Origin of the sequence: Paradesertivirga mongoliensis, assembly GCF_024436395.1 — a bacterium.
In the GTDB taxonomy this organism is placed as follows: domain Bacteria; phylum Bacteroidota; class Bacteroidia; order Sphingobacteriales; family Sphingobacteriaceae; genus Paradesertivirga; species Paradesertivirga mongoliensis.
On record NZ_JAFMZO010000001.1, the window covers coordinates 602,209 to 717,551 of the forward strand.

General features: G+C 42.1%; 97 protein-coding genes and 1 tRNA gene (2 of these 98 only partly in view). 53 read left to right on the plus strand and 45 right to left on the minus strand.

The annotated features are described in order from the left end of the window. Window positions 1–3,597, plus strand: the 3' portion of a protein-coding gene (locus tag J3P43_RS02320; RefSeq protein WP_255898580.1) for a response regulator. Its footprint begins 570 nt before the window's first position; the window shows 3,597 of its 4,167 coding nt (coding positions 571–4,167); the start codon falls outside the window, past its left edge; its stop codon occupies window positions 3,595–3,597. A gap of 94 nt (window positions 3,598–3,691) precedes the next feature. Further along, complete coding sequence (locus J3P43_RS02325) at window positions 3,692–4,078, plus strand: response regulator (RefSeq protein WP_255898582.1); 387 nt, start codon at window positions 3,692–3,694, stop codon at window positions 4,076–4,078. A 57-nt stretch (window positions 4,079–4,135) separates the two neighbouring features. On the opposite strand, the gene J3P43_RS02330 is transcribed toward J3P43_RS02325, so the two are convergent. Together J3P43_RS02330 and J3P43_RS02335 are read right to left on the minus strand one after the other, a co-directional pair. Beyond that, window positions 4,136–4,612: a carboxymuconolactone decarboxylase family protein gene (locus J3P43_RS02330; RefSeq protein ID WP_255898584.1), complete on the minus strand. Its 477-nt coding sequence runs from the start codon at window positions 4,610–4,612 to the stop codon at window positions 4,136–4,138. 58 nt (window positions 4,613–4,670) lie between these two features. Next, on the minus strand, window positions 4,671–5,498 hold the full coding sequence (locus tag J3P43_RS02335; protein ID WP_255898586.1) for a sigma-70 family RNA polymerase sigma factor: 828 nt from the start codon (window positions 5,496–5,498) through the stop codon (window positions 4,671–4,673). A gap of 365 nt (window positions 5,499–5,863) precedes the next feature. Here J3P43_RS02335 and J3P43_RS02340 point away from each other — a divergent pair, with 365 nt between their 5' ends. Continuing rightward, window positions 5,864–11,200: a LamG-like jellyroll fold domain-containing protein gene (locus J3P43_RS02340; RefSeq protein ID WP_255898588.1), complete on the plus strand. Its 5,337-nt coding sequence runs from the start codon at window positions 5,864–5,866 to the stop codon at window positions 11,198–11,200. Window positions 11,201–11,266: 66 nt separating this feature from the next. Here J3P43_RS02340 and J3P43_RS02345 read toward each other — a convergent pair whose 3' ends face one another. From J3P43_RS02345 to J3P43_RS02355, 3 genes are all read right to left on the minus strand, one after another. After that, window positions 11,267–11,650 (minus strand): DUF3037 domain-containing protein, encoded by a 384-nt coding sequence (locus J3P43_RS02345; RefSeq protein WP_255898590.1) that lies wholly within the window; start codon window positions 11,648–11,650, stop codon window positions 11,267–11,269. Then, complete coding sequence (locus J3P43_RS02350; RefSeq protein ID WP_255898592.1) at window positions 11,628–12,410, minus strand: HipA family kinase; 783 nt, start codon at window positions 12,408–12,410, stop codon at window positions 11,628–11,630. The genes J3P43_RS02345 and J3P43_RS02350 overlap by 23 nt, the downstream gene beginning before the upstream one ends. Window positions 12,411–12,542: 132 nt before the next feature. After that, window positions 12,543–13,559 carry a dipeptide epimerase gene (locus J3P43_RS02355; RefSeq protein ID WP_255898594.1) on the minus strand — a complete coding sequence of 339 codons (1,017 nt, stop codon included), beginning with the start codon at window positions 13,557–13,559 and terminating at the stop codon, window positions 12,543–12,545. 66 nt (window positions 13,560–13,625) lie between these two features. On the opposite strand from J3P43_RS02355, the gene J3P43_RS02360 reads away from it, so the two are divergent. After that, window positions 13,626–14,291 (plus strand): hypothetical protein, encoded by a 666-nt coding sequence (locus J3P43_RS02360; protein ID WP_255898596.1) that lies wholly within the window; start codon window positions 13,626–13,628, stop codon window positions 14,289–14,291. A 53-nt stretch (window positions 14,292–14,344) separates the two neighbouring features. Beyond that, a complete protein-coding gene (locus J3P43_RS02365; RefSeq protein ID WP_255898598.1) occupies window positions 14,345–15,319 on the plus strand; it encodes a hypothetical protein in 975 nt (324 codons plus the stop codon). On the opposite strand, the gene J3P43_RS02370 is transcribed toward J3P43_RS02365, so the two are convergent. Further along, window positions 15,316–15,936, minus strand: coding sequence for a rhomboid family intramembrane serine protease (locus J3P43_RS02370; protein ID WP_255898600.1), 621 nt, complete (start codon window positions 15,934–15,936; stop codon window positions 15,316–15,318). The two genes, J3P43_RS02365 and J3P43_RS02370, sit on opposite strands and share 4 nt — an antisense overlap. Window positions 15,937–16,000: 64 nt before the next feature. Further along, entirely contained in the window at window positions 16,001–16,687 is a 687-nt protein-coding gene (locus J3P43_RS02375; protein ID WP_255898602.1) for a hypothetical protein, read from the minus strand. A 95-nt stretch (window positions 16,688–16,782) separates the two neighbouring features. Between J3P43_RS02375 and pepT the strand changes: the two genes are divergently transcribed. From pepT to J3P43_RS02395, 4 genes are all read left to right on the plus strand, one after another. Continuing rightward, a complete protein-coding gene (pepT, locus tag J3P43_RS02380; protein ID WP_255898604.1) occupies window positions 16,783–18,036 on the plus strand; it encodes a peptidase T in 1,254 nt (417 codons plus the stop codon). Between the two features lie 120 nt (window positions 18,037–18,156). After that, window positions 18,157–19,227 (plus strand): sensor histidine kinase, encoded by a 1,071-nt coding sequence (locus J3P43_RS02385; RefSeq protein ID WP_255898606.1) that lies wholly within the window; start codon window positions 18,157–18,159, stop codon window positions 19,225–19,227. Continuing rightward, window positions 19,224–19,940 (plus strand): LytR/AlgR family response regulator transcription factor, encoded by a 717-nt coding sequence (locus tag J3P43_RS02390; protein WP_255898608.1) that lies wholly within the window; start codon window positions 19,224–19,226, stop codon window positions 19,938–19,940. The genes J3P43_RS02385 and J3P43_RS02390 overlap by 4 nt, the downstream gene beginning before the upstream one ends. Before the next feature lie 111 nt (window positions 19,941–20,051). Continuing rightward, entirely contained in the window at window positions 20,052–22,904 is a 2,853-nt protein-coding gene (locus J3P43_RS02395) for a TonB-dependent receptor (protein WP_255898610.1), read from the plus strand. 377 nt (window positions 22,905–23,281) lie between these two features. On the opposite strand, the gene J3P43_RS02400 is transcribed toward J3P43_RS02395, so the two are convergent. Further along, window positions 23,282–25,027 (minus strand): glycoside hydrolase family 3 protein, encoded by a 1,746-nt coding sequence (locus J3P43_RS02400; protein ID WP_255898612.1) that lies wholly within the window; start codon window positions 25,025–25,027, stop codon window positions 23,282–23,284. A 158-nt stretch (window positions 25,028–25,185) separates the two neighbouring features. Between J3P43_RS02400 and J3P43_RS02405 the strand changes: the two genes are divergently transcribed. Beyond that, window positions 25,186–25,797, plus strand: coding sequence for a porin family protein (locus J3P43_RS02405; RefSeq protein WP_255898614.1), 612 nt, complete (start codon window positions 25,186–25,188; stop codon window positions 25,795–25,797). A gap of 71 nt (window positions 25,798–25,868) precedes the next feature. Here the strand turns inward: J3P43_RS02405 and J3P43_RS02410 are convergent, their stop codons facing one another. From J3P43_RS02410 to J3P43_RS02440, 7 genes are all read right to left on the minus strand, one after another. After that, window positions 25,869–26,234, minus strand: a complete 366-nt coding sequence (locus tag J3P43_RS02410) for a hypothetical protein (protein ID WP_255898616.1) — start codon at window positions 26,232–26,234, stop codon at window positions 25,869–25,871. Between the two features lie 59 nt (window positions 26,235–26,293). Then, window positions 26,294–27,583 (minus strand): MFS transporter, encoded by a 1,290-nt coding sequence (locus J3P43_RS02415; RefSeq protein WP_255898618.1) that lies wholly within the window; start codon window positions 27,581–27,583, stop codon window positions 26,294–26,296. A 46-nt stretch (window positions 27,584–27,629) separates the two neighbouring features. Next, complete coding sequence (gene recG / locus J3P43_RS02420) at window positions 27,630–29,735, minus strand: ATP-dependent DNA helicase RecG (protein WP_255898620.1); 2,106 nt, start codon at window positions 29,733–29,735, stop codon at window positions 27,630–27,632. A 52-nt stretch (window positions 29,736–29,787) separates the two neighbouring features. Next, on the minus strand, window positions 29,788–30,702 hold the full coding sequence (locus tag J3P43_RS02425; protein ID WP_255898623.1) for an alpha/beta hydrolase: 915 nt from the start codon (window positions 30,700–30,702) through the stop codon (window positions 29,788–29,790). 5 nt (window positions 30,703–30,707) lie between these two features. Further along, complete coding sequence (locus J3P43_RS02430; RefSeq protein ID WP_369414772.1) at window positions 30,708–32,363, minus strand: glycoside hydrolase family 43 protein; 1,656 nt, start codon at window positions 32,361–32,363, stop codon at window positions 30,708–30,710. 5 nt (window positions 32,364–32,368) lie between these two features. Then, entirely contained in the window at window positions 32,369–33,370 is a 1,002-nt protein-coding gene (locus J3P43_RS02435) for a pectinesterase family protein (protein ID WP_255898625.1), read from the minus strand. Between the two features lie 71 nt (window positions 33,371–33,441). Further along, window positions 33,442–34,461 (minus strand): LacI family DNA-binding transcriptional regulator, encoded by a 1,020-nt coding sequence (locus J3P43_RS02440; protein ID WP_255898627.1) that lies wholly within the window; start codon window positions 34,459–34,461, stop codon window positions 33,442–33,444. 87 nt (window positions 34,462–34,548) lie between these two features. Between J3P43_RS02440 and J3P43_RS02445 the strand changes: the two genes are divergently transcribed. Both J3P43_RS02445 and xylA read left to right on the plus strand, forming a co-directional pair. Further along, window positions 34,549–36,033, plus strand: a complete 1,485-nt coding sequence (locus J3P43_RS02445) for a xylulokinase (protein ID WP_255898629.1) — start codon at window positions 34,549–34,551, stop codon at window positions 36,031–36,033. Window positions 36,034–36,037: 4 nt separating this feature from the next. Then, on the plus strand, window positions 36,038–37,369 hold the full coding sequence (gene xylA, locus J3P43_RS02450; protein WP_255898631.1) for a xylose isomerase: 1,332 nt from the start codon (window positions 36,038–36,040) through the stop codon (window positions 37,367–37,369). Between the two features lie 83 nt (window positions 37,370–37,452). Here the strand turns inward: xylA and J3P43_RS02455 are convergent, their stop codons facing one another. Together J3P43_RS02455 and J3P43_RS02460 are read right to left on the minus strand one after the other, a co-directional pair. Continuing rightward, window positions 37,453–38,328, minus strand: coding sequence for a ferritin-like domain-containing protein (locus tag J3P43_RS02455; RefSeq protein WP_255898633.1), 876 nt, complete (start codon window positions 38,326–38,328; stop codon window positions 37,453–37,455). Between the two features lie 11 nt (window positions 38,329–38,339). Next, entirely contained in the window at window positions 38,340–39,071 is a 732-nt protein-coding gene (locus tag J3P43_RS02460; protein ID WP_255898635.1) for a ferritin-like domain-containing protein, read from the minus strand. A gap of 144 nt (window positions 39,072–39,215) precedes the next feature. Here J3P43_RS02460 and J3P43_RS02465 point away from each other — a divergent pair, with 144 nt between their 5' ends. Further along, on the plus strand, window positions 39,216–39,767 hold the full coding sequence (locus J3P43_RS02465) for an RNA polymerase sigma factor (protein WP_255898637.1): 552 nt from the start codon (window positions 39,216–39,218) through the stop codon (window positions 39,765–39,767). Beyond that, window positions 39,767–40,582 (plus strand): anti-sigma factor, encoded by an 816-nt coding sequence (locus J3P43_RS02470; RefSeq protein ID WP_255898639.1) that lies wholly within the window; start codon window positions 39,767–39,769, stop codon window positions 40,580–40,582. The genes J3P43_RS02465 and J3P43_RS02470 overlap by 1 nt, the downstream gene beginning before the upstream one ends. Window positions 40,583–40,586: 4 nt before the next feature. Here the strand turns inward: J3P43_RS02470 and J3P43_RS02475 are convergent, their stop codons facing one another. Further along, window positions 40,587–40,772, minus strand: a complete 186-nt coding sequence (locus tag J3P43_RS02475) for a DUF6358 family protein (protein ID WP_255898641.1) — start codon at window positions 40,770–40,772, stop codon at window positions 40,587–40,589. Further along, a complete protein-coding gene (locus tag J3P43_RS02480; protein WP_255898643.1) occupies window positions 40,773–41,087 on the minus strand; it encodes a rhodanese-like domain-containing protein in 315 nt (104 codons plus the stop codon). Window positions 41,088–41,227: 140 nt separating this feature from the next. Between J3P43_RS02480 and J3P43_RS02485 the strand changes: the two genes are divergently transcribed. Next, on the plus strand, window positions 41,228–42,346 hold the full coding sequence (locus J3P43_RS02485) for a DUF4407 domain-containing protein (protein ID WP_255898645.1): 1,119 nt from the start codon (window positions 41,228–41,230) through the stop codon (window positions 42,344–42,346). On the opposite strand, the gene J3P43_RS02490 is transcribed toward J3P43_RS02485, so the two are convergent. Together J3P43_RS02490 and J3P43_RS02495 are read right to left on the minus strand one after the other, a co-directional pair. After that, window positions 42,347–43,417: a PA0069 family radical SAM protein gene (locus J3P43_RS02490; RefSeq protein WP_255898647.1), complete on the minus strand. Its 1,071-nt coding sequence runs from the start codon at window positions 43,415–43,417 to the stop codon at window positions 42,347–42,349. It lies immediately after the preceding gene. 116 nt (window positions 43,418–43,533) lie between these two features. Further along, entirely contained in the window at window positions 43,534–44,280 is a 747-nt protein-coding gene (locus J3P43_RS02495; RefSeq protein ID WP_255898649.1) for an MBL fold metallo-hydrolase, read from the minus strand. Between the two features lie 244 nt (window positions 44,281–44,524). Between J3P43_RS02495 and J3P43_RS02500 the strand changes: the two genes are divergently transcribed. Beyond that, a complete protein-coding gene (locus J3P43_RS02500; RefSeq protein ID WP_255898651.1) occupies window positions 44,525–46,120 on the plus strand; it encodes a hypothetical protein in 1,596 nt (531 codons plus the stop codon). Here the strand turns inward: J3P43_RS02500 and glf are convergent. From glf to J3P43_RS02515, 3 genes are all read right to left on the minus strand, one after another. After that, window positions 46,092–47,225 (minus strand): UDP-galactopyranose mutase, encoded by a 1,134-nt coding sequence (gene glf, locus J3P43_RS02505; RefSeq protein ID WP_255898653.1) that lies wholly within the window; start codon window positions 47,223–47,225, stop codon window positions 46,092–46,094. The genes J3P43_RS02500 and glf overlap by 29 nt on opposite strands. 69 nt (window positions 47,226–47,294) lie before the next feature. Next, entirely contained in the window at window positions 47,295–48,302 is a 1,008-nt protein-coding gene (locus J3P43_RS02510; RefSeq protein ID WP_255898655.1) for a glycosyltransferase, read from the minus strand. After that, window positions 48,299–49,156 (minus strand): alpha-1,2-fucosyltransferase, encoded by an 858-nt coding sequence (locus J3P43_RS02515; protein WP_255898657.1) that lies wholly within the window; start codon window positions 49,154–49,156, stop codon window positions 48,299–48,301. Before J3P43_RS02515 ends, J3P43_RS02510 begins: the two co-directional genes overlap by 4 nt. Before the next feature lie 215 nt (window positions 49,157–49,371). On the opposite strand from J3P43_RS02515, the gene J3P43_RS02520 reads away from it, so the two are divergent. After that, complete coding sequence (locus J3P43_RS02520; RefSeq protein ID WP_255898659.1) at window positions 49,372–50,475, plus strand: glycosyltransferase family 2 protein; 1,104 nt, start codon at window positions 49,372–49,374, stop codon at window positions 50,473–50,475. A 45-nt stretch (window positions 50,476–50,520) separates the two neighbouring features. Here the strand turns inward: J3P43_RS02520 and J3P43_RS02525 are convergent, their stop codons facing one another. Genes J3P43_RS02525 through J3P43_RS02550 form a run of 6 tightly spaced genes read right to left on the minus strand, consistent with a single transcriptional unit; the run spans window position 50,521 to window position 56,267 of the window. Beyond that, the gene (locus J3P43_RS02525) at window positions 50,521–51,324 is read right to left on the minus strand and encodes a glycosyltransferase family 2 protein (RefSeq protein ID WP_255898661.1); all 804 of its coding nucleotides are present in this window, start codon (window positions 51,322–51,324) and stop codon (window positions 50,521–50,523) included. Beyond that, the gene (locus tag J3P43_RS02530) at window positions 51,321–52,109 is read right to left on the minus strand and encodes a glycosyltransferase family 2 protein (RefSeq protein ID WP_255898663.1); all 789 of its coding nucleotides are present in this window, start codon (window positions 52,107–52,109) and stop codon (window positions 51,321–51,323) included. Before J3P43_RS02530 ends, J3P43_RS02525 begins: the two co-directional genes overlap by 4 nt. A gap of 2 nt (window positions 52,110–52,111) precedes the next feature. After that, window positions 52,112–53,935 (minus strand): ABC transporter ATP-binding protein, encoded by a 1,824-nt coding sequence (locus tag J3P43_RS02535; RefSeq protein WP_255898665.1) that lies wholly within the window; start codon window positions 53,933–53,935, stop codon window positions 52,112–52,114. Window positions 53,936–53,986: 51 nt separating this feature from the next. Then, complete coding sequence (locus J3P43_RS02540; protein WP_255898668.1) at window positions 53,987–54,868, minus strand: glycosyltransferase family protein; 882 nt, start codon at window positions 54,866–54,868, stop codon at window positions 53,987–53,989. 12 nt (window positions 54,869–54,880) lie between these two features. Next, window positions 54,881–55,627, minus strand: a complete 747-nt coding sequence (locus tag J3P43_RS02545; protein ID WP_255898670.1) for a glycosyltransferase family 25 protein — start codon at window positions 55,625–55,627, stop codon at window positions 54,881–54,883. A gap of 22 nt (window positions 55,628–55,649) precedes the next feature. Continuing rightward, complete coding sequence (locus J3P43_RS02550) at window positions 55,650–56,267, minus strand: glycosyltransferase family 32 protein (RefSeq protein WP_255898672.1); 618 nt, start codon at window positions 56,265–56,267, stop codon at window positions 55,650–55,652. A 119-nt stretch (window positions 56,268–56,386) separates the two neighbouring features. Between J3P43_RS02550 and meaB the strand changes: the two genes are divergently transcribed. Then, on the plus strand, window positions 56,387–57,262 hold the full coding sequence (meaB, locus tag J3P43_RS02555) for a methylmalonyl Co-A mutase-associated GTPase MeaB (protein ID WP_255898675.1): 876 nt from the start codon (window positions 56,387–56,389) through the stop codon (window positions 57,260–57,262). Here the strand turns inward: meaB and J3P43_RS02560 are convergent. After that, window positions 57,249–58,538, minus strand: coding sequence for an aminopeptidase P family protein (locus J3P43_RS02560; RefSeq protein ID WP_255898677.1), 1,290 nt, complete (start codon window positions 58,536–58,538; stop codon window positions 57,249–57,251). The genes meaB and J3P43_RS02560 overlap by 14 nt on opposite strands. A gap of 163 nt (window positions 58,539–58,701) precedes the next feature. Between J3P43_RS02560 and J3P43_RS02565 the strand changes: the two genes are divergently transcribed. From J3P43_RS02565 to J3P43_RS02585, 6 genes are all read left to right on the plus strand, one after another. Further along, window positions 58,702–60,012: an OmpA family protein gene (locus tag J3P43_RS02565; protein ID WP_255898679.1), complete on the plus strand. Its 1,311-nt coding sequence runs from the start codon at window positions 58,702–58,704 to the stop codon at window positions 60,010–60,012. A gap of 123 nt (window positions 60,013–60,135) precedes the next feature. Beyond that, window positions 60,136–60,270, plus strand: a complete 135-nt coding sequence (locus J3P43_RS19645; protein ID WP_369414773.1) for a DUF6728 family protein — start codon at window positions 60,136–60,138, stop codon at window positions 60,268–60,270. After that, window positions 60,270–60,650, plus strand: a complete 381-nt coding sequence (locus J3P43_RS02570) for a RidA family protein (protein WP_255898681.1) — start codon at window positions 60,270–60,272, stop codon at window positions 60,648–60,650. Before J3P43_RS19645 ends, J3P43_RS02570 begins: the two co-directional genes overlap by 1 nt. A gap of 351 nt (window positions 60,651–61,001) precedes the next feature. After that, the gene (locus tag J3P43_RS02575) at window positions 61,002–61,847 is read left to right on the plus strand and encodes a phytoene/squalene synthase family protein (protein ID WP_255898683.1); all 846 of its coding nucleotides are present in this window, start codon (window positions 61,002–61,004) and stop codon (window positions 61,845–61,847) included. Between the two features lie 6 nt (window positions 61,848–61,853). After that, a complete protein-coding gene (gene idi / locus J3P43_RS02580; protein WP_255898685.1) occupies window positions 61,854–62,375 on the plus strand; it encodes an isopentenyl-diphosphate Delta-isomerase in 522 nt (173 codons plus the stop codon). A gap of 50 nt (window positions 62,376–62,425) precedes the next feature. Continuing rightward, complete coding sequence (locus J3P43_RS02585; protein WP_255898687.1) at window positions 62,426–64,195, plus strand: aromatic amino acid hydroxylase; 1,770 nt, start codon at window positions 62,426–62,428, stop codon at window positions 64,193–64,195. Here the strand turns inward: J3P43_RS02585 and hppD are convergent, their stop codons facing one another. Both hppD and J3P43_RS02595 read right to left on the minus strand, forming a co-directional pair. After that, the gene (gene hppD, locus J3P43_RS02590) at window positions 64,196–65,314 is read right to left on the minus strand and encodes a 4-hydroxyphenylpyruvate dioxygenase (RefSeq protein WP_255898689.1); all 1,119 of its coding nucleotides are present in this window, start codon (window positions 65,312–65,314) and stop codon (window positions 64,196–64,198) included. A 2-nt stretch (window positions 65,315–65,316) separates the two neighbouring features. Then, window positions 65,317–66,477: a homogentisate 1,2-dioxygenase gene (locus tag J3P43_RS02595; RefSeq protein WP_255898691.1), complete on the minus strand. Its 1,161-nt coding sequence runs from the start codon at window positions 66,475–66,477 to the stop codon at window positions 65,317–65,319. 257 nt (window positions 66,478–66,734) lie between these two features. Here J3P43_RS02595 and J3P43_RS02600 point away from each other — a divergent pair, with 257 nt between their 5' ends. Beyond that, the gene (locus J3P43_RS02600) at window positions 66,735–67,745 is read left to right on the plus strand and encodes a fumarylacetoacetate hydrolase family protein (protein ID WP_255898693.1); all 1,011 of its coding nucleotides are present in this window, start codon (window positions 66,735–66,737) and stop codon (window positions 67,743–67,745) included. After that, the gene (locus J3P43_RS02605) at window positions 67,745–68,659 is read left to right on the plus strand and encodes a flavin reductase family protein (RefSeq protein ID WP_255898695.1); all 915 of its coding nucleotides are present in this window, start codon (window positions 67,745–67,747) and stop codon (window positions 68,657–68,659) included. The genes J3P43_RS02600 and J3P43_RS02605 overlap by 1 nt, the downstream gene beginning before the upstream one ends. Here the strand turns inward: J3P43_RS02605 and gltX are convergent. Then, the gene (gltX, locus tag J3P43_RS02610) at window positions 68,656–70,179 is read right to left on the minus strand and encodes a glutamate--tRNA ligase (RefSeq protein WP_255898697.1); all 1,524 of its coding nucleotides are present in this window, start codon (window positions 70,177–70,179) and stop codon (window positions 68,656–68,658) included. The two genes, J3P43_RS02605 and gltX, sit on opposite strands and share 4 nt — an antisense overlap. A 272-nt stretch (window positions 70,180–70,451) precedes the next feature. Here gltX and J3P43_RS02615 point away from each other — a divergent pair, with 272 nt between their 5' ends. The 10 genes from J3P43_RS02615 to J3P43_RS02660 all read left to right on the plus strand — a co-directional run bounded on the left by J3P43_RS02615 (window position 70,452) and on the right by J3P43_RS02660 (window position 84,333). Beyond that, on the plus strand, window positions 70,452–71,168 hold the full coding sequence (locus J3P43_RS02615; protein ID WP_255898699.1) for a phosphoadenylyl-sulfate reductase: 717 nt from the start codon (window positions 70,452–70,454) through the stop codon (window positions 71,166–71,168). 18 nt (window positions 71,169–71,186) lie between these two features. Next, a complete protein-coding gene (gene cysD / locus J3P43_RS02620) occupies window positions 71,187–72,095 on the plus strand; it encodes a sulfate adenylyltransferase subunit CysD (protein WP_255898701.1) in 909 nt (302 codons plus the stop codon). 153 nt (window positions 72,096–72,248) lie between these two features. Then, window positions 72,249–73,490 (plus strand): sulfate adenylyltransferase subunit 1, encoded by a 1,242-nt coding sequence (locus J3P43_RS02625; protein ID WP_255898704.1) that lies wholly within the window; start codon window positions 72,249–72,251, stop codon window positions 73,488–73,490. A 76-nt stretch (window positions 73,491–73,566) separates the two neighbouring features. Further along, window positions 73,567–76,950, plus strand: a complete 3,384-nt coding sequence (locus tag J3P43_RS02630; RefSeq protein WP_255898706.1) for a DUF4175 family protein — start codon at window positions 73,567–73,569, stop codon at window positions 76,948–76,950. Between the two features lie 3 nt (window positions 76,951–76,953). Then, the gene (locus J3P43_RS02635; RefSeq protein WP_255898708.1) at window positions 76,954–77,388 is read left to right on the plus strand and encodes an ATP-binding protein; all 435 of its coding nucleotides are present in this window, start codon (window positions 76,954–76,956) and stop codon (window positions 77,386–77,388) included. Then, window positions 77,388–77,819: an rRNA maturation RNase YbeY gene (ybeY, locus tag J3P43_RS02640; RefSeq protein WP_255898710.1), complete on the plus strand. Its 432-nt coding sequence runs from the start codon at window positions 77,388–77,390 to the stop codon at window positions 77,817–77,819. The genes J3P43_RS02635 and ybeY overlap by 1 nt, the downstream gene beginning before the upstream one ends. 344 nt (window positions 77,820–78,163) lie before the next feature. After that, the gene (locus J3P43_RS02645; protein WP_255898712.1) at window positions 78,164–78,817 is read left to right on the plus strand and encodes an NAD-dependent epimerase/dehydratase family protein; all 654 of its coding nucleotides are present in this window, start codon (window positions 78,164–78,166) and stop codon (window positions 78,815–78,817) included. Beyond that, entirely contained in the window at window positions 78,814–80,688 is a 1,875-nt protein-coding gene (locus J3P43_RS02650) for an ABC-F family ATP-binding cassette domain-containing protein (protein WP_255898714.1), read from the plus strand. The genes J3P43_RS02645 and J3P43_RS02650 overlap by 4 nt, the downstream gene beginning before the upstream one ends. A 30-nt stretch (window positions 80,689–80,718) precedes the next feature. Beyond that, a complete protein-coding gene (gene mnmG / locus J3P43_RS02655; RefSeq protein WP_255898716.1) occupies window positions 80,719–82,581 on the plus strand; it encodes a tRNA uridine-5-carboxymethylaminomethyl(34) synthesis enzyme MnmG in 1,863 nt (620 codons plus the stop codon). 120 nt (window positions 82,582–82,701) lie between these two features. Continuing rightward, on the plus strand, window positions 82,702–84,333 hold the full coding sequence (locus J3P43_RS02660; RefSeq protein WP_255898718.1) for an Ig-like domain-containing domain: 1,632 nt from the start codon (window positions 82,702–82,704) through the stop codon (window positions 84,331–84,333). Here the strand turns inward: J3P43_RS02660 and J3P43_RS02665 are convergent. Further along, entirely contained in the window at window positions 84,314–84,835 is a 522-nt protein-coding gene (locus tag J3P43_RS02665; protein WP_255898720.1) for a gamma carbonic anhydrase family protein, read from the minus strand. The genes J3P43_RS02660 and J3P43_RS02665 overlap by 20 nt on opposite strands. 3 nt (window positions 84,836–84,838) lie before the next feature. After that, window positions 84,839–86,425 (minus strand): L-aspartate oxidase, encoded by a 1,587-nt coding sequence (nadB, locus tag J3P43_RS02670; RefSeq protein ID WP_255898723.1) that lies wholly within the window; start codon window positions 86,423–86,425, stop codon window positions 84,839–84,841. A gap of 412 nt (window positions 86,426–86,837) precedes the next feature. On the opposite strand from nadB, the gene nadA reads away from it, so the two are divergent. Both nadA and thiL read left to right on the plus strand, forming a co-directional pair. Then, window positions 86,838–87,830, plus strand: coding sequence for a quinolinate synthase NadA (nadA, locus tag J3P43_RS02675; RefSeq protein WP_255898725.1), 993 nt, complete (start codon window positions 86,838–86,840; stop codon window positions 87,828–87,830). A 48-nt stretch (window positions 87,831–87,878) separates the two neighbouring features. After that, on the plus strand, window positions 87,879–88,916 hold the full coding sequence (thiL, locus tag J3P43_RS02680) for a thiamine-phosphate kinase (protein WP_255898727.1): 1,038 nt from the start codon (window positions 87,879–87,881) through the stop codon (window positions 88,914–88,916). Window positions 88,917–88,924: 8 nt separating this feature from the next. Here the strand turns inward: thiL and J3P43_RS02685 are convergent, their stop codons facing one another. Further along, window positions 88,925–90,277, minus strand: a complete 1,353-nt coding sequence (locus tag J3P43_RS02685) for a DNA recombination protein RmuC (RefSeq protein ID WP_255898729.1) — start codon at window positions 90,275–90,277, stop codon at window positions 88,925–88,927. A 198-nt stretch (window positions 90,278–90,475) separates the two neighbouring features. Between J3P43_RS02685 and J3P43_RS02690 the strand changes: the two genes are divergently transcribed. After that, window positions 90,476–91,168 carry a zinc metallopeptidase gene (locus tag J3P43_RS02690; RefSeq protein ID WP_255898731.1) on the plus strand — a complete coding sequence of 231 codons (693 nt, stop codon included), beginning with the start codon at window positions 90,476–90,478 and terminating at the stop codon, window positions 91,166–91,168. 100 nt (window positions 91,169–91,268) lie between these two features. On the opposite strand, the gene apaG is transcribed toward J3P43_RS02690, so the two are convergent. Next, a complete protein-coding gene (gene apaG, locus J3P43_RS02695; protein ID WP_255898733.1) occupies window positions 91,269–91,655 on the minus strand; it encodes a Co2+/Mg2+ efflux facilitator ApaG/CorD in 387 nt (128 codons plus the stop codon). A gap of 46 nt (window positions 91,656–91,701) precedes the next feature. Then, window positions 91,702–92,694, minus strand: coding sequence for a tRNA dihydrouridine synthase DusB (gene dusB, locus J3P43_RS02700; RefSeq protein ID WP_255898735.1), 993 nt, complete (start codon window positions 92,692–92,694; stop codon window positions 91,702–91,704). Window positions 92,695–92,765: 71 nt separating this feature from the next. Here dusB and J3P43_RS02705 point away from each other — a divergent pair, with 71 nt between their 5' ends. Genes J3P43_RS02705 through J3P43_RS02720 form a run of 4 tightly spaced genes read left to right on the plus strand, consistent with a single transcriptional unit; the run spans window position 92,766 to window position 95,706 of the window. After that, window positions 92,766–93,686: a CPBP family intramembrane glutamic endopeptidase gene (locus tag J3P43_RS02705; RefSeq protein WP_255898737.1), complete on the plus strand. Its 921-nt coding sequence runs from the start codon at window positions 92,766–92,768 to the stop codon at window positions 93,684–93,686. Then, entirely contained in the window at window positions 93,676–93,879 is a 204-nt protein-coding gene (locus J3P43_RS02710) for a putative signal transducing protein (RefSeq protein ID WP_255898739.1), read from the plus strand. Before J3P43_RS02705 ends, J3P43_RS02710 begins: the two co-directional genes overlap by 11 nt. After that, complete coding sequence (locus tag J3P43_RS02715) at window positions 93,876–94,685, plus strand: phosphatidate cytidylyltransferase (RefSeq protein ID WP_255898743.1); 810 nt, start codon at window positions 93,876–93,878, stop codon at window positions 94,683–94,685. The genes J3P43_RS02710 and J3P43_RS02715 overlap by 4 nt, the downstream gene beginning before the upstream one ends. 7 nt (window positions 94,686–94,692) lie before the next feature. Further along, the gene (locus tag J3P43_RS02720; protein WP_255898745.1) at window positions 94,693–95,706 is read left to right on the plus strand and encodes an energy transducer TonB; all 1,014 of its coding nucleotides are present in this window, start codon (window positions 94,693–94,695) and stop codon (window positions 95,704–95,706) included. Between the two features lie 46 nt (window positions 95,707–95,752). Here J3P43_RS02720 and J3P43_RS02725 read toward each other — a convergent pair whose 3' ends face one another. Continuing rightward, window positions 95,753–97,330 (minus strand): PspC domain-containing protein, encoded by a 1,578-nt coding sequence (locus tag J3P43_RS02725; RefSeq protein WP_255898747.1) that lies wholly within the window; start codon window positions 97,328–97,330, stop codon window positions 95,753–95,755. A 12-nt stretch (window positions 97,331–97,342) separates the two neighbouring features. After that, on the minus strand, window positions 97,343–97,684 hold the full coding sequence (locus J3P43_RS02730; RefSeq protein ID WP_255898749.1) for a PadR family transcriptional regulator: 342 nt from the start codon (window positions 97,682–97,684) through the stop codon (window positions 97,343–97,345). A gap of 417 nt (window positions 97,685–98,101) precedes the next feature. On the opposite strand from J3P43_RS02730, the gene J3P43_RS02735 reads away from it, so the two are divergent. Genes J3P43_RS02735 through J3P43_RS02745 form a run of 3 tightly spaced genes read left to right on the plus strand, consistent with a single transcriptional unit; the run spans window position 98,102 to window position 103,779 of the window. Beyond that, a complete protein-coding gene (locus J3P43_RS02735) occupies window positions 98,102–101,236 on the plus strand; it encodes a SusC/RagA family TonB-linked outer membrane protein (protein WP_255898751.1) in 3,135 nt (1,044 codons plus the stop codon). A gap of 24 nt (window positions 101,237–101,260) precedes the next feature. Continuing rightward, window positions 101,261–102,802 carry a SusD/RagB family nutrient-binding outer membrane lipoprotein gene (locus tag J3P43_RS02740; protein ID WP_255898753.1) on the plus strand — a complete coding sequence of 514 codons (1,542 nt, stop codon included), beginning with the start codon at window positions 101,261–101,263 and terminating at the stop codon, window positions 102,800–102,802. A gap of 14 nt (window positions 102,803–102,816) precedes the next feature. Beyond that, window positions 102,817–103,779 (plus strand): DUF1735 domain-containing protein, encoded by a 963-nt coding sequence (locus tag J3P43_RS02745; RefSeq protein WP_255898755.1) that lies wholly within the window; start codon window positions 102,817–102,819, stop codon window positions 103,777–103,779. 71 nt (window positions 103,780–103,850) lie between these two features. On the opposite strand, the gene J3P43_RS19650 is transcribed toward J3P43_RS02745, so the two are convergent. Both J3P43_RS19650 and J3P43_RS02755 read right to left on the minus strand, forming a co-directional pair. Next, window positions 103,851–104,924 (minus strand): OmpA family protein, encoded by a 1,074-nt coding sequence (locus tag J3P43_RS19650; RefSeq protein WP_255898757.1) that lies wholly within the window; start codon window positions 104,922–104,924, stop codon window positions 103,851–103,853. A gap of 147 nt (window positions 104,925–105,071) precedes the next feature. After that, entirely contained in the window at window positions 105,072–105,980 is a 909-nt protein-coding gene (locus J3P43_RS02755) for a S66 peptidase family protein (protein WP_255898759.1), read from the minus strand. Between the two features lie 82 nt (window positions 105,981–106,062). On the opposite strand from J3P43_RS02755, the gene metG reads away from it, so the two are divergent. From metG to J3P43_RS02770, 3 genes are all read left to right on the plus strand, one after another. Further along, window positions 106,063–108,123 carry a methionine--tRNA ligase gene (metG, locus tag J3P43_RS02760; RefSeq protein ID WP_255898761.1) on the plus strand — a complete coding sequence of 687 codons (2,061 nt, stop codon included), beginning with the start codon at window positions 106,063–106,065 and terminating at the stop codon, window positions 108,121–108,123. A 50-nt stretch (window positions 108,124–108,173) separates the two neighbouring features. After that, window positions 108,174–108,245, plus strand: a tRNA-Arg gene (locus J3P43_RS02765). Window positions 108,246–108,675: 430 nt separating this feature from the next. Then, window positions 108,676–110,580: a sensor histidine kinase gene (locus J3P43_RS02770; protein ID WP_255898763.1), complete on the plus strand. Its 1,905-nt coding sequence runs from the start codon at window positions 108,676–108,678 to the stop codon at window positions 110,578–110,580. A gap of 28 nt (window positions 110,581–110,608) precedes the next feature. Here J3P43_RS02770 and J3P43_RS02775 read toward each other — a convergent pair whose 3' ends face one another. After that, entirely contained in the window at window positions 110,609–111,289 is a 681-nt protein-coding gene (locus J3P43_RS02775) for a helix-turn-helix domain-containing protein (RefSeq protein WP_255898765.1), read from the minus strand. A 385-nt stretch (window positions 111,290–111,674) separates the two neighbouring features. On the opposite strand from J3P43_RS02775, the gene J3P43_RS02780 reads away from it, so the two are divergent. After that, a complete protein-coding gene (locus tag J3P43_RS02780) occupies window positions 111,675–112,418 on the plus strand; it encodes a rhamnogalacturonan acetylesterase (RefSeq protein WP_255898767.1) in 744 nt (247 codons plus the stop codon). 3 nt (window positions 112,419–112,421) lie between these two features. Here J3P43_RS02780 and J3P43_RS02785 read toward each other — a convergent pair whose 3' ends face one another. Then, window positions 112,422–113,348 carry an aldose 1-epimerase family protein gene (locus tag J3P43_RS02785; protein ID WP_255898769.1) on the minus strand — a complete coding sequence of 309 codons (927 nt, stop codon included), beginning with the start codon at window positions 113,346–113,348 and terminating at the stop codon, window positions 112,422–112,424. Between the two features lie 17 nt (window positions 113,349–113,365). On the opposite strand from J3P43_RS02785, the gene J3P43_RS02790 reads away from it, so the two are divergent. The 3 genes from J3P43_RS02790 to J3P43_RS02800 form a co-directional block, all read left to right on the plus strand. Further along, window positions 113,366–114,172 (plus strand): N-acetylmuramoyl-L-alanine amidase, encoded by an 807-nt coding sequence (locus J3P43_RS02790; protein WP_255898771.1) that lies wholly within the window; start codon window positions 113,366–113,368, stop codon window positions 114,170–114,172. Between the two features lie 113 nt (window positions 114,173–114,285). Continuing rightward, the gene (locus J3P43_RS02795) at window positions 114,286–114,831 is read left to right on the plus strand and encodes a peroxiredoxin (protein ID WP_255898773.1); all 546 of its coding nucleotides are present in this window, start codon (window positions 114,286–114,288) and stop codon (window positions 114,829–114,831) included. A 60-nt stretch (window positions 114,832–114,891) separates the two neighbouring features. Then, on the plus strand, window positions 114,892–115,343 hold the 5' portion of the coding sequence (locus J3P43_RS02800; RefSeq protein WP_255898775.1) for a carboxymuconolactone decarboxylase family protein. It continues 133 nt past the right edge of the window; 452 of the gene's 585 nt are visible here — the first part of the coding sequence; its start codon is at window positions 114,892–114,894; its stop codon lies beyond the right edge, outside the window.

The following is a 115,343-nucleotide window of genomic DNA, read 5'->3' on the forward strand; positions in this document are numbered from 1 at the left end:
AAAACCAAACGATTTATCGAACAGAAACAGATCAAGCCATTGAACTATAGCCATGCCTTTGTAGACTTTGAGAACAACCTCTGGCTTGGCGGCGAAAATGGACTACATGTATACGACCACAAGAATAGAGATTTCAAGCCGTATTCAAAAAATCACCTTTTTAAAAATATTATTGTTTCTATAACCGAGGACGAAAAACACCGGCTTTGGGTAGGGACGGTAAACGACGGGCTGTACGTATTGGAGAAGAACAGAAATAATATTCACCATTATATAAACAACACCGCTGAGCCGGAAAGCCTGAGTTCAAATTCGGTGAACCATATTTATTCTGATAATAACAACAATATTTGGATCAGCACTTATAGCGGAGGGGTTGACTTAGTGACTGAGAAAAACTTTGAAACATATCGCGGTAATGCCACTTACGCCAATACGCTAAGCAGTAACCTTATTGCTTCATTGTGTGAAGACAGCCAAGGGAATATTTGGATTGGTACCGATGGTGGAGGTTTGAATAAGTTTAACCCGCAAACCAAGTCATTTCAGCACTTCCGTGCCAAAAAAGGCGATCCTAACACTTTGAGTACGGATGTAGTGACTTCAATTGTAAAAGACAGAAACGGCAGTTTGTGGATGGGGTACTGGGAAGGTGGGTTAGATAACTACAATCCATCTACCGGTCAATTTGTACGCTATAAAAATAAAAACGCCGCAGATACTCGCCCATTATTGAGCCAAAATGTTATGTACTTGTTTTACGACAGACGGGATAACCTTTGGGTACAAACGCTCAAAGGCTTGATGCGGTTTAACTCCTCAACAAAGGACTTTGAAAATTATGCATCTCCGCGAACAGATCTTACAAATTATATTACCAGCATGTATGATGAGGGTAATGGAAAAATGTGGCTCGGCACCTGGGCTGGTTTAAATCTGCTAGATGTTAAAACCAAAAAGTACACCGCCTTTCATCATAATGATAAAGACGTAAACTCTCTTAGTAACGATAAGATATATGTGATCTTCGTTGACAGTAAAAACCGGTTCTGGATTGGTACAGGAAACGGACTAAACCTCTTCGACAGGCAAACCAAAAAGTTTAGCGGAATTTATGAAGAAGACGGGCTGCCGAGCGATATTATTTATGGAATACTGGAAGACAAAAGAGGCAACTTATGGCTCAGTACCGGGTATGGATTATGCCGTTATAATCCCGAGACCAAGGCAATAAAAACCTTTACAGCTGCCGACGGATTACAGGGCAATGAATATAAGCAAAATGCCTTTCTAAAGCTTCGGAACGGGAATCTTGTATTCGGGGGAACGCAGGGCTTCAGCATTTTCGATCCTGAGGAAATAGACGAAAACAAAGTTCCGCCACCCCTGGTGTTTACGAATTTCAAAATCTTTAACAGTCCGGTTACCTCGTTCGGCGAAGACTCACCACTTCAAAAATCAATAACAGAAGCAAGGGAAATCCATCTCTCCCATAAGCAATCGGTATTCACGATTGAATTCTCGGCATTAAACTTTATAACATCTCAGAACAATCAGTATGCCTATATTTTAGAAGGCTTTGATACCAAATGGCGCTATGCGGGTTCACAACGAGAAGCCACCTATACCAACCTGGATCCCGGAAGATACATTTTTAAGGTAAAAGCATCGAATAACGACGGCGTATGGAATGAAAAATGGGAATCAATCGAAATTGTGATTCATCCACCTTTCTGGAAAACATGGTGGTTCCGAACTTCAATATTACTTATTGTGATCGGGGCGGCTTATTCATTCTACCGTTATCGCCTTAAAGCGATACAAAGACAAAAAAAGGAGCTGGAACAACAGGTTGAAGAGCGCACGATCGAGCTAAGAAAACAATCAGAAGTTCTCCAGGATGTAAACATGGAGCTGAAATTGCAGTCGGATGAGTTGCAGCAACAGGCTGAAAAACTGCAGGCTCAGGCCGAAGAACTCCAGGCACAATCAGAAGAACTGCAACTTCAGTCTGAGATGGAGCAGCAGGCAAGACAAGACGCGGAAAAGGCCAATCAGGCGAAAAGCACCTTTTTAGCAACTATGAGTCACGAGATCCGCACTCCGATGAACGGCGTTTTAGGTATGGCTTCGCTGTTGTGTGAAACGGATCTGGACAAAGAGCAACGAGACTATGCTGAAACCATAAAAAACAGCGGTGAAGCACTCTTAAATGTAATTAACGATATTCTTGACTTCTCTAAAATCGAATCAGGGAATTTGGAATTAGATCCGCACCATTTCAGCCTTCGAAAATGCATTGAAGAAGTAATGGATTTGTTTGCAATAAAAACCATCCAAACCGGACTCGATCTGGTTTACTTGATTGATCATAAGATTCCTGTGCAAATCTTCGCCGATAGTCTCCGTTTACGCCAAATACTCATTAATCTGGTGGGCAATTCAATCAAATTTACCCATAAAGGAGAGGTTTATATTGGTGTGTCATTAACAAAACAGGATGGCGAAGATCTGGAACTTACCTTTGAAGTGAGAGATACCGGCATTGGTATTCCGCAAGACAAATTAAGCAGGCTGTTTAAAGCATTCTCTCAGGTAGACTCTTCTACTACCCGTAAATATGGCGGAACAGGTCTGGGTTTGGTAATATGCGAACGGCTCGCCAAAATAATGGGCGGCGAAATCGATGTAAGCAGTAGTGAGGGTAAAGGCACCAGTTTTAAGTTTAACATCTTATGTAAGGTAAGCAATCAGGCTGACAAGAACGTTGTATACGCCGGCTTGACTGGCTGCGAGGGGAAGAGAGTACTTATTGTGGATGATAACCGGACCAATTTAAAAATCTTAAAAACCCAATTAGACCACTGGAAGCTTACAACGACCTTAAGTTCATCTGGTGAAGAAGCCCTGCAGGTCCTCGGGGAACACACCTTTGACCTGATCATTTCAGACATGCAAATGCCCGAAATGGATGGCATTACCTTTACCGAACGTGTAAAAACAATAAACGCTGCACTGCCAGTCATACTTCTCAGCTCAATCGGCGACGAAACCCAAAAGAGATATTCACATCTGTTTTCAGCTATTTTGACTAAGCCTGTAAAGCAGCAGCAATTGTTCAGAGCTGTACAGGCTCAGTTGACTTATCAGGTACCACCTCTTGAAAACCAGAAAGAAAAAGCTGCGGTTCTTCTGTCGGAAGACTTTGCCGAGAAGCATCCGCTTAAAATTTTGATAGCAGAAGATAATCTTATCAACCAAAAATTAATCCTGAAAGTGCTGAGCAAACTTGGCTATCAGGCAAAGCTGGCAAACAACGGACAAGAAGTACTGGATATGATTAAAGCTGAGGCTTTTGATGTAGTACTCATGGACGTACAGATGCCTGTTATGGATGGTCTTGAAGCAACCAGGTTCATCCGCGAGAACTTTGAAAAACAACCTCTTATCGTGGCGATGACAGCAAACGCTCTTGTAGAAGATCGCGAAATATGTATATCAGCAGGGATGGACGAATATGTATCGAAGCCGATAAAACTTGAGGAGTTGACCCGGGTGCTTGCAGAAATTTCTAAAATGTCGAAAAATACGGCATAGAGGCGCAGAAACAGCTGAAAAAAAATCGATTTTCGTTCTCAAAACCCTAAACTTATGCCATGCTAATCTGTTGCTACATCAAACAATATTTTTTATGGCCAAACGAGTACTTGTGATCGATGATGACACTGCCATATTAGAGGTTATTGGCGGTATCCTGAGTTATGAGGATTACGATGTAAAAACGTCTGTAACTCCGCAAGACTTAGATTCAGATATAAGCGAATTTAACCCCGATTTAATATTATTGGATATCAATTTGGGCAGCTTTAACGGACTGCAAATATGCCGTACCCTGAAAGCAAATCCTGATACAAAGCACATTCCGGTTATTATTTTATCTGCCGACGACAGCATTTTCGATGCCATCCAGATTTTTGGCGCTAACGACATTATTTTGAAGCCTCTTGACATGAACGTTTTGTTAGAAACAGTAGGCAAATATCTTTTGGCGCCAGTCATCCAGCTTCACCGGTATTGAGGCGGCGCTCGTTCTCATCCGAACAAGCGCTTAACCTCTTTCAAGCCATATCTTCTATTATAAATCAACCAGCTGCTTCTTATTTTGTCCGGCCTTGTATAATCCCGGTACCGGTCCAAAAGATTTCGTCAGGCGGTTCCACGAATTAATCTGGACAACCGCCAGAGTAAGATAGGCTATTTCATGCTTACTGAAATACTTCAGCAACTCGTCGTGAATGTCATCACTATGCTCTTCTTCTGGCATCCTGGTAAGCCTTTCGGCAAATTGAAGTGCAGCTTGCTCTTTTGCAGAGTAATATGGAGCCTCGCGCCAGGCCGAAATTGAAATAAGGCGAATGGGATCTTCTCCTGCGGCTATCGCTTCTTTAAAATGCATATCGAGGCAGTAAGCACATCCGTTGATTTGCGACACCCGCGTGCGTACTAATTCTAGTAAAAAGAAGTCGAGGCCGCTGTTGTCGACGTAATCCTGAACCTGCTTCATTGCCTGGTATAAACCTGCAGGCTGTTCTTGATGAGATATTCTTTCCATAATTTTATATTTATTTGTCTAATGACAAACACACCCCATTAGGCGTGACATCCTAAAGCTATTTAAGCATTTTCAGCTTATCAGGATTTCGGACAATAAATACACCCTTAAGCAGATCATTTTCAAACCAATAGATCTGACAGGTAGTAAGCACATCATTTTCATAATAAAACAAGGCGGGCAAATGGTTTACTTCTCCAGCCTTACATTCCCGATCGCGATAAAACTTTCTATAAATCCCATTCAACATAGCCAGCGCTGCTTTCTTACCCCTAACAGGATGGATGCCAGCTGACACTTTACCACCGCCATCCGAAATTACAGCTATATCGTCATTTAACAACTGTTCTAACTTACCGGTGTCGCCGCTTTGTATTGTTTCCAGGTATCGCTTAAAGTGTTCTGAAGGATAACTTTTACTGCCAAGCAAAGCCTGTCCCTGCAGTTGCTTCTTAGCGCGACTTAGCAGTTTTCGCGAGTTTTCTTCGCTGGTGCCAATAATATCGCTGATCTCGGAATGTTCGTAATCAAACGCTTCTTTCAATATAAAGACCGCCCGCTGCCGGGGACTTACCTTTTCGAGCAACACCATCAAAGAGTACGATAAGATATCCTGCTTCAACAGTGAACTGTCGGCGCTTTCTGACGATACCGGCTCTGGTAGCCATTCGCCAGGGTAAAATGGCAGGAGTTTTTGCTGCCGCTTTTTCTGGTTGATGGAAAGGTTGATCACCATCCTGGTGAGATAAGCCTTTTTATTATCTATTTTGCTCTGGTCAACAGAGATGAACCTGAGAAAAGCATCCTGCACAATATCTTTCGCATCATCCGTTGAACCCAGAATATTGTATGCATATGATGTGAGTAAGGGTCTTAAGCTTTCCATATATCGTGAATCGAATTTGAATAATATTCTTCGCAATTGGAACAGACAAACGAGAAACCGGATAAGTGACACTTCAGAGCTCTTTTTCGCAACAGCCTATCCGAATGTGAGCATTTCAACCCCCGAACGATCCCTAAGCTCTGGTTAATTTGGTTTTTAAAATAATAATTTGCCCCCTTTTTTCAACTGAATCCACCCTGCTTTACATTTTCTAACATTCCTATGTTTGTTTCGCTAACCAGGCACATCCGCGAAACCACAGCCGTTTGTACAACGGGGTCAGACGTATCCACACAATGGCCGAACTCTGTCGGGGATAAAGGCGAGCTTGCTTTTTATTGAATACCCTATATAAACCACGAATTATGAAAACACTTCTACATGTTGTATTAACTTTTCTGTGTTTACTTGGCTTAAATGCGTTTGGGCAAGCTCCCAATTTGCCCACCAAGCAAACACTTAGCGAAAGCATTCTTTCATCACGAACATTTTCTAATCCCAGCCAGACAGATACTGTTGTAAGGCAGCGTCCGATCGCCGATAATTATACGTTGGAGGTCGTAGCCAGGGTGAATTCCGCCAGTGGTCGCGGCCTGGATATTGAAGCCCGGAACTCTAAAGCTAAAGGATTCAGGCTTTCGCTGGATGCATCTGCTTTAAAGTGGACATCAGCCCTAAACTCTAGCCGGGCGATGACTTCTTCCAATGCGGGCGAAAGTCAAACCATCAGGATAGCGGTCAGCAACCAGTTAGTACACATTTATCAGAACGGTGTTTTCGTTCAAACCGAACCTCTTTCCAGTATTAAAGATATTGATGGGGGTGTAGAGTCTGACAATCTTTTAAATACTGTTCAAGGACCTACTTTAATTCCAAATTGGGCGGGTACAGCACCTAACAATAGCGGAAGGCCAAGCGACTACGGCTGGGCTTACACAAATACTACGGTTAACCTTTTTAACACAGCGAACTCAGGCAGCGGCATCAGATACATGGATGTCAACGCTTCTTCCGGAGGAAATGTACATACCTATAACGGCAGCCCCTATGTAGGCCGCCTGATGTTTATCAGATGGGATGGTTCCGCTTACAAAGATGCCTGTTTCAGCTATCCTGTAACACTGGAGGCTAACACCACCTACGATTTCTCGATGCTTCATGCTTATGTAACCAACGCTACAGGAGGCCGGGCCATAACTGTTGGAATTGGAAAAACCAATACCACCACTGGCCGGATAGCATCTCATGTTTTCAACACCAGCGGTACGAGAACTTTTAAAAAGGAAAACTTTATTTTCACTTCACAGGATGCGGGACAATACTATCTAACATTTACCGGGAACTGGGCTTTATACTCAATAGCCGGCTTATCAGTAAATAAAATCAATGTAAATCCGAGATTTATTTTTGGCAAGAACTATCCCGCAGGGGCAGTCGATATGGAAATCTCGTCGGTAAGCTATGAGGATGGCGCCTATGCTCCTGCGGGCGCTATTGGCGGTGCCAAACAAAATGTGATGGTAAGCGGAAACGTTGTATATATGCTGCCATCGTTCAACAAAAACTTTATAGTATCCGGAAGAACCGATTTGCACCTTACGGGCGAAACAACACCCCTCATTAATTCGTCGGTCGAATTAAATTCTGATGATGCCTGGCTGTTTTTCGATAATATTAAGCCATCAGCGGTTATTGCAAACTGGCTTGATAAGGTAACGATAAACGGAGTACCAGCCGCTAATAATCAAAATCTTCGCATCAGCATTTATAAAAACGGCACTGCTGTCATCCCGAATGGGATTCAAACATCTGCAAGAGCATTAACTGTGTTTACCCAACCTAATCTGGCAGGAGATACCCAGGCTTTTGAGATCGAAAAATACCATAATAACCTTGGCGGTTTTAACAACAAAATACGCTCATTTAAATTGAGCAGAGGCTATATGGCTACCCTTGCTAATAATGCAGACGGATCTGGCTACAGCCGCGTTTTCATAGCAAATGATGCCGACCTTATCGTGAATACTATGCCAGCAGGACTTGATACAACCGTTTCGTTTATCCGCGTTTTTAAGTGGGATTGGATAAGTAAAAAAGGAAAAGCAGGCTGGTCACCGGCAAAAATTAACTCCACATGGTATTATGATTGGAACATCGGCGGAAGTTCTTCAACAGATTATGAGTATTCTATTATCCGGCAAAACGCCGGCTGGCCTTCCTGGAATGAGCTAAACAACAAGAAAAATGTCACTCATCTTCTCGGATTTAATGAGCCCGACAGGCCCGACCAGGCGAACATGACCGTTGATGAAGCATTCAATCAATGGCCTGAAATGATGAAGTCTGGATTGCGGATCGGATCGCCAGCCCCCGCAAGTCCCCATTCAAGTTGGATCACAAACTTTCTGGCCAAATGCGACCAGTTAAACTACCGTGTTGATTATGTAGCCATTCATTGTTACTGGGGAGGTTTAACGCCTGCTCAATGGTACTCACAATTAAAAAGTATTTACGACAGGGTAAAGCGTCCGCTCTGGATTACAGAATGGAATAATGGCGCAAACTGGACCACAGAAAGCTGGCCGTCTGACCAGGCCGCCCAGTTTGAGAAACAATACAACGACATGAAGGGGATTTTACAGGTACTTGACACAGCATCTTTTGTGGAACGATATGCCATTTACGATTGGGTAGAGAATAAAAGAGCGATGGTGTTGGCCGATACGCTGACTCCTGCCGGAAAGTACTATGCAGCCAACAAATCGGACTTTGCTTACAACCCTCAAAAAGCGTATGTACATAACTGGAAATTAGTTGCCGCTCCGCTGTCAAGCAGGATAAACAATGATGACTATCTTAAAACAACACTTACATGGAGAGATTTGAATGGAGAACTGGGCTCGAAATACATTCTTGAAAGAAAAGTAGATGGCCGGGATAATAGTTTCCTCCCTGTTTATGAAATCGCCGACTACATGCAGGGAAGCAATTTGAGCTATGTTGACAGCGTGTTTGATAAAGCCAGCTACCGGGTGAAGGCCTTTAATGTGGCTGGCGACCAATTCGTGTATTCAGCGACGCTCGACGTGCTTAGAGATGCCGTCTCAACGCCTCCAACAAGCCTTACCGGCGAAGTCCTTTCGTCGTCAATCAGCAAATTGAACTGGAACGCCGGCGCCAATGCACGCTCTTATAACCTGAAGCGATCCGTAAATGCCAGCGGTCCCTTCGAAACTATTTTTGCGAGAACAACTCAGCTGGCTTATCAGGATACCAGCTTAACTCCATCCACAGATTACTATTATGTAGTAACCAGCCTCAACTCTGCAGGCGAAAGTATCAATTCGTCGGTATTAAACCTGCGAACCAAAGATCTGGTTGTACCAGATAGTGTAAAGAACGCGCGAGTGGCTTCGGGCGACGCCAAAATCATATTAACCTGGGATTTTATTTACGACGCGAAGTATGATATTTTACGCGCTGAAACTGAGAACGGAATTTTTGATACTGTAGCCACCAATGTAAACACCACCCGCTATACAGACAGCGGAAGGATTAACGGTAAAACTTATTTCTATAAGATTGTTGCGCACAATGCCGCTGGCAGAAGTCCGGAAACAAGGATTTTACAAGGCACCCCGGCAGAGGGACGATACGTTTACGTAAGTTTCAATGAAGACGCTGGCAAGTTTGCTGAAGACATCTGGGGAGGCTATCATGGTGCACTGGCTGCAACAGCGGGTCATGCCGAAGGGCGTTCTGCTGCAGCTCTGAAACTCGACGGAACGGCAAGCTCATACACAGCGTTAAATCATGGGATACTTAATGACCTAAGCGATTTTACCATCTCTACCTGGGTAAAAATGGATGCGCTTTCAAACTGGATGCGGATCTTTGATTTTGGCGCAGGAACCTCCAAATACATGTTCCTTACCCCGCAGGCAAATGTTAGCGGCGGGAAATCTACGGTCCGTTATGGTATTAAGAATGGCACAGAGGAACAAAGCGTAAGTTATCCGTTTAGCTTTCCTTTAAATACCTGGACGCACTTCGCTGTCAGCCATTCTGCGGATACTGCAAAACTGTACATCAACGGAGCGTTGGTTGCTTCTAATAACGTGTTCATCAAGCCATCAACACTGGGTCTTACTCACCAAAACTATTTGGGAAAATCTCAATACAACGATCCCATGTTAAAAGGATCAATCGATGAATTTAAAATCTTTAACCGTGCTTTAAGCGATGCTGAAATTTTAGAGGTGACGAAAGACGAGCAAACTATTGCATTCCAACCCATCCCCGAAAAGATGCTTGGTGAGCCTGACTTTGCCCCTTCGGCTACCGCTTCTTCATCTTTACCAGTATCATACACAAGCTCCGACACAAGCGTTGCCAGAATAACCAACGAAGGCAAAATCCAGCTTGTGGGACGAGGCACAGCAACAATAATTGCATCGCAAAGCGGAGATTCCCTTTATCGTTCGGCCCCTCCGGTAATCCAGCAACTCGTTGTACTGGCTCCTCCAATGGTAATGGCTAAAAATGTAGAACTGTTCCTTGATGAAACGGGGAAAGTCTCTTTAACTCCAGAAATGATCGACAATGGTTCGATAAGCTATAATGGATCGTTAAGCTTGGCCATAGATAAAACTGCTTTCAATTGCTCGCAGGTTGATTCTGCAGTATCGGTAACGCTTACGGCTACAGATGAAAGGGGTTATCAAAGTTCTGCGACTGCCACCGTAACTGTCATCGATAAGATAAAACCAGTTATCACCGGAGCCAGAGATCAATTCTTCTGCTTTACAGGCGACAGCTATACCATACCTGCTTTAGGCGCTTTCGACAATTGTGGTATTTCCACGATTAGTTACCGCATCAGTGGCGCTACCACCCGCAGCGGTTCTGGCTCAGACGCTAGTGGTGTCTTTAACTCCGGGGAATCAAAAATTTCATGGGCAGTTACCGATATTCATGGAAATGTGAGCGATACAAGCTCTACTATTACGGTAAATCAACCGCTTCAGGTAACTATTCCCGATGTATATGCCATAAGCCCTGCTTCAACAGAAAAGAACATTATCTATGCCGGTTACGGACCCGCATCGTTAACCATCGAAGCAAGACCTCAGGGTGGCTCGGCGCCTTACACTTATTCCTGGAGCACAGGTGCTAGCACGGGGCCAGTAGAGGTAGTTTCCGGCACCTACAGTGTAACTGTTACAGATTCAAAAGGGTGTCAGGTAACTACGTCTATAACCATAAACAGCCAGAATGTGGAATGTGGAACTAAAGATGACAAGGTGTTAATTTGTCATAATGGTAATACTATTTGCATCTCGGCCAGCGCGGTTCAATCGCATTTGGATCATGGCGATAAACTGGGTTCTTGCGCGGGCGCCACAACATTGGCTAGTGCCTCACAGAATTCTGGCGAGCAGGTTGAGCCCATTGCCTTATCCGCCACAGCGAAGATTGTTATATATCCTAATCCGGCCGCAGACTATATTCAGATCTCAGGTCTCGAAGCCGGGACGTACCAGTACAATATTTTTGGCCTGGGAGGAAATAGAATTTCTGGCGGCCCTCTAGTGGATGGAAAAATTACCCTGCCAGCCGGCCTGGTAAATGGGAATTACTTACTGCAGATACTCGACGGTGGAAATACCCGGATTAGTAAACAAGTGATTATCCAGAGATAAAAATTAAAGCCCCGCATGAGTCGGGGCTTTAATTTTTTTGAGTCACCTCATCAAATAGTTTTGCCACTAAAGCACCAGGTCCCTCTTCAGCTTTGTAATCGTTTCAACCGGATCAACACAAAATCCAGGATGAACCTTCGAGGTTTGCAACACGGTGCTTCTGGTTGCGGTAAGCCACCTGAACCTTGAAGCAGCATCGAGCTTCCCTATCGGGCCACTGCTTGCACTCCCTTCACAGATTTGAACAAAGGCCTCCAGATTTTTTCCGAGATCAGGAAGATTCAAATCGCAGTTAAGCGAGGCTATGCGATCAGCATTTAAAGAGTACACAGATTTCAGAAATTTCAGCTTAGCACAATACAGAATGATTCCGGTATTTATAAACTCTTCGCGTTCTACCCTCGGTACAACACGGATAACTGCGTACTCAAATAAGTGTCTCTCTTGCATGGAGGGCCTCTTTTATAAATATTTCTGACGACTTAATCCGCGACAAAAGAAAGCCAGCATATGCCTGGCGCTGTTCTTCAGCGCTGCTAAACAGTTCCTCGCTAAGCCAGTCGGATGGTATTAAGGAGACGATCTGCTGAATAAGTCCGGCGTTCAAAACCTCCTTCATTTCTTTATCGACCTGTTCCAATTCAGTCGCCCATGGCAGTAGTACATGATCTTTTATCAAACTGAACGGACGTTTAGCCTGTTCCTGCCAATTGTTCCATGAATGGTGAAAATATAAAGCAGCGCCGTGATCTATTAACCACAGTTGTTTGTTCCACATCAGCATATTTGTGTTTCGCGCGGTACGGTCAACATTCATCAGCAAGCAGTCCATCCAAACAATAGCGGATGCTGTTCTGGCATCGACTTCAAAAACCACCGGATCGAAGGTAATGGCTCCCGAAAGATAATGAAAAGCAATATTCAAACCTTCGCTAAACTTAAGCAGATCCTGGATCTCTTCATCCGGCTCTGTACGGCCAAAGGCTTCATCCAGATGTGCAAATACCAGTTCCGGAACTCTGAAACTAAGAGCCCGGGCAATCTCGCTTCCTATTATTTCGGCTATAAGCGCCTTTACTCCCTGGCCTGCTCCTCGAAACTTAAGTACATACAAAAATCCATCATCGGCTTCCGCGATAGCAGGCAAAGACCCACCTTCACGCAGAGGCGTAACATACCGGGTAACATTTACAGTTCGAAGCTCGGACATCGGGTTTGATTAAGTGCCGAAAATTAATTGAATTTTATGAGAAAGGTGCATTCAAAATACATACTTCATAATGTTGCGCTCCAGGAAAAAGACCATTTGCGTTAAAATGAACAGGCCTTACACCCCTGCTATTCATACAGCGTCTTCCACGCCTAATCCATCACTAACAGGCAGAACCCATTTACCTTCCTCGAAGCCGGGCATCTTAAAAGGATTGTTAGAGGTCAAGAAAGGACCATCCAAATCTGCCCAGTCACAAAGTGGCGCTAATGCCGCGGCCGCAAGTGTCGCAACGCTGGTTTCGCTCATGCAGCCAATCAACACTTTGAGCTTAAGTTCGCGCGCACGTTTAATCATTTGATGTGCTTCATGCATTCCCCCACTCTTCATTAACTTCACATTGATCCCATGGTAAGAATCCTTTATGTGTTTGATATCAGCTAAGCGTTGCACAGATTCGTCTGCGATAATAGGTAAGGGGCTTCGCTCAGTAATCCAGGCGTTTGAAGCGTGGTCGATTTTAGACATTGGCTGTTCTATCAATTCCACTCCCTGATCCCTAAGCCAGAATATGAAATCAAGAGCTTGTTCTTTGTTGGTCCAGCCCTGATTCGCATCCACGTACAATTTTTTGGCGCTAACAGAGCGGATAGTCTCTACCAGGATTTTATCATCTGCCGATCCCAGCTTCACTTTCAAAACATGCGCAGCTTCTGCTTCATTTACCTTTTTCACAACGATTTCGGGCGAATCCATGCCAATTGTTACAGATGTTAATGGCATATTTCGGGGATCTGCACCTAACAAAGCATAACAGGGTTCACCATATAATTTCCCTTCTAAATCATGCAAGGCGATATCCACAGCAGCCTTAACGGCCGGGTTTCCGGGTGCTGCTGAGTCCAGATACCGCTGGATCTCATCATAATCAAATGGGGGCTTTAGATCTGTAAGGTCAAGCTTGGATAAAAAGTTTGAGGCGGTTTCTACGCTTTCGCCCATGTACGGAACCATCGAAGCTTCACCCAATCCGGTTTTACCGTCGTACCCAATTTTTACCAGCATAAGCGGCGTAAATGTTCTGGAATACCCGGATATGCGAAAGGGATATTTTAATTTCAATTCAAAGGGCTTCCATGAGATTGTCATATTCCAAACTTAGATAATTTATAAAGCACAATTTGCACTTTATATGTTTTACTCTATATGTACATTATGTCACATAGAGGCCTCGGCGGATTTATTTTATCGTATCTGATCGGCAGTATCACGTCTTGCGCAGTGCTCACCGATAAAAACCCAAGGCCTGTTATCCCGATAGCCATCTTTATTGAGCATGATGAACCACAGCTCAACGCTCTTAATACCGATGTATATGGTTATAGAGTTTTGGATGTACTGGAAGACTTTAATGCGGTAAACCTTGATTTAGTCGACGAACCCGACAGCGCTCAAATTCACCTGTCCATCTCCATCGACCGTTATAATTCCTTCCCGCCCCAACAATCCGTTTCAAGACGCGTATTCAGGCGAGCGATTCAGTCCGGAACCAACGCAAGCGGTCAGCCCATTTATCAAACCATAACCGCCTCGGCCGATATTGTGCAGTCGAGGATAAGAACCTCAGCCCTATTTAATACAAACCTCGTAATAAAAGGCAAGCCGGGTAAAACTTTTAAACGCAGCTTTAGTGAAAACTTAAACATCGATAGAGTTTACGCAACCAATATTCAGGGCGATACAAGAGCTCTCGACGCCTCCATAATTGCGGCTACTATGCCACCAATGGAACCCCGGGAAGAAGATATTATCATGGCACTTTCAAACAAAGAAATGCTCGGAAGGCTGTCCCGCGAGATCCGTGCATACTATCAAAAGTAAATTCGATACGAAGCGATGCTCTCAAAGCCTCAGCTTTTGTACCTTTGCGCCTCATGAGCACAGCCCTTTTTCGCCCCTTTGAAAGATATAATTTTAGTGAGAACGTTTGTTACTTAACAGGCCAGCCAGCCACAGCGCAAACCACCATTTTTCCAAGCTGGCTGTTGCAGCAGTTTAACCTGGCAGAGAAGCCGTTCAAGATGCTGGATGAGAACATTGCTACTTATCAGGATATAAAAATACCTGTATCTGCGCAAGCTCTGACTGCTGTAAACCTGCTGGATGACGAAATGAAAGAGGCACTTAACGGAGGATATGAAACCATCAAAAAAGTCGATGAACTCCGCTTATTTCAATGGATTGCAAAACAGGTTTATGGAATTATCCACTGGGAAGTCAGAGCCGGCATACGTCAGCAGCGAGCCATTGGCGAGGAGTTTAGCTTTTCACAGTCTATCGCCCACAAATTCAGCAATCTGCACATCATGCTTCAATCGCTGGTACAGCCGGTAGTGTTCGAAGGCCTGGCACCCTGGAGTATCAAAATCTTTCCTGTCGAGAATCCTCCGGAAACTTTTAGCTACCGCGATGAGATCAATACTCTTGTTTTTTCTTTACGGATGAAAGATTTCGGGATCATTGCCTGCCTGCAGGACAATGGCGAAAGCCTGAATTACCACAAAGAAATTCTCGACAAAGTGGAAGGAAAACAACTGCATCCTATCCAATACGAAGAAATCTGCGCCAATTTTTTCTACTCAGCATACCTGTTTAACCGTTTACCTGAGTATACCATTCTGCCCACAGATGAAGCTGTTTATGTCGAACCTATGCCGTTAAGAATCAGCGCCAGGCCCGTTTATGACATCTGGCAGGTAAAAACTTACGGACAGGTTTTAGAAAATTTCTGGAAGCCCTGGGGATTTCTTCTCCTTGAAATAATAAAGAACCCTGAAAAGCCCATGAGTTTTTTAACCGATCTCGATGGCAACTTTTTAAATCCTGATCAGATAAAGCAGGATATCTAAGAGAACCACTGCCCCGACGTGATCTCGCGGAAAAACTCGAAGGGGACGTAAGGATGAAAGATTATAGTAATAATGATACCTGCTAAGGCACCAAAAAAGTGAGCGTCGTGGTTTATTGTTCCCGACTGTTTTGATGCGTAAGCACTGTAGATAAGGTACAATACTCCAAATACTACGGCATGAATGGGAATGGAGAAAAAGATGTAAAATCGAGTTAGAGGATCGAAAAGAATGTAACTGAATACCACCGCAGAAACTGCACCCGAAGCACCCAAACTATTATACCAAAAGTGGTCTTTGTGTTTTAAAATGGTACTTAAATCACTTAATGCAAGGCTTGCGATATAGAGGATCGCAAACTGCCATGAACCTATCATCCTTTCTAAGGTAAATGCAAAGAAATAGTACGACAGCATATTCATAAACAAATGCGCGTAGTCTTTATGAATCAGCCCGCTGGTAAAAATTGAATACACACGTTCGCCGCGATGCACGCTGTACGGATGCAGCATAAATTTACCATATATCTGCTCGTTCGAGAAAGCGTAGAGACTGGTAACGATCGTTAAGATGAATATAATGCTTGCAACCGGTGTATCAAATAAATAATGTTCCATAACTCTAATCTCTATCGGTTGAAATTAGCATTTATTGAATAAAGCGGAGAAAAAAGATGAAATGTTAATACAAACCTTCGGGACCGAAGCAGTACCGAACGCCGACAGAGGCTACGCCCCAAAAATCCCGTCCGTTTTTGAAAATACTTTTAGGATCATTGTAGCCATCAATATCCTCGCCCAACATGATATTGGATTGGTAGTTAAAACTGAAAATGAATTTAGTGAAGCGCCATTTATCTACCACGTTGAAGCTGATACCGGTGTTGATTGGGATTAAAAGATTCGTAGACTTATCCAATCCCGGGAACTTATAGTTCGTGCCATCAGGTTTAATTCTCACCACGTCGGCCATATTATTTTGGATAATACCCACGCCTGTACCAACATAAAAGCCTCTTATGGCATACAACAGATTGCTGCTTTCAAAATCAACAAACTGACCCAGTTGAGTTTTGCCGTTAAGCATTACGGCCATATAGCTGTTGTTAAAAAAGCGTAAATGCGGATCGTTGGCCTTATCACCACCACTAATATTCCCTTTTTGAATTTCAATACCTGCCAGAGTAAAAGGTGTAATATGATAATCGCCCGTAAGAATAATTGTTGGCTTGGGAATGACTTTTTGCACATCGGCAAGCGCATGAGTTGCACCTGTATTTAACCCAATACTTAGCCGATAATAATTATATTGCGCTGAGGCAAGGGAACAAAACAAACACCCCAGAATAAATATTGTGAATCTCTTCAATTCAATGTGCGCTTAAAATCGTATGTAAATTAACTAAAAAAAATACAAACTTTGGAATACAAATTTGTTATGGCATTGTTAAACGGACGTTCGATATGAAAGGTTTAGAAAATTATAGTTTCACCTGCCTGGAGCGATTTTTAAGATACGTCAGGATTCATACGCAGTCAGATCCTCATTCTTTATCAAACCCGTCAACTGCCCGGCAAAAAGATTTGGGAAAAGTTCTGGTAGAAGAATTACAACAGATGGGGATTGATGATGCAGGGCTCGACGAGTTTGGGTATGTATATGCCACTGTGCCTGCCACTACCGTCAAAGAAGTTCCCGTGATCTGCTTTTGCTCGCACATGGATACCTCGCCTGATTGCAGCGGAGCGGATGTAAAACCTATTGTCCACACCAATTACCAGGGTCAGGATTTGGTCTTGCCCGACGATCCGGCCGAAGTTATCCGTAAATCTGAACACCCCGACCTGGCCGCTCAAATTGGAAATGATATTATTACCGCAAGCGGTACAACTCTTTTAGGTGCAGATAATAAGGCTGGCATTGCCGAAATAATGGATGCCGCGAACTTCCTGATGTCACATCCCGAAATTAAACATGGTAAGATTCGCATACTTTTCACACCCGATGAAGAAATTGGAAGAGGCGTGGAAAAAGTAGATCTGGTTAAACTTGGCGCTCAATATGCTTACACGGTTGATGGCGAAACCGCGGGATCTATTGAAAACGAAACATTCTCGGCCGATTCTGCCATACTTAAGATACAGGGCGTGAGTGCGCATCCCGGCTTTGCCAAAGGCAAGATGCAAAGCGCTATAAAAATAGCTTCAGAAATAGTAGCCAACCTGCCTAAAGACAGAATGAGTCCGGAAAGCACCACTGCTAAAGAAGGTTTTATACATCCTGTCGGGATAACCGGCTCGGTGGAAGAAGCCACCATAGAATTTATTTTAAGAGATTTCGACGAGGAAGAACTTATAAATCAAAAACGCCTGCTGCTGGCAATTGCTGATGAAGTGCTGGAAGGTTACCCCAATTCGCAGTACCGGCTGGAAATAAAAGAACAGTACCGTAACATGAAATCGGTGCTTGATAAACATCCCAACATTATCCGCGTTGCCCAACTGGCCATTGAACGGGCCGGTCTGGCACCAAAACTTCAGAGCATAAGAGGCGGCACCGATGGTTCAAGACTTTCTTTTATGGGATTGCCATGCCCCAATATTTTTGCAGGCGAACATGCCTTCCATGGCAAACAGGAGTGGGTATCTGTACAAGACATGCAAAAAGCCGTACAAACCATTGTCAATCTGGCTATAATCTGGGAGGAGCAGAGCTAAATCCCTCAAAACTAGCGCCGGTCGAAATTTTTGGTCGCTGATAACATGCCATTGGTCTAAAATACCCAGCCTTTGGGCTCAAAATCCAATTTAATTGGCATATGAAGCTATCTTTGTATAATGGCATTAAAGAATCGCAGCCTCAATAAATATCTAACGCCTGCACTTCATATTATTTTTTGGGGCTTGATCATCATCTCACCCTATTTATTTCGTAATCCAAATACCTGGAAGGGCTTTAACCCATGGCACTATAAGCTTATTATCAATAACGTTATTCTTGCCCTGCTTTTTTATTTTAACGCCTTCGTATTATATCCGAAAGTTTATAAAACAAAAGGGCTTTGGGTATATCTTCTTACCGCTATCTCCATTATCATAGCGTTAATGTTTTTATCAAAATCTATCGACAAACAGCTGTTTGCAGATCATAAAGGCTGGGGGAAAGGGCGACGGGGTGGTGGCTCCGGGGGCGACCTTCGCTGGATGCGCTGGTACATTACCAACATATTGACCTATGTATTCATCATGGGGATCAGTTTCAGCTACCGGATTATTAAAGACAATAACCGCCTCGAAAAAATCCGGAAAGAGAAAGAAAATGAAACGCTGAAGACCGAGTTAACCTTCCTGCGTTCGCAGGTGAGCCCTCATTTCATGTTCAACGTGTTAAACACACTGGTATCCCTGGCAAGGAAAAAATCTGATCTGATTGAACCTTCGCTTATACAACTTTCTAATTTGATGAGGTATATGCTTTATGAGAGCAACGACGAGCGCATCCGCCTTGAGCAAGAAGTTGAATATTTAAGAAGTTATATAGATCTTCAAATGCTCCGCTTTGGCGATGATGTTCATATCGAACTTAATATTTCTAAAGATCTGTCAGATTACGAAATTGAACCGATGCTGCTCATTTCATTTGTTGAAAATGCCTTTAAGCATGGGATAGGAATGATAGAGGAGCCCGTCATAAAAATATTTTTAACGATAGACAGAACAAAACACTGGCTCGACTTTAAGGTTGAGAATGGGATATCTCCTCAAGAGGATTCGAAAGATAAAAGTTCTGGTATAGGCTTAATCAATATGCGCCGGCGTCTTGAGCTTCTGTATAAAGACCGTTACGTGCTTCAAACCAGTCAGAACGGAGATATCTTTGTTTCACATCTAAAAGTACAGCTCAAATGATTAAATGTCTGGTAGTTGACGATGAACGCCTGGCGATCGAACTGATGGAAGATAATATCCGTCAGGTTCCGTTTCTGGAGCTGGTGGGAAGTTGCCGCAATGCCATGGAGGCAATGACGTTTCTGAGCAAGCAAACCGTTGACTTGATATTCCTTGATATACAAATGCCCGGCCTTTCGGGATTACAATTTGTAAATAGTTTGAGCAGCCCCCCGATGATTGTATTCGTCACAGCATATGAGAAATATGCGGTTGAGGGTTTTAACCTCGATGTATTAGACTATCTTATAAAGCCCGTCTCCTTCGAACGCTTTTTTAAAGCAGCAAATAAAGCCTTGGAGCTATTCAACCTGAAAAACCAGATTAGCAATCCACCACAGCAAAATACAGTAAACGATTACCTGTTTGTAAACGCAGATTACTCATTGGTAAAAATTAACATAGCCGATATCCTGTACATCGAAGGTTTGAAAGATTATATAAAAATATATCTATCGGATACAGAAAAGCCAATCATAACCCGCCTTAGCATGCGCTTTATGGAAGAAAAACTGCCAGCCGAAAGGTTTATGCGGGTACACAAATCGTATATCATTTCTCTTGATAAATTAATCTCCTTTAAAAAGAACCGGGTGCTGGTACAGGCTTCAGAAGTTCCGGTAAGCGATAATTATCGCGAAGCCCTTCTTGCTTATATGGGGCATCAGCAGTAAAATCGCCATGAATTCTCATTTGGTCGATAAATACTCCTTGTAAGTATCATTTAACGAAAACATTTAAAAACAGGTATTAAACTTGCGGCATAAAGCACAATACTTAGCATCATGAAAAAGTTATTATTCACCATATTCTTTCTTATAAGCACCCAGGCCATCTTCGCTCAGGGCGTACGCAGCATCAGTGGCGTGGTCCGCGATTCGGCTGGAACAGCTGTAGTGTATGCAACGGTGCGTCTCACCTCCCCGAAAGACACTTTGATGACCCGGACAGACATCGATGGGCTTTTCACGTTTAGTAATGTAAAGTCATCTCAATTTGTATTAAGTGTAAATAATCTTGGGTATAGCGATTTTGTGAAGAGGTATTTGTACTCCGAAAATACCAACCCGGTTAAACTTGACCCCATTACACTTAGCGGTCAAAGCCGGATGCTAAAGGAAGTGGTGGTTACAGGAACGGCAGGTGTGGTTATTAAACAAGATACCGTCGAATTCCGTGCAAGCGATTTCCCGGTTAGAGAGAACTCGGTGGCCGAGGATGTTATTAAAAAGCTTCCGGGCGTTGAGGTAGATAAAGACGGAAATGTTACCACGCAGGGTAAAAGTGTTACCAGGATTAAAGTAAACGGTAAAGACTACTTCGACGGCGATTTAAAGACGGCTACCCAAGGCCTGCCCGCCGATATTATCGAAAAAATCCAGATCGTGGACGATTATGGCGACCAGGCCAACATAACAGGGATCAGAGAAGGCGAGGCCGATAAAATTATAAACATCACTATCCGGCCCGACCGCATGAAGGGAAGCGTCATCAGCGGAGTAGTGGGCGGAGGAAATGAAGACCGATACCAGGTTTCGGGCAACGGACAGTTCATGAACAACGACCAGCAATTAGATGTACGCCTGAATTTGAACAACACAAATACATCACCTTTTAATTTTGGCGGCGGTGGCGGCCGCGGATTCGGTGGTGGTGGCGGTGGAAACCGTGGCGGCGGCGGTGGTGGAGGAGGTAACTTCGGCGGTGGCGGAGGGTTTGGCGGCGGCGGATTCGGTGGGAACGCCGGTGGTATAACTACTACTACAGCCGGTGGTATAAACTACCGCGACAATCTTAGTCCGAAGCTGGCCATAAACGGCAGCTACCGTTTTAACGTGCGGAATACTTTATCGGTATCAAACAGCACCAGGACCTCATACTTTACCCAGGATTCTGTATTGGTAGCAATCGCAGACGCAAATTCAAAAAGCGGAAATAATAACCATAGTGCAAACTTTAATCTCGAATACGCGATTGACTCGCTGAATTATCTGCGTATCACTCCGTATTTCAACATTGGTACAAGCGATTCGAACGACTCCACCCGTTTGGAACAAGAGCAAACAGGGCGTTCGCCGGAAGATCAGCTAACCGATCTGTTCAGAAAGTCCAGCGCTCCTTCATTTGGTGGTAACCTTATTTACAACCATCGCTTTAGAAAGATGGGAAGAAATTTCTCGTTCGGCTTAAACCTGAACAGTTCTGATAATGACAATGATCAGGAAGTGCTTGATAAGTTTTTATATTACAATGCAGACCTTACACCAAGAGGCGATTCTTTATCTCAAAGGCAGATCGAAACCTCAAACAAACGCTTCAACGCCAATGCAAATATCACTTATAGCGAACCGGTAGGTAAGTTCGGCCGAATGGATTTCGGTTACAATTACAACATTGCAGATTACGAAAACAGCCGCATCACCAACTTATACCAGGGCGAGGTTCCGGTAATGAATAACGACTTAAGCAACGTATACGACTATTCGTTTACCACCAACAGATTCAGCTTAAATTATAGATATGACCGGCCAAGACTTTACAACTTCACCCTCGGATTAACAGCACAACCTACTTCGTTAAAAGGCTATTCTGTAACGCACGGGGTTCCGTCTGAGCGGAAAGGGTTCAACTTTTTCCCAACCGCCCGCTTTGAATACAGCTTTGCTCGCTCACGTTCTCTTTCTATCAATTATAACGGAAGAAGTAACGAACCGAGTTTCAACCAGATCCAGCCTGTAGTTGATGCATCAAACCCCCTGCGTCCGGTGGTGGGTAACCCGGGGCTTAACTCCTCTTTTACTCAATCGGTAAACATCCGGTACAATACCAATAACCAGGCGAAAGGCCTATTTTTTAACATCGGCGTATTTGGGAACTTTACCAACGATCAGATTACCAGGAACATCGTCAGGTATGTAGATTCGATCATTGTTGACAATAAGAAAACCGCCCGCACCATCCAGGAGACGAATTATTTGAATGCTGATGGATATTACTCTACAACATCATTCTATTCATTGTCGAAATCGTTTTTGGAAAGAAAATACAGGGTTTCGTTGAACGGGCGTGTTAATTATATTAACGATGTTTCCTTTACTAATAACCGCGAAAACATTGGCAGAAACTGGACTTTTGTTCAAAACCTCAGCCTTCAGATAAATCCAAATCCGAATGTGGAGATTTATCCTTCGATAGGCTACCGCGGAACCACGGTCAATTATACAACAGGTAACGATACCCGGGCCACCACGGTGAACTATGATTTAAACGGCCGTTTGTATTTCCTGAAAACCTTTATTGTAGGCTGGGATCTGAGTAAAAACATCAATAAAGGATACAGCTCCAGTGTCAACCCACTAATCATTAATGCCTATCTCGAAAAACAGTTTTTCAACAGACGAGGAACGTTACGGTTCCAGGGCTTCGACTTATTGAATGAAGGAACAGTTGTTGGAATCTCTCAGGACGCTAACACCATCACCAGCAGTCAAACGAACCGTTTAACACGTTACTTTATGGCAACTTTCAGTTTCAGAATACAAAAGTACCCGGGCGGAGTGCAGCCTAACTTTGACCGGAACAGGGGTGAGGGTCGCGGCGGCGACGGACAGCCACGTCGGGAACGTATGGGGTTTTAGAATTCCACAGACTCCTCTCAAAGCATGCAATCGGACATTATGGCCGTGTAAATGGACATTATGGCGCTGTAAGCAGGCATTATGATGGCGTAAACGCCCATTATGATCATGTAAACGGGCATTATGATGTTGTACGTACCTCTTATGTCAATGTAAACGGGCATTATGCTCAGGTAAATGCCCATTATGGTCATGTAAACGGGCATTATGCTGTTGTATTTGACCCCTCCTAAAATACGGCAATTATGGACGATGGAAGCAGCAGAAACTCGCTAATGGGGGTTTGTAATCCCGAAGAGCGTAGGAAAGCCTGGCATTTTAGAGATTCATTTTCAACTTGCCAAAAGCTTAGAACTTTTGGCAAACTTTCTATTTACTTATTCCACCTGTCCACTAACAGAAGTCGGCACCGGAAAAAACTGAATTCCATCACCTGTTTTAAATACTGCGTTAATGGTAACCGGCAAACGCCCTGATGCTTGCATCTGGTTACTCAACACCTTTGCCGCAGCCAATTGCATCTCTTCACTATTCTGATAATTTACCAGCAGTGATTTACTTTTCTCTACCCCAGGTAAGCCTCTTATCACATATGGATTAGCAAATAAACAGGTAACGGTATTTAAACCGGCCAGATGTGAAATAAAAGATTTCAATTCATCATTATAGTCTAGTGAACTTTGTGGCCGCTTTCTATAATCGTGTATCGCTACCACAATCTGATCATAGGTTCTGAGATTGTTGGATACATTTTTTATATCCGCAGCCGATGCAATCTTCGAAAGAATAAAGTTTGTAGAATTACTAAAACGCTTTTGCATTTCCTTTTGAAACTGACTCACTTCGGTCACACCAAGGCTAATTATCGCCGTTTTACGACTTGCAGAGAATTGTTTCAACAAACTATCACTCTTTAAAACTGTAACAGCAGCATCAGATAAGCGCTGATTTAAAGAATGGGCGTCGCCTCCATTCAAATCTTCATACACATTTACGATATTGATATTTTGAGGCGTATTCAGCCCCGCCCAATATTTAGCAGCTAAGATCTTTTTAACGCTCTCATCTATTTGATCCATCGGAATCCTTTTTTGCCTGATTGCCCGTCTTACTAATTTGATCGACCGTGGCGCGTTTTCCGAAAGCTCAATCACATCATTACCGGCAATAATTGCCCGCACATCGGCCTCGCCATCGGGAAAGTATTTTACCACACCTTTCATTTCCATCGCGTCGGAAAACACAAGACCTTTAAAGCCTAGCTGCTCCTTAAGTAATCCGGTTACAATTGGGCGGGATAATGTGGAAGGAAGATTTCTGGTAGTGTCCAAAGCCGGAATATTCATGTGAGCAACCATCACACCCGATGCTCCTTTGCGGATAAGTTCTTTAAAAGGATAAAGTTCAAGCGAATCCAACCTTTCTTTACTGAAAGTCAACACTGGCAAATCGTTGTGCGAATCTACATTGGTATCGCCGTGCCCGGGAAAATGCTTGATACTCACCAAAATACCAGCGTCCTGAAGTCCGCGCATATAAGCCGAAGCTTTGGATGCAACATTTAACTTATTATCTCCAAACGACCGGTAATTGATTACCGGATTATTAGGGTTATTATTAACATCGACCACCGGCGCAAAGTTGATATGCATCCCGATGCGTTTAAAATCACCGGCAATTTTCTTTCCCATCTCATACACTAAATTAGTATCCCTGATGGCGCCTAGTGTCATCTGGTAGGGATATGAAATGGTGCTGTCGAGGCGCATCCCAAGTCCCCATTCGGCGTCCATAGCAATTAAGAGGGGCACTTCGCTTAGCTTCTGATAAGAATTAGTCAGGGCCGCCTGTCTTCCGGGTCCGCCTTGGAAAAAAACCAGGCCTCCAACCTTATTCTTTTTGATTATAGCAGCTACTGCGTCTTCATAGGCCTTTCCTTTGTCAGTATGTGCACGCAAGAAAAATAATTGTGCTATTTTCTCTTTTCGGGTTAACTTTCTAAATACCGAGTCGACCCAGATTTGTTGGCTATCCGTGGGCTCCATGAAGGTTTTTCCCGCCTGACCGAGCGTTTCTAAAGAAATAAATAAGATAAAAATGGATAAGAGGTACTTCGAACTCATGTTGTGTGTTTAAAAGAATTGTAGGCAATTCTATACAGTAAATATAAAGTAAAGGCCCGTAACACAAACAAATTTTATCCAAACCTGTTTTCCGATCTGAAATGCCTTAATAGTAACGAACTGGCACGATATTTCATATACATGTTAAAACACACAACATGAAACGAATACTTATTTTAGCTTATGTGCTGATTTCTGCGGCAGCAGTTAATGCACAGTCATTGGGTGGAAGAGTTGGAGTGAATTTCTCCAATGTGATCAGAACAGGAGATGACGATTTCGAAACAGAATTTAAACCAGGCTTACACGCCGGTATAACCATTGACATTCCATTGGTAGACCGCCTGTCGTTCGCACCCGAAATCATGTATTCCCAAAAAGGGTATAAAAGTAGCGGAAGAACGCTGTTAGGAGCTGAGAACGATTATACAGTAACCACTAATTTCATAGAGATTCCGGTACTGTTAAAGATCGGCGCTTCTAATGGTTTCAATATTCATCTCGGACCGCAAATCTCTTTTCTTACATCAACCACCGAAAAATTTGAATCTGGTGACGAAGATTACAGACGTACTGTAAAGGAAGAAAACGACAACCTTCGTAAAAACATTATCGGAGGTGTTTTAGGAGCCGGTTTTAATTTGGGAACGAACACCAGCTTAACCGCCAGATATGCTCTTGATCTGCAAAAGAACAATGGCGATGGCGATTCTGAAACTCCGGAGTTTAAAAATCAGGTGATTCAGGTGGGTCTTGGAATCAGATTTTAATAAATATCTTTAAAACAGAAAGCCCTGCTCATTTCGGTGAGCAGGGCTTTTATTTTGCATATTAATATACTTTAATCCCTCGGCCGTATGGGAAGTCCCTCGCCTTGGCTGCTGATTCCTGCGGTATCTGCTTTGTTCGCCGATGTACGTGATCGGGTAGGATAACCGTCATGAGCCTGTTTTCCCGTTGTATCAGAGCCGACATTAACCCGCGACGACTGCTTACCGTTGCTTTCTTCATATTGGGTAATTGAGACGGTTTGCGCAGCGCCGCTTGCCCCGACGTTCACAGCCGAAGTATCTGCGGCGGTGTTTGAGCGATGAGTATCTAATATATATGCCGTGTCAGACGCCATTTCGTTTTGATTGCCTGGCTCTCCGCAAGAAGCAATAAATAGGGCAGAGCCGCTAAAAAGTAAGTTTAAGAATGCTTTCATCTCAGATAAGTTTATCTTTTTAACAAGTTCAAAGCGAAATAGATTTAAGAAAGCACAGCTTAAGTTTCCGGCGCGTGTATTTCCTTCAGGCCTAAAGGAACCAGTTTTTTGGTTTTTAACCAGGTTAGGGTTACAATAAACAGCGTCATGCTTCCGCCAAATACAATTGCAGGAACAGTGCCCATCAGTTTTGCCGTTAAACCGGATTCAAAGGCTCCAAGTTCATTGGATGAACCGATAAACATAGAATTTACTGACGAAACTCGTCCGCGCATATTTTCGGGCGTTAATAACTGCATAATGGTGGACCTTATAACCACACTGATGCTATCAAAGACCCCTTCGAAAAACAGAAATACCAGGGTGAGATAAAAACTGGTGGAAAGTCCGTAGCAGATTATCGAGATCCCAAATCCTGTTACGGCAAATAACAGGTTGCGCCAGGGCTTATTCATCGGCGAATGACGAGCCATAATCAACATAGTAAGTACTGCCCCAACAGCGGGAGCTGCACGCATAATACCGTATTGTTCGGGACCAACATTAAGTACTTCACTGGCAACTACGGGGATCAAAGCAACAGCGCCACCAAAAAACACCGAAAATAGATCAAGACTCATGGCGCCAAGCATCATCCGGCTACCAAACACAAACCTGATTCCTTCGGATAAACTTTTGTAAATATTTTCTTTAGGGATAAACTGAGGCGGTTGTTTTTTCAGAAAAAAAGTACATCCGAAAGAGAGTGCAATAAATACCAGTATCAGAAAAAACGTGACCGACACGCCGTAGTAGGCGTAGATCAGTCCACCAAAAGCAGGGCCCCCGACCGATGCGATCTGCCAGCCTGTACTGTTCCAGGTTGACGAATTCGCATAATGCTCACGGGGTATAATTTGTGCCATTATAGAAAAAACGGTCGGGCCCATAAAGCCGCGTGCTATGCCAATCGTAAAAATCATCGAATACATTACCCAAACGGTAGCTGACTCTGAAATACGGGACGAATATGCGGGCAAGGTTACCAGAAATATCACCAGCGATGAGAAAAACATAGCGGCCAGAATGTATTTCAGCATCTTTGTTTTCTCTGACTTGTCGGCCACATAACCACCATATAATGCGAAACTCAGTGCAGGGATTGCCTCGGCGAGGCCGATAAGCCCCAACGACAGTTCATCTTTTGTAAGTTTAAAAATGTGCCAGCCTATTACTACAGCCTGAATCTGATAAGCGAAGGTTAGAAAAAAGCGAATGGTTAAAAACGAGCGAAATTCGGCAAAGCGGAGCGCCGCATAAGGGTCCTTCTTTTCAGGAATTGTCGTTTTATCCGGGTCTATATTATCCAATTTAATGCTTTACTCAGAATCCAAACAGAGCCGCCAAATTACGGTTTTAAGAAATATTATGAAGGGATATTGACCTTTCCTTTTTATTAAAATACTGTTTTAACAGCCTATTCTCATCCGAAGACAGATTTGGGTCTGTCTCGAAGATTCTGATGACTTCACTTCTGGCTTCCTGCAATATTTCCTGATCGTGAGTTAAGTCGGCGAGTTTCAAATCCAGCACACCGCTTTGCCGCGTACCTTCTATATCCCCGGGACCACGCAGTTGCAGGTCAATCTCCGATATTTCAAATCCGTCATTCGTTTTCACCATGGTTTCGAGGCGAATTTTAGCCTCCTTGCTCAGCTTGTTGCCACTCATCAGAATACAATAAGATTGCTCGGCTCCGCGCCCTACCCGCCCGCGAAGCTGGTGCAATTGCGACAAACCGAACCGTTCAGAATTCTCAATAATCATCACACTTGCATTGGGCACGTTTACGCCAACTTCGATCACAGTAGTAGCCACCATGATCTGAGTCTCTCCTTTTATAAAACGCTGCATTTCAAAGTCCTTCTCGGACGGCTTTAACTTACCGTGAACAATGCTGATGCGATAGTCCGGCAGAGGGAATTCGCGCGAAATCGTTTCTATACCTGCCTCCAGATACAAAAGATCCAGTTTTTCGCTTTCTTTAATTAATGGATACACAATATATACCTGCCTGCCCAGTGCAATCTCCTGCTTCATAAAACCGAACATCCGCAAACGCTGACTTTCAAAAAGGTGTATGGTTTTAATCGGTTTACGGCCGGCAGGCAATTCGTCAATCACCGAAACATCAAGATCTCCGTACAAAGTCATCGACAATGTACGCGGAATAGGAGTGGCTGTCATGACCAACACATGCGGCGGTATGGAGTTCTTCTTCCAGAGCTTAGCCCTCTGCTCCACTCCGAAACGATGTTGCTCGTCTACCACCGCAAGGCCCAGGTTAGAAAATTGTACAGAATCTTCAATCAGTGCATGAGTACCAACCAGTATATTTAAAGTACCGTTGGCAAGTTGCTCATGAATTACCTTTCGCTCCTTTTTTAAAGTCGAACCCGTAAGCAATGCAATAGTTGCAAAACCATCGCCAACCATATTTTTAATAGACATAAAATGCTGTTGCGCAAGAATTTCGGTGGGCGCCATAATACAAGCCTGGCAGCCATTGTCTATAGCCAGAAGCATGCACATTAGCGCCACAACTGTTTTTCCACTTCCAACGTCTCCTTGCAGCAACCTGTTCATCTGAACACCCCGTTGGGTATCCAGACGTATCTCTTTCAAAACGCGCTTTTGAGCGTTAGTCAGATCAAATGGTAACTTATCCTTGTAAAAAGTATTGAACTTGTCGCCTACTTTATCGAATACTAAACCTTTAAATTTTTGAGTTCGAAGCAGCTTGTTCTTCAATAATTTAAGCTGAATGAAAAACAATTCCTCAAACTTTAGCCGGCCAACAGCGGCCTGTAAAGAACCGGCGTCTGGCGGAAAATGGATATACCGGATGGCCTCTCTACGGCCAATGAGCTTAAATTTTTGGAGGATATATTCCGGAAGCGTTTCCTCTATTTCGTTAATCACCGCGTCCAGTACCGCAGCCTGAATTTTCTGTATTCCTTTAGTATCCAGAGAAAACTGCTTCAGCTTTTCAGTAGAGTTATACACAGGTTGCAGAGTTGGATTGCCCTGCTTTTTTAGGTTAGGATTATAGAGTTCGAGTTCAGGGTGAGGAATTGAGATCTTTCCATTAAACTCATTTGGCTTGCCGAAAACGATAAATACAGCATTCGGTTGCAACATTTTTTCCACCCAGCGCACACCCTGGAACCAAACCAGCTCAATTACACCGGTATCATCCCTGAGCCTGGCCAACAGTCGGCGTGACTGCTTTTCGCCAATAATCTCTTTTGAAACCAGGCGGCCCAATACTTGCACAGCCGGTAAATCTGGCGTAAGCTCGCGTATTTTATAAAACCGGGTGCGGTCTATGTATCTGAATGGATAATAATTTATTAAATCCTGATAAGTAAAAACCGACAACTCCTTTTTAAGGACATCACCCCGCTGCGGGCCAACGCCTTTCAAATATTCTATGGGGGTGCTTAATGAATGAATTGCCAAGATTTATCTCCAGGGTTTTTACCCTATCAAAGATAATTTAAAGATGTCAGGTTTAAAGCCTTTCCGGGATGAATCCCATTTCAATCATCCAGCGCTCGCATAAAACAGTCCAGTAGTCGGTAGAGCCCGGATTATTTCTTAAAGCAATTGCATGTCCTCCTTGCGGGAAAGCATGCAAGGCCGCCGAAATATTCTTTTCCAGTAACGCATTATAAAACATCAGACTATTGCGCACACTTACGGCCTTATCGTTAAAAGCATGTACTAAAAAGGCCGGCGGTGTGGTAGCAGATACCTTTAAATGGGGGGAGTATGTCTCGCGTTTAGCTCGCGATGAATTAATGCCTAATAAATTATCGCGGCTGCCAACATGAGCGTAGGCTCCTAAATCAATAACAGGTGAAACCAGTATACTGAAATTTGGCAGGTAGCTCTGTTTATCGAGGCTATCGCCGATAGACGACAGATCCTGATTTATGGTGCCGAGGCTCGCTGCCAAATGGCCACCCGCGGATGAGCCCTGAACGCCAATTTTGCCGGGATTGATTCCCCAACGCCAGGCGTTGGCACGAACAAATCTGATTGCCCGCTGGCCGTCCTGAAAGGGCCCTTTTTCTCTTTCCCTTAAGTCGGGAGAAGTAGGTAAACGATAATTTACCACAAATGCGCTGATACCTATCGTATTAAACCATTTGGCCAGCTGGAAACCGCTGATATTCAGCGCGAGCCTCGCATAACCGCCTCCCGGAAAAATCAATACGGCAGCACCCTTATTTTCCTTTTTAGATGGGAAAAAAGCGTACATCCCCGGCGTGGCAACCCTGTAAGCATAATCCTCCGTGATGCTGTCTGTCAGTTTTAATCCTTTTGAATTGGGCATTTTGCCCTCTGGCCATAACGGAATAAATTCCTGAGCGGATGTACAAAACGGTACTACAACAAAGAGAATGCTTATCAGGAACTTCATATAGTCTATTTAACAGGTTCTACTCTAAACCAATCGAAATCCGCAAATCCTGAATCGTTTATTTGCCTGTCGCGCGTAGCGAAAAGCCCTACTTTAGCGCCTTTCCAACGGCCCACCTCGGCCTGAAACTCTTCCCCTGCATCAACAAAAGTTTGTCCGTCGAAACTGTAACTGAACTGGCATTTGGCACCAGGGATCACCTTTACTCTGAAATAAGCGGTGGGGCTGCTCGCTTTCATAATCACTTTCTCTTCCTCTGATTTTCCCCGTTCAGCATCTTTTCCGAGTGTATAAACCAGGTAAGTTCCGTCTTTTTTGCTTTTTAACGCAATATTTGCGTAGCTAAAGCCCATAATGGTCAAACCAACTTTTTCATTCTCCAGGTTTGCATTGGGCGTAAATTTCATTTTGGTAGTTACCATAAACTCGTCCGCCGGAAACTTTTGAAGCAAAACATTAGGTGCAGCCCACAAATTTTTTGCGCTGTCGGGAAGCTTATCGGTAAACAATCTTAACGCGCCGTTCGCCACGTGCATAAATGCCCAGGTGCTTTTAGGATTAGCCATCCATTGCCATTGCAAGCCCAATTTAAGACCGCTAAATTCATCGCTTTCAACGGGAGTAACCATCGGATACGTCTTTCCAACATTTGGTTTTTTATAAACCAAAACCGGTTCTCCTGTTCCGTCGCCATCCTTATCAATCCCGATTACGGGCCAGTTATTCACCCATTTCATGGGATTGAGATGTACAACCCTGCCGTAAGGACCTTTGTCCTGGAAATGCAAGAACCAGTCCTCGCCGGAAGGCGTGTCAACCCAGGCGCCCTGATGCGGACCATTTACTGTAGTTGTACCCTGATGCATCACTACTTTTCTTTCGTAGGGGCCATATAAATTTTTGGAGCGCAGAACCAATTGCCAGCCGGTAGAAACCCCGCCCGCCGGAGCAAAAATGTAGTAATAACCGTTCCTCTTGTAAAACTTGGGGCCTTCGATAGTCGGATCGGTGTCGTGCCCGTCGTATACAATTACCCCTTCGTCTAATGACTTGGTTCCCGAGGTGTTTAATTCTCTCACCATCATAATACTCTTGATTCCGGCCCTACTACCGGCAAAAGCGTACACTAAATATACTTTACCATTGTCGTCCCAAAGCGGGCAGGGATCAATCAGCCCTTTACCACCTGCAACTAAAATGGGCTCAGACCATGGGCCTGCAGCGTTTTTGGCCTTGGTTAGATATATTCCAAAATCAGGATCCGGATAATAAATGTAAAACTCACCGTTGCGATAGCGGATAGAGGGCGCCCATACTCCCTGACCGTGACGTGGCACCGAAAAATAATCAAATGGAGGCTGACGCTTTAACGCATGACCAATGATTTTCCAGTTTACCAAATCTTTTGAGTGCAAAACAGGCAGACCCGGCACGTCCTCAAAAGAAGAAGAGATCAGATAATAATCATTCCCAACCCGCACGGCATCAGGATCCGAATAATCCGCATTGAGTACAGGATTTTTGAAGTTTCCGTTGCCTAAATCAGCTACCCAAACCTTCGATACGTAGTTTGACGATGTTTGTGCGCTTGCAGGAATCATTAACGCGTAAAACGCCAATCCCACAAAAATTCTACTAAGTGTACTCTTTTTATTTATCATGATGATTATAATTCAGGCAACCATTGCCCTTGTCCCGAGAATATATTCTTAAGTGTATATTTTTTTATTTCCTTTTTTGATAACTGTTTCGACCAATCAACCCTTTTATCATTTCCAGACCCGGGACCGAAAGATTTATACTCAGCATACAGGGTGGTTTTTTCTTTATCGGGAAACATTTTGTCTCCTTTCCAGGGATTCCAGCCTTCAGGAACAATATGAGCGCCCATTTCTGTGCGGATAAATACAGTTTGAGCATGAGGCCTCCAGGGTCTTCCCAGGAAAACCTTCGTCGCTGAAGGATCGGCAATTAACTTACAGTCCAAAAACACATATCCATACTTTTGATGCGGCGTTGTTGCTGCCGCCGTGATGTAAGAATTGCTCAGGCTATTAATGGTACAATTTTGAAACACAACGGTAGCTTCACCAAAAATAAAATCGGTAGTGCCCTCGATATAACAATCTTTATAATATTGGCGGCTGGTTCCGGTAGCGGTATACAAGGTGTCCTGATTGCCCAAAATGCGACAATTTAAAATTACTGCTCTATCTCCTTCTACATGCAGCGCGACTGCCTGTCCCACTCTGCCGGCAGTATTTTGAATTGTTAAATTTTCCGCTTTAAAATCATTGCCCTCGACTAAAACGGTATAAGATGTAAAGGTGCTGAATTTGCTGTGTCCATATAGATCTTTTCCTGACGGGTACGTTTTTCCGGAAAAATCATCCCCGGTGATAATGGTATTTTCTTTGTCTTCACCTATTAAATGAATATGCGTTTTCCAGGAAGGAATCACCAGTTTCTCATTATAAACGCCCTTTTTAATATAGATCTTAACATCTGCACGCGAAAGATCACGAACAGAATTAATCGCTTCTTGGATAGTTTTGAAATTTCCGCTTCCATCCTTCGCTACGGTTATAGGGGCTATTGCGACCTGGATTTGAGCGCTTGATATAGAAAACGAGAAAATCAAAAAGAATAAAAAGGCTACTCTTTTCATAAAATTGGTTTAAAACAAGGAATTGCAAGGTTAACAAGAATTAGTCTTTTATCCAATGCGAACGTTAGCATTTATGCATTAATTCTGCTGGACGACTCCCTTACAATTAAAATTGGTTCAAGAATTAACTGCTCAGGGCTAAACGCTTTTGAGTTATTCCGTATTTCGTTCAGGAATATACGGGCTGTTTCTTCCCCCATTTTTGCAGTTTGCTGATCGATCGTAGACAAAGCGGGACTTACGAGACTACCAAAAGCTTCGTTTGCAAAGCCAATTATGCCTACTTCCTGAGGTATCTTTATACCTTCTTCTTTAAGAGCCTGCATAGCGCCCATTGCGGTATAATCTTCAAGTGCAAAAATGGCGTCGTACTTTTTGCCCTGAAGTTTTGCCTCTGTAACCACAGATTTCCCAAATTCAAGCGAAAAATCTCCTTTTATGATCAACTCCTCGTTAACCGGTAAGTTATAATGCGTCAAAGCATCGAGATATCCGCGAAGGCGGTTCTTGAAAATTGCGATTTCCTGATGTGCAGTGATATGAAGGATATTTTTATATCCTTGTTTAATGAGATGTTCGGTGGCTATGAAACCTCCTTTATAATCATCGATTACAACAGACGAGACATTAAGATCTGCCAACTCGCGGTCGAAAAACATTAAAGGAATGTTTCTGCTCCTTATTTCCCTATAAGCTTCGTTACTGGTTTCGGTGGTCACCGACGAAATTATCCCATCTACTCTCGACTGCAAAAACGTCTCGATGCCCTTTGCCTCGTGCTTGTTTGATTCATTTGACTGATATAAAAGGATGTTATAACCATTGGCATTCATTACATTTTCGATCCCAGATACAACCGAACTGAAAAAGCTAACGTGCAGATTCGGAACGATAACTCCTACAATGTTACTCCGGCCCGAACGTAAAGACGATGCGATTTTATTTTGCCGGTAATTAAGGCGGGCGGCCGTTTCGCGGACGGCTTTCTTAGTAGCCAAACTGATAGCAGGATGGTCGTTCAACGCTCTTGCTACAGTAGAAAACGTAATATTCAGCTCTTTAGCGATATCAAGAATAGTAGGTTTCTTCAAAATTTTTTGTTTTAGACGATAAATCTAGTCATTTAAAAATATTTATCATACCTTAGTGCCAACGTTGGCAATTTAAACCATTCATAAATGCTTTTACTTGGTATCGATGTTGGCACATCGTCTATAAAGGTTTCTGTAGTAGATTCTGAAACACAAAAAACTATTGCTTCTGCACAGTATCCTGATACTGAATCGCCGATAACCTCGGTGAAACCAGGTTGGGCGGAGCAGTCGCCCGAAATGTGGTGGGAACACGTTCAACACGCCATCAAAAAGGCTAACGCCACAAAAGCCTATAATCCGGCCGATATTGCTGCCATTGGAATTGCCTATCAAATGCATGGACTGGTTGCAGTCGACAAAAATCAGCAGGCTCTTCGTGATTCAATCATCTGGTGTGATAGCCGTGCTGTCGAAATCGGAAACCGTGCCTTTAAACAGATTGGCGAAGAAAAAAGTCTCAGCAAGCTCCTGAATTCCCCGGGCAATTTTACAGCTTCGAAATTAGCCTGGGTAAAAGAACATGAACCTGAAATCTACAAGAAAATTGATAAAATTATGCTTCCCGGCGATTTCATTTCTATGAAACTAACGGGCAGTATAACCACAAGTAATTCCGCTTTATCGGAAGGAATTTTTTGGGATTTTCAGACGAACTCAATATCCGATGACATTTTAAATTGTTTCGGTTTTGATAAAAGCATCATTGCAAACGTGATGTCTGTTTTTGCCGATCATGGCCATCTTACAAAACAGGTAGCAGACGAACTTTCTTTAAAACCAGGTATTCCGGTTAGTTATAAATCCGGCGACCAGCCTAATAACGCATTGTCATTAAACGTGTTAAACCCCGGCGAAGTTGCCGCCACAGCCGGAACTTCCGGAGTTATTTACGGGGTAAGCGATTCGGTAACGTACGACAAACAATCCAGGGTAAACACCTTTGCCCATGTAAATCATACCGGCAGTAATACCCGTCTGGGTGTTCTTTTATGTATCAACGGAACCGGAATTTTAAATAGCTGGACCAAGAATAACCTCGCAGCTGGCTTGGATTACAACCAAATGAATAAACTGGGAGCTAAAATCCCGGTAGGAAGTGAAGGATTAAGGGTGCTTCCATTCGGAAATGGAGCCGAGCGAATGCTCAATAATAAAATCGTGGGAGCTCATTTCGGAGACCTGGATTTAAATCTTCATACTACGGCACATATTTTCCGTGGTGTACAGGAAGGAATTGCATTTGCATTCAGATACGGGCTTGATATTATGCGTGGAATCGGAATTAATCCAACTGTCATCAGAGCCGGAAAAGCAAACATGTTTCTGAGCGATGTCTTTACTGAAGCCTTTGTAAACACCACTAATGTTCCGGTAGAACTTTATGAAAACGATGGAAGCGTGGGCGCGGCACTTGGAGCAGGTATTGGAAGTAAAATATTCTCATCCGAACAGGAAGCATTTAACAATACGACACCGTTAGCTCTGATTGAACCGAAAACGCCAGGACTTTACGAGCCGGTTTACCAAAGCTGGAAACAATTATTAGATAAACATTTAAAACAATCATAATACAATGGGAAATGTAATCACCGGAGATACAGAATTCTTCAAAGGGATAAACCAAATCAAATTTGAGGGACCGGAATCCGACAATCCGCTAGCCTTTAGATGGTACGACGAGAACCGTGTTGTAGCGGGCAAAACATTAAAAGATCATTTCCGCTTTGCGGGAGCTTACTGGCATTCGTTTGTTGGTAATGGCGGCGATCCGTTTGGAGCGCCTACTCATGTTTTTGCATGGGATAAAAAAAGTGATCCGATTGAGAGAGCAAAGGATAAGATGGATGCCGCCTTCGAATTTCTCACTAAAATGAATCTTCCATTTTACTGTTTCCACGATGTGGATGTAGTAGATTATGGAAATGATATCGTAGAAAACGAAAGAAGACTGCAAGCGCTGGTAGATCATGCCAAACAAAAACAGGCAGCCAGTGGTGTGAAACTTTTGTGGGGAACTGCTAATCTTTTCTCGAACCCACGTTATATGAACGGTGCATCTACAAACCCTGATTTTCATGTGTTAGCACATGGAGCAGCGCAGGTTAAAGCCGCTTTGGATGCTACTATTGCCTTAGACGGAGAGAACTATGTGTTCTGGGGTGGCCGCGAAGGTTACATGACCTTGCTCAATACCGACATGAAACGCGAGCAGGAGCATTTTGCAAAATTCCTTCATGCAGCTAAAGATTATGCCCGCAAAAACGGCTTCAAAGGCACGTTCTTTATTGAGCCGAAGCCTGCAGAACCTTCAAAACATCAATATGATTTTGATTGTGCTACTGTAATTGGTTTCTTAAATCAGTTTGGTCTAGAGAAAGATTTCAAAATTAATATTGAAGTTAATCATGCTACACTTGCTGGCCACACGTTCCAGCACGAATTACAAGTGGCAGCCGACGCGGGTATGCTGGGTTCTGTTGATGCCAACCGCGGAGATTATCAAAACGGGTGGGATACTGACCAGTTTCCAAACAACCTGAATGAAATAACTGAAGCGATGTTAATTTTCCTTGAGGCAGGTGGCTTGCAAGGAGGTGGTGTAAACTTTGATGCCAAGATCAGAAGAAATTCTACTGATATGAAAGACTTGTTCTATGCTCACGTGGGCGGAATGGATACTTTTGCAAGGGCCCTAATCACTGCAGATAACATTCTTCAAAAATCTGATTTCAAAAAGATCCGCGAGGAACGTTATGCTTCTTTTGATTCTGGTAAAGGAAAAGAATTTGAACAAGGTAAAGTATCTCTGGAAGACTTAAGAGCTTATGCGATTGAAAATGGAGAGCCTGCTACCATCAGCGGAAAACAAGAGTATCTTGAGAATATAATTAACAGATATATTTAAGAGGCTTTCACACCCTGTAGAAGCAAACCCCTATTCTAAGTTCAGCGTTTCAACGAATTTAGATAGGGGTTTGTTATTTAAAACTAGGATACTCCAAACGGAGCAACAAGAGCTAAAACTTCGGCTTTTGTTAAAGGTTCATCAAAAGCCTCTGCAGCTGCGCTATACGGTATATTCCCGCCGATGCCCGCCAGATTGGTAATGACAACCCCCGCTTGATTTACATTGTTTTCTTTAACAGTCCCGCCGTAATTTCCATCGGCAGCCGGAACACCTAAATCGTTAAACTTATCAGTAGAACCAGCAATCCAGGGCTTAACCGGACCATTAAACGCATCCATTGCGCCGTTCATTCTACGCATATAGCGAATTTTTGCGGCATGGCGCGCCTCTACGGCGTGGATGCCCAAAGCAGCTGTCAAAACAACTTTCTCTCCTTTTAGTTCGCCTGCACGTCCTTTGTAAGCTCTCACTCCTGTATCTTCAATAGCCTGTGCTACAGCGAGAAACGTACCATAATTAGTAAAAATGTCGGGAAAAGTACCGCCAGCAGTAAAATCATAGGTGGTTTTTTCTGCCACCGGAGTTTGATTTAATTGTGTCAATACCGTTTTCAAGAAATCCACGTGCTTTTTTTCACTATCCCGGATCATAACGATAGCATTCCTCTGGTCGCCTGCCGGTATAGGGAGAGCGGTAGCTGCATTGGCGCGCAGGTAAAAATTATACTCAAAATGCTCCAGCGTTAAAGCGTATTGAAGCACCTCAATCACCGTTGAAGGCATCGCCTGGCCATATGCTTTGTTAAACATGGATCCTAAAGCAAAGGGCATGGCCGATAAAGCAATTTTAGAGCCCATGCTGAAAAAGTCCTTCATGGCTTTTCGGCGGGGATTTAAACGCTCATAAATCTCTCCGTCTACTTTCTCTATTTCTTCTAATATATTTACAATATTCATGATGGTTTGAATTAAGCTGGTATGGTGGATGGATCAATTTTAGTTTTAATAAAGGGCGCCGCAATAGCAAGTACTTGTGCCGGGGTACGTGAAATATTCACTGAACTGCTGTCCACCTGGTCGCCCAAAAAGCTGTTGGTCTCCAGCATCTCACGAATTAACGCAGCATGACGCGCTTCTACAGAAACGATCTTGCCGGCGAGCAAAAGAAAGGTTGCGTTTTGCAAAAGGTATCCGGCGCCATCGTAGGCAGAAACACCTAAATCTTCGAATGCCTTCGCAGTTCCCAATACACTGGCTCTGCTTGAAAAATTGATACTGCTGAAATCAACCGTTAAATTCTTAATGGGGGTTCCACCGTTTGCTGCAATTGCGGCTTTAAAAAATTCGCGGTGAGCAATTTCATGATCCCGTATATCTTTTAACAAGGATGTTTCTACGGCGGTCATACCAGTAAAGGGAGTGGCAATTACCTGCGTATAAAAGGCCGCTTCCAATTGCTCAAGGGCATAGGCGTAATTTAATATCGCTACATCGCCCGTTCCAAGCGAAATACCCGGACCGAAACCATTTTCAGGATCATCAGGGTTATAATTGCTTTGCTTACAACCTGCAGCTACAAGCACTACACCAGCAGCACCAGCTCCGGCATACCGTAAAAAGGACCGCCGCTGCACTTTCTTCTCCAGAAACTCGCCCGCGCTTAGGGAGGCTTCCTGATTTTTGATAGTTGAATTTTCCATAAAATCTGTTTTAGGGTTATAATATTTCCCTTTACCTACGTAGGGATTTCGGTGTCAGATTTTATTTTTCACGTTTTTTAAAAAAATAACTCCAACTATGTGCAGGTATCTAAACCATTACCTATAATTGGGGTTATCAAATAGTTGAGCAGAAAAACCAAAATATCTCTATCTGAAGGCGAATTAATTCAAGCAATTCGGCAACGGCAACGCATAGGTTCTGAGGCATTGTATGATATGTACTCCGCGTCATTATTTGGCGTTATTGTTCGGATTGTACAAAATGAAGAGTTAGCTGCCGACCTGCTGCAGGAGAGTTTCGTTAAAATCTGGAATTCCTTCGATTCGTATGATGAGAAAAAGGGCCGTATATTTACATGGATGGTAAATGTTGCACGAAACCTGTCGGTGGATAAACTGAGGTCAAAAGATTTTCGCAACAACAGTAAAAACCAGGATATTGACAATTCCGTAATTAGCATTGATGAACAACGAAGCACAACCCTCAATCCGGAAGTGCTGGGAGTTAAGGAGATGGTGGACAATCTAAAGCCGGATGCGAAAGCAGTTTTAGACCTGATATATTTTAAAGGTTATACACATGTAGAAGCCGCAGAAGAATTAGGGATACCATTGGGTACAGTGAAAACGCGAATACGGCTGGCAATAATCAGTTTAAGGAAGTTATTTAATTAGTGGAAGATTTAAAAGCATATATTGAGAGTGGAGTGTTAGAGCTTTACGTTCTTGGCGACCTAACCGAGGGCGAAAAGCTTGAGGTGGAGACTATGCTGGATAAGCACCCCCAACTTCGAAATGAAGTGACAGAGATTGAGAAGTCGCTCGAAAGTTATTCTCAGGCCAGTGCAGTAAATCCTCCCGAAGACCTCCGATCAAAGATCCTTGGAGATCTGGAAACTTCTGATTCTCGATCCGAAACGCCGGTTATACCGCTGAATCAGCCAAAGAACATCCGTTTTTATAAGTATGGTTTCGCGGCATCCGTGGCCTTGCTGATATTAAGCTTAATTGCCCTGATAAATATGCGGAGCCAATTAAAAGAATCACAAAATCAGATTACCGCGTTACAGCTGTCTAACCGGCAGTATTCCAGCCGCGTAAACTTTGTAGAAAAACAGCTGGACGAGGCAAACCAATCTCTTAGTATTTTTCACAAGCCTGATGAATACAAAATAGTAAGCCTGAAAGGCACGCCAAAGGCTCCGTCGGCACGTATGATGGTTGCCTTCAATCCCGAAAAGGCTGAAGTAATGATTGACCTTGCATCAGTGGAAATGCCCGCCAACGATAACAGCCACCAATACCAACTTTGGGCACTGGTAGACGGTAAACCCGTAGACTTGGGCGTTTTTGACGCCGACAGAGATAGCGTTGGGATGATTAAGATGAAAACTCTTAAAAATGCGCAGGCATTTGCGGTGACCTTAGAACCGCGGGGTGGAAGCATAAACCCCACTATGGAAATGATGATGGCAATGGGTGAGATATAAGAGCTTATTTCTTTGCCTTTTGCCGTATTTCTTTAATCAACCTGAATTTAAAAAAGATAAACAAAGCCAGTGCAAAAACCGCCACCACAGCTATACTGTACCGCTCTTTGTTAATGCCCCAGAAAAGGCACATGATCATGGTAAAGATGGCGATGTTGTAAAAAACGTTTAACAGAACTTTCTTAAGCATTTAATACACAGGCATATTAGGATCGTATTTTTCTTTCCAGGCCAGAATTCCACCTTCAAGGTTATATAAATTATCAAAACCGAGGGTTTGCAACTGAGCGATAGCCGCGGCGCTGCGCTTTCCGCTTCTGCATTGAATAATCACCGGCTTGTCTGTGGCAATCTTATCCGATTCTATCATGATTCCTGATAAAGGTATGTTTTCACCTCCAAGATTTGAGACTTCGTATTCAAACGTTTCTCTCACATCAATCAGCTGGAAATCTTCTCCGTTATCTATCTTTCTTTTTAATTCCTCGACAGTTATTTCTTCCATTTTTCAGAATTTTTAAACAAAGATAACACTAATCCGGTATTTGGATAAGAGCTTATCTTTGCCCCTTCATATTTAATTTTAGTTTATTTGTAACAACTTACACCTCAGGTCGTTTTATAAAATATTATTCTTTCAGTTTAATGAAGAAAATCACCGATTTTTTCTGGTTCTGTTCAGGAGCCCACATAGAAACGTTAAAAAAATTTCCTACCGAGCATAACAAATATGTGGGTGTTGGGGCGACGATATTTTTTACCGCGCTCTTTGCAACACTTTCGGGTGGGTATGCCATGTACTTTGTCTTCTCCGGAAATCCCGTAGCAGTTCCCATGGCGATGGTATTCGGACTTATCTGGGGCCTTGCTATTTTCAATCTCGACAGATATATCGTATCCAGCATCACAAAAACCGGTAGCACCAATTTGCAAATTGTTCAAGCCACTCCCCGAATCTTGCTGGCTATCATGATTGGTATCGTGATATCGCGCCCTCTGGAACTGAAGATATTCGATAAGGAAATACGTCAAAAGCTCAAAACCAGTTATCTTAACGGGCAGCGGTCAAAAATTGATACCTTAAATAAAACCTTCAGTACCAAATACCAGGACGAGTTGAGTAAGATCACCGAACTGAAAGCCGAAAAAGATTCGCTTGAGAAAGATATCAACCGCTCCCGCTACGTCCTTAACCAGGAAATATTTGGCGATAAAAGCAATCAAACCTCCGGGAAAGTAGGGTACGGCACTTACGCGAAGCAGAAAGAAGCTGTGTTAACGCAAAAAGCTCAAAGGCTGGATGCTGTTCGTACCGCAATAGATTCTTATGAAAATTTCATTTTAAAACGAAAAGAAATGGACGGCATAAGTAGTGAGAAGATGTTTAGCGGCAAACAACTTGATAGCTTATCGAATGTGGCAGGTTTCCGCGACCGGAACTGGGCTTTGGGACAATTAAGTTTCAACGCAGATGGCACGCGTGATTTCGACACATATATGGCGATCGCTTTTATCGGAATGCTCTTCATCCTTTTCGAATGCCTGCCGGTGTTTGTGAAGCTGATGAGTCCTTTGGGCCCCTACGATATCGCATTGCAAAATGTGGAACAATCGGCTGTTTATGGCTCTTACAAGAATAAAGACTTTGACGTCGCGGTAACTGACGGCGTTCAGGAGACTAAAATAGAGACCGAAATTAACAAACAGAAAAAGATCATCACCGGTAAATCCAGCCGCGAATTAGAAAACTACCCCTGGGACTAATCAGAACATGTTCATCTGTTTTCCTCCGGCAGGGCTGAAATAGCTAAAATTGAATGCGGGCAATGACCGGCCCGAGAGAAATCGCCGAACCGAGATTTTAAAGAGCTGATGAATGCTTTCGGCAACCTTACCTTCACCCCGCAATCGCCGTCCCCAATTGCTATCGTTCAGTTTTCCACCGTGACACTCGGCAATTGCTTGTAAAACCTTATCCGCCCGGTCGGGATACGCTTTGTGAATCCAGTCGCTAAAAACTTCAGCGATTGAACCGTTTAACCTGATCACCGTGAAGATAGCTTCCGAAGCCCCTTCATCCGCAGCGGCTTTAATCAGCGTTGGGATTTCATTGCTATTAAGCCCCGGTACGATTGGTGCCATCATTAGCCGTACAGGGATGTGTGCAGAAGCGAGCTTATTGATCACCATCAGACGGCTTTTTGCCGTAACGGTCCTTGGTTCCATCTTCTGCCTTAAGCTTTCATTTAAAGAATTTATGGTAACGGTTACATGCACCAGGTCCATTTTTGCAAGCTCCTGAAGGATGTCGAGGTCTCTAATCACCAGATTATTTTTGCTGATGATGCTCACCGGGTGTCTGTATTTCAAAAATACTTCAAGTAAGGATCGTGTAATTTTCAACTTCCTTTCGATAGGCTGATAGCAATCTGTATTTCCCGAAAGCATTATAGTTTGCGGCTGGTAATTCTTTTTATTAAAAAATTGCTCCAGAAGTGCAGCTGCGTTTCGCTTTACAATAATTTTACGCTCGAAATCTAAGCCAGCGCTAAATCCCCAATATTCATGCGAGTTCCGCGCATAACAATATAAACATCCGTGCTCGCATCCCTGGTAAGGATTGATTGAATGCATAAAAGACAGGTCGGGGCTGTTAGATATACTTACGATCTTTTTGGGTGTTTCTTCAAAGATTTGAGTACTGACATTTTCATGCATTTCTTCATCCAGTCCCTCAATATGTTCTGTAATATATCTATTCTTCTGAAAGCGATTATGTGTATTTACCTGCGCCCCCCGACCCTTAAAGAATTCACTATTTTTCTCAAATGGCATGCACAAAAATGCTAATTTATTTAGCAAATTGCAACTACTTACTAAGTGGTTTTTTTACCCCAGCAGAAGCCTTAGCCCCTAAAGTAAAACTTTAAGTAGATTTTTAACTGATTTAATCAGTACCATTTAAGCAGTTTCACATCAACTTTAAAATTATCTCCATTTACCAGTTCTTTGAACTTTCCCACATCACTTAATCCGTTCTGGCCACGATAGTGATAAGGATAAACTATCTCCGGCTTAAAGTCGAGAACTGCAGAAGCCGCCTGGTTGATATCCATGGTATATGGCAAATTCATACAAACGAAAGCGGCGTCGATCCCTTTTAATTTCCGCATCTCAACAATGTCTTCGGTATCACCAGAAATATAAACTTTCTTGTTGCCTAACTTGATCACATACCCATTACCTCTTCCGCGTGGATGTCTTGAATCGCTGGTCTCGGGCAAATTATACATTGGGACTGCGGTAACGGTCAGGCCCTTAGTTTTCACCCGCTGGAGATTTCCAACAACGAGCAAATTAGGTTTTAGCGAAGAGGGCATCAAATCGGCAACAGCTTGCGGGACAATAATCGTTGCAGCAGAAGCATTGATCGCTTCAAGTGTCTTTACATCGAAGTGATCGCCATGTATGTCTGTTACAAATATAAAATCAGGAGCCTTAAATTTTGTGAATGAATCGGCTCCTCCAGTGGGATCTACGTAGATTGTTTTACCGTTCCACGTCATAACAAATGTCGCATGCTGCACGGGAGATATCATCAAGTCACCTTTATTGGTCTTTATCACATCAAAGGTAGGCTGAGCAAGGATATTAAATACCTGAAACAAAATAAGAGAGGCAATCGTAATCGTTTTCATGTTGAAGCTTTTTGTTAAAACAAATCCAGCTCAAAAGGTTCAATAAAATTTAAGACGTATTGCTGGTTAGCTGCAATTATATCCGTTGTGCGTTCATCTTTCCTAGCTGTATATTCAAACGGGCCGCCTGGGGATGACGGCACCGGGATTCAGAAATAATGAAAGAGCGATAAAAAATTCGCAAAAGTTTAACATTTTTTATCGACATTTACTTATCATTAAATTACGAGCGAATAATTACTTGATGACTAGGATTTTACTGAGCTTTTTACTGTTTTTTGCTTTTCAAGCTGAGTTGCTTGCAAATCCGGGGAAAAATTCCACAGTTAACGGCAGCCTCAGTATAAGCAATCTTCCTTCGTTCCAATCTATTCCAGTCAAAAACGACAAAAATATCATTTTCTGGGAAAACACCTCTACATTCGGGGAAGATGCTCCGCGATTTTTTCTGCAGAAGACAAATACTGCTGGGGAACTAATTTGGGGAAAAGATGTGGAGCTTTCAGCTGGCAATAAGCAAATCCAGAGTGCTCATAAAATGATATCAGACGGAAGCGGCGGCCTTATAATTGTTTGGGAAGCTAAGCGGCCCGGGGGAGATGACACAGACCTTTATATTCAAAAAATTGATTCGGCAGGGCGAAAACTGTGGAGCGAAGGAGGCCGGCTAATCTGTACATCTCCAAGTTCTCAGATCACGCCCTTTATAATCGGCGACGATGCGGGCGGCGCTTTCATCGCCTGGAGCGATTCGAGAAACGATCCGACTTACTCGAATTGGGATATTTACGCTCAACATGTCAATTCTGATGGGATCAAGCAATGGGAAAGCGAGGGTGTGGTGATAAGTACCGACCAGAAGGACGAATTTATCGGATCTATTCTGCCATCGGGAGATGGGGGACTTACAATAGTCTGGAATATGGTGGTTCCGGACATTACCGGCTTAGAAGAAGGGTTCGACTTTTATTCTAAACAGCTTGATGCCGGCGGTGAGTGGATTCCATCTATGCACTCCGGGAGATTCCTGGCATTACCTGCAGGCAGGGTCAACTATAGCTTGGCTGCAGAAATTCTAAATGATGGTGCGGGCGGATTCTTTTTAAGCCTTGTTTCGAATTCGCAAGATAAGCATAGTGCACTCTACATCCAACATGTGCTATCTAACGGTCAATCAGCGTTCCAGGAGAAAGGAATTTTTATCGAGAGCTCAGTCTCAGATATTCAACAACTCACTTACGATACCGACAGTTCAGGCAATTACGTTATTACCTGGCTGGGTCGAAAAGATACGAGTCTGCTCACCTGCGTCTCCACACTCGACCGCTCCGGAAACGCGTTGGGAGACACAGCGATCAACACCTCTAGAGTTCCGGAAACATACATAGCGTCTGACAAGGGAGATTCTTTAACAATTAATCCAGTTCTCCATGCTGCTTTAGATTCGGAGAAGCCTCTAAAATCTCCTCCTGATAACATTGAGAATACTGATTCAGCACCTGCAAGTCCCTCGCAAAAGACAGCCGTCGGTCCGCAGGCAGTCATGGCTGCATTAACAGACCCTCCTAAACATGAACCCGTGGCTACCGGAGATCAAACATCACGCAGAGTGATAAGATCTGTTAGTGTCCCGGTAAAAACTATTGAGGCGGCAATATCGTCTATCAAAAACTATTCTTTGGTATACAGGACAGCTGCTCGCAAATCGTTCAAGGCTTCTGTTTTGAAGCCGGAAATATTTCTGTCTCAAATTATTAAAAACAATGTACCGGAACAATACGGCTTTAAAGAACCGGGGTTAGTCCCGGAGCTTAAATCGCTACATCTTCTTCCTGACTAACGCCAAGTTCTCTTTTCGCTTTTACTAAAGCCGAGCCTATCACCTGATGCATATCGTAATAACGGTATTCTGCCAACCGTCCGCCGAAAATGACATTCTTTTCAGCCTTCGCCAGGTCCTGGTATTTTTTAACAATTGCGGAATTATTCTCGTCGTTAACCGGATAGTACGGCTCCAGGCCTCTTGATCCCTGTAAAGGATATTCCTTGGTGATCACAGTTTTAGGTTGAGTACCAAACTCGAAATGCTTGTGTTCGTACACCCGGTTGTATGGCGTATCGGCATCTGTATAATTAAAAACTGCATTCCCCTGGTAATTCTCCTGATCTAAAGTTTCCACTTCAAACTTCAGGCTGCGATATTCGAGCTCGCCGAACTGATATCCAAAATACTCGTCGATTTTCCCGGTAAAGACAATTTTATCGGCAAGGCTGCTTAAGACCTCCCTATCGGCAAAAAAGTCGGTATTCAATCGCACTTCGACGTCCTTGAGTAGTCCTTCTACGATCTTATTATAGCCTCCTACCGGGATGCCCTGGTATTTATCATTAAAATAATTGTTATCGTAAGTAAAGCGTACGGGTAAGCGCTTTATGATAAACGCAGGCAGTTCGGTTGCTTTGCGGCCCCATTGCTTCTCGGTATAATGTTTAATCAATTTTTCATAAATATCCGGCCCGACAAGCTTCAAAGCCTGCTCTTCCATATTTTTTGGCTCGGTGATTCCCAGGTTTTCAATTTGGTCGGCAATTTTTTGCTTAGCCTCTTCGGGAGTTTTGGTGCCCCAAAGACGGTAGAAAGTATTCATATTGAAGGGCAGGTTGTATAGCTCCCCTTTATAGTTTGCCACCGGTGAGTTTGTATAGCGGTTGAACTCTGCAAACTGGTTTACATAATCCCAGATCTCTTTGTCGTTTGTGTGGAAGATGTGAGCGCCATACCAATGAACGTTTATGCCCTCCATTTCTTTGCAGTACACATTGCCGCCGGCATGTTCACGTTTATCAATTACAAGGCATTTTTTTCCGGCTTTGGTGGCCTCATGCGCAAAAACGGCTCCGAATAATCCGGAGCCTACAATTAGGTAGTCGTATGTGTTGGTCATTTAGATATTCATGTTTATAAGTAATAGGATTTTAACCTTTTTTTAAGGAATTAGTTTTTAAAATTCCTATCATCTATCAAACAGAACTCGTTTAAATGACTTTTTAAATGTTTTTCGGATTTGCCTAAATGTTACCGATGAGAGGCTATAAAACTCTGGCTGGAAAAGCAAAACGAAAGCTCTCTTTTGTTCAATCTCCATAATTATATCAACCCACTTCTGGAAGATAGCCTTGCTAAGCGCATTTGCATCGAAGACTCTTGATAGCTCTACACTTCCTTTAAGGTCCAAAAGAAAATCTTTGTATTCCGACAATAAAAATCCTTCCATATCCCATGTAATGATACTATGATGCAATTGGACTCTCCTTTCGCTTGAAGGGATATTGAACCTCGAGTGAAAATCCCGACAGATATTCCTCTCAGCCTCTTTCTGCCTGTCAATGCCCGTAACAGTTACGTTGCTGTTGTGTATCCTATATCTCACTAAGATGTCGTCAATTGTTTCAATAGGATACTTTACTGCCATTCGAAGTGCTAAGTCGTAATCTTCCGCGGGATCGTTAGCCTCATACGAACCAGTGTTTTTGGCGGCCTCTGTCTTCATCATCACCGCCGAATTGACCAGAATATTTCCAAAAATTAGTTGGACATTTTTATTCCCTCTAAATTTTTGTGTCTCACGTATCGCTTGGTTATCCTGATTGACATATAAAGCTCTCCCGCTGCACAAAGCAATATCAGGATTTTCACAAAAGAAGCGGTATTGGATCTCCAACCTATTTTTAACTGCTATGTCGTCACAATCCAAAATAGCGAAGTACTTTCCCCTTGCTTCCTGTACGCCACGATTTCTTGTAAACACCAATCCCATGTTAGATGGGTTGCTCAACACCCGGATCCTGGCATCACCGTACGCTTTTATGATCTCAAGACTATTGTCAGTAGAACCATCATCTATGATAAGCAGCTCAAAGTCAGCGAAGGTTTGAACCAACACACTGTCAATTGCTTCTCTCAAAAATCGGCTGCCGTTATATACAGCCATAAACATCGTGATTGCTGGAACCTCTATCATATCGTTATCCAATGTTTCATATTAATTCCGGAGTAGTCCAGATCGGGCAGGTTCATCCACTGTCTTGGTGAAATTACAATTTGTTCGGGATTCCTGTTTAACCAGGCGCCCCACCAACTAAAGCTGCTATTTGCGATGATATTATGATTGCAACTGCTCATAAGCTGTAGGTCACAATAACTATCCTCTCCCATGTTCCAATCAACGTAAATACACTTCTCGCCCCTTAGGTTCTCCTTACACCAGGCAATATCATTCGAGAAAATAACGAAAGTAGGTTCCAAAACGATTGATTTTATCGTTTTTAGTGCATTTTCAATGTAAGACAAATCACACACATTCCCTAACAGTTCATTTTGCAGATAATCACCTCTGCGCACATGAAGAGAAACCGCATTCATCCGATGGATTTGCTTCAGAAGCTCGGCGTTTCTACCGCTTAAAGGCCTGTTAAATACAAAATGCCTTCTTAGAATTGGCTCTATCCCGATGAAATAATTGAAGTTTTGCCAATAACCCCAGTAATAACTTGACCCTTCATATTCATAAATTTCAGGTTCAAAACCAAAGAACTGTTTTTCTTCCTGATACGATGACTTGGTGCCCAAAAACCGTCGAAGCTTTCTAACGATAAACCTTCCGTCCTCCCGACCATAGATACTACTCTCCCAAGCTGATGTTTGAACAAGGTTTGTTGAAAAAACATTCCCTAGTTCAAGACCGTTATGAAGCTGATACTGATCGAAGCCGGAAAGGTCGACCTTTACATTCTTAAATCTCTGGCAAAGGGAGAGGTAAAACGCATACTGGAACATTTGATTCCCAAGCCCACCTAGGATCTTGACAATCTTCATTAATATATTTTAGACATCATTATTATGTAAAAATAACTAATCTGACCTTATCCTTTTAGCGACCTTAAGACTACTAGCCTATTTTGAATTCATGCGGGTGAGATGATCGCCGGTGCATTAAGTAGGTTGACACTTAAAGTTATCTCTCACGCCAATTACTCTCCACCTCAAATGCCCAGAATGTTCGATAAATTTAGTTTATTTGTACCATATTCATGCAAAGCCTTGACGTAATTATCCCATCTTACAGATTAAACGAACACGAGCTGGCACCTATCTTATCGCTTGATGGTCCACAGGATTTTGACATCCGATTTATTGTGATCGCCGATAATCCATCTGTGAAAGTACCCGCGCTAATTGAAAAGATGGCGGCAGAAGGAGATCTCAATCTGATAATTAACGAGATTAATCTTGGCTTCTCCGAAACACGTAACAAAGGTATTGACGCAGCAAAAGCAGACTGGATATTACTACTAGACGATGACATTCTTCCACAAAGAGATATGTTGTTTGTTTTTTGTGATGCTATACGTTCCAACCCAGAACATATAGGATATATAGGAATAACCAACTTTCCTGCACCTATAAATACAGTAACTAAAGCGTTTACCTTAAATACGGGCGGATACTACGATGTAGGCCGCTCAAAAAAGGAGCATGTATGGTTCCCTACTGCCAACATCGCCTTAAACAGAAAACTGCTGGGGGACCGGAGATTCCTTCCGCATCTGACTAAAGCTGGAGAAGATATTGAATTTTTTTCGCGGAATAGCTTTGAAAATAATCAGAAATATATAGCACTCCCCGAGGCTACAGTTATTCATCCATGGTGGGACAATGGCAAAAGTCAATTAAGAAGAATGTTTAATTACGGCTGGGGGAAAAGTGATGTCATCGACTTAAAGACACTCCGCGATTATTCGTTTTATAATTTTCCAAACGCGCCGGAAGCGATATTCTTTTTGATGATGGCTGCTCTGGTAATTATTCCCCTGACCGGCAAAATAGTGTGGTTACCTACAATAATTCTAGTAATTCTGACTGCGGAGTATCTTACATTGCTCATCAAGGTGGTTCATGTCGGTAAAATTTTCTCACCCGCTGTCGCATTTCAGATGATGTTACAGAAAAACGCAAATGAATGCGGATTCGTAGCGGGATGTATATTCAATAAGAAGTTCCACTGCCTTACTAAAAGACTTGACGTAACTTTTAATTCGCGAAACCCAAGATCCTATGCGTTTAATCGGTGGCGGATACTTAAACTGGTGCTTACCTTATTGGGACTTACAGCTGTATACCCAATTGTTTTTTAGGGAAGAACAGCGATATGAGCGGTAACATACGAATTCGGGCCACATTTATAAATACTGGTCAACACCTTTAGAAATACGAACCGTCTTATTTTTAATCGCAGCAAATAACATCTGATCATTTTTCTCTAAACTTGATCGTGGAGTTACTTTATGATGAATATGGAAGACTACTGCCCCAAATTTCAATACCCGCTTTGACACTCCCAGGTTTATTAAGCGAACCGCTATCTCATTGTCTTCTCGACCCCATCCAATAAATTCTTCATTATATCCGTTTACCTTTAGCAAATCATTGCGCCAAAAAGCCATATTGCAGCCCCTCATGTAATACATGTCGCTTATTCTGTATCTGTTAGCCAAATAATTTTTGAGAAAACTATTCCGAATACCATTCGATACATTCGACAAGCCCTGAGAAAATATGGATATATCTATTTGCTGTTGTTTAAGTAATTTTTGAGAAAACTCTTCATTTATCATTACCCTGCTTCCAGTTGCATAGCTGCCCGACTTCGCAAAGTTGACATGATCTGCTATAAATTTTTTGTGAAGTATTAAATCGCCGTCAATCTGGATAATGTAATCTTTTGAAGCTCTAGCTATAGCCTTATTTCTTATCCGGGACAACTGAAATCCTTCATCGGGTTGCCAGACGTGGATAAGAGGTATATCGAAGCTTTTTTTAAAATCCTCTAACAGAAACTTTGTTTCTTCCGTAGAGCCATCATCTGCAATTATAATTTCATCGGGTAATCGCGTTTGATTTTTAATACTCAGTAAACAAAGCTTAAGCGCATCCGGCCAATTATAAGTAGAAACTATTAACGCTGTAGATATCATACCCATCATCTGAGAAACTTATAGCCATTGGCACAAACCTTCACGTTATTCTGCACAACATTTTCTAATACGGCTGAATGCGAACTCTCCAATTCTTTGGTTAACATGGGGTGATAAATATGATACTGAACTGCCATGAACTTAACAATCTTCTTTAATATTCCATTATTTATAAATCGTGCGGCAAGCTCTTCATCTTCGTGGCCCCAGCCGCTCAAGTCGTTGTTGTAACCATTTACAGTTATAAAATCTTCTTTCCAAAAGGAAATATTGCTTCCGCGAACTCTTCTGGAATTGTTGCTTTTTCTGATAGCAAAAAACTGTAACGGTAAAAACCGTATAGCGTTATTTCGATTCTCGAGTCCGTTTGAAAGGGGCGTTAAGGCTATGTTCCCTGTACTTAAAACCTCATCACTTTTTGCTTTTGTCATTAATGCACGGGTACCTCTAACAAATACCCCGGGTTCGCTACAGGAAAGATGATCCTCTATAAAATGCTTTTCGAGAATGACGTCGCCATCAATTTGAATAATGTATTCACAGGAGCTTTGTCTTATGGCTTCGTTCAAAATAATCGTCTTCCTAAAACCCACGTCCTCATGCCATACATGCTTTATAGGTACACCTATTTTTGTCCTGTATCCATCTATCAATTGTTTGGTAGCATCGGAAGAACCATCATCAGCTATAATAATTTCATTTGGAAGATAAACCTGACGGCGAACGCTCTTCAAACACAGATTCAAGTAATCTGGGGAGTTATAGGTAGAGATGATTAAAGAACACTTTACCATAGCTAGTTATCCTGAAAAGTTTGCATCTCTACAAGCTTTTTATAGAGCCCATTTTTTCTGATCAGCTCCGCATGCGAACCCGACTCTACAATCGCACCAGACTCTAACACCAATATTATATCAGCATTCTGAATTGTGCTTAGTCGATGTGCCACAATTAGCGATGTTCTGTTTTTCATCAGATTATTCAAAGCACTTTGCACCAATTTTTCAGACTCCGTATCGAGTGCCGAGGTAGCTTCATCCAAAAGCAGAATTGGTGGATTCTTTAGTACAGCCCTGGCGATATTAATACGTTGTTTTTGTCCGCCGGATAGCTTCATTCCACGGTCGCCGATATTAGTTTGGTAGCCGTTTTCTGTTTTAAGTATAAAATCGTGGGCATTTGCGATTTTGGCAGCAGCTTCAACCTCTTCCTGTGTGGCGTCAGGCTTCCCAAAGGAGATATTGTTAAAAATAGTATCATTAAAGAGAATCGACTCCTGATTAACGAAACCAATTTGGGCCCTTAAAGATGCAGCGTCAATCTTCTTAATATCCTGCCCGTCAAACCATATTGTCCCCTTCTGAGGATCGATAAATCGCGGGATCAAATCCAACAAAGTCGACTTTCCTCCGCCAGACGGACCTACAAGAGCGATTGTTTTCCCTTTTTGAATCCTTATTGACAAGGAGTCTAGAATCAATTTTTCGGTGTATGAAAACGAGACCTTATCAAACGTTATATTTTCAGAAAACCCATCGACCTTAACGGCGCCAGGAACATCTGCAAGTGCGGGCTTTGTATCTATCACCTCCAATACCCGCTCGCCAGCGGCGATTCCGGAATGAATATTTGCAAAAGAATCAGTTATAGCCTTCGCCGGGCGTAGGACTTGAGAGAACACGATGATATAAGTGATAAACGCAGGTGCGGTAAGGCTCGAACTGCCGCTTAATATAAGAGATCCCCCATAAAGAACAATTCCTGCAACCATTGTGACGCCCAAGAATTCTGAAACGGGAGAGGCGAGTTGTTGTCGCTTCGCCATAGATTTGGTCAACCTCGTATAATTCCTATTCTCGGCGCTGAACTTATTTTTAATAAACTGTGTAGCATTAAACGCTTTCACTATTTTAATGCCAGCCAAGGCTTCATCCAAAAAACCAATCATAAGCCCCAAGGATTGGTGGGACCGAGCCGCCTGATTTTTTAATCTTTTCACAATCCTCGCTATAACGAAACCTGAGATTGGGAATATCAACAGAGAATAAAGCGTTAATTCAACCGAAATGTTGAATAAAAGCACCAGATATACGATAAGGGTTACTGGTTCTTTAAATACTATTTGAAGTGTTGAGGTAACAGAAAATTGAACAACCCCCACATCAGAAGAAACCTTCGAAATAATATCTCCTTTACGTTCATTACTGAAATACCCCAAGTGCAAATCCATAATGTTATAAAAAATGGCGTTACGAAGATTTAAAAGGGTGTGTGCCCTTAGATCCTCCATAATTTTCTGAGAAAAATAACGGAAAACATTTGAGAAAAAATTCGCTATAAGGAGGACTGCGCAAACGGCCTTTAAAGCATTCCATCTGCCATATTTTGCAGTAATAATATTAACATAATACTCAAAATTGTCCATAATATCCCAGCTATCTGGCTTTGATATCGCGTTAGCTACAGCAGTGGCGGGAGAGAGAAGGGCTTGCAAAAGTGGCGCAAGAAGCGCGAAGTTTAACGTGTTGAAAAGAACAAACAACAGCGTTGTTATAATGTAAGGGATTGCAAACTTTTCGATCGGCTTTGCAAAAGATAATAATCTAAAATATGTTTTCATTTATCGTTTCGCAAAGATATAGTATTACGCCGAGTGTTTGAGCCACGTCTGCTAGGCTTTAATCTTTTTATAATTCTTGTACTCCCCGACACGCCAACCTGTCCAATCCTCAAGCTTCTGAAGCACATGACGCCTAAAAGTCATACTTTGCGTTAGTTGAGATGGATCAAACTTAAATTTCCAGTTCACTGCAGCTATCCGCTTTTTTATAACTTCGGGATGTTCTTCCTTAAACGGAACAAGTCGGTCTGCATTGCCATAATCGAACTCGTAATCAGCAGGCACTTCATTTCGCGCCCATGGTTGATCCAGATAAAAATTGTTGAAGTTTCTTACTTTATTCCCTAGGCTTTTCGGAGCCTTTACCCATCCGTAATGATAAATGCAAGCATCTATCGGTAAGGCATTTAATTTCCTTCCAGCCTTTCTAAAACCTTGTGCGTCCTTGTATGATTGGACATCCTTATCAAATCTAACCACCCGTATCTCATTACGATACCAGCGCCTGGAAGATGCCGTAAAATCATACGATCCATAAAAGTGCAAATACTTAAATAATAATGCCTCTACTTTGCCATTGTCAAGGTTATCTGCCATGGCCTTCTTCACTACAGGCAGATACTTTTCATGCAGACATTCATCCCCCTGAATATAAAACGCCCAGTCAGTATCCAGCGATATGGCATTATACGCCTTGTTTGTCTCAGTTGCAAAAACAGCCCCGCCTTCTCTTATCGAATCATCCCAAACAGTATGTACAATCTTTATTTTGGGCGATCCTATATTCATTATTAAACTTTCCGTATCGTCTTCGGATTTTCCAAGCGCAACAATAAACTCGTCGCATAGCGGCAATATAGACTGAATGGCTTCAGCCACTGGATAATCATTCTTAACCGCATTCCGAATAAACGTAAACCCTGCAACTTTCATATTATCAGACAATTAAAATCTTAATAACCGCAAAATATACATTTTATAAAATTTCTGAGCCGTCCATTTTAAACGCTGAAGAAGGCCGTTATCGTTTAAAGACATGGAAGATGCAAACACTCCGTTAGAAGATCCCTGTTCGATCAAGGGAGGGTGTGCCCAATACATCTTAACTACATCTCGTTTAACTAAATCGTTGTGCCACCAATCTACCACCAAATTGCATTTATTTCTTTCAAGATCTTCCAGGATATTTCGCGCAGCCTTCTGATCGATCATATAGGCTCCGGCACATCTGCCACTGGTAGCCGGGTATAAGATGCCACCTCGCAAAGTGTTTCTCAAGGGGGGGAATTTCAACGTAGAGTTTTCCAGCGAAATAATGAAGCCTTCTTCCAGCTGGTTCGCCTCATCAACCACTTTTTTCATTTGAGTCGGGAAATCAGACAGAAAACAAACGTCGTTCTCAAAAATCACCGCGAACTTATCGTTGCTTTTTACCATTTGCTCGTAACAAAGAATATGAACGAGTGTACAAAACAGGGGACCTTTGGTTAAGATGCCGGTGATATTCGGTGTGAAATATCTTTCGATCCACCTGGTATTCTGCTCGGTATCATCAGACTCGGTGATCAATCGATAGTCGAGCTGATTCTTTTCTTTTAAAAGCCGCCTTAAACTTTGTTCCCGCTGTTCATACCCGGTGATACCATGCACCACATAAATATTATCAATCCCAATCTGAACATTCTTACTCATGCTACTGATGCTCTGTTAAAGATTATGGTTTTAAAACGGGTGTGCTCAACTGTTTCTTCTTCCAATGATCGCCCTTGTTGTAAAGAAAAAATTTACCCAGACGGTATTTCGATATCAGGTGTCCCTCATAGTCCACCCCAAGCACTCTATGTGGGATAGATGGATCTTGCTGGAGACATTCGTTAATTGCTTTGGTATAAACAGTGGGGCCTGTAGTTGCATGAACATCATGGGGAAACTTGTTTAACGAAATGTTTTCTAAAACCAAATCAAGCGTCCTTTTCAAAAACGGATGGTTAGCCTCATAAACCAGGGCCCACTGCACGTAAAGATCCGGATTACGTTCCCTTGTGATGACAGCCCTGTCGTCTGGCAGGATAAAATCACTCAATCTACCTTTTATGCCGCTGTCGATATCCAGGTAGATCCCGCCTTTTTTTAGCAAAATCGCATATCTGAACATGTCAGCTTTCGCTGCGCCGATATTTAGTCTGCGATATGCCTGTAATACATTATCCTCAAACTCCGTTTCGAAAAAGCTTTCAATCCTCCCATCATCATAAAACTCGTATTGATACTCAGGATTTTTCTTTCGAAAATTACTGACGTGCCACCGGGTGATAAATGGCAACTTTTTCATTTTAAACGTTTGATATATTATTTTAGGAATTGCCATTCTGGAAATACAATTCTACAAAGATAATTCTATGAACTATATTATAATGGTTAATCTCTAACTTCGTCTTTATTGATCTTAAAATGTCCGACAATATCATACGTGATCCAAATTTCAAAAGTTTCCGGGAAATATCGCGATCGTTGACGGTAGTGGAAAACGGACTGGAAGGCGCCCAAAAACTTCTTAAAAACCTTAAAATCGGAAGCACTCCTGTAATTGGCATTACCGGTCCACCGGGAGCTGGCAAAAGCACTTTGCTTGCCGGACTTATCGACGAGCTCCTTAAAGAAAATCTGTCCCTTGCAGTATTAGCTGTTGATCCTACTTCACCGTTCACATATGGCTCCTTGTTGGGAGACCGGATCAGGATGCAAAGTTACGCTACACATCCACAGCTATTTATACGCTCGGTTGCCACCAGGGGATCTCTGGGAGGACTGTCCGGAAAGATAATCGAGATGACAGATGTTCTGAAATCATATTCCTTCGACTACATATTTATTGAAACCGTCGGGGTTGGTCAGTCGGAGGTAGAAATAGCTAGCCTCGCCGATCTAACCATGGTGGTGTTGGTACCCGAATCAGGAGATGAAGTACAATCTATCAAAGCCGGAATTATGGAAATTGGCGACGCTTTTATAGTCAATAAAGCTGATCGGGAAGGAGCTGATCGATTCGAAAAGAACATCAGACTTTTATCATCAGAAATCCCCGTTTTTAAAACCGTTGCAACAACCGGCCGTGGACTGAGCGAGCTTGCAGCATTTATCAAATCATTCAAAATACTCCCCCAAAACCGGACATTAATCCTGGCAAAAAAAGCCTGGGAATTAATCAAAGAGCAACGTATGTCTGATATCAATCTTGCCACACTGGAGGAACAAATTACTGCCGCGAGAGCGGACGAAAACTTCAATATCTACAGCTTTGTTGAATCCAGAATCAAGAGTTCATAATTTCTTCAATTTCTTCCGCCTCAATAGGAATATCTGCCATTAAATCAATATTTCCGTCGGCGGTGATCAAAATATCGTTTTCCAGCCGGATTCCAAGTCCTTCTTCCCTGATGTATATTCCCGGTTCGCAGGTCAGGAGGTTGCCCGCTTCGAAAGGTTTGTAGCGGCTGGCAAAATCGTGAACATCAAGCCCCAGGTGATGTGATGTACCGTGCATGAAGTATTTCTTATAAAGGGGCATCGCCAGATTTTGACGTTCCACATCAAACTTGCTTAGTAAGCCGAGTCCGATCAATTGATCCGTCATTATTTTGCCGACTTCATCGTGGTATTCGTTCCAGATAGTACCAGGTACAAGCATTTTCTTTGCTTCTTTCATTACGTGCAAAACGGCTTTATAAACGTCTTTTTGGCGCTTGGTAAATTTACCGTTTACCGGGATGGAACGACTCAGGTCTGCATTGTAATTAGCATATTCGGCCGCAAAGTCGAACAAGATCACATCACCATCTTTACATACCTGATTATTATCATTATAATGAAGAATATTCGCATTGGCCCCTGAAGCGATTATAGGACTATATGCGTGTCCTGTTGCGCCTTGCTTTATAAACTCGTGAATGATTTCTGCCTCAATTTCGTATTCTTTTACCCCTGGCCTAACGAACCTCAAAACCCGCCTGAAGGCATCTCCGGTTATTCTGCAGGCTATATTTGTAAGCTCAACTTCAGCCTCCGACTTAATTACACGCAAATCGCGCATGATGGGCGCAGCCCGGTGATATTCGTGTAAGGGATATTTTTCTTTCAGCTGATTTATGAAACGAAGATCCCGGTAGGAGGCCTCGTTGCCAAAACGGTCGTTTTCATTTGTGTTTAGGTAAATTTTTTCGCTATAATTAATAACCGAAGAAACGATCGACCAGAGGTCTTCAAGCCAATAAACCGACAGAATTCCGGAGGCGTCTACTGCCTGCTCCTTTGTATATTTGTGTCCTTCCCATACTGCAATATGCTCATTCGTCTGTCTAATAAAAAGGACTTCTTTGTATAAGGGATTGGGGCAATCAGGATATAAAAATAAAATGGACTGCTCCTGATCTATTCCTGTAAGATAAAAAAAATCAGAATTTTGTTTGAAAGGAAATGTTTGGTCGCCGCTGCGTAAGTATTCGTCGTTAGAATTAAAAATGGCTATCGCATTGGTTTTCAGTTTACTTGTAAAATTTTTGCGATTCGTTTTAAACAATGTGACCTCGATCGGGTTATACTTCATAATTAAAAAACAAATTTAAATAAAAGATAAACCTTTTTGAAGTTGTAATGTTTAGCAGAATAATAGGAATGGTATTTGACAATTATTTGGTGATGTCAAACTTATAATTAATTTTGTGAAAAATTACGCAATTAAAATTGTTTAACCTTAAAAAAAACAAAGCATGAATTATTCTACAATTAAAAAAGTTGTTGCTTGTTCTATGGTAACGCTAGTAGGCTTCGCTGCTACAGCTCAGGAGACTACTACTACCACGACGACGACAACGAGCTCAACTGCCACAGTGTTTGGCGGAAGAGCCCAGTACAGAACATGGTCTCTGGGTGTTAACGCTGGTGTATTAGCACCAATTGTTCCTTTCGGAACTAACGATTACGCAGATTGGGAATCATCTTTAGGTTACGGAGCTTTCTTAAAGAAACAATTTGCACCTTCTTTCGGAATGAAATTAGATTTCCACAGAGGAAATGTTAAAGGTAATGCAGATAACAACGAAGGAAGATCATCAATTGCAGGAATGCCTGCTAGTTTTGATACAGAAATTCACTACGCTTTATCATTAAAAGGAGTAGTTAACGTTGGTACTATCGATTTCTTAAGAAGAGATAACGCTATCAATTTCTTTGTACAAGGTGGTGCTGGTTTAGTGAAATACAAACCATATCCAGGCGCAGCAGAAGATTTACAAAATGTTCGCGAGCTATTTATCCCCGTTGGAGCTGGTGTTAACTTCAAATTAGGTAATCGTGTTGCCTTAAACTTAGGTTACGATGCTAATTTCTTAGACGCTGACAACTTAGACGGTGTTTGGAGAAATGGTTCTTCTAACAAAGACAAATGGTCTTACGGTTACGCTGGTCTTGAGTTTTCTCTTGGAAGCTCTGCTAAACCTAGCTTAGAGTGGACTAATCCTATCGCTTTAATGTATGATGAATTGAAAGATCCTACATTACGTCAGGAAGTTGAAGCTTTAAAAACTCGCGTAAGCACTTTAGAGAACACAGTAAACCAACTTTCAGCTGATGCTGATGGTGATGGTGTTGCTGACAGATTCGACAAATGCCCTGGAACTCCAGCTGGTACTGTTGTTGATGGATCTGGTTGCCCTCTAACTCACCCTGAAGGTCTTGGTTTAACTACTGGCACTGCTGCTGGTTCTGTTATCCAGTTTGAGTTTGACAGTTCTGTATTAAGAACTTCATCTTACCCTGTTCTTGATGCTGTTTCTGCAGAACTAAGAGCTAATTCAGGATCAAATGCAACTTTAGAAGGCCACGCTTCTGCAGAAGGTACTGATGCTTACAACATGAATCTTTCAAGAGACAGAGCTAATTCAGTAAAAACTTACTTAGTTAACTCTGGTGTTGATGCAAACCGTCTAACTGTTAGAGCTTTCGGTGAAAGCCGTCCAGTTGCTTCTAACGAAACTGAAGAAGGACGTTCTCAAAACCGTCGTGTTGAGATCAAAAAATAAGATAATATAGTCTTAAGCATATTATCAAAACGGGCTTCAAAACGAAGCCCGTTTTTTATTTTAAATGAAATTGAAACCGGTGGTTATCCTACGTGTTATTTAAAATTATTTTAAGTTTGCAAGATGTATTTCTTCCGAAAAAAAGATCCCAATAGGCCGGAAAGCTTTAATCTTAAAGTAATGCATTTTATCAATGCCACTGCCATCCTTATTTTTCTGGCTGGCATTATTTATAAACTTATGGATTGGCTTACTTAATGAAAAAAATAATCAACACCAGTAAAGCTCCTGCGCCAATCGGCCCCTACAGTCAGGCTGTTCAGATAGACCAAACGCTATATGTGTCCGGACAAATAGCAATTGATCCCTCCAGTAATGAGCTGGTTATGGGTTCTGTTGAAGAAGAAAGTCATCAGGTAATGAGAAACCTGTCTGCAGTTTTATCAGAGGCTGGTTATTCCCTTGAAAATATTGTTAAAGCGACGATCTTCCTTTCTGATATGACTTTATTCCCTAAAGTAAACGAAGTATACGGATCATATTTTAATTCTGATTTCCCTGCTAGGGAAACGGTTGCTGTTGCAGGTTTACCAAAGGGTGTTAATGTAGAAATATCTATTATCGCTTGTAAAGACTAAACCTCCTTAGGCAATTGACGCATTTTTAGCAGCTTATTTGCAGCTATTATTTGTATTTCGGGCTTTTTCGGTTACCTATCCGTGCGCTCAATGCTTTTCCAACCGAACAAATTCTCCACGTTTCAAATCAGTTTTCTTTGGTCATTCTATAATTGATTGTTCTCTTTTTTAAAGGTTTTATCGGTCAGTTTGGAGGGATGCAAAAAAAAATTTAAAATCCAAAGTCTGATTTATTTCGTACCTAAGCCCTGAGTTCTTTTCTTAAATCAGGGCCCGAATGGAAGTACGCGGGATTGAGGACTTGCAAAAACCAAACCTGTGCTTGTTGGTTTTAGATTAACACTGCCAGATATGAATACAGTAGCTCAGTTTAATACGTTCTGTTCAAAATGCAGCGATTCTTTAACGCGGGGTTATAGTACTTCGTTCTATTCAGCTATCCAGCTCCTGAGGCGGGATATTCGGGATCCAATATGCGCCATATATGGCATGGTGCGACTGGCAGACGAGATAGTCGACACTTTTCACTCATTTGATAAGGAAGGTTTACTTACAGATTTTCGAAACGACACCTTTAAAGCCATTAAAGCGGGAATTAGTTTGAATCCGATTCTACAGAATTTTCAACTCGCGGTTCATAAATATACTATCGCGGACGATCTTATAAATGCCTTTTTTGATAGCATGGCTAAAGATCTGACGATAGCCACCTACCAAAACGAATCGGATTTTAAAAACTATATTTACGGTTCGGCCGAAGTGGTGGGCTTAATGTGTTTAAATGTCTTCTGTGAAGGCGATCGGGAGCTATTTAATTCTTTGAAAAAATACGCGAAGGCGCTGGGATCAGCATTTCAAAAAGTTAATTTTTTACGGGATTTACAGTCAGACATCGAAGACCTCGAAAGGTCGTACTTTCCGAGCTTTAAATCGAGTGGCTTTAATACTGCTCTGAAATCGAAAATTGAAAGGGATATTGAGGACGACTTTAAATTAGGGCATCAGGGCATCAAGAAACTGCCATTGAACGCTCGCTTTGGTGTATATGTAGCTTACAGATATTACCTTGCGCTATTTGAAAAGCTGAAACGAACGAATTCAACCCTGGTTCTGGAGAAGCGGATACGGATACCCAACCATATGAAAATGGTGATTGTACTGAAGGCAGGTTTGCGATCCCAACTCAATTTGATATAATGACATATGAAAAAGGTTATCCTGGTAGATGAAGAAGACGTCGAGATTGGCTCGATGGAAAAACTGGAGGCACACGAACGTGGGCTGCTTCACCGCGCCTTCTCTATATTTATCATGAATGACCGGAAGGAAATGCTATTGCAAAAAAGAGCCAATTCTAAATACCATTCGCCAGGTTTGTGGACCAATGCTTGTTGCAGCCACCCAGCCCCTGGCGAAACCGTTCTTACTGCGGCAAATCACCGGCTGAAGGAAGAATTAGGATTCAATTGCGTTCTGACGGAAATTGGCTCATTTTCCTACAAAACATCATTCAGTAACAACCTCACAGAACATGAGTTCGACCATGTGCTATTGGGCATATATAATGGCGGGATACAACCAGATCCTAATGAGGTGCAAGACTATAAATGGGTTTCAGTCCAGGAATTGGATGCGGATTTAACAGTAAATCGAGATAACTACACGTTCTGGTTTCACATTGCATATCCTATCCTTCAACACCACCTCGAGGTCAGAAACGCTTAATTAGCAATCCTTATCCGTATATTTATGTTAATCTATAAACCAGTGGTCGGATGGCTAAGTTTAATGATTTTAACAACCCCAGGGTCGCGGCGCTTCCTGCGCACCTGAAGCAGTTTATTGTAGACCAAAAATATGAACATTATACTCCCGTAGATCAGGCCGTGTGGAGGTATGTTATGCGTCAAAATTATAGTTACCTGAAGGATGTCGCCTATTATCCATATATCCCGGGCTTAAAAAAAGCAGGGTTAACTATTGAGAGGATTCCTGACTTGAAGGAGATGAACGATGCCCTGGGGAAAATAGGCTGGGGAGCCGTTACAGTCGACGGCTTCATTCCCCCCGCCGCCTTTATGGAATATCAGGCTTACCGGGTTCTGGTGATCGCCGCAGATATCCGGCAGCTAAAGCACATTGAATACACACCCGCACCAGATATTATTCATGAATCAGCAGGGCATGCGCCTATTATTGCAGAAAAAGATTACCATGAATATCTGAGCTATTTTGGCTCAATAGGCTCTAAGGCCATGTTCTCTGCACGCGACTTTGATCTGTATGAAGCTATACGTTCACTTTCTATTTTAAAAGAAATGCCTGATGCAGATCCGGATGAGATCGAGGAAGCTGAAAACATGGTTGCCTATTGCCAGCAGAATCTTGGAGAACCTTCAGAAATGGCCCTATTGAGCAGGCTCCATTGGTGGACGGTAGAATATGGGCTTATCGGAAGTTTGGACGACCCTAAAATATACGGAGCAGGTTTGCTATCATCGATTGGCGAAAGCGTTACCTGCATGCGGCCGGAAGTAAAAAAAATTTGGTACACCATAGACGCTATAAACTACCCCTACGATATTACTAAGCCGCAGCCACAACTGTTTGTAACTCCCAATTTTCAAAATCTCATTCATGTATTGGATGAGTTTGCCGATACCATGTCATTCCGGGTAGGCGGAGAACATGGATTAAAAAAAGCCATTGAGTGCAAAAATACCTGTACTGTAGTGTATAGTTCAGGCTTACAGGTCTCGGGAACAGTTACAGAGGTGCGGCTATCCGAAGCAGGCGACCCTTATTATATTAGACTATCCGGCCCTGCCGCTTTAGCCTATGGTGATAAGGAAATAGAAGGCCATGGAAAAGCTTATCATAAAGATGGTTTTAGTTCTCCTGTCGGAAGATTATCAGTATATAGTAAGCCCCTGGAAGATTTCGAAATCGGAAACTTAAAAGATATCGGGGTGGAAGCCGGGGAAACTGTACTATTGGAATTTGAAAGTGGAATACGCGTCTCTGGCAAGGTTGAAAATATCCTGACATTTGACGGTAAAGTTCAGATCATCACCTTTAGCGATTGTAGTGTAATTGGGAAAGATGGGGAAACCCTTTTTGAACCCTCATGGGGAGCTTATGATATGGCAGTAGGCTCTAAAATCACTTCTGTATTTTGTGGGGCCGCAGATAAAGGATCCTTTGAAGAGGCCGTCTATAAATCTTCCCGCGGAACTTATCATCCCCAATACGATTTATCAACTCTGGCTTTACACCAGATTTATCAGAAGGTAAGGGATATCAGACAGAGTAAAGGTAATGAGCACCTGCTTCCGGGATTATTTGAACAGATTCGAAAAGACCATCAGGATGACTGGTTGTGCCCCATTGAAATTTTGGAAATCCTTGAACAGGGAAATCTATATCAGGAAACAGCTACGCTAATTAGAACCTTCCTACAATATAAAATTCAAAGTAATCCCGAACTAAGGAAGCTAATATCTGACGGACTTTACCTTATTCAGCACCCCATCCCGCAAAGCTGATCAAAGATTACCACGCTTAGCTTGCTCACGCTCAATTGCCTCAAACAAGGCTTTAAAGTTTCCGGCGCCGAAAGAACGGGCCCCTTTGCGTTGGATGATCTCAAAAAATACCGTGGGCCGGTCTTCCAGGGGTTTTGTAAAAATTTGAAGTAAATATCCTTCTTCATCTCTGTCTACCAGGATGCCCAGCTGTTTCAAAGGTTCAAGATCCTCGTCTATATGTCCAACTCTGCTGATCAGATCGTCGTAATAGGTATTTGGAATGGTCAGGAATTCCACCCCACGATTCTTTAAGTCGCTTACTGTGGCCACAATATTATCTGTAGCTAATGCCATATGCTGAACACCTTCACCCTCATAAAACTCCAGATACTCCTCAATTTGTGATTTTTTCTTTCCTTCTGCCGGTTCGTTTATAGGGAATTTTACGTAACCGTTTCCATTACTCATTACTTTGCTCATCAAAGCAGAGTATTCGGTCGAAATGGTCTTATCATCAAAGGTTAGGATATTTTTAAAGCCTAAAACGTTCTCATAGAAATTCACCCAATTGTTCATTTTATTCCAGCCTACATTGCCTACGCAATGATCAATATACATGAGGCCTGTTGTCGGGGGATTATAATCTGATTGCAAAACTTTGTACCCGGGTAAAAACGGCCCTGTGTAGTTTTTTCGCTCAATAAATAAATGGACCGTTTCACCATACAGCTTAATCCCGCTGGTTTTTACTTCACCCCATTCATCCCTGAGTGTTTGCGGTTGCTGATAGGGAAGAGCACCTCTTTTAGCCGTTTGCTCAAATGCATCATAAGCATCTTCCACTAATAAAGCCAGAACCTTCACCCCATCGCCATGCTTTTTTATATGATCAGAAACATAGCTATCTGATTTTAAGGGCGAGGTCAGCACCAGCCGGATCTTACCCTGTTGTAAAACATATGATGCCCGGTCGCGCACGCCGGTTTCCGGACCAGCATAAGCCAGACTTTGAAAACCAAAAGCCGTTTTATAAAAATACGCCGCCTGCTTTGCGTTGCCCACGTAGAATTCTGCATAATCCGTTCCTAACAGCGGCAAAAAATCCTTTTCTGCCTGTTCTTTAGTTTCTGCTTCCATGATTAACTCTGGCTCCAGCTTTTGTAATAATTCCCGTCTTCAATTTTAAGAGCTTCTTCGGTAAGCATAAGTGGTCGAAACGGATCGATCATGACCGCAAGTTCGTCCGTTGATTCCTTGCCAATAGATTGTTCTACTGTACCGGGATGCGGTCCGTGCGGTATACCACCAGGATGAAGTGTAATCTGCCCCTTTACAACACTTTTTCGGCTCATAAAATCCCCATCAACATAATATAAAAGTTCATCACTGTCTATATTACTATGATTGTATGGGGCGGGAATAGACTGCGGGTGATAATCGTATTTACGTGGCACGAATGAACAAATCACAAAGTTATTTCCCTCAAAAGTTTGATGCACCGGCGGTGGCTGATGCAACCTCCCCGTTATCGGTTCAAAATCGTGAATGGAAAATGCCCAGGGATAATGATATCCATCCCAGCCCACAAAATCAAACGGATGCGTTCCATAGATATATGGGTAGATTAAACCTTGTTTTTTTATTAATATTTTGAAGTCACCCTTCTCATCATGCGTTTCCAGATCCGACGGCCGTTTTATATCACGTTCACAGTAAGGCGAGTGTTCCATTAATTGCCCAAATTTATTCCTGTAACGCTGGGGAGTGCGTATCGGACTGAAGCTCTCCACAATAAACAACCTGTTTTCGGCACCATTAAACTCAATTTGGTAAATGGTTCCGCGGGGAATAACAAGGTAATCTCCGTACGAAAACTTAATTTTTCCAAAACCCGTTTTTAAAGTCCCCGACCCAACATGTACGAACAGTACTTCATCAGCCTGACTATTTTTATAAAAATAATCAACCATCGACTGGCGCGGAGCTGCCAGTGAGATATGCAGATCGCTATTGACTAACACGGCTTTTCGACTCTCCAGGTAATCGTTTTGCGGCTCAATATTGAATCCCAGCAAGCTGGTATGTTTGAGATGCTTTTCCCGGGCAATTTTTGGCTCTACAGAATAAGGCTCGCCCAAGGCTTTAACAATAGTCGGTGGATAAGCGTGATACACCAACGAATACAAGCTTGAAAAGCCTTCGGTGGATACCAGCTCTTCGGCATATAATGTGCCGTCTGGCTTACGGAATATAGTATGCCGCTTTAATGGAATCTTCCCCAAAGAACGATAAACTGGCATATTTATTTGGTTTATAAATTAATAACAGTGAGAATTCTGAAAGGTGTTAGGAAGATAAACGGCAGACTAAAATTGCGCAAAGACAAGAGGCGTCAGTATCTCGTCGCGAAAGCATGCTATCGTCTTTTTTGCAATAGCTAACTGCGCTGAATATGTATAGTTTGAACAAGCCATCTTTATGAACTAATTTACCTTAAATAGGTTATATAAACAACTGTTAATAGAAATTCAGTATTTTAACCGATAACCTTCCTTGTATGAAGCTAGTATCCTATAGAACTGAGAATCAGGAACATTTAGGCACGTTTATTAATGGGCACATTTATAACCTCCATTCCTGCGACAAACTAATTCCAGACAATATGAACCAGTTTTTATGGGAAGGAGAAGAAATAATGCAGCATGCTCTGCGTGCAGACAGAGATATCAGAACGGGCAAAATCACAGCCAAAGAAGAAGTATTCTACGAGATCTTAGCTCCTGTACCTCACCCGGGCTCCTGTCGCGATGGTTATGCCTTTCGTCAACATGTCGAAGCCGCCCGCCGAAACCGAAGGGTTGAGATGATCCCGGAGTTTGACCAATATCCAATATTTTATTTTACTAATCATAACTCGATTATAGGACCCGGCGACGTAATGTGCATGCCAGATCATTTTGAAAAATTAGATTTCGAACTGGAAGTTGCTGTTGTTCTGAATAAAAAAGGAAAAAACATCAAAGCCTCTGAGGCGGATGCATATATTGCGGGCTATATGATCATGAACGATCTAAGCGCAAGAACGCTTCAGATGGAAGAAATGCTCTTAAATCTGGGGCCAGCGAAAGGGAAGGATTTTGCCACTGCCATCGGGCCATGGCTGGTTACTCCAGATGAGCTGGAGCCATACAAAGTCCCGGCAAAAGGAGGGCACACAGGTAACTGTTATAATCTTGAAATGAAATGTGAGGTTAACGGCATTCGGGTTTCTGCCGGTACTATGGCTGATATGGATTGGACCTTTGCCGAAATTATCGAACGTTGTTCTTACGGATGTGAGGTATTGCCCGGAGATGTTATTGGTTCGGGCACCGTTGGCACGGGATGTTTCCTTGAATTAAATGGAACCGGATTGTTGAACAATCCAGACTATAAAACGCAATGGCTCCAGCCGGGCGATTTGGTTGAAATGGAAGTAACCGGCCTTGGCCGTTTAAGCAATACCATTAAAGCAGAAGAAACCGACTGGTCGATCCTAAAATTAAAAAAAGGAAAATCTCAGGCGTAATGATAACTCTCAAATCATCCGAACTCACTGCAGCAGAACTACAGAATTACCTGCAATATGCTATCGCCCCGCGGCCAATATGCCTGGCATCCACTATCGATGTCGAAGGCCATGTCAACCTGAGTCCGTTTAGTTTTTTCAATATGTTTAGCATTAATCCGCCTATCTGCGTTTTCTCGCCCTCACGGCGTGTAAGAGACAATACCACTAAACATACTCTGGAAAATATTAAGCTGGTGCCGGAGTGTGTAATAAACATAGTAAACTATGATATGGTGCAGCAAACATCTTTATCCAGTGTTGAATACCCGAAAGGAACCGATGAATTTGTCAAATCGGGTTTAACGCCTGTTGAATCTGTACTGGTTAAACCTCCCAGAGTTGCCCAGTCGCCAGTACAACTGGAGTGCATTATCAAAAACATTATTTCCTTGGGAGAAGCCGCAGGCTCTGGCAATATGGTGATTGCGGAAGTTAAACTGATACACATCAATCCCGCAATATTAGATGCAAATCAAAAGATTGACCAGGAAAAAATAGATCTCGTTGCCCGGTTAGGTGGAGATTGGTACTGCCGCGTAACAAAAGAAACCCTGTTTAAAGTTACTAAACCCAATAGAAATATAGGCATTGGGGTAGACGCATTGCCAGTTTCGATACGTCAATCCTCCATACTCACGGGAAACGATTTAGGGCAGTTAGGAAATGTGGAGAGCTTGCCTGACGAAACGAGCATCAATTCGTATTGCACCCAAAACGAAGAACTACAAAAATTGCTTTTATCGACAAAAAACAATACCATTTTGCGACGTGAAGCCTTGCACTCGCTTGCAAAAACATTATTAATTACTTCGAATGTAGAGGAGGCCTGGAAAGTTCTGCTGGCTGACGATGAGTTAAACAAAGAGGATTAAACCTCCTTGTTTAACATATCAAGACCTTTCCGAATTCTCAATATTGATTCTTCTTTCCCAATAATTGAGGCTATCTCGAATACCGCAGGGCCAAATTTGCCACCAACCAGCATAATTCTGAAGGGAAGCATCACATCGCCGACCTTCAAACTCTTCTCTTCGGCAAGTGATTTGAAAGCCACCTCCAGGTTCGTAGGAGAGTGATCGGTTATCGCGTTCAGAATCTCGCTGTATGCTACAAAAAATGAAGCCTTCTCTGCAGTCCACTTAGGCGACACAGAGCTGAAATCGTACACTCGCGGGTTTTCAAAGAAATATCCCGCCTGCGAAATAAAATCAGTCAATAGAGTACAGCGGTCTTTTACCAGATCAATTACCACAGACAATTTTCTTTCATCAGCAATCTGTATATTGTTGGCACCAAAAACCTCAAGAACTTTTTCCTTCAGCTTTTGCCCCTCAATTTTCTTAATCCACTCGGCGTTGTACCATTGAGCTTTTTCAAAGTCAAATTTGGCGCCTGATTTATTAACTCTATCGATAGAGAATTTTTCGATAAGCTCTTCCATTGAAAATAATTCCTGATCGGTGCCATCGTTCCATCCAAGCATCGCCAAAAGGTTAACAAAGGCTTCGGGTAAAAAGCCCATTTCGCGAAAGCCCTGGGTTAATTCATTCGTTTGGGGATCAATCCAGTTCATGGCATAAACCGGAAAACCGAGACGTGCGCCATCACGTTTACTTAATTTGCCATGGCCGTCTGGCTTTAAAATTAAGGGTAAATGTGCCCATTTCGGCATGGAGTCTTCCCAACCAAGATATTTCCATAGTAAAATATGGACCGGAGCAGACGGCAACCATTCTTCACCTCGAAATGCATGAGTAATTTTCATCAGATAATCGTCCACCACAACAGCTAAATGATAGGTCGGCATTCCATCTGCTTTAAGCAGGACTTTATCATCTACCAAGGATGTTTCAAAACTCACCTCTTGGCGAATCATGTCATCAAATGAGACAGTTTCATTCTGTGGGACTTTAATACGGATAACATGAGGCACTCCGCCAGCCAGCAACTGCTTAACCTCTTCTTCGGAAAGAGAGATAGAGTTTCGCATCTCCTGCCTGTGTGCGTGGCCATATTGGAAATTCGGCAGCTCCGACCGTTTTTTATCTAAGTCTTCCGGCGTATCGAATGCATAATACGCATATCCATCTGCAACTAATTGCTCAGCATACTGCCGGTAAAGCGCCTTTCTCTCGCTTTGGCGATAGGGCCCGTATTCTCCCCCAAAATCAGGACCCTCATCAGGGATGATACCACACCAATTCAAACACTCAATAATATATTGCTCGGCACCCTCTACATATCGGGTCTGATCGGTATCTTCAATACGAAGTACAAAATCGCCACCTTGTTGCCTCGCAAATAAGTAGTTAAAAAGAACCGTTCTTACTCCGCCTAAATGCAGGCCTCCGGTTGGACTGGGAGCAAAACGAACACGAACCTTCTCGGACATAATTATGGAATTAGTTCGCAAAGATAGATTTCCTATTACAAGCCACTTAATTTTTTTCTCCGGTTTCGGTCAGAGTATCACCGGGTTTGTTCATAGCATTCTTCCTTGTCGGCGAAAACACCTTTTCAAGCGCCGGATACTGGCTGGGAAACGTGAAATTTTACCTTCTCCTGATCCCAATTTTAAAATAATGCTGGAAAAAATCTTAAATCTGAGTATCTTTGCCTACTTTTTCTATAGACTATGCATTTGACATAGAGGAGAATACCCAAATGACACAAATTCTTAAAGATAGAGTCGCCGAGTTATCTGCTAAAGTTCAGAGTCTTCCCCCTAAAGAGGCACTGGCATTGTTGGCTCAGGAATTCGCTGGCAAGATTATTTTCTCAAGCAGCTTTAGCTGGGAAGATCAGGCTATCTCGCACATTATTTTCTCAAATAATATCCCTATTAAAGTTTTCACTCTTGATACCGGCCGTTTGTTTACAGAAACGTATTACGTATGGAGCAGAACTACAGAAATGTATAATGCCAAGATTGAGGCTTATTATCCCAACCAACAACTACTACAAGAGTTTGTCACCGAAAAAGGCCCGAATTCATTCTACGAGTCTGTTGAAAACCGTAAAGGATGTTGTTACATCCGTAAAGTTGAGCCTTTGCAACGTGCTCTGTCAGGCAACGAAATCTGGGTAACCGGCTTGCGGGCTGAGCATTCTCCCGAAAGGCATGATCTGCCTATTTTAGAGTGGGATGAAACTAATAACATTATCAAATTCCATCCCTTGCTTCATTGGACAACAGACGAAGTAAGGTCGTTTATAAATACCAACGGAATTCCATACAACACCTTACACGATAAGGGGTTCGTAAGTATTGGATGCCAGCCGTGTACCCGTGCAATTATGCCGGGCGATGATTTTAGAGCCGGCCGCTGGTGGTGGGAAGATAAAGCAAGCAAAGAATGCGGATTACACGCCCATTCTTAAAAATTTGAAAAAAAATTTATGTCGCAATTTAAATTAGATTACCTGGACCTTCTTGAGGCAGAATCGATTCACATTATGCGTGAAGTGGCAGGGCAGTTTGAGCGTCCGGCTCTTTTGTTTTCCGGAGGAAAAGATTCAATTACCCTGGTTCAATTAGCTCTTAAGGCGTTTAAGCCAGGAAAAATTCCCTTTCCATTAGTTCACATTGACACAGGTCATAACTTTCCTGAAGCAATTAAATACCGCGATGAAGTAGTGGAAAGAACCGGTGCAAAACTTATTGTAAGAAACGTTGCAGACACGATTAAAGCAAAGGGATTGAAAGAACAGACCGGAAAGTTCGCCTCCAGAAATGCCTTGCAGTCTTATACATTATTAGACACTATCGAAGAATTTGGTTTCGACGCCTGTATTGGTGGCGCTCGCCGCGATGAGGAAAAAGCCAGAGCGAAAGAGCGGATCTTTTCTGTAAGAGATGAATTTGGCGCCTGGGACCCGAAAAGACAAAGACCTGAGCTTTGGAATCTCTACAACGGTAAAATAGCTAAAGGCGAAAATGTTCGTGTGTTCCCCATCAGCAACTGGGTAGAGCTCGATGTTTGGAATTACATCAAACGTGAGAATATCGAACTTCCGTCAATATATTTCACTCATGAACGGGAAGTTCTAGTGCATGGCGAATACCTGGTAGCGGTTTCTCCTTTTATCCGTATTGATGAAGGTGATGTTATTGAAACCAGAAGAGTTCGTTACCGAACTGTTGGCGACATGACCTGCACAGCAGCTGTAGAATCAACCGCTTCAACAATTGACGATATCGTAGCAGAAATTCACAAAACAAACATCAGCGAACGTGGTGAAACGCGGATTGATGACCAGGTTTCGGAAGCTGCTATGGAAGACAGAAAGAAGAACGGGTACTTTTAAATCAGATTTGAGAGGTTAGATATAGATTTGAGACAAATTTCATATCTAAGCCTTCGGATCACAAAAAACAAATTAAATAGTTACTAAGAGAGGGATTAAGTTTAGGATGCGCAGCATCTCACATCTCATATCTCATCTCATATCTTACAAACAATGGATTTACTTAGATTTATAACTGCTGGTAGTGTTGACGATGGAAAAAGCACATTAATTGGCCGCCTTTTATATGATACCGATTCGATAAAAGTTGATCAGTTGGAAACCATCCTTAAACAAAGTAAAAATAAATCAGAAGGCGAAATTGATCTGGCTCTTTTTACCGATGGCCTTCGGGCAGAACGTGAACAAGGAATCACCATCGACGTGGCCTATAAGTATTTTAATACGGATAAACGTAAATTCATCATTGCCGATGCTCCAGGCCATATCCAGTATACACGTAATATGGTTACAGGCGCGTCAAATTCAGATTTAATCATCATTTTGGTTGATGCCCGTCAGGGTGTAATTGAGCAAACCCGCCGTCATAGTATCATCGCTTCTTTACTCGCTATCCCACACGTGGTAGTAACCGTGAACAAAATGGATATGGTTCATTATTCTGAAGCGGTTTATAACGACATCGTGCTTGATTATATGAAAATGGCTGAGCAGTTGAATATTAAGGATGTCACCTTTATTCCTATCAGCGCTCTAAACGGCGATAACATTGTAAAGCCGTCGGCAAACACGCCATGGTACGAAGGCGAAACTTTATTAAACCTTCTTGAAACCATCGACATTGCAAACGACATCAATCATACCGATCCACGTTTTGCGGTCCAGTATGTGATCAGACCTCAATCTGAAGACCTGCACGATTATCGCGGATATGCAGGTAAGGTAGTTAGCGGAGTTTATAAGAAAGGTGACCTGGTAACAGTTCTTCCTGAAGGGATAGATTCTGAAATAGAAGCGGTTGAAATAAATGGGGAAGAAGTTGATGTTGCCTTTGCACCACAAAGTGCTGTCATCCGCCTTAAACACGATATTGACGTAAATAGAGGTAACGTGATTGCTACCCAGGCGAACATGCCGCAAGTATCGCAGGAAGTGGAGGCAATGCTTTGCTGGATGGATACAAAGCCACTCACTCCGGGCAATAAATACTTAATTCAGGTTCATGGCAAAACAGTGCGTTGCGTGGTAAAGGAGATTAACTACCAACTGGATGTGAATACTCTTCAAAGGCACGAAAATATTAGTCAAGCTAACCTGAACGATATTGTAAACGTTACAATCAAAACTGCGTCTCCGATTGTTTTCGATTCGTACGAAAGTTTAAGGGCGAATGGCGGAGCTATTTTAATTGACGAGACAGCCTTTACGACGGTAGCAGGTTGCATGCTTCAATAATATGCAAAACTAATCCGCCTGAAATACAATTTGTTGCAAAAATTCGTTAATTTCATGTTTCTAAGCGGAGGTTTCAATGCTCTCAACCGACAACTACTCTTATCTCATCAAAAAGATTGATGAGTTTATCAGAAAGTATTACTTAAATAAGGTAGTAAGAGGCTCGATATATCTCGCTTCATCATTCTTTGCGAGCTATGTAATTGTAACCGTAGCCGAATATTACGGGCATTTTTCGCCGGCGATTCGAACACTTCTTTTTTACAGTTTCCTCCTCATCAACGGAACTATCCTGATAAACTGGATTGTTATCCCGCTTTTATCTTTTTATAAGCTGGGAAAAAATCTCTCTCACGAGCAGGCATCCGAGATAATCGGACAACACTTCGGCCACGTAAAAGATAAATTACTGAACACACTCCAGCTGAAAAAGCTGGCTGATAACAATCATGAACAAAAGTCATTGATTGAAGCCAGCATAAATCAGAAAATAGATGATCTAAAGCCGGTTCCTTTTTCGACGGCTATCCGGATAAATGACAACCGGAAATATCTGAAATATGCATTACCTCCACTTGCTGTAATTTTATTTATCAGCGCAACCGCTCCATCTATATTTTCGGAAAGCACAGAGCGTCTTTTGAAACACGATAAAAAATTTATTAAAAAGGCGCCCTTTGAGTTTGTAATATTAAACAAATCATTGTCGTCTGTTCAGGGAGATGATTTTGAGTTGCAGGTCAAAATGACTGGAAATGAAATCCCGCAGGATATTTACCTGGAAGACGGCGCGAACACCTTCAAACTTGAAAAAGAGAATATCATTCGCTTTACTTACAACTTTCGAAATCTTCAGAATACAAAGAAAATACGTTTGGTGGCCGGCGATTTTACTTCGGATATTTATACGATTGAGGTTAAGAGAAAACCTACCCTGTTAAACTTCGATGTGTTCTTAGATTACCCGTCTTACGTGGGTAAAAAGAGCGAAATGATCAGTAATTCGGGCGATTTAATGGTGCCTGTCGGGACAAAAGTAAACTGGCGTTTTAAAACTGATAAAGCGGACGCGATTCAGTTGAAACTCGGGGATAAGCAATTCAATGTAAAGCCTTCAGCCCAGAATCAGTTTAATTTCGCATACCGGGCGCTCACAAACACCGCATTCACAGCCAAACCACTCAATTCAGAAGTAAACAGCAGCGAAGCAGCAAATTATACCATTAAGGTGATTCCGGATCTGAATCCGGCAATCCAGGTGAACGAACGGCCTGATTCTGTCAACACCAAAATGTTATACTTCGTTGGACAGGTAAGTGACGATTATGGCTTTTCATCGCTCCGGTTTCACTACAAAATATTGGATGGAGAGCGGGTAGCCAAATCCGAAGCAAAAGTGATCTCGTTTGATAAAAACGCACTGCAAAGTAATTTTCTCCATATATGGGATGTAAATTCAGTTAAAGCGGCAGCCGGGCAGCAGATAGAATACTTCTTCGAAATACTGGATAATGACGGCGTTCACGGTCCTAAAGCAACCAGATCTGCGGTAAGAACTTTCAGACTTCCAACTCAAGCAGAGGCTGAACGCAGCTTGGAACAATCATCCAAAGCTGTTCAACAAAAAATGGAGCAGGCAATACGTCAGGCCGGACAAATTGAACGCGATGCAAAACGCTTGACTCAGGATCTGGTGAATAAGAAAAATCTCTCTTTTGAAGAAAAGAAGCAGATTGAACAATTGCTCGAAAAACAGAAGGCACTTGAAAACCTCGTTAATGAAGTCAAAAAAGACAATAAACAAAAGCAATTAGAACAACAGAATCTTCAGAATCCTCCACAGGAAATCATTGAGAAACAAAAACAGATCGAAGATCTTTTTAACAATGTTCTTGACGAGAAAACAAAAGAGCTCCTGAGAAATATTGAGAAGTTGCTGGAACAAAACAATAAAAATCAAACTCAGCAGGAGTTATCCAAAATGCAATTGGATAATAAAACCCTGCAAAAAGAACTAGACCGTATCCTTGAATTATATAAACAACTTGAGTTTGATCAGAAGCTGACAAATACCATCAACAAATTGCAGGAAATGGCAAAGGACCAGCAAAAGCTGAGTGAGCAAACCGAAAAAAAATCAACTGATAATCCGGCTCTTAAGGAAAAGCAAGAGCAATTGAAAGGGAGCTTTGATGATCTCCAAAAAGATTTGAAAGAACTGCAGCAGAAAAACGAAGAGCTGGAACAGAAAAACAACTTTGAAGATACGCAAAAGGAGCAGGAACAAATAGAACAACAACAAGATCAGGCGAGTAAAAACTTAGAGAATAAGAACAACCAGAAAGCTGCCGAGAATCAGAAAAAAGCCGCCGAGCAGATGCAGAAGATGGCTCAAAAGATGGAAGAAATGCAGCAGGAAAGTGAGATGCAGGAGATGCAGGTAAACATGCAGAATCTTCGTGAGGTGCTGTCTAATCTGTTAACCTCATCCTTTGATCAGGAAAAGGTGATGCAAAACTTGAGGGTAACTTCCACAAATGACCCCAATTATATTAAACACACTCAAAAGCAAAAAGACATAAAGGATAATTTGAAAATGGTGCAGGATAGCTTGTACTCTTTAAGTCGCCAGGTTCCGCAGATTGAATCGGTAATTAACAAAGAAATCCAAACAATTAACACGAATATTGACTTAGCTTTACAGCAATTATCCGAGAGGCGAACGTCTGAAGCCAATCGCAATCAGCAGTATGCCATGACTTCTATCAATAATCTTGCATTAATGTTAAGTGAGGTAGAGCAACAAATGCAGCAAGCCATGAAGAACGCCAAACAAGGCAAAGGGAAGGGTAAAGGGAAAAGCCCCAGCCTTTCTGATTTAAGCAAAATGCAGGAACGCCTCAATCAGAATATGCAAAAGGCACGGCAGCAGATGCAGCAACAAGGACAGCAACCGGGTAAAGGGCAACAAGGGCAACAAGGGCAACAAGGGCAACAAGGGCAGCAAGGTCAAGGTCAGGGTAAGGGCCAAATGAGTGAGCAGATGGCGAAAATGGCTCGCGAACAGCAACTCATACGCCAGGCACTGCAGGATATCAATCGCGAGATGAATAAAGACGGCAAGGGAGGTTTGGGCAATTTGGATAAATTGACAAAAGAAATGGAACAAACCGAAACTGATCTCGTAAACAAGAAAATCCAGCAGGAAACGTTATTAAGACAACAAGAGATCTTAACTAAACTTCTGGAAGCCGACAAGGCCGCGCGTGAGCGCGAATTAGACACACAACGAGAAAGCAAACAGGGTAAAGATCAGGCTCCGAATTATAAAATTGTACTCGAAGAGTTCAGGAAAATAAAACAACGCGAGCTTGAATTATTAAAAACTGTGCCACCTGCACTCAATTCATTTTATAAATTGAAAGTAGGTGACTATTTTAGACTTTTAAATACAAAATAATCTATGATCACGAATCGCGTAGATATGTCAGACGACACCGTATTATATACTTTACAATTACCGTCAAAGGTGGATAGCATTACTTCTGTCGAGAATTTTGTTGACACCCTCAAAGATGAATATAACATCGGTGATGACACCTATGCCAATATGTTGACCTGCCTTAGCGAAGCGACCATTAATGCTATCGTACATGGAAACAAACAAGACGAGTCAAAAAAAGTATATATAAATCTGGAGGTTCAATCAGGAAAACGGCTTCAATTTACAGTGGCAGATGAAGGAGAGGGATTTGACTACAATCGACTTCCAGACCCGACTGCTCCCGAAAATCTTGAGAATTTAACCGGAAGAGGTGTTTTTATTATTAAACACCTGGCCGATCAATGCATTTTCAATTTGAAAGGCAACGAGGTTGAATTGCACTTCAAAGTTTAATGAGCCAGATTCCTGTTAATTTTTTTACCGAAGATATTTCCTACACCCTAAAAGAAAAAGCGCACATCCGAAAGTGGCTTAAAGAAACAATTTGTTCTGAGGGTAAATCTCTAAAAGAACTTAACTTCATATTCTGCAGCGATAATTATTTGTTGCAAATAAATCAGCAATACCTTAGTCACGATACCTACACCGACATTATCACTTTTGATAATAGTGATGATCCCAAAGCCATCGCGGGAGATATATTTATAAGTGTTGAACGTATAAAAGAAAATGCAGCAAAATATAAGGCCTCAGAGCGCGACGAATTGCATAGAGTGATAATTCACGGCGCATTGCATTTAATGGGCTATAAAGACAAGACAAAAGCTCACAAAACAATAATGAGCGACAAAGAGGACCAGTACCTCGCTTTACGTCAGTTTTAATCCACTTGAAAGGTGAATTTATCACGATTACAATCTGACTCTTTAATTAAACTTATCAGGATCAATCCCTAAAGCTACCCTTGGGCGAAAACCTACGACTTCAATTGCCCACTCACATAAAGGAGATATTTTCCTCTGCCCATTCTGGAACAAGCCATTGCGACTTAGCCAGATTGAAACTATAAACCTAACACGATGCCGTTGGTAAGCTACCAGCTCGATTAACCGATTCTGATCTCTACAACTCACTTTTTTCATTGTTGTATCATTTAAATGCATGTTTAAACATGCAATAGTTATATCAAGCTAATTAATCCCTATTTTTGCATGTTTTAGCAATTATTTTGAAAAAAGTTATCATAGCCGGAGCGAGCGGACTAATTGGCACTGAGCTGCTTACGCTTTTGTTGCAAGACGGAAGGATTTCGGAAGTGCTGGCCTTGGTGCGATTTCCTCTACCGACAAATAATACGAAGCTTAAACAGCTAAAAGTGAACTTTGACAAACTATCGGATTATAAAGATCAAATTGAGGGGGATGCCATTTATTGTTGTTTGGGTTCCACTAAGAAAAAGACCCCGAATCTCAACGACTATCATAAGGTAGATCATGAATATCCCCTGACTCTCGCAAAGATTGCGTTGGAAAATAAAATTGCACAATACCACTTAATCAGCGCCTTAGGTGCAGATAAAAACTCGAAAGTATTTTACCCTCGATTGAAAGGTCGGATCGAGGAAGACGTTAAAGACATCCCGCTTCAATCGGTTCATATCTATCAACCGTCGTTATTAGTAGGAAACAGAAATGAGCACCGCGCATTCGAAAAATTTTTTATCCACGCGATGAACTTCATTAATCCGTTATTAGTGGGCAGTCTGAGAAAGTACAGAAGCATAAAAGCTACTACCGTAGCACAAGCGATGATTAATCAAACATTTAAAAATCTGGATGGGATACACACTTATCCCTCAAACATTATACAAGAACTGGCATGAGCATTTTAGCAGGAGAGCAGTTAGGTCATGCTTTTAACGATTATTGGTTATTTAAGGATTTAACGTTTGGCGTTGCCAAAGGTCAACGGGTTTCTTTAGTGGGTGTAAACGGTTCGGGTAAGACCACACTTCTCAGAATTTTAGCAGAAAAATTAAAGCCAAACGAAGGCAAAGTTGTAAAAGAGAAAGGCCTGCATGTGGGTTACCTGGAACAGGATCCTGATTTTTCGGGACAAAAGACAGTTTCAGATTTTATCTACAGTCTTGACAATAAACAACAACAGCTCATCCGTCGCTATGAAGAGCTTATTGAGAACCCGGATGCTGATGCGACTGAATTAGAAAGTCTTATACATGATCTGAGCGAAGCCAATGCCTGGGAGTACGAACACGAGATCAAGACAATTCTTCAGCGTCTATCTATTACAAATTTAGACCAGGAGATCAAAAGCCTGTCGGGAGGACAAAGAAAGCGTCTTGCTTTAGCAAAGCTATTAATCGATAATCCGGAAGTATTCATTCTGGATGAACCCACCAATCATCTGGATATTGAAATGATAGAGTGGCTGGAGAGCTTCTTAACCACCGGACAGAAGACCATTATTATGGTTACCCACGATAGGTATTTTCTTGACAATGTATGTAATCATATCATCGAATTAGAGAACAGAAAAATCTATACATATAACGGCAATTACGGCTATTTTCTTGAGAAAAAAGCTGAGCGCGAAGCTTCTGACGCTTCTACACTTCAAAAAAACAGAAACCTGTTAAAAAAGGAGTTAGAATGGATGCGTCGAATGCCAAAAGCCAGGAGCACCAAATCCAAATCACGCATTGATGCCTTTTATGAACTGGAAGACAAGACGAAAGGAAACACCAGCAACCAGGTTATAGAGCTAAGCACGAAAGTTGCAAGACAGGGGAACAAGATACTCGAACTGGAACACGTCGCAAAGGCATATAACGGAAGGACGATTATCAGGGATTTTAATTATACCTTTAAAAAAGGCGACCGAATTGGCGTAGCGGGTAAAAATGGTAGTGGAAAATCTACCTTTTTAAATCTAATCACCGGAACCATTCAGCCAGACACGGGCGAAATCAGCATAGGAGAAACTACCCAGTTTGGTTATTATAAGCAATCGGGCTTAGAGTTCGACGAGAGCCAGCGTGTGATCGACATCGTAAAAGATGTGGCTGAATACATTACAATGGCCGATGGAAAGACACTTACAGCATCTCAACTTCTTACCCACTTCCTGTTCCCTCCCGCAAAGCAACATAATGTAGTTTCTAAACTTAGCGGTGGTGAAAAGAAGCGCCTCCATTTAATGCGGGTTCTGATGAAAAATCCAAACTTTCTAATATTGGATGAGCCCACCAACGATCTTGATATTGATACGCTTAACGTTTTAGAAGAGTTTTTGGAACGTTTCACAGGAGTTCTGTTGTTAGTATCGCACGACAGGTATTTAATGGATAGATTAACCGAACAGCTTTTTATTCTGGAGGGCGCAGGCGAGGTGGATGTTTATTCTGGCAATTATACCGATTACAGACTTGAAAAAGAAGAGGCTTCCAAAACTGCAAGTTCCATAAAGCCCTCCGTTTCGGCTGATAACGTCTCAGTAAAGAAAAACAAACTTAGCTTTAAAGAGGAGCAAGAGTTAAACAAACTTGAACAAGAGCTACCGGCCCTTGAAAACGAACTAAAATCACTATTAGAAGAGCTCAGCAACCTAACAAATCATGTTAAATTGATCGAACTTTCAAAAAAGATAGAAGACTTAAAAGCGGCCATTGATGTTAAAACCATGCGATGGTTAGAATTAAACGAAGAAAAAGAAAATGTTCCACGTGGAACATAGATAAACGTTCCACGTGGAACATTAATAGATATGTTTAAAAAATACGATGTAATAGTAGTTGGGGCAGGCCATGCCGGATGCGAGGCTGCAGCGGCGGCGGGCAATTTAGGCTCCTCGGTCCTCCTGATTACTATGAATATGGGCACCATAGCGCAAATGAGTTGTAATCCGGCCATGGGGGGAGTTGCAAAAGGGCAGATTGTGCGAGAGATTGATGCGATGGGTGGCTATTCGGGTATCGTTACCGATAAATCGATGCTCCAATTCCGAATGCTCAACCTCTCAAAAGGCCCGGCTATGTGGAGTCCGCGAGCGCAGACAGACCGTATGCGATTTGCAGAAGAATGGCGCCTAGCGCTTGAAGGCGTTAAAAACGTCGACTTTTGGCAGGATACGGTAAAAGAGGTAGTAGTAAAGGACAGCCGCGTGATGGGTGTAGTGACCTCCCTGGGCATCGAGATACAAGCGGAGGCAGTTGTGTTAACTAATGGAACATTCCTGAACGGTCTAATACATATAGGTGAGAAAAAGTTCGGCGGAGGCCGTACTGCAGAGAAATCATCAACAGGTTTGACGGAGCAATTGGTTGAACTTGGCTTTGAATCGGGGCGAATGAAAACAGGCACTCCACCAAGAATTGACGGCCGTAGCCTGGATTACTCCAAGATGGAAGAACAGTGGGGTGATGAAGAGGGTGGCCGGTTTTCTTATACAAATGTAGACATTCCCGAGAAACAGCGTTGCTGCTGGATAACCTACACCAACGCAGAGGTACACGAAACTCTCAAAGAGGGCTTCGAAAAATCTCCTATGTTTACGGGACGTATTAAGGGCCTTGGACCGAGATACTGCCCCTCGATAGAAGACAAAATAAACAGGTTTGCCGAAAGGGAACGTCACCAGATTTTTGTGGAGCCCGAAGGCTGGGATACCGTGGAGATCTATGTAAATGGTTTCTCTACATCCCTTCCAGAAGATGTGCAATACAAAGCGCTTAGATTGATTCCCGGGTTTGAAAATGCTAAGATGTTCAGACCGGGGTACGCCATCGAGTATGATTTCTTCCCCCCAACGCAGCTAAATTTAACCCTAGAAACCAAGTTAGTAGCAAACCTCTTCTTCGCTGGTCAGATAAACGGAACAACAGGATACGAAGAGGCTGCGAGCCAGGGATTAATCGCAGGAATAAATGCTCACCAAAAAGTCAACGATAAGCACGAGCTGATCATGAAACGTACCGAATCATATATCGGTGTGCTAATTGATGATCTGGTTACCAAAGGTACTGAGGAGCCCTACCGAATGTTCACGTCCAGAGCAGAGCATCGCCTGCTGTTGCGCCAGGATAACGCGGATGTTAGGCTTAGCCCGATTGGCCACGAACTTGGCTTAATCAGCGATGATCGTCTTGCCCTCGTACAAGCCAAAGTAAAGGACTCAGATGGTATAGTGAAGTATTTAAAAACAAAATCCATCGAGCCAACGGAAATAAACCAGATCCTAAATGATCTCGGAACAAGTCCTATTACTCAAAATGTAAAACTCTTTCAAATACTTTCCAGACCGCAGGTTTCTTTCAACGACATCCGCAAAGCTGACCCGGTACTCGACGAACTTTTATCGAAATATAATATCGAAACCGTTGAACAAGCCGAGATCAAAGTTAAGTACGAAAGTTACTTTGAGAAAGAAATGGAAATCGTTAACAAAATGAAGCGGATGGAGGATCAGGAAATAAACCCGGAGTTCGACTATCAAAAGCTTGTTTCGTTATCGAAAGAAGCCAGAGAAAAATTGCTGAAGATAAAGCCACGAACATTAGGGCAAGCTTCAAGAATTTCCGGAGTTTCGCCATCAGATATCTCCGTTCTCATGGTTCATATGTCAAAATAGCATTAATTAGCTGATAATCAATATGTTAGGTCAACGTAAATAAATGCGATATAAAGCGAGATCTTAAAATTTTGATATTGTGGTTCCAAAAAAGAGAAAAGTTGATTTAAAGCCTTTTAAATGCGCAAATTTAAGAACTATATAATTCTAGTATGTTTTTTTGCTGTCCTGGGCCTTCTTTCCCAATTATCTGGCTGCGCAAGCATACAACATCCTACTGGCGGACCAAGAGACAGTGTACCACCAAAAATACTGAAGGAACAACCAAAGAATTTTAGCACTAATTTTAGAAGCGACGAAATAAATATCGAATTCGACGAGTACTTCAAACTGGCTAATGAATACAAGGAGATAAGTGTCTCGCCGGCGATGGAAAAATCACCTATCTTCAAGGTCAAGAAAAAAGTACTGAACATCCAGTTCCAGGAACCCTTGCAAGACAGTACTACATACACGATAAACTTTGGTAACGGACTTACCGATTACAACGAAGGAAATATATTAAAGAACTACATGTATGTATTTTCTACTGGAACCGAAATAGATTCTCTATCCATATCCGGCACAGTGACTAATTCCTTAACTAAAGAGCCCGTACTTGATGCAACGGTGCTATTATTCCAAGCTAGTCAAGATACGCTTTTTGGCAAGAAGCGTGCGAGCCTTTTCACCTCTACCGATTCATCAGGAAACTTCAGCCTCAAATACCTCAGAGAAAATGTTTATACCATTTATGCCCTCAAGGAAGAAGGCGGGGATAAAATATATAACACGGCAAAAGAACTCATTGGCTTTCTGGATAAACCGATAACATTAACCAAAGATACTGCAGGTATAAAACTCGAAATCCATCAGGAAGAACCGGTTAACTTTAGGGTAGTTGACAGGAAGATAGAAAAGGATGGGAGAATAGCCTTTGCTTTTAACAAGCAACTTACGAAGCCCTCTATCCAGATATTGTACCCGTCTGAGCTAAATGCCACTAAGATTACTGAGTTTGGTGAGGACGCCGACTCTGCTTATGTATGGACCCAATCATTAGACTTCGATTCCATCAATGTGGCTTTTCAGGATGATGGAAAAAATCTGGATACACTTACCATACGGCGAAACAAACGAGACACCTATAATAAAGTACTTAACATTACAGATAATATCCCGTCTCAACTTATCAAGCCAGGTACAGATTTAACACTAACGCTTTCCGCACCGGTTGGAGCAATAGACGGTAAGAAGTTCAATCTATTGCAAGACTCACTTCCAGTAGCCGGATTAAGGGTTTCGAGGGACAGTTTATCCACACGGAAAATACATCTTAAATTTCCCTGGCGAGACGAAAAGAAATATATTATTAACATCGCAGAAGCGGCTTTTACAGGAGTTTTCGGCGGAACGAACAAAGCATACACCCGCGAGTTTTCAAAGGATGTAGAAGAGAACTATGGGGCAATCTCGGCTATTATTGCGGTACCTGATACCAGCAAAAACTATATCGTTCAAGTCCTCACAGAACAGGATAAGGTTGTGCACCAACTGGCCATAAATAAAAACACCACTATAAATCTCCCACTTATGGCACTAGGTACCTATTACCTGAGAGTTATTTACGACGACAACAAAAATGGCAAATGGGATACAGGTGTAGTATCCACCAGAAAGCAGCCAGAGAAAGTATGGAACTTCGAAGAGGAGCTTGCCCTGAAAGCAAACTGGGAATTGGAAAAAAAGATCACTATTCCGAAGGCTCCGTAAACCACTTGGAATACATTATATAGTTGCCAGGTAAGCGCTTTAAAAGCTCACGCTGCTCTTCTGATACAGGCTTAATCTTTTTTGCAGGGCTGCCTGCATAAATAAACCCGGATTCGCAGATGGTGTTTTCAAGTACTACCGAGCCTGCAGCAATAATAGTAAACTCTTCCACCACAACGTTATCCATAACAATTGCACCCATACCCACCAGCACATTATCTTTCAGGATGCAGCCATGAACCAAAGCATTGTGCCCAATTGATACATTGTTCCCAATGGTGGTGGATGCCTTTAAATAGGTGCAGTGTATCACAACTCCGTCCTGGATATTTACATTGTCGCCGATTTTGATATAGTTAACATCGCCCCTGACAACGGCATTGAACCAAACCGAACAGTTGTTGCCCATAATTACATCGCCAACAATTGTGGAGTTCTCAGCAATAAAACATTCATTTCCCCATTGGGGCAACTTTCCTTTAACCGGTAATATAAGTGGCATAATTTAAAATATAGTATCTGTTGGATTATCCATGTGAACGGGATAATCTGTAGTATAATGTAAGCCACGGCTCTCCTTACGTTTCATGGCAGATTTAATTACAATATAAGCGGTTTGAATAATATTTCTTAATTCGCACAGTTTAACCGATAGTTTGGTCTTCTTGTAAAAATCTTCTGTCTCTTCGTGAAGCAAGCCAAGCCGACGTAAGGCCCGTTCAAGCCTAAAATCCGAGCGAACAATTCCTACATAATCACTCATGATCTTCTGCGTTTCGCGTAGGTTATGAGTGACCAGGATATCTTCATTAGAAAGCTGAGTATTCGTTTCATCCCATTCAGGAATATTGGCAGGTACTGGGATACTATCAAGAGCCTTTATCGCGTCAATATAAATACGGTGAGCAAATACAGTTGCTTCAAGTAAGGAATTTGACGCTAAACGATTAGCACCATGCAAGCCTGTGGATGCGCATTCGCCGCAGGCATATAAATTACTGATTGAAGTTTTACCGTAATAATCTACCAAAATGCCTCCGCACATATAATGACAGGCCGGAGTAACAGGTATATAGTCCTTTGTCATATCAATACCGATACTTAAACATTTGGCATAAATGTTCGGAAAATGAGAAAGAATATCCTCTTTAGAGCGGTGTGTAATATCTAAAAATACGTATTCATCGCCTGATTTCTTCATTTCTGAATCGATTGCTCGGGCTACAATATCGCGCGGCGCAAGCGATTTGCGAGGATCATACGAATCCATAAATTCCTTCCCATTTCTATCCCGCAAAATTCCACCAAAACCCCGAACCGCCTCGGATATAAGGAAAGACGGGTACTCACCTGGCTTATAAAGAGCGGTTGGATGAAACTGTATGAACTCCATATTTCTCACCTTTCCTTTAGCCCGGTAAACCATAGCAATACCATCGCCTGTAGCAATCACCGGATTGGTGGTGTTTGAATATATATGGCCTGCTCCCCCGGTGGCCATTACGGTTACCTTAGAAAGAAACTTTTCAACAGAATTGGTATAGGTATTAAGCGCATAAATCCCATAACATACTATATCATCCGACCGTTTATCCACAAACTGGCCCAAATGATGCTGAGTAATGAGTTCAACAGCGAAATAGTGTGTTAATATCTCGATGTTAGGATTGCTGTGAATCTTTTCAAGAAGCGCCCGTTCTATTTCAAAGCCTGTTATATCCTTATAATGTAATATACGGCTCTCAGAATGACCACCTTCCTTTGCAAGGTCATACATACCCTGTTTTGTAGTATCGAAGTTAGTCCCGTAATCAATTATCTCCTGAATCCGATCAGGGCCTTCTTTAACTACAAGCTCCACTACTTCTCTATCACATAAGCCATCACCAGCTATTAAAGTATCCTCTATATGTTTCTCAAAAGAATCCTCTTTATCCACAACTACTGCTACACCACCCTGAGCGTACTTAGTATTGGATTCGTCTTCATTAGCTTTTGTAAGTATTAGTACCTTACCGTGTTTTGCGGCTTTAAGTGCGAAGCTTAAACCGGCGATTCCGGAACCTACAACAAGGAAATCAACATCCTTCATTTAATAAATATTTAATTCAATGTAATCTTATGTTGCTCATGTGGAGAAACCAATGTAAAGATGTTAATTTTGTATAAAAAGTGTTAACGTTTTCTAATAACTAATTAGAAAATCAACTTTATTGTGAAAACGGCCTATTTCTAAGAAAGTTTTAAGCCCAATTTTTGGAGGTTGTTAACGTTTTACAGATACAAAGAAATTAACTGAATAAAATAAAAAGAAAAACAGGGTAAAATGTAATCAGTTACAATTCAATTGTTTACATACGATCTAATGTGAGTAAGTTGTTGGGAAAATACATAAAACAAAAAAATCTATTTTTAGTTTCCTTTCTTCTTCACATAACTAACACCCTAATAAGTAATAAGATTCTTTTTATATAGAATAATTATATTTTATTGAAGTGTTTGAAATGGATAAGTTTGAAGAAATATTCGTGAAGGGTTTTATTGATGAACCTATTGATCCAACATTGGATCTGTTTGATGAAATTGAAAAGTTAAAGAAAGAGAAGAATGCTGTTATCCTTGCGCACTATTATCAGGAGCCGGATATCCAGGATATTGCCGATTATATCGGTGATAGTTTGGGTTTATCACAACAGGCAGCTAAAACTGATGCTGAAGTTATTGTGTTTGCAGGAGTACATTTCATGGCTGAAACAGCTAAAATATTATCGCCAGAAAAAAAGGTTTTATTGCCTGATTATAAGGCAGGATGTTCTTTATCAGATAGTTGTCCGCCAAACTTATTTGCTAAGTTTAAAGAGAAGTACCCTGATCATTTGGTAATCACCTATGTGAACTGTTCGGCAGAGCTAAAAGCAATGAGCGACATTGTTTGTACTTCTTCAAATGCAGTTCAAATTGTTGAAAGCCTACCTAAAGACCAGAAAATAATATTCGGACCTGACAGGAATTTAGGAACATATGTAGCAAAGAAAACGGGCAGGGATTTGGTTTTATGGAACGGTGCATGTATGGTGCACGAAATATTTTCGATGCAGCGCATTACCAAATTAAAAGAAAAACACCCTGAAGCAAAGTTTATAGCTCACCCGGAATGTGAGGATGTAGTGTTGAAAATGGCGGACTATATTGGGTCTACCACAGGTTTGTTAAAATATACGATCGATAATCCTGCAAAGGAGTTTATAGTTGCAACAGAGAGTGGGATCATTCACCAGATGGAAAAATCTAATCCCGGAAAAGTATTTATTCCGGCTCCGCCAAATAACAGCTGCGCTTGTAACGACTGTCCGCATATGAAACGTAATACCTTGGAAAAGTTATATTTATGTATGAAAAATGGCTTGCCAGAGGTTACAGTTCCGATGAATGTGATCGAAAAAGCAAGGCTACCGATTGAAAGAATGTTAGAAATATCAGCTAGACTAGGCATATAGTCGGCAACTATTTTGAGTTTTTAAGTTTGACTTTGTAATTAAAACCGCGTGTTTGAAAATATAGAAAGAACAGATATAAGTAGTTTAGGAGAGTTTGGTCTCATTAATCATTTGACTAAAAACATTAAACTTACAAGATCGTCAACGATAAAAGGTGCTGGCGATGATGCTGCCGTGTTAGATTTTAGTGGTAAGAAAATGTTGATATCAACAGACTTACTGTTGGAGGGAATTCATTTTGATTTGGCATACACACCGCTTAAACATCTGGGTTACAAATCGGTACAGGTAAATCTTAGTGATATTTATGCGATGAACGGTACGGCTAGCCAAATTACGGTGTCGCTAGGTTTATCAAGTAAGTTTCCGATAGAGGCGGTAGAAGAAATTTATTCAGGTATACTCCTGGCCTGTGATAAATATAAAGTTGATCTGGTGGGTGGTGATACCTCATCTTCCAAGCAAGGTTTGGTGATCAGTGTAACTAGTATAGGATATGCCGATGAAGCAGATATTTGTTATCGAAATACAGCAGGTGAGGGAGATTTAATCTGTGTATCCGGTGATTTGGGTGGTGCTTATATGGGTCTTCAATTATTAGAAAGAGAAAAGGCTATTTATCTTGAAAACCCGCAAATTCAACCTGATCTGGAAGGTAAGGATTATATTATTGAGCGGCAGTTAAAACCGGAAGCCAGAAAGGACATAGTAGAATTATTGCAGGATCTTAATATTAGACCAACATCGATGATTGATGTATCAGACGGATTATCTTCTGAAGTTATCCACATCTGTACACAGTCTGATAAAGGGTGTAATTTATATGAAGATAAATTGCCGATAGATCCGATGACTTACGATACAGCCAGAGAATTTAATCTGGATCCAACAGTTTGTGCATTAAGTGGCGGTGAAGATTATGAGTTGCTATTTACCATCAAACAGGCTGATTACGACAAGATTAAAAATAATATGGATATCAGTATTATCGGACATATTACTGAAAAATCTGCGGGGATGAATATTATTTCGAAATCTCAAATATCTCATCCCTTAAAAGCTCAGGGCTGGAATTCATTAAAATAATGGGGATATTAATCTTCCATTATTAACAATGGATCTATTTGTTTATTGGTTTTTGCACCTAATTTCTTTAAGTTTTCCACTTTTACTATTAGATTTCCGTTTCCGGACGAAAGCTTCCCAAACGCGTCTGAATATGATTCTTTCGCTTTATCAAGATTGTCACCCACCTTTTTAAGATCAGCGATAAATCCAACAAACTTATCATAAAGCGCACCAGCCTTTGTAGCAATATCAATGGCGTTGCGGGTTTGTTGCTCCTGTTTCCAGATTGAAGCAATAGTTTTTAAAGTAGCCAGTAAGGTAGATGACGTTACGATCACCACTCTTTTACTCCAGGCAAATTCAAATAACTCCACATCATGTTGAACAGCAATCGCAAAAGAAGATTCTACCGGAATAAACAATAAAACGAAATCAGGCGAATTAACACGATACAAATCGCTGTAATTTTTGTTGCTGAGGCCTTTGATATGTGCTTTTATCGAGCCTATATGATCATTTAAGTGTAAGAGCCTTTCTTCTTCCATTTCGCAGTTCATTAATCGTTCATAAGCTATTAATGAAACCTTCGAATCAATAATGATATGTTTATTGTCTGGCAGTGTAATTACTATATCCGGTTGCAACCGGTTACCATTTTCGTCGGTAAAACTGCTTTGTTTTGTATATGATTCTCCGTTGATAAGTCCGGAGAGTTCTAATATTCTGTCCAATACAAACTCGCCCCAGTTACCTTGTTTCTTTGTGTCGGCTTTTAATGCTTTTGTTAGGTTATGGGCATCCTGACTTATTTTATAGTTGAGTTCGATCAGCTTTCCAAGCTCGCCTTTTAATATGTTTCGCTCGTCAGACTCGGCTTTATATACCTTTTCCACCTTGTCTTCAAAAGCTTTGATATTTTCTTTTAGTGGATTTAATAGTTGGTCGAGGTTTAACTTATTTACCTCGGTAAATCGAAGTGTCTTTTCGTCTAAAATTTTTCCGGCAATGAGCTCAAACTCTTTGTGGAATTTTTGCTGGAGCAATTCGATTCCTGCTTTTTGCTCGGCTAGTTTTTCCACTTGAGCCTGGTAAAATGCTTTGGAGCTTTCGAGCGAGTTGCTGGCCTCAGCCAGTTTTTCCCTTTCGGTTTGCAGCTCCCTCAATAAACGGTGCTTTTCGTCCATAAAAAACGATGCCATATTCTCTTTTTCGATGATAAGGTTGTCACATCGCTCTTCAACTCTGGCCAGTTTTAATCCGATTTGAATCTTTTCTTCAAGCGCAGATCTCAACAAGCTCGACACTCTGATGTATCTAAAATAAATCAGGGCAAAAGCTGCAGCTGTAGCGATAAGTAGGAGAATAAGTTGGGTATTCATTTTGCTAAAAATTTTATCAAAAATCTGAATCTTTAATCAAACGAGCAAAAATAATTAGTCACGGAGCATACTAATCTCCTAGCAAAATGTCAGTCACAGGAAATTTATTCCTGCCAAAACCCTAAAAGCGTAAAAAATAAGTTAATATATGAGTAAGGAATACTTTTTGATTATCTTCACTAAAATCACATTAAGAAAATGGGAATTATAATTTTTATTGGAATTGCAATAGTAAGCTTTCTGGTGCAATCCAGGTTTAAATCGAAGTTTAGAAAATACTCAGAAACACCTCTTTCATCCGGTTTAACCGGACGGGATATTGCTGAAAAAATGCTTCATGATCACGGGATCCGTGACGTAAGAATTTTATCGTCCGAAGGATCTTTGTCTGACCACTACAATCCAGCCGACAGGACCGTTAATTTAAGTCCGGAAGTTTATGGAGGTCGTAGCATCGCAGCAGCAGCTGTAGCGGCGCACGAGTGCGGCCACGCGGTACAACATGCGAAAGCCTATTCATGGCTTCAGTTCCGTTCGGCTATGGTACCTGCGGTTAATATAGCATCCAACTTATTGCAATATGTATTTATGCTCGGTATCATTATGCTTGGAACCGGTATGGGCGAAACAATGCTTTGGGTGGCTTTTGGTTCGATGATCGTAGTTACTTTGTTTAGTGTGGTAACGTTACCGGTAGAATTTGACGCAAGTAACCGGGCTCTGGCGTGGTTGCAAACTAACCGCGGCATAATGCAGACAAGCATTGAACACAATCAGTCAAAAGACGCACTTTGGTGGGCAGCAATGACCTACGTGGTTGCCGCTCTGGGTTCTGTAGTTCAGTTACTGTATATCGCGATGATGCTTTTCGGAGGAAGAAGCGACGACTAGAAGATTCGCTAATTAAAAAAAGCTTTCTGAATTCAGAAAGCTTTTTTTATGCCTTTTAATCTGGATATCAACAAACTCCGTTAATACTTTTCGTGTTTATCTAATTGAGCTTGTAAGGCGCAATCATATTGAATTCAGGAATCTTTACTTCAAACTCCTCATTATCTACCAGACGGCGCATTTCGTAACTCCCTTTCATGCTGCCGATATCCGTTTTAAGATTACAGCCCGAAACGTATTCATGATAATCTCCCGGATCTATAACGGGTTGAAGACCCACGACTCCGTCGCCTTCCACTTCGCGATGGGTGCCATTCGAGTCAAAAATGAACCAGTGCCGGCGCATTAACTGGACACTATAATCTGTAAGATTCTCGATATTTATTTTGTAGGCAAACATGTAATGATCATTTGCCGGATTCGAATATTCGGGTTGGTAGATAGTTTCTACTGATATTTTAACGCCTTCGGTAATGTGTGTAATCATAACAGAATCTGGTTTAAGTTAATGATATAAATCTTAAATCCAAAAATCAAGCCAAGACCTCATCAAATTTATTGCTGATGTCTTCAAGTACTTCATTTATAGCATTCAGGCTTTCCAGTTTTACCAGCTGCATCCGGTAATCTTTGAAATTGGGAATTCCTTTAAAATAATTTGAATAGTGCCTGCGCATCTCAAAAATGCCGGTTTTTTCGCCTTTCCATTCTATCGATTTTAGAAGATGGGTTCTGCAAACATCAATTCTTTCAGACAAAATTGGGCCAGACAAATATTCTCCCGTTGCAAAAAAGTGTTTAATTTCTCTGAAAATCCAGGGGTAACCGATGGCAGCTCTGCCAATCATGATTCCATCTACCTCGTATTCCATTCGCCAGTTGGCAGCTTTTTCGATCGAATCCACGTCTCCGTTACCAAAAATAGGAATGCTGATTCTCGGATTTCTTTTTATCTCTCTTATCAGGCTCCAGTCGGCCTCGCCTTTGTACATCTGAGCCCGGGTGCGGCCATGAATAGTCAAGGCTTGTATCCCAACATCCTGAAGGCGTTCGGCAACTTCATACACATTTTTGGTATTATCATCCCATCCTAATCTCGTTTTAACAGTTACCGGCAGATGTGTAGATTCTACCACAGCTTTGGTCATTTTAACCATTTTGTCGATGTCCTGAAGCAAGCTGGCGCCGGCACCACGGCAAGCGACATTTTTTACAGGGCAGCCATAATTTATATCTATTAAATCCGGGTTAGCTTTAGAGGCAATTTCCGTTGCTTCGCGCATGCTATCGATATTGCTGCCAAATATTTGTATCCCGATAGGACGTTCATACTCGAATATATCGAGCTTTTGCACGCTTTTGGCAGCATCTCGAATCAATCCTTCGGACGAAATAAATTCGGTATACATCATATCCACGCCATTTTGCTTACAAACAAAACGGAAAGGCGGATCGCTCACATCCTCCATGGGTGCTAGAAGCAGAGGGAAGTTACCCAAATCAATATTTCCAATTTTAACTGCCATCGGCTTACCTAATACTTTATCTTTGTGCGCTTGTAACACGAATTTACAAAAATAGTATTATTAGATCGAACATGATTGCCAGGCCGTCAGAACAGCGTCATCCTTTAACAGCGCTTATTTTGCTTATTGCGATTGCCCTGGGAACTTTGGTGTTATTTGTAACACTTGCGCAATTTTTAGGGTCGCTGATTTATGGAATAGACATCACCTCGGCAATTCAAAGCGGAAACGCTTCAGCCGATGTACTAAGGCTTTTCAATTCTTGTTATTTATTTGGGATGTTTTTGGTTCCTCCGTTGATTTATGCACGAATCAGGAGTAAAGCACCTCTTCAGTACCTCCAGGTAAAAGCGATAAACCCATGGTATCTGATTTTAATTACATTTTTATTAATGCTTTTTGCGCAGCCCTTTATTGAATGGACAGTGCATATAAATCAACAATTAGAGTTTCCAGCCTTTCTTTCAGGTATCGAAAACTGGATGAAGTACAAGGAAATAGAAGCTGAAATACTGACAAAGCAGCTGTTAGTAATGAACTCCGTGCCTGGCCTGTTGATAAACTTGTTTGTTATAGCGGTTATACCTGCCATTAGCGAAGAACTTTTTTTCAGAGGATGCCTGCAGAAAATTTTCACCACGTGGACAAATAACTACCATTGGGGAGTTTGGATTGCAGCTGCATTATTCAGTGCTATCCACTTACAGTTTTATGGGTTTCTTCCCAGAATGCTGCTGGGTGCACTATTTGGATATCTGTTTGTTTACAGTAAAAGCATCTGGATCCCAATAATTGCTCACTTTTTTAATAATGCCTCTGCAGTAATGGCAGCATATAATTTACAAAGGCAGGGTAAATCTTTGGATATTATCACAAAACCCGAATTTCAACAGTGGTATTTAGTGATACTAAGTGTTATTTTTACGGCTTTACTTTTCAGGATATTTCAGAAACTATCCTGGGGTAATAAAGAATTATCAGATGAACGATAACTGGGTTAAGGTTTTTACGTCGACAGATTTTTTTAAATCTGAGATGGTAAAGCAATTTTTAGTAGAAAACAATATAGATGCGGTAGTTCTGAATAAGCAGGGATATCCTTATAACATTGGCGAGGTTGAGGTTTATGTACAGCCAAAATATTCGACGCACGCTCTGGAACTGATACAGCAGAACGATTTATGAAGGTAAGGGCAATTACAGGGTTTTTTTTCGTTTTGGTGATGCTTGCATCCTTGTTATTGGGGGCGTATGCCTTTGCTGTTTTTTTTATTGTTCTTAGTTTGCTATGCCTGGTAGAATTCTATAAGCTCGTAAAAAACGAAACTATCAGGCCACACCGGTCTCTGGGCGTTCTGCTGGCAGGAACCATTATTACCCCTTTAGTTCTAAATTTCCTTTTCGAGGATTATTTAACCTATATTTTTTTATCGGTACCCGCGGCAATTTCTATTTGCGTAGTTGAATTGTACAGAAAAAAAGAACATCCCTTTATTAACCTTGCTTTCACATATTTTGGGATACTTTTTATCGTAATTCCATTCTGCTTTTTTACTGCCTCAGCATTTATCGGACAAACGTTTAATTTCCACTTTCCACTGGCTTTTATGCTGATGCTATGGGCGAGCGATACGGGAGCATATTTATTCGGAGTTAACTTTGGGAAACATAAGCTATTTGAGAGGCATTCGCCAAAAAAATCCTGGGAGGGTTTCTTTGGCGGAATGTTCACCAGCCTCGTTGCAGCTTTAATCATCAGTACTCAATTTACCGAGCTTTCTGCGGTTCAATGGTGTATTATGTCGTTGATTATTGTGATAGCCGGAACCTTCGGCGATCTGTTTGAATCTATGCTGAAGCGAAGCATCTCTATAAAAGATACCGGTTCCCTGCTTCCGGGACACGGCGGTCTATTAGACCGGTTCGACAGCTTATTATTTGCAGCGCCTCTCGTTTTTCTATATCTATATTGGATACTTAAATTTGGATGATCAGACGATGGAGAATAAGCCTTTATCACCAGAAGAAGACGTAAGCGAAACCCCGGATCCTGCATACAAAGACAGGTCTCTTCTTTACATGGGTTTAGTACTAGGGGTAGTAATTGCAGTAATGGGCTATTTGACATTATTTGTAGAAGATCCCTCAAAATTTTTTGGCAAGGATGACGCCACGAAGCTAAAGGTCGAGGATAAGTCATCGATTCTTAACCAAAGCGAATCGATGAATGATGAGCAGGTTCGCGAAACGCTGATAAAATTTATTGAAGCATTTTATTATGACCAGCGGCGTGGTTATTTTGATCCCCCAAGTTATTTTGCCGACATCACAGAAACATTTTATAATTACCACAATCTTACCCACAAGCGTGTAAAGGAAATTTACTGGCGGCGCATGACCGAGCTGGAAAACTTTAAAAGGATCTGGATAGTCTCTACACTTGATTTTAACCGTACCGATTCCAGGATAACTGCTACCTATTGGGCCAGAGAAAGTTATTTCAGGCGTTCCAGAAACGAGAATTATTCAGCTTTGATTAAATATGAGATGGTGATCGATGATATGGGTAAGATCGTTTCCTTACGGGAAGCAGAAATAAAGGATGTAGAAGTTCAGAAAGTATTACCAGACTCGATTTCTGACAGTGAACTACCGGTGGAACCTATCGAGGGCCAGCAATCTGCTGGAACTGATAAGTTATATGATTTTAGTTTGGTAGATGTTGCGCCAGAGTTTGTAGGAGGGCAACGCGAGCTGACCCGTTACATCAGTAGTAATCTAAGATATCCGGCTGTAGCCAAACAAAACAACGTACAGGGTAAAGTCTACTTGTCGTTTATTGTAGAAAAAGACGGGCAAATTACCGATGTGAAGGTGAAGCAGGGACTCGGCAGCGGCTGCGACGAAGAAGCTGTTCGTCTATTAAGAAATTCGCCTAAATGGCGTCCGGGCTTTGTTAAAGAGCAGCCCGTAAGGACTTATTATGTTTTGCCTGTTACTTTTCAGTTGTAAATAAAGTTTCGATCCTTCTACGGATCGAAACTTTTACTGCTACTTCTTATTCTTCATGCTTCCTTTCAGCGTCTTCATTGGTGCATTTCAATCCATCTTCCGTCATTATCCATTCTGTTGGGGTATTATGCTCGCTTCCCTCACTCCGGCAATCCCAGGGATTTAGATTTCTTAAATGGTGATCAAGATCGTGATCTATTATGATCCGGGTATTTACCGGAATTCTCAAACGCAGATCTAACTCTTGCGCCCGGAATAATCCGGTTCCGGTCAGCGACCAATACTTATCGAATTGAATGACAGAGTCTTGTTGGGTTGTTCGGTAGCTTACACGCTGGGCGGCTTCAATCGCATCTTCCATAGTGCGCCCGCGGCCACTCAGTTCCTTTACCAGCGAGAGTTTGCCATCATCGCTTTTTTCTATGAACAGGTCAAAACGGCGCATTTCGTCGGCAAAGTTCTCATCGCCATAAATCACTCTGCCAGAAAGTTCTCCAGAGTCTATGTTGTATTTAAGGCTGTCCTCCGCTGTAAGAAATATCTTGGAGTTTAGCTTCAGAACAAGGGTTGGGTGTATGTTCAGCTCAGAGGTCTGTTCAACCCGTGCTTCGCTTTTAAAATCGGCGGCTGTCTTAGAACCATAATAGACACCCATGCCAACACCTGTTAGCCACAAAATCAGCATTGCGAACGAGCCATATCTGGATACTACCCTGCGGTTGATTAACACACGTACTGCAAAAAGAGTTAGAGCGAGCAGCGGAATTACCAGGATAAGAAAAGCGCTGAGGAAGATAGGTGCTCTGAAGGCCGGACGTATGGTGTTAAAAGGAAAGTGTTCAAATCCGGTATGATTTACGAAGCCGAGGCCAAATAGCAAACCAATAATCAGAGCAAACAAAGCAAATCCGCTAAGCACAATAATCAGAGCTACCAAGATTTTTATCAGCAGCTTAAGCAGTTTACCGATGAAGCTGAAGATTTCGCGAATCGGGTCGTTGCTTTGGATTCGCTGATAAGGGGCGTTATAAGCGGAGTTAACATCCTGTTTGGACATTTCGGCTTCTTCATCGAAGGTTTTTTTGAAATTCTGAAGATTTATAGGCTCTCCTTTCATTGACATTTTTTCTTGTCTCGTTTTTGCGGTTGGCAGCACGATCCATAGAATTAAGTATGGAATAAGGCCGATACCGGTAAACAGGGTTGATATAAGCGTGATAAGCCTTACCCATTTGGCTTCTATATTAAAATAGTGGCCCAAGCCTGCACATACCCCTCCTATCATACGGTCTTCGCTGTCTTTATACAGGTTTCGGCTCGACTTTAGTTTTGTGGCCTCGAATGTTTCGTCTTCATCGTTGCCTGCAAAATCACTTGCCTTACCCATTTGAGCCGTTATTTCCTCTACATCAGCCAGCACAATTACCTGTTTGCTTTGTTCGGCCAGCCGCTCATTGAACATTTCGGCCAGGCGGTTTTCGATATCAGTTACAATCTCGTCGCTGTCTGGGCTATAGGCGAAGTGCCGTTTAACTTCGGTCATGTAACTTTTTAAAATCTCATAAGCATCCTCTTCAATGTGGAACACGATGCCGTTTATATTAATTATTATGGTTTTATTCATGGCTTGGATATGTTAAGGTTTTATTTCTCTTCCTTCGATAGATGTGTTTACAGCGAATACCAGTTCTGACCAGGTTTTGTCGAGGTGCTCCAGTACTTTGAGGCCCGCTTCTGTAAGAACATAGTATTTCCTTGGAGGGCCAGAAGTTGATTCAACCCAATTGTAGCTCAGCAGCCCATTGTTCTTCAATCTGGTTAGCAGCGGGTAGAGCGTACCCTCTACCACCAGAAGCCTTGCTTTTTTCAGCTCATTAATAATATCCGAAGCATAGATCTCTTTTTTTGATATGATAGAAAGGATACAATATTCGAGTATCCCTTTCCTCATTTGCGTTTGAGTATTTTCCACAATCATCAAGCAAAGATATGTATAGTACTATGTATTGCATAGTAATAGGTATTATTTTTTAATTTTTTATTATTTTCATAACTTTATTAACTTTCTTTTGTTAAAGTGGCCTCCCTGGGCGTGTAATTGACACGAAATTCGAAATCAATTTTTTTAAATAATTTGATACGATTAATTAATATGCTTATATTGTGTTAATCATTAATTTAAAAGGAAAGTATGCGAAGACTTCTATCTGGTTTTTCGACGTGCTGTTTATGTTACTTCAACCCTGGTGTAGGAGGCGCCGGTTAACAGCAATCTGTCTTAATGCCTCTATGGCTCAAATTTTAAAAGGTGACTGCTTTTGACGGTCATTTCGTGCGTTTGTATTTTTTTAATACAAGAGAATTTATTTTAATAATCATTAATTTAAAAGAGAGTATGCGAAAACTTCTATCAAGTTTATCATTGGCGCTACTATGGGCAACATTTGCCTTTGCGCAAGAGCGTACCGTTACAGGTACCGTTACGGCTAAGGATGACGGCGAGGCCCTTCCTGGCGTAAGTATTAGAGTTAAAGGGGCCACCACCGGAACTCAAACGGGGGTAAATGGTCAGTATTCGATATCGGTCCCCCAGAATGCAGTTCTGGTATTTTCTTACATTGGATTTGCGACCCAGGAGATATCTGTAGGTGTCAGAAGCGTTATTGATGTTACCCTGGGAACAGATGCCACTCAACTGAGTGAGGTTGTGGTAACGGCACTTGGTCTTGAACGACAGAAGAAGGATATTGGTTATGCTACTGCTACCATAAGTAACGAAGCTCTAACTCAGGCCAATGCGGTTAACGTTGTGAATGGCTTACAGGGAAAGGTATCAGGATTAAATGTTACTTCAATTAGTAGTGGCGTAACTGAAGATGTTGTAATCACTATGAGAGGACTTCGGTCGCTAACAGGGAATAATGATCCTTTGTTAGTGTTGGATGGAGTTCCAACACAGTTGAGTTACTTGTCTTCAATAAACCCGAACGACATCGCTAATGTATCGGTTCTTAAAGGATCGTCTTCTGCCGGGATTTATGGGTCAGATGCTAGAAATGGAGTAATCGTGGTAACTACCAAGAAGAGTGCTGATAAGCCGGTAATAACCTTTAGTAATTCTACGCAACTTTCAAATATCTCGTTTTTTCCAAAAATGCAAACTCAGTTCGGATCTGGGGGGTACGGCGAATATATACCCTATGAAAATTGGTCGTGGGGGCCAGCTTATGACGGCTCTTCTAAGGAGATTGGAGAAACACTTCCTGACGGAAGTGTTCAAACCGTAAAATACAGTGCCACAGATCAGCGAAAAGAGTTTTTTAATACTGGTGCGACTATTCAGAATGATCTGTCTTTCTCGGCGAATAATTTCTATTTGAGTTTTCAGGATGCAAATATCAAGGGGGTTGTTCCTGATGACGAAAACCGCAGGACTGGAATTAGGCTGAACGCTGGCCGGGAGTACGGGAGATTTAAGGCGAATCTGGGAATAAACTATATTCAAAATAATTACAGCCTGTTTAATGATGATGGAATGTCTGATTTTTTCACCGCGCAAGGATCGGGGGGAAATGATGGGTTAATGAGCCAGATTTTCAATACGCCGGCTCATATTCCGTTGTCAAATTATAAAAACTTTAATAGCGATCCGTTTTCTTCTTATAATAATTATTATAACAGGTATGGGTTGAATCCTTATTTTGCGATTGATAACTGGCGAAATGATGGTAAGAGGCAAGATATTTTAGCCAATATTCAGCTAGAACTTAAGGCGGCAGATTGGTTAAACTTCACATATCGTCCCGCATTTTCAGCCCGGACTATTGCTGAACGATTCTATTCAAGAGGGGAAGCTATCAATCAATTTGGAGATGACCGGGATTTTAACACTATTCCCGGAGTCGCTAACGAACGATCATATAACTCAACACGATTGTCATCCGATTTATTCGGACAGCTAAATAAGGAAATTAATGGCAACTTTAATGTTGGTGCTATTTTAGGAACTTATGTAAGTCAAATCGCTTCTCGCGACTCAAGAGTAGGGGCATCTAGTCTTGTAGTTCCTGAGGTCTTCAACGTAGCCAATCGTACGGGAAATCTGAGTGGTTCCTCTCCCGAAAGCAAAGTAAGAGAATTCGCTGTTTATGGAAGTGCAAATGTGGGCTACAAAGGATGGGCAAATATTGAATTCACTGGTAGAAACGAGTGGACCTCTGTACTTGCTATCGGAAATAACTCTTTCTTTTACCCTGGGGTAAATGCTTCATTTGTTGCAACGGATGCCATTGAAGCGTTAAAAGGCAATAACATTCTTAGCTATTTAAAATTAAGAGCTGCCTGGACAAAGACCGGAAATGCCGATATCGATCCATATCAGCTAGCTGCGGTATTTACACAACCGAATGTTGATGGTAAGTTTTACACCGGATTTCCATACGGGCCTCTAGCAGGATATTCTGCCGGTAATACGACCTTTGATGCTAACTTAAAACCTGAGTTTACCAACAGCATGGAGTTCGGGGCCGAATCATCTTTCTTTAATGGAAGGGTAAATCTGGAAGGAACTTATTTTCACCAAAAGAATACTAACCAAATAATAAATGTTAGAGTATCTGATGCAACAGGGTATAACTTTGCTAATCTAAATGCAGCTTCCTTTATTAATAAAGGTTTCGAACTCGACATGAGGTTAACGCCGCTGGTGAAATTCAGAGATGGAAACGTTCAGTTCAGGGCTAATGCCACATATAACGACAGTGAAGTCACAAGTATCTACTCAGGGCTCGATCAGTTAAGCATAGGCGGTTATTTATCCTCTGGTAATGCTGCTATTGTTGGGCGCCCGGCATTTGTAATTAAGGCGACTGATTATAAAAGAGACGACGAGGGCAGAATTATAGTGGACAGACTTTCTGGTTATCCAAGTCAGGACCCCAACACCAAGGAATTTGGCCGGACGTTACCGCTTTGGATTGTCGGACTTAATCCTTCTGTGAATTGGAAAGGATTTAATTTGTCCGCATTGGCAGAATATAAAGGCGGGCATCAGGTTTCTTTCTATGCAATGGGGGGTGATATGGCATGGACCGGTACATCTGCCGCTACTGCACGCAATAACAGAGAGCGTTTCGTCATTCCGAATTCTTCTTACGAGGACCCCAATAATCCCGGTACGTACATCGCCAATACAAATGTTACAGTAAGTAACGTCAACGACTTTTATACAGGCGTCTATCAGGATGTGGCATCTAACTTTATCACCAGTGCGGCGGCGTGGCGCTTAAGAGAACTTGCGTTATCGTTTGATATTCCCGCGAAGTTTTTAGCAAGGCAGAAGGTTGTAAAGGGCGCGTCGCTTGCATTAACAGGAAGAAATTTATTTGTGTGGGTGCCGAAAACAAACGAGTTTACTGACCCCGACTTTAACAGTGTGCGCGAAGACTATCCAAATACATTTGGTATAGTTAATTCGCAGTCAAATCCACCGGTGCGCATTTATGGAGCAAACTTGGTCGTGAGGTTTTAAAAATTAGATATTAATTTAAAAGACATGAAAAAAGTCATATATAGTTTTTTAGCATTTCTGTTGATTGTTACTTCAGGATGTAAAAAGGATTTTTTTGATATAAATGAGAACCCTAATTCTCCAACAGAAGAGTCGATGACTCCGGATCTCATTTTACCAATTGTGCTGCATCAGGCAGCAAAGAAAATGGCAACATCTTATGATTATGCTGCTCATTGGACGGGCTATTGGGCACGGTCTGGTTCATTTGGGCCAAGTAACCCGTTGGAAAATTACGATTTAACCACCTCCTACGAATCTAATGAATGGGTGAATGGAAGTACAGCGGTTTATGATCCGACGGTATCTTGGTACAACATATTAAAAGACGCCGATGTAATGGAGAAGCGCGCAGCAGCCACAGGACAAACTTTTTATGTGGGTATTGCCAAAGTGATAAAGTCAATAGGGTTTATGTATTTAGTTGACCAATATAATAATGTGCCGTATTCAGATGCATTTGTTTTGGGGTCAATACAGCCCAAGTATGACAAGGGGCAGGATATCTACAATGACCTTCTGGCTCAATTAGATGAGGCTGTTAAGCTGTTTGCATCGGCCGATGTACTCGCCAATACAAATATTCAGACTGCTGATATTATGTTTGAGGGTGATGCATTGATGTGGAGAAAGTTGGCTAACTCTCAGCGATTGAAGTTACTTATACATCAATCTGAAGTTTTTGGTGCAACAGCTCCAACAGCAGAACTAGCTAAAATTACCGCTGATGGCAGTGGGTTTTTGATGGCCGGAGAGACGGCTGCGGTAAACCCGGGATATAACGGAGCAGAATACCAGCTGAATCCGTTCTATAATGCATACAAGAAAAACTTTTCTGGTTCAACGGCCGATGACTTTAACCGGGCGAACAATTATGTCCTGGACAAACTCCGGAGTAGTAACGATATTCGTTACCAGTACTACTTCAGTCCCGCTGCCTCTCCACTAGCTGGAAATACCTATTGGGGCTATGATTTTGGCTTTGTCGATCAAGATCCGAATCAGCCGAAAGCAGGTAATTCTTCTGATGTGGCTGGCCCTGGCTTAGCAAAGAGTCCATCCCAAGATCAATGGGTGTTCACATCAGTCGAAAGCTTATTCCTTCAGGCAGAAGCCAAGCAAAGAGGATGGTTATCCGGCGATCCGAAAGCAGCTTATCAAGATGCGGTAAGAGAATCATTTACATGGCTGGGTGTCCCTAATGCTGTTGCCACCGCTAACGCATATATGGCTCAAAATACTCCTCTTACAAATTATGATCACCCGAGTAACACTGATAAGGTTCGATTTATCGTGATGCAAAAATATTTATCACTGGTTGGAATAAATAATTTCGAAGCTTGGGTGGACTACCGACGGTTAGGGGTTCCTACAGATTTGCCTTTGTCTGAATCGCCAAGCCGAAACAACCGCTCCATACCGGTTAGGCTGTTATATCCTCAAGAGGAATATAATTACAATGCCCCGAACGTGGCAGCAGAAGGCGAGATAAGCGCTCAGACATCAAAAGTTTTTTGGGATAAATAATAAACTATAAAAAGATGAAATTTAAGAGAATATACAGGCACTTGCTTTTCGCAGCGATGGCCTTAGGCCTTACAGCATGTTTAAAGGATGATGAAAGGTTTACTACAGCGGATATTGCAACCCACCGGATTATTGAATTGCCGGCAACATCGCAGTTTAGAGCTGTCGCTCTGCCTTTTGAAGACCGGGATACTATAATTAGCCCAATCACAGTAAATCTGGCTGCTTCGGAGGTGGCATCTGAGGATATTACAGTAAATCTCACCACCGTTAACAGTAAAAAGGTAATAGACAATTATAATAACGTTAATCACTCACATGTGGAGATATTACCATCGTCGTTGTATACACTGCAGGGCACCGGACTTACAGTTACCATTCCGAAAGGGAGCAATACGGGGAAAGTAAATCTTCAAATTAATGCTGTAGATTTAGACCCGTCGATTACTTATGGATTAGCTTTTAATATCACCGGAGTTGATAAAGAGGGTTATGTAATCAGTGGGAACCTGGATACCGTTTTAGTTACTTTCGGAGCGAAAAATGATTATGATGGCGCTTATTCGTTGGAAATTAGAATCGACGCGTCAGATCGCCCAACTGTACAAACCGGAGTGTGGGGTGAATGGGGCGGTGAGGTCCATCTGGTAACAACGTCGGGTAGTTCCGTAAACTTGTTCGACGATTGGGGTTTTGGGCAGTTCATCCAGCCCATAATCACTTCTACAGGCGGCTATAGTGGCTTTGGACAAACAAATCCACGATTTACAATTGATCCCGCCACCAATAAAATAATTTCAATCACAAATGATGCTCCTGTGGGGACTCTAAACCGAAGATTTGAAATAGATCCTGAAGGACCAAACTATTACGACCCCGCGGAAAAGAAAATTTATGCAAGCTTTATAATGACGCAGACGGGCTTTGCTCCAGCGAAAATAAAAGATGTATTTACTTTTGTCGGGCCACGTCCATAAAGAAGAAAAACGTGTTAATAAGAACAGCCCCAAAACTTGGGGCTGTTTATTTATGCGACATTGAGGTAGTGTCATCTTGTTAGAGTAACCTCGACTCTCAAATTCTGCCAACTTTGTTCTGCGTTTCCTGAAACTATGGGTCTTTTGCCGCCCATACCTGCACACGACAGCCGTTTCTCAGCGATACCTTTTTTCATTAGATACTGTTTTACCGCAATCGCCCGGTTAAAAGAGAGCCGCTGAAGATACCCGGCATCTGCAAAAGGATTATTATTAGTATGCCCGGTTATTCTGATGTTCCAATTTTTTCTGATCTTTAAAAATTCAACTAAACGCCCCAGCTCAGGTTCCGAATTTGGACTTAGTAAATCTTTATCCGGCCTAAAGTGTATATTGAATAATAGCAACTTTTGGGTATCCTCTATTTTACTTAGCTTGAAATCCTGAACTGTCGCATCCAAATCTAGGTCCGAAGTCTCAAACAAATATCCCGGAAACGCGGCTGTAATATTCAAGGGCCGCCCGGCAGGTATCTGTAATTTGTACGTTCCGTTTTTTTCCGCAACAGTTTCGGCCAAGCGCACGCCCGTCGAATCATCTTCACAGAAAATCTGTGCGCCTAATGGCGTCCCGGTATTTTCGTCAGCCACCGCACCGGAGAGCATTCTGTAAGATATGATACGCGGCCTCAGCTCACACACAAAATCAAACCCCGCCCCCGATTCATAAATATTGTCGATTATCAATGCCAGCCTTTGCCCTCTTTTTACCAGTATGGCTTTAGAATAACTTCGTCCTGGCCCCGGTGCTTCGAATATAGGCCATGCGCCGTCTTTCGTGCCGGTTTTCCCCTGTATTTTCGGGTCATTACGGCTATTGTTAGAGCGTAGTAATAATGGTTTGTCCTGCTTAATGTTTTCTTTTAGATTGGGGTTGTTTTCAAAAAGCATCCAGTCGTAATCGTCAGAAGCTCTATGTGGTTTTATTTCGAAGGTTAAGATCCCGTTAAACGGGATGTCGAGTGCCAGCCAGATGGTGTTGCGCTCCTGTTCAAAATAATATGCCGACTTCTTGGTGCTCCTAGGGAATTCCTGCGAAAGACCAAAGCCTTTCGGGGAAGAAGAGAACGAATACGGTGTGTTCACAAAAATTTGTTTTGCGCCCGGTAAATCAGCAGAAGCAGAATGCGGTGACTGCCCTTGGGAGCCAGAAAAAGAAAATATCAGTAAAATGAAAGTCAGTAAGCGAATCATTAATGCTTACTCAGAACGGTAGTTTTGTATAAGAGCATGTTAGGCGAAAGATAATTTGGTTTTCTCTGGTTCTACTGATAAAGTTACAACTTTCCCTAAAACAAGCGCATGATTATCAGCAAGATGGCCAGCTGGAAAATCAAAGCATACCGGATATTCATAATCTTTAACATGTTCGAGTACAATTTGTTCCAGACTGCTGCCAAAGGGGATATCATTGTCTTTAAGATCCGTAAATCCTCCAACGATAAGTCCTTTTAGGCGCGCCAGCTGTCCGCCCCGCCGCAGGTTCCACAACATCCTGTCGATTGAATACATATATTCTCCCACGTCTTCGATGAACAGGATCTTACCGGTATACTCCATTTCAGAAATTGAATTGTTCATCATCACCAGCAAGGTAAGGTTTCCGCCAATGAGTTCTCCTTCGGTAGTTCCACACCGATTAAGCGGGTTACTTACTATTTCATAGCCTAATTGTTCTCCAAACAAGGCTTTTCGCAAAGATTCAAGCGAGGGCTTTGTCCCATCGGGAATGTTGAGCGGCATTTGCCCATGGATGGTTTGTATCCGGCAGGTCTCGTTGATGTGGCTATGTAAAATGGTTATATCGCTAAAGCCCACCAGCCATTTCGGATTCTGTTTAAAGTTCCAAAAGTTTAAGTCATCTATAATCCGGATAGTTCCGTAGCCACCTCTTGCAGCAATTATGGCCTTAATAGTTTTATCGTCAAGAAAGCTTTGTAAATCTCTGCGCCGCAACTCGTCGCTACCGGCATATTGATGATGTGAAGCCTGGACGGTTTCTCCGAGAATAACTTCAAGGTCCCATGACCTCAGTAATTTAACGGCACTGTCTATTGTGCCTGGTAACTTTTTGGCTGGACAAGTGATCGCGATTTTGTCTCCTTTTCTTAAAAATGGCGGAGCGAGGGTTTTATCTTGCATGGTTTATGATATGCAAATATGCAAATTTGCGATTATGCGGAAGTACATTTCCCTATCTTTGTGCCCGATATAAATTTAATAGATGTCTGAACTAGATAAATATAAACGCTTTACAGTTACTTCAGCACTTCCATATGCAAACGGCCCTCTGCATATTGGCCATTTAGCCGGAGCATATATTCCTGCCGATATTTTTGTAAGGCATATGCGTCTTAAGCGGAAAGACATCGTGTATATCTGCGGGTCTGACGAACACGGGGCCGCTATTACTATTAAAGCAAAAAAAGAAGGCATCACTCCCGAACAAATCATAGATAAATATCACTTTCAGATAAAGAAAAGTTTCGAAGAGTTTGGTATAGGATTCGATATCTACCACCGGACTTCCGCTAAAATACATCACGAGCTTTCGCAGGAGTTTTTTCTCAATCTTTATGAAAAAGGCGAATTTATTGAGAAGGAATCTGAACAATATTATGACGAGGAATTCGACCAGTTTTTAGCCGACCGATATATCACTGGGACCTGCCCAAATTGTAATAATGAAGGCGCTTACGGCGATCAGTGCGAGAAATGCGGGACTTCTCTTAATCCTCTCGATCTTATCAATCCCAAATCTACCCTAAGCGGAAAAGCTCCCGTTTTGCGTGTTACCAAGCACTGGTATCTGCCATTAGACAAATATCAGCCATGGTTGGAAGAATGGTTGATTGAAGGAAAGAAAAATAAGTGGAAAAGTAACGTTTACGGGCAGTGCAGCTCATGGCTTAAAGCCGGTTTGCAGCCGCGTTCGATGACCAGGGATTTAGACTGGGGAATCGACGTTCCGCTTGAAGAAGCTAAGGGTAAAAAACTGTACGTTTGGCTCGATGCTCCTATCGGATATATTTCGGCAACAAAGCAATGGGCAGAAGACAAAGGAAAGGATTGGGAGCTCTATTGGAAGAAGCAAAGTAGCGAAGCGGACGAGTCTTGTCTGGTCCACTTTATCGGCAAAGATAATATCGTTTTTCATTGCATTACGTTTCCCTCCATCCTGCATGCGCATGGAGAATACATTCTCCCGCAAAACGTACCCGCTAATGAATTTCTTAACCTCGAGGGGGATAAACTCTCGACATCCAGAAACCACGCCGTTTGGCTGCATGAATACCTTGAAGAATTTCCGGGCAAACAGGATGAGCTGCGTTATGTGCTTACTTCGATTCTGCCGGAGACATCTGACAGTGAGTTTACATGGAAAGACTATCAGGCTCGAATTAATAACGAACTGGTCGCAATATTGGGCAACTTTATCAATCGTGTGATGATATTGATGCACAAGTATTATGAAGGAAAAGTCGGGGGCGGTGCAGAATTAACGGATCCGGCACTAAACGAGCAAATAGGAAAAACCTACGACGAAGTTGAGCAAAGCATAGAAAGCTACAAATTCCGTCAGGCCTTGTCTGCCGTGATGGATCTGGCCCGGGTGGGTAACCGGTATCTTACCGAGAACGAACCCTGGAAAACATTTAAAACTGAACCTGAAAGAACCAGAGCAGTATTGCAGAACAGTCTGCATATCATCGCACATTTGGGCACCTTGCTTCAACCGATGCTTCCGTCTTCGGCAAAAAAAATATTCTCGATGTTAAATCTGGAGCACGATTTGTTGTTTTACGATCAGGCGATCAGTTTTACCGACGGACACCAGCTTAATCAGGCACAGCTGTTATTTGAGAAGGTTGAGGATTCCGTAATCGAGCAACAACTGGAGAAACTTCGAAATAAAGCTGAAGTGAATGCACCTGCTGCCGAAGTCGTCCCTGCGAAGGAAAATATTAGCTTTGAGCAGTTTGCTGCAATGGATATCAGGGTGGGAACCATATTGGAAGCTGAGAAGGTAGCTAAGACCAAAAAATTATTGAAATTAAAGATCGATACAGGTATCGATCAACGAACGGTTGTATCGGGCATAGCCGAATATTTCGAGCCAGACGCAATTATTGGTAAGCAGGTAAGTATTCTCATAAATCTTGAACCACGGGAGATTAAAGGAATTCTTTCGCAGGGGATGATTTTAATGGCGGAAAATAGCGACGGAAAACTTAGTTTTGTAGCACCGCCGGAAGATATAGCGAACGGCTCTGTTGTAAGATAATGATTGATCTGCACATTTGCATATCATTACATCTGCACATGTTTAAATCAGGTCCCGTAGTTCAACGGATAGAATAGAAGTTTCCTAAACTTTAGATGTGGGTTCGATTCCCGCCGGGACCACAAAAACGCAGCTCCGATCTCAGTAAGCTGCATTTTTTAAATAGATAATTCACCAGATTTGCCTCTAAAATCCGGGTAACAGGGCAACAATCCTCAATAAAATTTTTAACTAGAATTCAATTTTTTGAAACTCTTCCGGGTTTCAAATGTTGATATTCTACGTAGCCGGAGATGGTTCGAATAATTGTTGTTGAGGGATAAGCTTCTCAGGCATCCCATGTACATTCGCGGTGTTCGTCGTTGCATATCAAAAAATTTAAACCTGTTGTTTTGACTAATAAGAAAAATAGCCGCCGCCAAATCCTGAGCCTGGGTATGCAAAAAAGATAATTAAAAAGATAACTGAATTGGCAAAACACGCCAGTAGAAAGAACGCAGAGTAAATATTCGGAATGATGTTAAAGAGTTAAACGTTATTAATTTCTCCTCTATGGATGAGGTCTCAAGCATATATGGTATTGATCCAAATGATCTCATAAATAACCGGGGCTTATTACGATCTATTTTTAACGTTTACGACCATACCATTCTGGTTGTCGAGCTGGCCTTCAGTTCTTCAGGCGCTCTGAATGCCCTACCCATAATGTTTGCCAATTCAGCTGCGCAGCGCTTGTTCCAAACCAGTCTTTCTTCCCAGGCAGATCTTTTAAGCCTTGATATATCCTTCCATAGCGGGCAGTCGTGGGAAAATTTCATCAATCGCTCGCTTGGAGATGAAACTTGCGAAGAGGAAGTGTTATACAATATAAACGGCGTTAGAAAATCCGGCCAAATGGTGGTGCTTAAAGTCAGCAATACCAAACTTATCATTTTATTAAAAGATATAAAACCGTCGGATATAGACCCGCAAATTGCCACGCTGCGGACACTGGATAATAAGACAGAGTGTATGTTGAATTTCGGCAGTTGGGAGTATGATGTTGATGCCGGATCAATGTATTGGTCAAAAGGGATGTATCAAATCTTTAACCTCCCCGACAATTCTCCGGTATCTGCAGATAAGTATTTAGACTTTGCCATACCAGGGGATAAGCTTCTGATAGAAGAGTTCATAATGCGATTAAAGAGCAGCGAATACTCGTTTGAACAAGATCTGGCGCTCAATGTACAGGGAAAGGTAAAGTTAATTCATGTCGAGTCTTCGCCAATTAAAAATGCTTCCGGTAAAATATGTAAGGTTATCGGATTGAATGCCGACATCACCGAAACAGTAGAATTCAAGAAAGAATTAAGCACTCAACAGCATTTTATCGAGCAAATTCTTCAGGCTAGCCCGGTTCTGATAGACATCTATGATCTCAACAGAGAAGTGTTTATTTACTTCAGTAAAGAAGTGTCTCCCTTCGTGGGCTATACATCTGATACGATGCTCTCGATGCGCCCAGAAGAACTGCAGGGCCTGGTAGATGAAGACGATAAACAGCGGGTTCTTGACTTTTTTAATGGTTTCGGCGCCGCGACAGATGACGACATACGAACCATAGAATATCGGATAAAGGCCATAGACAATACTTACCGATGGTTAAAAGTCAGGGCCAAGGTTTTCATGCGGGACGAAAGCGGTAAAGTTAGCCAGGTTATCTGCGCTGTTCAGGATTATACGCTCACCAAAGATGCAGAAGATAGACTGAGAGAGAACGAGATGATGCAACTACTGCTGCAAAGAAAAGATGAATTTATAAATATAGCCTCTCACGAGCTTAAGACGCCGATTACAACCGTTAAAGCCTCCCTGCAAATTCTTCAGCGAATGATGGAGCGGCAAGAAAGAGAGCCTGTGATTAATGTGTTTCTCCAAAAGGCACTTTCACAAACAAATAAACTGGTAGTTTTAACAAGAGATTTGATCGACAATGCCAAACTGCAATCGGGCAAAATGCGATTGAATCTCGAGGTTTTTGATCTGGATACTTTTTTATCTGAAGCCATTGAAGAGCAAATGGAAGGGTTTGAGATCATTGTGGAAAATTTGGTTAAAAGACCGATAAGGGCTGACCGGAGGCGGCTTGAACAAGTTCTTAAAAACTTTTTATCTAATGCAGCCAAGTACTCTCCTTCTGCCGATAAAATCATTGTCAAAGCCGAAGAGGAAATCAATTCTTTTAGAATATCTGTGAAGGATTTTGGGATAGGGATTCCGGACGATAAGGTTTCGAACGTTTTTGACAGGTTTTACCGGGTGGATGAGAAGGCCGTGCAGTTCCCTGGATTGGGGCTCGGGTTACATATTTGTGCTGAGATTATAAAGATGCATGGCGGAGATTACGGCGTGGACAGTGTTTTCGGAGAAGGATCAACATTCTGGTTCTCTATACCCGATACAACTCCCCACTAAGCAAGTTTGTGAATCTTTTCGCGATTGGTTAAATCAGGTCAAAAGCCCTGGCATATTCAGTTATCTCATAAAACGAAGTGGTTTGAAGCTTCTTTTTTATATTTTTTCGATGAGTTTCTACGGTATGGGTAGAGATAAATAATTCTTCTGACGTTTCTGTGGCACCTTTGCCAAGAGCCATTAGTCGTAACACGTCACGTTCACGTTTGCTTAGCTTAGCGTACAAAACCGAGTTTCTCCTGAGAAAGTTATTCTCCTTTAATAACCTGGAAGCTTTCTTCGCCATGTGGTGCATCGAATCAATCGGAAAGGCCATAGTGATTGTCAATAAAGGGTTTCCTGCTGAGTCGCGCGCCAAGATCTTGACACTGGAAAAGTGCCAGTCCCAATCCTCATTTTCTCTTAACCGCACTTGTTGAAAAAACGTACAGATCTCATCATCATTATTTTGTTGTAACAGTCCGAGAATTTTTGGCACGTAGTCTTCAGAATCCTCTTTATTAAAATATTTGGCATAATATTCTTCTGCGGTGATTTTGGTGACTTCTTCCAGGCTCACGCCCAATTGATCCAATCCCTTTTTTGACATCCACGCAACCGACCAGTCCCTTAAGTCATGAATGATCACTACGCCTGGAAGTTTGTCTGCAGTCCTGGAAATTTCTCCTATCGAATCTGCGATTATATCTTGAACGGATAAATTTTGCATATCTAATGTTGTGTACAAGATAGGAGATTTAGTGAAATAATAGTTGTTTAACGCCTGAATTCCGGGCTGGATGATATGATGTTTGGATTGTCAGATCCTTCTTCGATAATCTTGCGAGGTGGCCGGAAGACTTTTTTTTAAGCCTTCAAAAAATTATTCCTTAGATTATCAATTACTTATGAAAATACCCTATAAATGTTGCAACTCTGATTAGTACTTTTACGTAATAAATAGTGTCCTTCCCATAAGGACGTTTTTCATAGGTAGATGTAGGGTTAGACACACTGTCTAACCCTTTTTTTATAAGGCAATTATCAAATATTTGATTTTAAACATATAATTTGCGGCTCATAAAATCATTCGTGTCTGAAATCGTTATCTGATTATGTTTAAGAATCTTGTCACTATCAGCTTCCTCGCTGTTCTTTCTGTGTTTTCGAAGAAGGAGGATCCAATAAAGATTTATCTCATTGGCGATTCGACTATGTCTGTAAAAGACCAACGAAACTATCCGGAAACCGGATGGGGAATGCCCTTTGTTCATTTTTTCGATTCGACGGTAGTGGTTGATAACCGGGCACAAAATGGCCGTAGCACCAGAACTTTTATTGACGAAAACCGTTGGGCTCCGGTTGTCGAGGCCCTGAAGCCGGGCGATTATGTATTTATCCAGTTTGGCCACAACGATGAGATTCCAACAAAAAGGAGCGCGACGACGCCCGGGCAATTCCGGAATTATTTGAAAAGATACGTCGCTGATACACGCTCAAAAAGAGCTAAGCCTGTTTTGCTTACATCGGTGGCGCGAAGAAGTTTCGATGCAGCCGGTAAGATTGTGGGAACGCACGATGAGTATGCACAAATTGTAAGAGACGTAGCCCGTGAAGATAACACTCCGTTGATGGATATTGATGTAAAGAGCCAAAAGCTTCTGCAGGAACTGGGTCCGGAAAAGTCGGCACTTCTTTTTAATCATTTAAAACCGGGCGAACACCCAAACTATCCGGAGGGAAAAGTAGACGACACCCATTTTAATGAATTGGGAGCCCGCTTAATGGCTCAGCTGGTGTTGGCAGAGATCAGAGCGCTTAAACTGGATTTGGCCGCCAGAATAAAATCAAAGAAATAATTTTTAAAAGCATTCGAGGCTCCAGCTTTGTTCCCACGTATTGCCGGGCGGCAAGGAAATGATACCCTCCTTCTCATCAATTTTTTGATTGTGGTCCTCAGCATCAGGGATTCCGCACCATGGCTCAATACATATAAATGGCGCATCTTTCGCCGCCCAGATCCCCATATAGGGAAATCCTTTGAAGGAGAATTTCAGGCCGTGATCGCTTTTGTCTGTTTTCAGAGTAATTTCGGACGACTTTAAATCTTTGAAAATAAGCGCATCGTGATAAAATAAGCTTTCGGTAAGGTCTATTCGTTTCGCGTTTTTCAGATATGGTTTTGCTTCGCTAATCAGATTTCCCTTGAGTGTGTGCTGCTCCGACGTTTCCGTCTTCTCAAATTCCAGAAAATAATCGCTGTAAACAGTTTCTTTTACCAATGGTAGATTAAAGGCCGGATGTGTTCCGATCGAGAAATAGATGGTTTCATTTGAGGGATTTTCTACTTCATACGAAACGGTTATCATGTTCGATTCAAGCAGATACTTGATCCTTAAAGAAAACTGGAAGGGATAGCTTGGTAATGTTGCTTCCGAACTTTTCAAAATAAAAGATGCACTCCCGCCAGACGAGCTTTCTATCTCAAATTCCGAATCTCTCGCGAAGCCATGTTTAGGAAGTTGATATTTTTTGCCTTTGTAAAGAAAGGAATCTTCGATCAGCCCTCCTACAATGGGAAACAAAACAGGTGAACGTCTGGGCCAAAAATCCGGATTTCCGTTCCATAAATAATCCAGGTCAAAAGCTTTATGATAGAGCGTATGTAATTCTGCTCCCATTGGATGGACAGAAGCTTTTAGCGTTTCGTTTTCGAGTGTTACCATGTTATTGTTGTGGAAAGAAAACCGCCCGACCGTATTTTCGTTTTTCCAAGATATCAAATTCATTTTATCTTGCGCACATTATGAAAAAAATCACAGTTGTTGCCTGTTTTCTTTCGGTTGTTATCTACGCTTGTACCGCTACTGGGCCATACAGCGCTACTAATAAAGTATATAAACGGCAGGCAAAAGAACTGGTCCGTAATCTCAGGCAGCTGCCGGCCCTCTCCACAAATAACCCTGCATCGTTTCAGGCCGCAACAATCCATTTTAATTTACGCAAGCCAAATTATGTTATCATCCACCACACAGCGCAAAACTCCTGCGAGCAAACTTTGAAGACCTTTACAATACCCAGGACCGAGGTTAGCGCGCATTATGTCATTTGCAAAGATGGAACCGTCCATCACATGTTGAACGACTATCTGCGTGCCTGGCATGGCGGTGTGGCCAAATGGGGAACGATTACCGACATTAACTCTGTTTCGCTGGGGATCGAGTTGGATAATGATGGTTCAGAAGAGTTTCCCGAGGCCCAGATTTCCAGCCTCGTTACGCTGTTGGCGAATTTGAAAAAGACATATAACATCCCTACCCCAAATTTTATCGGACATTCTGATATTGCACCTCCAAGAAAACAAGATCCGAGTACAAAGTTTCCCTGGAAACGATTAGCCAATGAAGGATTTGGTAATTGGTACGATGCTACATTGGATTCTGTTCCACCAACGTTTAATCATCTTCAGGGATTAAAAATGATTGGTTATGATATCAGGGATTCTATCGCAGCTATCAAAGCTTTCAAGCGTCATTTTATCCAGACAGACGTAAGTCCTGTTATGGGACTGAGGGAGAAGACTATAGTTAATAACTTATTAAAGAAGTACTAGTTATAGTTTTTGTCTATCATGGCATTGATAAAAAGAATGTATAAAAAGCCTTTTTTCATTGCCTCAGGAGATTTATGTGCTTACCTTTGCGCAGAATTAAAAAAGTAAGAATTATGATAACTATAGGTCAGAAATTTCCATCATTTGAGAAGAAAGCTTGTGTAAGTATCGAAAAAGGAAAGGAGTTTGAAACGTTGACATCGGACTATTTAACTAACGAGGATAACGTATGGACAGTAATGTTCTGGTGGCCAAAAGATTTCACTTTTGTATGTCCAACCGAGATTGCAGAATTTAACAAAGCTTTTGGTGAATTCCGCGACAGAGATGCTCGTTTGATTGGAGCTTCTACCGATTCTGAATTTGTTCACGCTGCTTGGAGAAGAGATCACGACGACTTGCGCGACCTTAAATTTCCAATGTTGGCCGACACTTCAAAGTCTCTTGCTGAAGACCTGGGAATCCTGGAACCAGTAGAAAAAATCGCCTACCGCGCAACTTTCATCATCGATCCAACCGGAATTGTACGTTGGGTATGTGTTAACGATTTAAGCGTTGGACGTAATGTTAAAGAAGTATTACGTGTATTGGATGGCTTGCAAACCGACGAGCTTTGCCCTTGCAACTGGGAAAAAGGTCAGGAAACCCTCCAGGCATAAAAACAATCTTTGTTAGTCCCCGCTAGCGGGGACTTTTTTTTACCATTAATTTTTTCAGTTATGAGTGAAACGACAGAAGTAATCACTGAGCTTTTAGAAGGTCTTAACATTACTTCAGACTACCGTACCGTAAGTTTAGACTTACTTGAAAAAGGTCAGTCGAGGTATTTAAGAGATTTAAAAGTCAATTTTAACAGCACCCTGACTTCCGAACATTTATCTGCTAAAGAGATTGGATTGATCGGGGTCGCAATAGCAGTAAATAATAATAACAAGATCCTCGCGGATTTCTATACCAGCTTCGCAGAAAAGAACGAAGCTTCTGCAGAAGAGATAGCTGAAGCGGCAGCCTGCGCATCTTTATTGGCATCAAATAACGTTTTTTACAGGTTCAGGCATTTTACCCAAAAGGAGAAATATACTCAGATCCCTGCACGTATCCGCATGCAGATCATGGCAAAGCCGATAACCGGGAAGGAGTTTTTTGAGCTGTTGAGTCTGGCTGTTTCTGC

Bases quoted from the DNA above. Each gene is read 5' to 3' on its own strand.
- J3P43_RS02345 (WP_255898590.1), bottom strand. From the start codon at position 11,650: ATGCAAGAGAGACACTTATTTGAGTACGCAGTTATCCGTGTTGTACCG.
- J3P43_RS02340 (WP_255898588.1), top strand. From the start codon at position 5,864: ATGAAAACACTTCTACATGTTGTATTAACTTTTCTGTGTTTACTTGGC.
- J3P43_RS02410 (WP_255898616.1), bottom strand. From the start codon at position 26,234: ATGAAAGCATTCTTAAACTTACTTTTTAGCGGCTCTGCCCTATTTATT.
- J3P43_RS02350 (WP_255898592.1), bottom strand. From the start codon at position 12,410: ATGTCCGAGCTTCGAACTGTAAATGTTACCCGGTATGTTACGCCTCTG.
- J3P43_RS02365 (WP_255898598.1), top strand. From the start codon at position 14,345: ATGAGCACAGCCCTTTTTCGCCCCTTTGAAAGATATAATTTTAGTGAG.
- J3P43_RS02495 (WP_255898649.1), bottom strand. From the start codon at position 44,280: ATGAAAACGATTACGATTGCCTCTCTTATTTTGTTTCAGGTATTTAAT.
- J3P43_RS02600 (WP_255898693.1), top strand. From the start codon at position 66,735: ATGAAGCTAGTATCCTATAGAACTGAGAATCAGGAACATTTAGGCACG.
- J3P43_RS02715 (WP_255898743.1), top strand. From the start codon at position 93,876: ATGAAGGTAAGGGCAATTACAGGGTTTTTTTTCGTTTTGGTGATGCTT.
- J3P43_RS02455 (WP_255898633.1), bottom strand. From the start codon at position 38,328: ATGAATATTGTAAATATATTAGAAGAAATAGAGAAAGTAGACGGAGAG.
- gltX (WP_255898697.1), bottom strand. From the start codon at position 70,179: ATGTCCGAGAAGGTTCGTGTTCGTTTTGCTCCCAGTCCAACCGGAGGC.
- dusB (WP_255898735.1), bottom strand. From the start codon at position 92,694: ATGGCAGTTAAAATTGGAAATATTGATTTGGGTAACTTCCCTCTGCTT.
- xylA (WP_255898631.1), top strand. From the start codon at position 36,038: ATGGGAAATGTAATCACCGGAGATACAGAATTCTTCAAAGGGATAAAC.
- J3P43_RS02630 (WP_255898706.1), top strand. From the start codon at position 73,567: ATGCTCTCAACCGACAACTACTCTTATCTCATCAAAAAGATTGATGAG.
- J3P43_RS02425 (WP_255898623.1), bottom strand. From the start codon at position 30,702: ATGAAGTTCCTGATAAGCATTCTCTTTGTTGTAGTACCGTTTTGTACA.
- J3P43_RS02755 (WP_255898759.1), bottom strand. From the start codon at position 105,980: ATGCAAGATAAAACCCTCGCTCCGCCATTTTTAAGAAAAGGAGACAAA.
- J3P43_RS02325 (WP_255898582.1), top strand. From the start codon at position 3,692: ATGGCCAAACGAGTACTTGTGATCGATGATGACACTGCCATATTAGAG.
- J3P43_RS02735 (WP_255898751.1), top strand. From the start codon at position 98,102: ATGCGAAAACTTCTATCAAGTTTATCATTGGCGCTACTATGGGCAACA.
- hppD (WP_255898689.1), bottom strand. From the start codon at position 65,314: ATGGAAGCAGAAACTAAAGAACAGGCAGAAAAGGATTTTTTGCCGCTG.
- J3P43_RS02530 (WP_255898663.1), bottom strand. From the start codon at position 52,109: ATGGTAAAGTGTTCTTTAATCATCTCTACCTATAACTCCCCAGATTAC.
- J3P43_RS02650 (WP_255898714.1), top strand. From the start codon at position 78,814: ATGAGCATTTTAGCAGGAGAGCAGTTAGGTCATGCTTTTAACGATTAT.
- J3P43_RS02515 (WP_255898657.1), bottom strand. From the start codon at position 49,156: ATGAAGATTGTCAAGATCCTAGGTGGGCTTGGGAATCAAATGTTCCAG.
- cysD (WP_255898701.1), top strand. From the start codon at position 71,187: ATGTCGCAATTTAAATTAGATTACCTGGACCTTCTTGAGGCAGAATCG.
- J3P43_RS02790 (WP_255898771.1), top strand. From the start codon at position 113,366: ATGAAAAAAATCACAGTTGTTGCCTGTTTTCTTTCGGTTGTTATCTAC.
- J3P43_RS02510 (WP_255898655.1), bottom strand. From the start codon at position 48,302: ATGATAGAGGTTCCAGCAATCACGATGTTTATGGCTGTATATAACGGC.
- J3P43_RS02550 (WP_255898672.1), bottom strand. From the start codon at position 56,267: ATGAAAAAGTTGCCATTTATCACCCGGTGGCACGTCAGTAATTTTCGA.
- J3P43_RS02370 (WP_255898600.1), bottom strand. From the start codon at position 15,936: ATGGAACATTATTTATTTGATACACCGGTTGCAAGCATTATATTCATC.
- J3P43_RS02545 (WP_255898670.1), bottom strand. From the start codon at position 55,627: ATGAGTAAGAATGTTCAGATTGGGATTGATAATATTTATGTGGTGCAT.
- idi (WP_255898685.1), top strand. From the start codon at position 61,854: ATGAAAAAGGTTATCCTGGTAGATGAAGAAGACGTCGAGATTGGCTCG.
- J3P43_RS02535 (WP_255898665.1), bottom strand. From the start codon at position 53,935: ATGAAAACATATTTTAGATTATTATCTTTTGCAAAGCCGATCGAAAAG.
- J3P43_RS02785 (WP_255898769.1), bottom strand. From the start codon at position 113,348: ATGAATTTGATATCTTGGAAAAACGAAAATACGGTCGGGCGGTTTTCT.
- J3P43_RS02330 (WP_255898584.1), bottom strand. From the start codon at position 4,612: ATGGAAAGAATATCTCATCAAGAACAGCCTGCAGGTTTATACCAGGCA.
- J3P43_RS02705 (WP_255898737.1), top strand. From the start codon at position 92,766: ATGATTGCCAGGCCGTCAGAACAGCGTCATCCTTTAACAGCGCTTATT.
- J3P43_RS02775 (WP_255898765.1), bottom strand. From the start codon at position 111,289: ATGCAAAATTTATCCGTTCAAGATATAATCGCAGATTCGATAGGAGAA.
- J3P43_RS02720 (WP_255898745.1), top strand. From the start codon at position 94,693: ATGGAGAATAAGCCTTTATCACCAGAAGAAGACGTAAGCGAAACCCCG.
- J3P43_RS02665 (WP_255898720.1), bottom strand. From the start codon at position 84,835: ATGCCACTTATATTACCGGTTAAAGGAAAGTTGCCCCAATGGGGAAAT.
- J3P43_RS02335 (WP_255898586.1), bottom strand. From the start codon at position 5,498: ATGGAAAGCTTAAGACCCTTACTCACATCATATGCATACAATATTCTG.
- J3P43_RS02525 (WP_255898661.1), bottom strand. From the start codon at position 51,324: ATGATGGGTATGATATCTACAGCGTTAATAGTTTCTACTTATAATTGG.
- J3P43_RS02635 (WP_255898708.1), top strand. From the start codon at position 76,954: ATGATCACGAATCGCGTAGATATGTCAGACGACACCGTATTATATACT.
- apaG (WP_255898733.1), bottom strand. From the start codon at position 91,655: ATGATTACACACATTACCGAAGGCGTTAAAATATCAGTAGAAACTATC.
- metG (WP_255898761.1), top strand. From the start codon at position 106,063: ATGTCTGAACTAGATAAATATAAACGCTTTACAGTTACTTCAGCACTT.
- J3P43_RS02595 (WP_255898691.1), bottom strand. From the start codon at position 66,477: ATGCCAGTTTATCGTTCTTTGGGGAAGATTCCATTAAAGCGGCATACT.
- J3P43_RS02435 (WP_255898625.1), bottom strand. From the start codon at position 33,370: ATGAAAAGAGTAGCCTTTTTATTCTTTTTGATTTTCTCGTTTTCTATA.
- J3P43_RS19645 (WP_369414773.1), top strand. From the start codon at position 60,136: ATGTATTTCTTCCGAAAAAAAGATCCCAATAGGCCGGAAAGCTTTAAT.
- J3P43_RS02475 (WP_255898641.1), bottom strand. From the start codon at position 40,772: ATGCTTAAGAAAGTTCTGTTAAACGTTTTTTACAACATCGCCATCTTT.
- pepT (WP_255898604.1), top strand. From the start codon at position 16,783: ATGAAAGGTTTAGAAAATTATAGTTTCACCTGCCTGGAGCGATTTTTA.
- glf (WP_255898653.1), bottom strand. From the start codon at position 47,225: ATGACCAACACATACGACTACCTAATTGTAGGCTCCGGATTATTCGGA.
- J3P43_RS02565 (WP_255898679.1), top strand. From the start codon at position 58,702: ATGAATTATTCTACAATTAAAAAAGTTGTTGCTTGTTCTATGGTAACG.
- J3P43_RS02540 (WP_255898668.1), bottom strand. From the start codon at position 54,868: ATGAAAGTTGCAGGGTTTACGTTTATTCGGAATGCGGTTAAGAATGAT.
- J3P43_RS02570 (WP_255898681.1), top strand. From the start codon at position 60,270: ATGAAAAAAATAATCAACACCAGTAAAGCTCCTGCGCCAATCGGCCCC.
- J3P43_RS02685 (WP_255898729.1), bottom strand. From the start codon at position 90,277: ATGAATACCCAACTTATTCTCCTACTTATCGCTACAGCTGCAGCTTTT.
- J3P43_RS02795 (WP_255898773.1), top strand. From the start codon at position 114,286: ATGATAACTATAGGTCAGAAATTTCCATCATTTGAGAAGAAAGCTTGT.
- J3P43_RS02690 (WP_255898731.1), top strand. From the start codon at position 90,476: ATGGGAATTATAATTTTTATTGGAATTGCAATAGTAAGCTTTCTGGTG.
- J3P43_RS02500 (WP_255898651.1), top strand. From the start codon at position 44,525: ATGACTAGGATTTTACTGAGCTTTTTACTGTTTTTTGCTTTTCAAGCT.
- J3P43_RS02520 (WP_255898659.1), top strand. From the start codon at position 49,372: ATGCAAAGCCTTGACGTAATTATCCCATCTTACAGATTAAACGAACAC.
- J3P43_RS02395 (WP_255898610.1), top strand. From the start codon at position 20,052: ATGAAAAAGTTATTATTCACCATATTCTTTCTTATAAGCACCCAGGCC.
- J3P43_RS02710 (WP_255898739.1), top strand. From the start codon at position 93,676: ATGAACGATAACTGGGTTAAGGTTTTTACGTCGACAGATTTTTTTAAA.
- J3P43_RS02745 (WP_255898755.1), top strand. From the start codon at position 102,817: ATGAAATTTAAGAGAATATACAGGCACTTGCTTTTCGCAGCGATGGCC.
- mnmG (WP_255898716.1), top strand. From the start codon at position 80,719: ATGTTTAAAAAATACGATGTAATAGTAGTTGGGGCAGGCCATGCCGGA.
- J3P43_RS02730 (WP_255898749.1), bottom strand. From the start codon at position 97,684: ATGATTGTGGAAAATACTCAAACGCAAATGAGGAAAGGGATACTCGAA.
- J3P43_RS02740 (WP_255898753.1), top strand. From the start codon at position 101,261: ATGAAAAAAGTCATATATAGTTTTTTAGCATTTCTGTTGATTGTTACT.
- J3P43_RS02615 (WP_255898699.1), top strand. From the start codon at position 70,452: ATGACACAAATTCTTAAAGATAGAGTCGCCGAGTTATCTGCTAAAGTT.
- meaB (WP_255898675.1), top strand. From the start codon at position 56,387: ATGTCCGACAATATCATACGTGATCCAAATTTCAAAAGTTTCCGGGAA.
- J3P43_RS02430 (WP_369414772.1), bottom strand. From the start codon at position 32,363: ATGATAAATAAAAAGAGTACACTTAGTAGAATTTTTGTGGGATTGGCG.
- J3P43_RS02725 (WP_255898747.1), bottom strand. From the start codon at position 97,330: ATGAATAAAACCATAATAATTAATATAAACGGCATCGTGTTCCACATT.
- J3P43_RS02605 (WP_255898695.1), top strand. From the start codon at position 67,745: ATGATAACTCTCAAATCATCCGAACTCACTGCAGCAGAACTACAGAAT.
- J3P43_RS02575 (WP_255898683.1), top strand. From the start codon at position 61,002: ATGAATACAGTAGCTCAGTTTAATACGTTCTGTTCAAAATGCAGCGAT.
- J3P43_RS02445 (WP_255898629.1), top strand. From the start codon at position 34,549: ATGCTTTTACTTGGTATCGATGTTGGCACATCGTCTATAAAGGTTTCT.
- J3P43_RS02385 (WP_255898606.1), top strand. From the start codon at position 18,157: ATGGCATTAAAGAATCGCAGCCTCAATAAATATCTAACGCCTGCACTT.
- J3P43_RS02480 (WP_255898643.1), bottom strand. From the start codon at position 41,087: ATGGAAGAAATAACTGTCGAGGAATTAAAAAGAAAGATAGATAACGGA.
- J3P43_RS02490 (WP_255898647.1), bottom strand. From the start codon at position 43,417: ATGCCATTTGAGAAAAATAGTGAATTCTTTAAGGGTCGGGGGGCGCAG.
- J3P43_RS02405 (WP_255898614.1), top strand. From the start codon at position 25,186: ATGAAACGAATACTTATTTTAGCTTATGTGCTGATTTCTGCGGCAGCA.
- J3P43_RS02390 (WP_255898608.1), top strand. From the start codon at position 19,224: ATGATTAAATGTCTGGTAGTTGACGATGAACGCCTGGCGATCGAACTG.
- J3P43_RS02585 (WP_255898687.1), top strand. From the start codon at position 62,426: ATGGCTAAGTTTAATGATTTTAACAACCCCAGGGTCGCGGCGCTTCCT.
- J3P43_RS02485 (WP_255898645.1), top strand. From the start codon at position 41,228: ATGAAGAAAATCACCGATTTTTTCTGGTTCTGTTCAGGAGCCCACATA.
- nadA (WP_255898725.1), top strand. From the start codon at position 86,838: ATGGATAAGTTTGAAGAAATATTCGTGAAGGGTTTTATTGATGAACCT.
- J3P43_RS02560 (WP_255898677.1), bottom strand. From the start codon at position 58,538: ATGAAGTATAACCCGATCGAGGTCACATTGTTTAAAACGAATCGCAAA.
- J3P43_RS02360 (WP_255898596.1), top strand. From the start codon at position 13,626: ATGTCACATAGAGGCCTCGGCGGATTTATTTTATCGTATCTGATCGGC.
- J3P43_RS02625 (WP_255898704.1), top strand. From the start codon at position 72,249: ATGGATTTACTTAGATTTATAACTGCTGGTAGTGTTGACGATGGAAAA.
- J3P43_RS02355 (WP_255898594.1), bottom strand. From the start codon at position 13,559: ATGACAATCTCATGGAAGCCCTTTGAATTGAAATTAAAATATCCCTTT.
- J3P43_RS02460 (WP_255898635.1), bottom strand. From the start codon at position 39,071: ATGGAAAATTCAACTATCAAAAATCAGGAAGCCTCCCTAAGCGCGGGC.
- J3P43_RS02780 (WP_255898767.1), top strand. From the start codon at position 111,675: ATGTTTAAGAATCTTGTCACTATCAGCTTCCTCGCTGTTCTTTCTGTG.
- nadB (WP_255898723.1), bottom strand. From the start codon at position 86,425: ATGAAGGATGTTGATTTCCTTGTTGTAGGTTCCGGAATCGCCGGTTTA.
- J3P43_RS02660 (WP_255898718.1), top strand. From the start codon at position 82,702: ATGCGCAAATTTAAGAACTATATAATTCTAGTATGTTTTTTTGCTGTC.
- ybeY (WP_255898710.1), top strand. From the start codon at position 77,388: ATGAGCCAGATTCCTGTTAATTTTTTTACCGAAGATATTTCCTACACC.
- J3P43_RS02400 (WP_255898612.1), bottom strand. From the start codon at position 25,027: ATGAGTTCGAAGTACCTCTTATCCATTTTTATCTTATTTATTTCTTTA.
- J3P43_RS02770 (WP_255898763.1), top strand. From the start codon at position 108,676: ATGGATGAGGTCTCAAGCATATATGGTATTGATCCAAATGATCTCATA.